This window comes from Streptomyces sp. NPDC058052, assembly GCF_042885515.1.
GTDB lineage: Bacteria > Actinomycetota > Actinomycetes > Streptomycetales > Streptomycetaceae > Streptomyces.
In genome coordinates this window covers 1-112146 of record NZ_JBHVRX010000010.1, presented here as the reverse complement: position 1 = coordinate 112146, position 112146 = coordinate 1, and the positions used below count along the sequence as shown (strand labels likewise).

The 112146-nt window shown below is 73.6% G+C and carries 100 protein-coding genes, 1 tRNA gene, 2 pseudogenes and 1 riboswitch (1 of these 104 only partly in view); of the genes and pseudogenes, 49 read left to right on the top strand and 54 right to left on the bottom strand.

Features of this window, described 5'->3' with window-relative positions; all coding sequences use genetic code 11:
* Positions 1 to 1720, top strand: partial view of a S8 family serine peptidase gene (locus tag ACFVU3_RS16530; RefSeq protein WP_390066686.1) — the final stretch only. Its footprint begins 1967 nt before the window's first position; the window shows 1720 of its 3687 coding nt (coding positions 1968-3687); the start codon falls outside the window, past its left edge; its stop codon occupies positions 1718 to 1720.
* 63 nt (positions 1721 to 1783) lie between these two features.
* Here ACFVU3_RS16530 and ACFVU3_RS16525 read toward each other — a convergent pair whose 3' ends face one another.
* From ACFVU3_RS16525 to ACFVU3_RS16510, 4 genes are all read right to left on the bottom strand, one after another.
* A complete protein-coding gene (locus ACFVU3_RS16525) occupies positions 1784 to 3262 on the bottom strand; it encodes an acyl-CoA synthetase (RefSeq protein ID WP_390066684.1) in 1479 nt (492 codons plus the stop codon).
* Between the two features lie 60 nt (positions 3263 to 3322).
* Positions 3323 to 4507, bottom strand: a complete 1185-nt coding sequence (locus ACFVU3_RS16520) for an MFS transporter (protein ID WP_390066925.1) — start codon at positions 4505 to 4507, stop codon at positions 3323 to 3325.
* Positions 4508 to 4723: 216 nt separating this feature from the next.
* Positions 4724 to 6145: a GAF domain-containing protein gene (locus ACFVU3_RS16515; RefSeq protein ID WP_390066682.1), complete on the bottom strand. Its 1422-nt coding sequence runs from the start codon at positions 6143 to 6145 to the stop codon at positions 4724 to 4726.
* Between the two features lie 39 nt (positions 6146 to 6184).
* Positions 6185 to 7276, bottom strand: a complete 1092-nt coding sequence (locus ACFVU3_RS16510; protein ID WP_390066681.1) for a rod shape-determining protein — start codon at positions 7274 to 7276, stop codon at positions 6185 to 6187.
* A gap of 296 nt (positions 7277 to 7572) precedes the next feature.
* Here ACFVU3_RS16510 and ACFVU3_RS16505 point away from each other — a divergent pair, with 296 nt between their 5' ends.
* The gene (locus ACFVU3_RS16505) at positions 7573 to 8754 is read left to right on the top strand and encodes a hypothetical protein (protein ID WP_390066679.1); all 1182 of its coding nucleotides are present in this window, start codon (positions 7573 to 7575) and stop codon (positions 8752 to 8754) included.
* Positions 8755 to 8844: 90 nt separating this feature from the next.
* Here ACFVU3_RS16505 and ACFVU3_RS16500 read toward each other — a convergent pair whose 3' ends face one another.
* Positions 8845 to 9279, bottom strand: coding sequence for a MarR family winged helix-turn-helix transcriptional regulator (locus ACFVU3_RS16500; RefSeq protein ID WP_390066677.1), 435 nt, complete (start codon positions 9277 to 9279; stop codon positions 8845 to 8847).
* A gap of 90 nt (positions 9280 to 9369) precedes the next feature.
* On the opposite strand from ACFVU3_RS16500, the gene ACFVU3_RS16495 reads away from it, so the two are divergent.
* The 4 genes from ACFVU3_RS16495 (at position 9370) to ACFVU3_RS16480 (ending at position 12634) form a co-directional block, all read left to right on the top strand.
* Positions 9370 to 10389, top strand: coding sequence for an NADP-dependent oxidoreductase (locus ACFVU3_RS16495; RefSeq protein WP_390066675.1), 1020 nt, complete (start codon positions 9370 to 9372; stop codon positions 10387 to 10389).
* 64 nt (positions 10390 to 10453) lie between these two features.
* Entirely contained in the window at positions 10454 to 10876 is a 423-nt protein-coding gene (locus tag ACFVU3_RS16490; RefSeq protein ID WP_189946868.1) for an organic hydroperoxide resistance protein, read from the top strand.
* A 109-nt stretch (positions 10877 to 10985) separates the two neighbouring features.
* The gene (locus ACFVU3_RS16485; RefSeq protein WP_390066673.1) at positions 10986 to 11801 is read left to right on the top strand and encodes an EI24 domain-containing protein; all 816 of its coding nucleotides are present in this window, start codon (positions 10986 to 10988) and stop codon (positions 11799 to 11801) included.
* 11 nt (positions 11802 to 11812) lie between these two features.
* A complete protein-coding gene (locus ACFVU3_RS16480; RefSeq protein ID WP_390066671.1) occupies positions 11813 to 12634 on the top strand; it encodes a pectate lyase in 822 nt (273 codons plus the stop codon).
* On the opposite strand, the gene ACFVU3_RS16475 is transcribed toward ACFVU3_RS16480, so the two are convergent.
* On the bottom strand, positions 12635 to 13600 hold the full coding sequence (locus tag ACFVU3_RS16475) for a LysR family transcriptional regulator (RefSeq protein ID WP_390066669.1): 966 nt from the start codon (positions 13598 to 13600) through the stop codon (positions 12635 to 12637).
* Between the two features lie 136 nt (positions 13601 to 13736).
* Between ACFVU3_RS16475 and ACFVU3_RS16470 the strand changes: the two genes are divergently transcribed.
* Entirely contained in the window at positions 13737 to 15929 is a 2193-nt protein-coding gene (locus ACFVU3_RS16470) for a M4 family metallopeptidase (protein WP_390066667.1), read from the top strand.
* Between the two features lie 200 nt (positions 15930 to 16129).
* Here the strand turns inward: ACFVU3_RS16470 and ACFVU3_RS16465 are convergent, their stop codons facing one another.
* A complete protein-coding gene (locus tag ACFVU3_RS16465) occupies positions 16130 to 16855 on the bottom strand; it encodes a carbon-nitrogen hydrolase family protein (RefSeq protein ID WP_390066665.1) in 726 nt (241 codons plus the stop codon).
* A complete protein-coding gene (locus ACFVU3_RS16460; protein ID WP_390066663.1) occupies positions 16843 to 17757 on the bottom strand; it encodes a LysR family transcriptional regulator in 915 nt (304 codons plus the stop codon). The genes ACFVU3_RS16465 and ACFVU3_RS16460 overlap by 13 nt, the downstream gene beginning before the upstream one ends.
* Before the next feature lie 49 nt (positions 17758 to 17806).
* On the opposite strand from ACFVU3_RS16460, the gene ACFVU3_RS16455 reads away from it, so the two are divergent.
* On the top strand, positions 17807 to 18604 hold the full coding sequence (locus tag ACFVU3_RS16455; protein ID WP_390066661.1) for an NAD(P)-dependent oxidoreductase: 798 nt from the start codon (positions 17807 to 17809) through the stop codon (positions 18602 to 18604).
* 232 nt (positions 18605 to 18836) lie between these two features.
* Here the strand turns inward: ACFVU3_RS16455 and ACFVU3_RS16450 are convergent, their stop codons facing one another.
* The gene (locus tag ACFVU3_RS16450) at positions 18837 to 19409 is read right to left on the bottom strand and encodes a TetR/AcrR family transcriptional regulator (protein WP_390066659.1); all 573 of its coding nucleotides are present in this window, start codon (positions 19407 to 19409) and stop codon (positions 18837 to 18839) included.
* A 105-nt stretch (positions 19410 to 19514) separates the two neighbouring features.
* Between ACFVU3_RS16450 and ACFVU3_RS16445 the strand changes: the two genes are divergently transcribed.
* Positions 19515 to 21980, top strand: coding sequence for a beta-glucosidase (locus tag ACFVU3_RS16445; RefSeq protein ID WP_390066657.1), 2466 nt, complete (start codon positions 19515 to 19517; stop codon positions 21978 to 21980).
* Positions 21981 to 22028: 48 nt separating this feature from the next.
* Here the strand turns inward: ACFVU3_RS16445 and ACFVU3_RS16440 are convergent, their stop codons facing one another.
* The gene (locus ACFVU3_RS16440) at positions 22029 to 22919 is read right to left on the bottom strand and encodes an SGNH/GDSL hydrolase family protein (protein ID WP_390066655.1); all 891 of its coding nucleotides are present in this window, start codon (positions 22917 to 22919) and stop codon (positions 22029 to 22031) included.
* A 265-nt stretch (positions 22920 to 23184) separates the two neighbouring features.
* On the opposite strand from ACFVU3_RS16440, the gene ACFVU3_RS16435 reads away from it, so the two are divergent.
* Entirely contained in the window at positions 23185 to 23679 is a 495-nt protein-coding gene (locus ACFVU3_RS16435; protein WP_390066654.1) for a DUF3145 domain-containing protein, read from the top strand.
* A gap of 70 nt (positions 23680 to 23749) precedes the next feature.
* Positions 23750 to 25486 carry a PQQ-binding-like beta-propeller repeat protein gene (locus ACFVU3_RS16430; protein WP_390066652.1) on the top strand — a complete coding sequence of 579 codons (1737 nt, stop codon included), beginning with the start codon at positions 23750 to 23752 and terminating at the stop codon, positions 25484 to 25486.
* A 55-nt stretch (positions 25487 to 25541) separates the two neighbouring features.
* Here ACFVU3_RS16430 and fabF read toward each other — a convergent pair whose 3' ends face one another.
* The 5 genes from fabF to ACFVU3_RS16405 all read right to left on the bottom strand — a co-directional run bounded on the left by fabF (position 25542) and on the right by ACFVU3_RS16405 (position 30446).
* The gene (gene fabF / locus ACFVU3_RS16425; RefSeq protein WP_390066650.1) at positions 25542 to 26804 is read right to left on the bottom strand and encodes a beta-ketoacyl-ACP synthase II; all 1263 of its coding nucleotides are present in this window, start codon (positions 26802 to 26804) and stop codon (positions 25542 to 25544) included.
* 79 nt (positions 26805 to 26883) lie between these two features.
* Positions 26884 to 27150: an acyl carrier protein gene (locus tag ACFVU3_RS16420; RefSeq protein ID WP_390066648.1), complete on the bottom strand. Its 267-nt coding sequence runs from the start codon at positions 27148 to 27150 to the stop codon at positions 26884 to 26886.
* 57 nt (positions 27151 to 27207) lie between these two features.
* A complete protein-coding gene (locus ACFVU3_RS16415; protein WP_390066646.1) occupies positions 27208 to 28239 on the bottom strand; it encodes a ketoacyl-ACP synthase III in 1032 nt (343 codons plus the stop codon).
* A gap of 18 nt (positions 28240 to 28257) precedes the next feature.
* Positions 28258 to 29175 (bottom strand): ACP S-malonyltransferase, encoded by a 918-nt coding sequence (locus ACFVU3_RS16410; protein ID WP_390066644.1) that lies wholly within the window; start codon positions 29173 to 29175, stop codon positions 28258 to 28260.
* Between the two features lie 89 nt (positions 29176 to 29264).
* Positions 29265 to 30446 carry a PucR family transcriptional regulator gene (locus tag ACFVU3_RS16405; RefSeq protein WP_390066642.1) on the bottom strand — a complete coding sequence of 394 codons (1182 nt, stop codon included), beginning with the start codon at positions 30444 to 30446 and terminating at the stop codon, positions 29265 to 29267.
* Between the two features lie 82 nt (positions 30447 to 30528).
* Here ACFVU3_RS16405 and ACFVU3_RS16400 point away from each other — a divergent pair, with 82 nt between their 5' ends.
* Positions 30529 to 31179, top strand: coding sequence for a pirin family protein (locus ACFVU3_RS16400; RefSeq protein ID WP_390066640.1), 651 nt, complete (start codon positions 30529 to 30531; stop codon positions 31177 to 31179).
* Positions 31180 to 31185: 6 nt separating this feature from the next.
* Here ACFVU3_RS16400 and ACFVU3_RS16395 read toward each other — a convergent pair whose 3' ends face one another.
* Positions 31186 to 32367 carry an Ig-like domain-containing protein gene (locus ACFVU3_RS16395; RefSeq protein WP_390066638.1) on the bottom strand — a complete coding sequence of 394 codons (1182 nt, stop codon included), beginning with the start codon at positions 32365 to 32367 and terminating at the stop codon, positions 31186 to 31188.
* Positions 32368 to 32579: 212 nt separating this feature from the next.
* Here ACFVU3_RS16395 and ACFVU3_RS16390 point away from each other — a divergent pair, with 212 nt between their 5' ends.
* The 5 genes from ACFVU3_RS16390 to ACFVU3_RS16370 all read left to right on the top strand — a co-directional run bounded on the left by ACFVU3_RS16390 (position 32580) and on the right by ACFVU3_RS16370 (position 38389).
* Positions 32580 to 33782 carry a lipid II:glycine glycyltransferase FemX gene (locus tag ACFVU3_RS16390; protein WP_390066636.1) on the top strand — a complete coding sequence of 401 codons (1203 nt, stop codon included), beginning with the start codon at positions 32580 to 32582 and terminating at the stop codon, positions 33780 to 33782.
* Positions 33779 to 35410, top strand: coding sequence for a murein biosynthesis integral membrane protein MurJ (murJ, locus tag ACFVU3_RS16385; RefSeq protein ID WP_390066635.1), 1632 nt, complete (start codon positions 33779 to 33781; stop codon positions 35408 to 35410). The genes ACFVU3_RS16390 and murJ overlap by 4 nt, the downstream gene beginning before the upstream one ends.
* Positions 35411 to 35469: 59 nt before the next feature.
* A complete protein-coding gene (locus ACFVU3_RS16380; protein WP_390066633.1) occupies positions 35470 to 36153 on the top strand; it encodes a response regulator in 684 nt (227 codons plus the stop codon).
* A gap of 164 nt (positions 36154 to 36317) precedes the next feature.
* The gene (locus tag ACFVU3_RS16375) at positions 36318 to 37766 is read left to right on the top strand and encodes an ATP-binding protein (RefSeq protein ID WP_390066923.1); all 1449 of its coding nucleotides are present in this window, start codon (positions 36318 to 36320) and stop codon (positions 37764 to 37766) included.
* Positions 37763 to 38389 carry a hypothetical protein gene (locus ACFVU3_RS16370; RefSeq protein ID WP_390066631.1) on the top strand — a complete coding sequence of 209 codons (627 nt, stop codon included), beginning with the start codon at positions 37763 to 37765 and terminating at the stop codon, positions 38387 to 38389. Before ACFVU3_RS16375 ends, ACFVU3_RS16370 begins: the two co-directional genes overlap by 4 nt.
* 2 nt (positions 38390 to 38391) lie before the next feature.
* On the opposite strand, the gene ACFVU3_RS16365 is transcribed toward ACFVU3_RS16370, so the two are convergent.
* Positions 38392 to 39222, bottom strand: coding sequence for a serine hydrolase domain-containing protein (locus tag ACFVU3_RS16365; protein WP_390066630.1), 831 nt, complete (start codon positions 39220 to 39222; stop codon positions 38392 to 38394).
* A gap of 51 nt (positions 39223 to 39273) precedes the next feature.
* Here ACFVU3_RS16365 and ACFVU3_RS16360 point away from each other — a divergent pair, with 51 nt between their 5' ends.
* Positions 39274 to 39693 (top strand): MerR family transcriptional regulator, encoded by a 420-nt coding sequence (locus tag ACFVU3_RS16360; RefSeq protein ID WP_390066628.1) that lies wholly within the window; start codon positions 39274 to 39276, stop codon positions 39691 to 39693.
* Positions 39690 to 40712 (top strand): aldo/keto reductase, encoded by a 1023-nt coding sequence (locus ACFVU3_RS16355; RefSeq protein WP_390066627.1) that lies wholly within the window; start codon positions 39690 to 39692, stop codon positions 40710 to 40712. The genes ACFVU3_RS16360 and ACFVU3_RS16355 overlap by 4 nt, the downstream gene beginning before the upstream one ends.
* A gap of 72 nt (positions 40713 to 40784) precedes the next feature.
* Here the strand turns inward: ACFVU3_RS16355 and ACFVU3_RS16350 are convergent, their stop codons facing one another.
* The 7 genes from ACFVU3_RS16350 to ACFVU3_RS16320 form a co-directional block, all read right to left on the bottom strand.
* Complete coding sequence (locus ACFVU3_RS16350; RefSeq protein WP_390066625.1) at positions 40785 to 41981, bottom strand: acyltransferase; 1197 nt, start codon at positions 41979 to 41981, stop codon at positions 40785 to 40787.
* Entirely contained in the window at positions 41978 to 42961 is a 984-nt protein-coding gene (locus ACFVU3_RS16345; protein ID WP_390066623.1) for an alpha/beta hydrolase, read from the bottom strand. The genes ACFVU3_RS16350 and ACFVU3_RS16345 overlap by 4 nt, the downstream gene beginning before the upstream one ends.
* A gap of 139 nt (positions 42962 to 43100) precedes the next feature.
* The gene (locus ACFVU3_RS16340; RefSeq protein WP_390066621.1) at positions 43101 to 43778 is read right to left on the bottom strand and encodes a response regulator; all 678 of its coding nucleotides are present in this window, start codon (positions 43776 to 43778) and stop codon (positions 43101 to 43103) included.
* A gap of 212 nt (positions 43779 to 43990) precedes the next feature.
* A complete protein-coding gene (locus ACFVU3_RS16335; protein WP_390066619.1) occupies positions 43991 to 45349 on the bottom strand; it encodes a sensor histidine kinase in 1359 nt (452 codons plus the stop codon).
* A gap of 131 nt (positions 45350 to 45480) precedes the next feature.
* On the bottom strand, positions 45481 to 46347 hold the full coding sequence (locus tag ACFVU3_RS16330) for a DUF4429 domain-containing protein (protein WP_390066617.1): 867 nt from the start codon (positions 46345 to 46347) through the stop codon (positions 45481 to 45483).
* Between the two features lie 74 nt (positions 46348 to 46421).
* The gene (locus tag ACFVU3_RS16325) at positions 46422 to 47636 is read right to left on the bottom strand and encodes an alpha/beta hydrolase (protein WP_390066616.1); all 1215 of its coding nucleotides are present in this window, start codon (positions 47634 to 47636) and stop codon (positions 46422 to 46424) included.
* A gap of 121 nt (positions 47637 to 47757) precedes the next feature.
* Positions 47758 to 48402, bottom strand: coding sequence for a TetR/AcrR family transcriptional regulator (locus tag ACFVU3_RS16320; protein WP_390066921.1), 645 nt, complete (start codon positions 48400 to 48402; stop codon positions 47758 to 47760).
* A 259-nt stretch (positions 48403 to 48661) separates the two neighbouring features.
* Here ACFVU3_RS16320 and ACFVU3_RS16315 point away from each other — a divergent pair, with 259 nt between their 5' ends.
* Positions 48662 to 50155 carry an MFS transporter gene (locus tag ACFVU3_RS16315; protein WP_390066919.1) on the top strand — a complete coding sequence of 498 codons (1494 nt, stop codon included), beginning with the start codon at positions 48662 to 48664 and terminating at the stop codon, positions 50153 to 50155.
* 173 nt (positions 50156 to 50328) lie between these two features.
* On the top strand, positions 50329 to 50769 hold the full coding sequence (locus ACFVU3_RS16310; RefSeq protein WP_390066614.1) for a peptidase inhibitor family I36 protein: 441 nt from the start codon (positions 50329 to 50331) through the stop codon (positions 50767 to 50769).
* Here ACFVU3_RS16310 and ACFVU3_RS16305 read toward each other — a convergent pair.
* Together ACFVU3_RS16305 and aceE are read right to left on the bottom strand one after the other, a co-directional pair.
* A complete protein-coding gene (locus tag ACFVU3_RS16305) occupies positions 50750 to 51712 on the bottom strand; it encodes an ion channel (RefSeq protein WP_390066613.1) in 963 nt (320 codons plus the stop codon). The two genes, ACFVU3_RS16310 and ACFVU3_RS16305, sit on opposite strands and share 20 nt — an antisense overlap.
* Before the next feature lie 85 nt (positions 51713 to 51797).
* Positions 51798 to 54530, bottom strand: a complete 2733-nt coding sequence (aceE, locus tag ACFVU3_RS16300; RefSeq protein WP_390066611.1) for a pyruvate dehydrogenase (acetyl-transferring), homodimeric type — start codon at positions 54528 to 54530, stop codon at positions 51798 to 51800.
* 445 nt (positions 54531 to 54975) lie between these two features.
* Here aceE and ACFVU3_RS16295 point away from each other — a divergent pair, with 445 nt between their 5' ends.
* The 6 genes from ACFVU3_RS16295 (at position 54976) to ACFVU3_RS16270 (ending at position 59563) form a co-directional block, all read left to right on the top strand.
* Complete coding sequence (locus ACFVU3_RS16295) at positions 54976 to 55398, top strand: DUF3052 domain-containing protein (protein WP_390066609.1); 423 nt, start codon at positions 54976 to 54978, stop codon at positions 55396 to 55398.
* A gap of 189 nt (positions 55399 to 55587) precedes the next feature.
* The gene (locus ACFVU3_RS16290; protein WP_390066608.1) at positions 55588 to 56046 is read left to right on the top strand and encodes a peroxiredoxin; all 459 of its coding nucleotides are present in this window, start codon (positions 55588 to 55590) and stop codon (positions 56044 to 56046) included.
* Between the two features lie 162 nt (positions 56047 to 56208).
* The gene (locus tag ACFVU3_RS16285) at positions 56209 to 56784 is read left to right on the top strand and encodes a TerD family protein (RefSeq protein ID WP_360311373.1); all 576 of its coding nucleotides are present in this window, start codon (positions 56209 to 56211) and stop codon (positions 56782 to 56784) included.
* A gap of 140 nt (positions 56785 to 56924) precedes the next feature.
* Positions 56925 to 57500: a TerD family protein gene (locus ACFVU3_RS16280; protein ID WP_030495316.1), complete on the top strand. Its 576-nt coding sequence runs from the start codon at positions 56925 to 56927 to the stop codon at positions 57498 to 57500.
* Positions 57501 to 57529: 29 nt separating this feature from the next.
* On the top strand, positions 57530 to 58678 hold the full coding sequence (locus ACFVU3_RS16275) for a DUF475 domain-containing protein (protein ID WP_390066606.1): 1149 nt from the start codon (positions 57530 to 57532) through the stop codon (positions 58676 to 58678).
* A gap of 147 nt (positions 58679 to 58825) precedes the next feature.
* On the top strand, positions 58826 to 59563 hold the full coding sequence (locus ACFVU3_RS16270; RefSeq protein ID WP_390066604.1) for a Tellurium resistance: 738 nt from the start codon (positions 58826 to 58828) through the stop codon (positions 59561 to 59563).
* A 47-nt stretch (positions 59564 to 59610) separates the two neighbouring features.
* On the opposite strand, the gene ACFVU3_RS16265 is transcribed toward ACFVU3_RS16270, so the two are convergent.
* On the bottom strand, positions 59611 to 60492 hold the full coding sequence (locus tag ACFVU3_RS16265) for a TerD family protein (protein WP_390066603.1): 882 nt from the start codon (positions 60490 to 60492) through the stop codon (positions 59611 to 59613).
* Positions 60493 to 60747: 255 nt separating this feature from the next.
* On the opposite strand from ACFVU3_RS16265, the gene ACFVU3_RS16260 reads away from it, so the two are divergent.
* From ACFVU3_RS16260 to ACFVU3_RS16250, 3 genes are read left to right on the top strand one after another with little or no spacing between them, the layout of a single operon-like run.
* Entirely contained in the window at positions 60748 to 61923 is a 1176-nt protein-coding gene (locus ACFVU3_RS16260; RefSeq protein ID WP_390066602.1) for an HpcH/HpaI aldolase/citrate lyase family protein, read from the top strand.
* A gap of 18 nt (positions 61924 to 61941) precedes the next feature.
* Positions 61942 to 64545: a phosphoribosyltransferase gene (locus ACFVU3_RS16255; RefSeq protein ID WP_390066600.1), complete on the top strand. Its 2604-nt coding sequence runs from the start codon at positions 61942 to 61944 to the stop codon at positions 64543 to 64545.
* On the top strand, positions 64542 to 65366 hold the full coding sequence (locus ACFVU3_RS16250) for an HAD family hydrolase (RefSeq protein WP_390066598.1): 825 nt from the start codon (positions 64542 to 64544) through the stop codon (positions 65364 to 65366). The genes ACFVU3_RS16255 and ACFVU3_RS16250 overlap by 4 nt, the downstream gene beginning before the upstream one ends.
* A gap of 34 nt (positions 65367 to 65400) precedes the next feature.
* Here the strand turns inward: ACFVU3_RS16250 and ACFVU3_RS16245 are convergent, their stop codons facing one another.
* The 3 genes from ACFVU3_RS16245 to ACFVU3_RS16235 form a co-directional block, all read right to left on the bottom strand.
* A complete protein-coding gene (locus tag ACFVU3_RS16245) occupies positions 65401 to 65610 on the bottom strand; it encodes a zinc ribbon domain-containing protein (protein ID WP_390066596.1) in 210 nt (69 codons plus the stop codon).
* A 122-nt stretch (positions 65611 to 65732) separates the two neighbouring features.
* Positions 65733 to 67043, bottom strand: a complete 1311-nt coding sequence (locus ACFVU3_RS16240; RefSeq protein ID WP_390066918.1) for a hypothetical protein — start codon at positions 67041 to 67043, stop codon at positions 65733 to 65735.
* A 135-nt stretch (positions 67044 to 67178) separates the two neighbouring features.
* Entirely contained in the window at positions 67179 to 67841 is a 663-nt protein-coding gene (locus ACFVU3_RS16235; protein ID WP_390066594.1) for a DUF4097 family beta strand repeat-containing protein, read from the bottom strand.
* 286 nt (positions 67842 to 68127) lie between these two features.
* On the opposite strand from ACFVU3_RS16235, the gene ACFVU3_RS16230 reads away from it, so the two are divergent.
* Positions 68128 to 68202: transfer RNA gene (locus tag ACFVU3_RS16230), tRNA-Val, on the top strand.
* A 72-nt stretch (positions 68203 to 68274) separates the two neighbouring features.
* Here ACFVU3_RS16230 and ACFVU3_RS16225 read toward each other — a convergent pair.
* Positions 68275 to 69035: pseudogene (locus ACFVU3_RS16225) on the bottom strand (tyrosine-type recombinase/integrase); the annotation flags it as partial.
* Between the two features lie 149 nt (positions 69036 to 69184).
* On the opposite strand from ACFVU3_RS16225, the gene ACFVU3_RS16220 reads away from it, so the two are divergent.
* Both ACFVU3_RS16220 and ACFVU3_RS16215 read left to right on the top strand, forming a co-directional pair.
* Positions 69185 to 70918 (top strand): pentapeptide repeat-containing protein, encoded by a 1734-nt coding sequence (locus ACFVU3_RS16220; RefSeq protein ID WP_390066592.1) that lies wholly within the window; start codon positions 69185 to 69187, stop codon positions 70916 to 70918.
* A gap of 995 nt (positions 70919 to 71913) precedes the next feature.
* On the top strand, positions 71914 to 72978 hold the full coding sequence (locus tag ACFVU3_RS16215) for an HNH endonuclease (protein WP_390066590.1): 1065 nt from the start codon (positions 71914 to 71916) through the stop codon (positions 72976 to 72978).
* Positions 72979 to 73068: 90 nt separating this feature from the next.
* On the opposite strand, the gene ACFVU3_RS16210 is transcribed toward ACFVU3_RS16215, so the two are convergent.
* Positions 73069 to 73257, bottom strand: a complete 189-nt coding sequence (locus tag ACFVU3_RS16210) for a hypothetical protein (protein WP_390066588.1) — start codon at positions 73255 to 73257, stop codon at positions 73069 to 73071.
* A gap of 118 nt (positions 73258 to 73375) precedes the next feature.
* Between ACFVU3_RS16210 and ACFVU3_RS16205 the strand changes: the two genes are divergently transcribed.
* Positions 73376 to 73936: a DUF4231 domain-containing protein gene (locus ACFVU3_RS16205; RefSeq protein ID WP_390066586.1), complete on the top strand. Its 561-nt coding sequence runs from the start codon at positions 73376 to 73378 to the stop codon at positions 73934 to 73936.
* Positions 73937 to 73963: 27 nt separating this feature from the next.
* On the opposite strand, the gene ACFVU3_RS16200 is transcribed toward ACFVU3_RS16205, so the two are convergent.
* Complete coding sequence (locus ACFVU3_RS16200) at positions 73964 to 74722, bottom strand: GntR family transcriptional regulator (RefSeq protein WP_390066584.1); 759 nt, start codon at positions 74720 to 74722, stop codon at positions 73964 to 73966.
* Positions 74723 to 74912: 190 nt separating this feature from the next.
* On the opposite strand from ACFVU3_RS16200, the gene ACFVU3_RS16195 reads away from it, so the two are divergent.
* Positions 74913 to 75134 carry a hypothetical protein gene (locus ACFVU3_RS16195; protein WP_390066582.1) on the top strand — a complete coding sequence of 74 codons (222 nt, stop codon included), beginning with the start codon at positions 74913 to 74915 and terminating at the stop codon, positions 75132 to 75134.
* Positions 75135 to 75202: 68 nt separating this feature from the next.
* Positions 75203 to 75466: a DUF2277 domain-containing protein gene (locus tag ACFVU3_RS16190; RefSeq protein WP_390066580.1), complete on the top strand. Its 264-nt coding sequence runs from the start codon at positions 75203 to 75205 to the stop codon at positions 75464 to 75466.
* Here the strand turns inward: ACFVU3_RS16190 and ACFVU3_RS16185 are convergent.
* From ACFVU3_RS16185 to ACFVU3_RS16165, 5 genes are all read right to left on the bottom strand, one after another.
* Positions 75426 to 76058, bottom strand: a complete 633-nt coding sequence (locus ACFVU3_RS16185; protein ID WP_390066916.1) for a DedA family protein — start codon at positions 76056 to 76058, stop codon at positions 75426 to 75428. The two genes, ACFVU3_RS16190 and ACFVU3_RS16185, sit on opposite strands and share 41 nt — an antisense overlap.
* Positions 76059 to 76371: 313 nt before the next feature.
* Positions 76372 to 76842 (bottom strand): DoxX family protein, encoded by a 471-nt coding sequence (locus ACFVU3_RS16180; protein WP_390066914.1) that lies wholly within the window; start codon positions 76840 to 76842, stop codon positions 76372 to 76374.
* A 253-nt stretch (positions 76843 to 77095) separates the two neighbouring features.
* The gene (locus ACFVU3_RS16175; protein WP_390066578.1) at positions 77096 to 77746 is read right to left on the bottom strand and encodes an HNH endonuclease family protein; all 651 of its coding nucleotides are present in this window, start codon (positions 77744 to 77746) and stop codon (positions 77096 to 77098) included.
* A gap of 998 nt (positions 77747 to 78744) precedes the next feature.
* Complete coding sequence (locus tag ACFVU3_RS16170; RefSeq protein ID WP_390066577.1) at positions 78745 to 79413, bottom strand: HAD-IA family hydrolase; 669 nt, start codon at positions 79411 to 79413, stop codon at positions 78745 to 78747.
* Between the two features lie 148 nt (positions 79414 to 79561).
* Positions 79562 to 80758 (bottom strand): peptidoglycan-binding protein, encoded by a 1197-nt coding sequence (locus ACFVU3_RS16165; RefSeq protein WP_390066576.1) that lies wholly within the window; start codon positions 80756 to 80758, stop codon positions 79562 to 79564.
* Positions 80759 to 80906: 148 nt separating this feature from the next.
* Between ACFVU3_RS16165 and ACFVU3_RS16160 the strand changes: the two genes are divergently transcribed.
* Both ACFVU3_RS16160 and ACFVU3_RS16155 read left to right on the top strand, forming a co-directional pair.
* Positions 80907 to 82982: an MDR family MFS transporter gene (locus ACFVU3_RS16160; protein ID WP_390066574.1), complete on the top strand. Its 2076-nt coding sequence runs from the start codon at positions 80907 to 80909 to the stop codon at positions 82980 to 82982.
* 119 nt (positions 82983 to 83101) lie between these two features.
* Positions 83102 to 83896: a hypothetical protein gene (locus ACFVU3_RS16155; RefSeq protein WP_390066573.1), complete on the top strand. Its 795-nt coding sequence runs from the start codon at positions 83102 to 83104 to the stop codon at positions 83894 to 83896.
* Between the two features lie 133 nt (positions 83897 to 84029).
* On the opposite strand, the gene ACFVU3_RS16150 is transcribed toward ACFVU3_RS16155, so the two are convergent.
* Both ACFVU3_RS16150 and ACFVU3_RS16145 read right to left on the bottom strand, forming a co-directional pair.
* Complete coding sequence (locus tag ACFVU3_RS16150; RefSeq protein WP_390066572.1) at positions 84030 to 84515, bottom strand: GNAT family N-acetyltransferase; 486 nt, start codon at positions 84513 to 84515, stop codon at positions 84030 to 84032.
* Positions 84516 to 84608: 93 nt separating this feature from the next.
* Positions 84609 to 84938 (bottom strand): antibiotic biosynthesis monooxygenase family protein, encoded by a 330-nt coding sequence (locus tag ACFVU3_RS16145; RefSeq protein ID WP_390066571.1) that lies wholly within the window; start codon positions 84936 to 84938, stop codon positions 84609 to 84611.
* Here ACFVU3_RS16145 and ACFVU3_RS16140 point away from each other — a divergent pair, their 5' ends adjacent.
* Complete coding sequence (locus tag ACFVU3_RS16140; RefSeq protein ID WP_390066569.1) at positions 84939 to 86696, top strand: recombinase family protein; 1758 nt, start codon at positions 84939 to 84941, stop codon at positions 86694 to 86696. It begins immediately after the preceding gene.
* Positions 86697 to 86987: 291 nt separating this feature from the next.
* Positions 86988 to 88058 (top strand): serpin family protein, encoded by a 1071-nt coding sequence (locus ACFVU3_RS16135; protein ID WP_390066568.1) that lies wholly within the window; start codon positions 86988 to 86990, stop codon positions 88056 to 88058.
* Between the two features lie 81 nt (positions 88059 to 88139).
* Here the strand turns inward: ACFVU3_RS16135 and ACFVU3_RS16130 are convergent, their stop codons facing one another.
* From ACFVU3_RS16130 to ACFVU3_RS16120, 3 genes are all read right to left on the bottom strand, one after another.
* The gene (locus ACFVU3_RS16130; protein WP_390066567.1) at positions 88140 to 88808 is read right to left on the bottom strand and encodes an O-methyltransferase; all 669 of its coding nucleotides are present in this window, start codon (positions 88806 to 88808) and stop codon (positions 88140 to 88142) included.
* On the bottom strand, positions 88805 to 89887 hold the full coding sequence (locus tag ACFVU3_RS16125) for a DUF2330 domain-containing protein (RefSeq protein ID WP_390066565.1): 1083 nt from the start codon (positions 89885 to 89887) through the stop codon (positions 88805 to 88807). The genes ACFVU3_RS16130 and ACFVU3_RS16125 overlap by 4 nt, the downstream gene beginning before the upstream one ends.
* Before the next feature lie 119 nt (positions 89888 to 90006).
* Positions 90007 to 91266, bottom strand: coding sequence for a cytochrome P450 (locus ACFVU3_RS16120; RefSeq protein ID WP_390066563.1), 1260 nt, complete (start codon positions 91264 to 91266; stop codon positions 90007 to 90009).
* Positions 91267 to 91567: 301 nt separating this feature from the next.
* Here ACFVU3_RS16120 and ACFVU3_RS16115 point away from each other — a divergent pair, with 301 nt between their 5' ends.
* A complete protein-coding gene (locus tag ACFVU3_RS16115; RefSeq protein ID WP_390066561.1) occupies positions 91568 to 92746 on the top strand; it encodes a steroid 3-ketoacyl-CoA thiolase in 1179 nt (392 codons plus the stop codon).
* Between the two features lie 298 nt (positions 92747 to 93044).
* On the opposite strand, the gene ACFVU3_RS16110 is transcribed toward ACFVU3_RS16115, so the two are convergent.
* The 7 genes from ACFVU3_RS16110 to ACFVU3_RS16080 all read right to left on the bottom strand — a co-directional run bounded on the left by ACFVU3_RS16110 (position 93045) and on the right by ACFVU3_RS16080 (position 101018).
* On the bottom strand, positions 93045 to 93446 hold the full coding sequence (locus ACFVU3_RS16110) for a transglycosylase SLT domain-containing protein (RefSeq protein ID WP_390066559.1): 402 nt from the start codon (positions 93444 to 93446) through the stop codon (positions 93045 to 93047).
* 305 nt (positions 93447 to 93751) lie between these two features.
* Positions 93752 to 94609, bottom strand: a complete 858-nt coding sequence (locus ACFVU3_RS16105; RefSeq protein ID WP_390066557.1) for an ECF transporter S component — start codon at positions 94607 to 94609, stop codon at positions 93752 to 93754.
* Positions 94606 to 96366, bottom strand: coding sequence for an ABC transporter ATP-binding protein (locus ACFVU3_RS16100; RefSeq protein ID WP_390066555.1), 1761 nt, complete (start codon positions 96364 to 96366; stop codon positions 94606 to 94608). Before ACFVU3_RS16100 ends, ACFVU3_RS16105 begins: the two co-directional genes overlap by 4 nt.
* Positions 96363 to 97628 (bottom strand): energy-coupling factor transporter transmembrane component T, encoded by a 1266-nt coding sequence (locus tag ACFVU3_RS16095; protein ID WP_390066553.1) that lies wholly within the window; start codon positions 97626 to 97628, stop codon positions 96363 to 96365. Before ACFVU3_RS16095 ends, ACFVU3_RS16100 begins: the two co-directional genes overlap by 4 nt.
* Positions 97625 to 98290: an SCO2322 family protein gene (locus ACFVU3_RS16090; RefSeq protein ID WP_390066551.1), complete on the bottom strand. Its 666-nt coding sequence runs from the start codon at positions 98288 to 98290 to the stop codon at positions 97625 to 97627. The genes ACFVU3_RS16095 and ACFVU3_RS16090 overlap by 4 nt, the downstream gene beginning before the upstream one ends.
* An 8-nt stretch (positions 98291 to 98298) precedes the next feature.
* Positions 98299 to 99558, bottom strand: a complete 1260-nt coding sequence (locus ACFVU3_RS16085) for a prenyltransferase/squalene oxidase repeat-containing protein (RefSeq protein ID WP_390066549.1) — start codon at positions 99556 to 99558, stop codon at positions 98299 to 98301.
* A gap of 98 nt (positions 99559 to 99656) precedes the next feature.
* A riboswitch (cobalamin riboswitch) is annotated at positions 99657 to 99729 on the bottom strand.
* A 251-nt stretch (positions 99730 to 99980) separates the two neighbouring features.
* Positions 99981 to 101018 (bottom strand): MBL fold metallo-hydrolase, encoded by a 1038-nt coding sequence (locus ACFVU3_RS16080; protein ID WP_390066547.1) that lies wholly within the window; start codon positions 101016 to 101018, stop codon positions 99981 to 99983.
* A 101-nt stretch (positions 101019 to 101119) separates the two neighbouring features.
* Here ACFVU3_RS16080 and ACFVU3_RS16075 point away from each other — a divergent pair, with 101 nt between their 5' ends.
* The 3 genes from ACFVU3_RS16075 (at position 101120) to ACFVU3_RS16065 (ending at position 103601) form a co-directional block, all read left to right on the top strand.
* Complete coding sequence (locus ACFVU3_RS16075; RefSeq protein ID WP_390066545.1) at positions 101120 to 102580, top strand: aldehyde dehydrogenase; 1461 nt, start codon at positions 101120 to 101122, stop codon at positions 102578 to 102580.
* Entirely contained in the window at positions 102580 to 102813 is a 234-nt protein-coding gene (locus ACFVU3_RS16070) for a ferredoxin (protein WP_390066544.1), read from the top strand. Before ACFVU3_RS16075 ends, ACFVU3_RS16070 begins: the two co-directional genes overlap by 1 nt.
* 224 nt (positions 102814 to 103037) lie before the next feature.
* Complete coding sequence (locus ACFVU3_RS16065; RefSeq protein ID WP_390066542.1) at positions 103038 to 103601, top strand: hypothetical protein; 564 nt, start codon at positions 103038 to 103040, stop codon at positions 103599 to 103601.
* Positions 103602 to 103615: 14 nt separating this feature from the next.
* Here ACFVU3_RS16065 and ACFVU3_RS16060 read toward each other — a convergent pair whose 3' ends face one another.
* Complete coding sequence (locus ACFVU3_RS16060; protein ID WP_390066541.1) at positions 103616 to 104248, bottom strand: TetR family transcriptional regulator; 633 nt, start codon at positions 104246 to 104248, stop codon at positions 103616 to 103618.
* Positions 104249 to 104487: 239 nt separating this feature from the next.
* On the opposite strand from ACFVU3_RS16060, the gene ACFVU3_RS16055 reads away from it, so the two are divergent.
* From ACFVU3_RS16055 to ACFVU3_RS16040, 4 genes are all read left to right on the top strand, one after another.
* Positions 104488 to 105807, top strand: coding sequence for a glycosyltransferase family 4 protein (locus ACFVU3_RS16055; protein ID WP_390066539.1), 1320 nt, complete (start codon positions 104488 to 104490; stop codon positions 105805 to 105807).
* Between the two features lie 56 nt (positions 105808 to 105863).
* Positions 105864 to 106610 (top strand): class I SAM-dependent methyltransferase, encoded by a 747-nt coding sequence (locus ACFVU3_RS16050; RefSeq protein ID WP_390066537.1) that lies wholly within the window; start codon positions 105864 to 105866, stop codon positions 106608 to 106610.
* Positions 106607 to 107698, top strand: coding sequence for a prenyltransferase (locus tag ACFVU3_RS16045; RefSeq protein WP_390066535.1), 1092 nt, complete (start codon positions 106607 to 106609; stop codon positions 107696 to 107698). The genes ACFVU3_RS16050 and ACFVU3_RS16045 overlap by 4 nt, the downstream gene beginning before the upstream one ends.
* A 180-nt stretch (positions 107699 to 107878) precedes the next feature.
* Positions 107879 to 108427, top strand: coding sequence for a hypothetical protein (locus tag ACFVU3_RS16040; protein ID WP_390066533.1), 549 nt, complete (start codon positions 107879 to 107881; stop codon positions 108425 to 108427).
* Positions 108428 to 108518: 91 nt separating this feature from the next.
* On the opposite strand, the gene ACFVU3_RS16035 is transcribed toward ACFVU3_RS16040, so the two are convergent.
* The 3 genes from ACFVU3_RS16035 to ACFVU3_RS16025 all read right to left on the bottom strand — a co-directional run bounded on the left by ACFVU3_RS16035 (position 108519) and on the right by ACFVU3_RS16025 (position 111489).
* A complete protein-coding gene (locus ACFVU3_RS16035) occupies positions 108519 to 109529 on the bottom strand; it encodes an LLM class F420-dependent oxidoreductase (RefSeq protein ID WP_390066532.1) in 1011 nt (336 codons plus the stop codon).
* Between the two features lie 144 nt (positions 109530 to 109673).
* On the bottom strand, positions 109674 to 110495 hold the full coding sequence (locus ACFVU3_RS16030; RefSeq protein WP_390066530.1) for a DUF5336 domain-containing protein: 822 nt from the start codon (positions 110493 to 110495) through the stop codon (positions 109674 to 109676).
* A 100-nt stretch (positions 110496 to 110595) separates the two neighbouring features.
* Positions 110596 to 111489, bottom strand: coding sequence for an N-acetylmuramoyl-L-alanine amidase (locus tag ACFVU3_RS16025; RefSeq protein ID WP_390066528.1), 894 nt, complete (start codon positions 111487 to 111489; stop codon positions 110596 to 110598).
* Positions 111490 to 111649: 160 nt separating this feature from the next.
* Here ACFVU3_RS16025 and ACFVU3_RS16020 point away from each other — a divergent pair.
* Positions 111650 to 112146: pseudogene (locus tag ACFVU3_RS16020) on the top strand (hypothetical protein); the annotation flags it as partial.

The window sequence follows — 112146 nt, the reverse complement described above, 5'->3', positions numbered from 1 at the left end:
CTCCCGGGGCGCCGACTCCCTCGGCCTCGGCTTCCTCGTCGCCCCCGAGGTCGTCCTCGACCGCGACCGCGAGATCACCCTCGACGGCCGCACCCTGCGCGAGATACGCGCCGACGTCGAGAAGCGCACCGAGACCCGCCAGCTGGTGATGGAGTACGACCGCCAGGCGAACGGCACCGGCTACACCGACATCGTGCAGGTGCCGGTCACCTACGACTCGCTGTTCGCCGCGCCCACCGCGCCCGTCACGAACGGCTCCTTCGAGTACCGCACGGTCTGGCGGCTCGGCAAGCCGATGGTGGAGGCGAGCGTCGCCGGCGTCCGCCTCTCCGACCTGCGCCAGCAGGCCGGCTCCACCCTCCTCGAAGGCCGCCACCGCCTCGGCCTCGCCGACGCGGGCACCGGCACCCCCGCCGAGTACGCGGGCAAGGACGTCACCGGCAAGGCCGTCCTCGTCCGCCTCGCCGAGGGCGCGGACCCGGCCCGGGTCGCCCAGACCGCCCAGGACGCCGGCGCCACGGCGCTCCTCGTCACCGACGACGCCGCCGGCCGGCTGATGAAGTGGTTCGGCACCGCCGACTACCAGGACCGGCCCCTCTCCGTCGCCACCGTGAACCGCGCCGACGCCGCCCGGCTCGCCGCCGGCGCCGCCCGCGGCCAGCGCCTCGACCTCACCGGCACCCGCTTCACCCCGTACGTCTACGACCTCTCCGAGGGCCACCCCGGCCGCATCGGCACCGACCTCGTCCACCGCCCCGGCGACCGGGACCTCGCCACCGTCCGCTCCACCTTCCACGCGCCCACCCAGCGCGAGGAACTGGGCGGCGAGTTCCGCTACTCGATCACCGACACCTTCAGGATCGGCGTCGGCTTCAAGGAGTGGATCGGCTTCCCGGCGGAGCGCACCGAGTACGTCTCCACCGGCGCGGGCCAGCAGTGGCACGAGTCCGTCGACCTCGGCGAGTCCCTGGAGCAGCGCGGCGGCCGCTCGGTCTACCGCGGCGGCTCCGTCAGCCGCAGCGAGTGGTTCGGCCCCGTCTGGCACCCCTGGCTCGGCACCGGCCTCGGCTGGGGCCAGCAGCGCACCGGCAACGACCTGAGGTTCAACACCCCCGGCTGGGGCGACTCCGGCCGCGACCACACCGGCTTCGGCAACGTGTGGGGCGACGACACCATGACCCAGTACACCGAGGTGTACGTGAACGGGGTCCGCGTCGACCGCAAGATGAGCTCCGGCGCCTACGCCTGGGACGCCCCGGCGGAGGAGGCCACCTTCAAGGTCGTCACCGACACCGCTCTCGACCCGGCCCGCTGGCGGCTCGGCGCCAAGGGCCACACCGAGTGGACCGTCCGCTCCGCCGAGACCCCGTCCGACCGGATCACCTACCTGCCGATGCTCAACCTCGGCTTCGACCTCGACACCGACCTGTACGGCGACGTCCGGGCCGGCTCCAAGGTCCCGGTCGGCATCTTCGCGGAGTACGTCGAGGACGCGTCCGGCACCGGCACCATCGCCACCGGCGGCCTGGAGGTCTCCTACGACGACGGCGCCACCTGGCGCGAGGTCGGCCTGGAGAAGTCCCGCCGGGGCGCCTCCTGGACCGGAGAGCTGCGGATCCCGGCCGGCGCGGCCTCCGTCTCGCTGCGCGCCGAGGCCGCCGACGACCAGGGCGGCACGGTCACCCAGGAGCTGATCCGCGCGGTCGGCGTGAAGAAATAGCCGCCGCGCACCGCGGGGCATGAGGAAGGGCCGGACACCCCCGTGGGGTCCGGCCCTTCACCGTCACCCCCGCGGCAGCCGCTTCTTCAGCACCTTGCCCAGGTCGTTGCGGGGGAGGGCGTCGAGCAGCCGGACCGTCCGGGGCCGCTTGTGCGGGGCGAGCAGCCGGGCCACGTGGTCCGCCAGCTCCGCGTCCGCCGGCGGGCTCGCCGGATCGGCCGGCACGATCCAGGCCACGATCCGCTCGCCCAGATCCGGGTCGGGCTCCCCGGTGACGGCGGCCTCCCGCACCCCGGGATGGTCGAGCAGCGCGTTCTCGATCTCGCCCGCCCCGATCTTGTACCCGGCGCTCTTGATCAGGTCGGTGGCCTTGCGGCCCACCAGCCGGATCGTCCCGTCGGGCTCGCGGACCGCCATGTCACCGGTGCGGAACCAGTCGCCGTCGAACGCCTCCGCCGTCGCCTCCGGCCGGTTCAGATAGCCGGAGAAGAGGTTCGGGCCGCGCACCTGCACCTCGGCGACGGTCTCCCCGTCGGACGCGCCGAGCACCGTGCCGTCCTCCTCGACCAGCCGCACGCCCACGCCGGGCAGCGGCGTCCCCACCGTGCCGGGGCGCGGCGGCCCGCCGGGCCGGACGCTGGTGTTCATCAGCGTCTCGCTCATCCCGTACCGCTCCACCACCGTCCGGCCCGTCGCCGCCGCGATCCGCTCGTGATCGTGCACCGGCAGCGCCGCCGACCCCGACACCAGCAGCCGCGCCCCGGACAGCGCCTCCACCAGCGCCGGGTCCCGGGGGAGGGCGTCCGCGAGCCGGTGGTACATCGTGGGGACGCCGAACAGCATCGTGCCGCCGGTCCCCAGCTCGCGCGCCACCCCCTCCACCGAGAAGGCGCCCAGGTGACGGACCTCGCCGCCGCGCCGCAGCGGGCCCAGGACCCCGAGGATCAGCCCGTGGACGTGGAAGAGCGGCAGCGCGTGCACGAGGACGTCGTCCTCCGTCCAGGACCAGACCTCCGCGAGCGCGTCCAGCGAGGCGGCGACCGCCCGGTGGGGGAGCAGCACGCCCTTCGGGGGGCCGGTGGTGCCGGAGGTGTAGACGACGAAGGCGGGCGACTCGGGGTCCTCCGGCCCGTCGCCGTACGCGACCACCGCCGAGACCGGGGTGAAGGACGCGACGCGGGTCGGCACGTCGATCCGGGGCAGCTCCGCCAGTGCCGCCGGCGGCTCGTCCTCCGGGCCCGCCAGGAGGAGCGCGGGCGCGCTGTCCGCCAGGATGTGGGCCAGCTCCCGCTCCCCGACCCGCGGGTTGAGCGGGACGACGGGCACGCCCGTGAGCAGCGCCGCCACCACCGCCACGGCCGTCCGGGCGGTCGGCGTGGCCCAGACCGCGACCCTGGACGCCCCGGCGAGCCGGACGGCCAGCTCCCCGGCGGCCCGGGCCAGTTCCTCGTAGGTCAGGGTCTCCGCCGTCGCCGGGTCCGCGCCGAAGCGCAGCGCGGTCCGGTCGGGACGGCTTCTCAGGGCCGGGAAGAGCGCACTCACCGGTCGTACTCCTCGGATCGCATCGGAAACGCCGCTGCCGAGGGGCATTCTGCCGGGAGGTCAGGGCGTCCCGGCCGTGACCTTCGTCGCCCCGGACGCCGGCTCGTCGCCGCCCGGCCGGAGCCCGCGCATCCGCCCGTACGCGTACACGCAGCCCGCGAGCGCCAGGTCGGAGAGGAGCATGAAGCCGATCGAGTACGAGTCCTTGGCGCTGTAGATCGCGCCCATGACCAGCGGCGGGACGAAGCCGCCGAGGCCGCCCATGGCGCCGACGATGCCGGTCACGGAGCCCACCTTGGCCTGCGGGGTGACCTGCGAGACCAGGGCGAAGACCGAGCCGCTCGCGGTGCCGAGACCGGCCGCCATGACCAGCAGGGCGATCGTGCCGCCCGGGTTCAGCTTCGGGTCGAACGCCTGGACGATCGCGAAGAGGGCGACGACGCCGAGCGCCCAGGAGGTGACGACCGCCGGGTGGACGCGGTCCGAGAGCCAGCCGCCGAGCGGCCGGAAGACGACGGTGACCGCCGCGAACCCGGCCGCCTTGGTGCCCGCGTCGGTCGGGTCCAGCTCGTACCAGGTCTTCAGGTACGTCGGCAGGTAGACGCCGAAGGCCACGATGCCGCCGAAGCCGATCGCGTACAGCGCCGACAGCTCCCAGGTCACCCGCAGCCGGCCCGCCGACCCCAGCCGGCTCGCCAGCGAGGCGGTCGGCACCGGACGGTCGGGGCGGTCGGTGATGAGCGCGGCGGCGAGGAGCGCGTACACGGCGAGCGCGATCGCCACGACGACGAACGGCAGGTTCTCACCGTGCTTGGCGATCCGGGGCGTGAAGTAGCCGGAGAGCGCCACGCCGCCCATGCCCATGCCGAAGACGCCGAGCGCCAGGCCCCGCCTCTCCGGCGGGAACCAGGAGTTGACCAGCGGGATGCCGATCGCGAAGGTCGTGCCGCCGAGGCCGAGGAGGAAGCCGACCACGAGCATCAGGCCGTAGGAGTCCTTCACCACGGTCAGCAGCAGCACCGGGACGATCGTCAGAGCGGATACGAGCGGGAACATCAGCTTCGCGCCGTACCTGTCGGTCAGCGCGCCGGCCGGGATCCGGCCCAGCGAGCCGACCAGCACCGGCACCGCGACGAGGAACGACTGCTGGAACGAGCTGAGGTCCAGGCGCTCGCCGTACCAGCTGCCGAGGGGCGCGATCAGGTTCCACGCCCAGAAGGTGAGCGTGAAGCCGATGGTGGCCATCACCAGGTTGCGGTAGGCCGCCGCGGTCGGGGGCTTGGCGTCGGAGTTCACCCCCTCAGTCAAGATCCGGCGCCGGGCCCCGGCGCGCGGGACTGCTCCGTCCGGGGGAGCCGGGGCCGTCCCGGGTCACGCCGCGGATCCGGTGGGTCCGGTGGGTCCGGTGGATCCGGTGGATCCGGTGGGTCTGGTGGGTCTCGTGGGTCCGGGAGGCGCGGCCTACGGCCAGGTGACCGTCGTCGGCGGGGTGCCGTCGTCCTCGACGCGCAGCCAGGCGCCCTCGCCGCCGACGCCGACGTCCACCTGGATCCGGCCGATCCCGGACCGCCGGTGCGCCGCGGCGAGCGCCCCGCGCAGCGCGGCGAGCAGCTTCCGCGCCTCCGGTTCGTCCACGAGCGTGTCCACCGCGCCGGTGAACCGCACCGACGGCTGGAGACCGAGCAGCACCCCCGCCCCGCCGGTCTCCCGCAGCACCCGCCCGCGGAAGGTCGCCGGCGCCTCGGCCGGCGGCTGCTGGAGGGCGAAGATCGTCGTCCGCACCTCCTGGATCGTGGAGTCCAGCTCGTCCACGGCCTTCCCGAGCAGCTCGTCCTCCTCGGCCGAGCCCCCGCCGCGGCGGCGGGTCGACTCCAGCATCATCTCGGTGGCGAACAGCCGCTGGACGACGAGGTCGTGCAGGTCCCGGGCGATCCGGTCGCGGTCCTCGAACACCGCGAGCCGCTCCCGGTCGTGCCGCGCGTCCGCGAGGACCAGCGCGAGCGCCGCCTGCGAGGCGAACTGCGAGGCGAGCAGCCGGTCCACCGCCGAGTACGGGTCGGCGCCCCGGCGGCGGGGGAGGGCCAGCGTGCCGATCAGCTTCCCGCCGCTGCGCAGCGGCAGCATCATCGACGGCCCGAAGCGGGACCGGACCGGGGTGGTCATCCGCGGGTCGGTGGACGAGTCCTCGACGAAGACCGGCTCCCCGCCGAGGAGCTGGACGAGGACGGCGGATCCCGGCCGGATCGTGGTGCCGACCAGTTCGCCGGGGTCCTCGGTGGTGGAGGCCGTGACGATCTCCATCCCGCCCTCGGGGGTGGGCTGGAGGATGACGCCGGCGGCCGCGTCGGCGAGGATCCGGGCCTGTTCGGCGACGGTCGTCAGGGCGTCCTCGGCCGACTCGCCGGTGAGCAGGGCCGTGGTGACGGCCGCCGCGCCCTCGATCCACCGCTCGCGCTGCCGGGCCGTCTCGTAGAGCCGGGCGTTGCCGATGGCGATGCCGGCCTGCGCGGCGAGGACCCGCAGCAGCGCCAGGTCCTCCTCGGTGAAACCACCCGGCTTCCCGCCGAGGTAGAGGGTGCCGAAGACCTGCGTGTGCACGCGGATCGGGACGCCGAGCTCGCCGTGGGGGCCGCCGGGGAGCCGGCCGGCGCGGTCCCGCTCCTCGTCGGTCATCCCGGTGGTGAAGAGGCCGGTGAGCCGGGGGCGCTCGGGGTCCACCACCCCCAGCACCCCGCGGCCCGCCCCGACCAGCTCGGTCGCCGAGTCCACGATGTGCTGGAGCGTGGCGCGGAGTTCGAGCTCCGTGCCGACGCCGAGGACGGCTTCGAGCAGCATGGGCAGGCGGGCCTGCTCCTGCTCCACGTCCTCGTCCATGATCACCATGGTCTCATCGGCGTACGAATCGGGTGATGTCGGGATAGGTCACTCCGTCAGGTCGTCGGCGAGCTCGCGGTCGCGGTCGTCCGCCAGGCCGCGGTGGTCGCCCAGCGGGTCGAGGACCATCGGCTGGACCTTGCCCTCCAGCATCGCGCCGAGGCCCAGCACGGCGCAGACGTCGGGCCGTTCGGCGATGTGCACCGGCATGCCGGTGGCGTCCCGCAGCATCTGGTCCAGGCCCGGGAGCAGCGCGCTGCCGCCGACCATCATGATCCCTCGGTCGGCGAGGTCCGCCACCAGGTCCGGCGGGCAGTCCCGCAGCACCTTGCCGAGGCCGTCGAGCACCGCCGTCAGCGGGGTGTGGATCGCCTCGCGCACGGCGGCCGTGTCGACGGTGACGGAGCGGGCCAGGCCGGTGGCCACGTCCCGGCCGTGGATCTCGGTGGACGCGGGGCCGTGCGGGGTCAGGCCGTTGCCGCTCAGCGCGAGCTGGAGCGGGCGCACCGACTGGCTCGGCAGCATCAGCTCGTGGTGGTGGCGCAGGTGCTGGATGATCGCGTGGTCGATCGCGTCGCCGCCGACCGGGATCCGCTCGGCCGTGACGATGGCGCCGAGCGAGAGCACCGCGACCTGGGTCGTCGCCGCCCCGCACACCATGATCATGGTCGCGGTGGGCTGTTCCACCGGGAGGCCGCAGCCCACGGCCGCCGCGATCAGCGTGTCGACCAGCTCGACCCGCCGCGCCCCGAGCCCCACCAGCGTCTCCACGGCCGCGCGCTGGGCGAGCGGGTCGCTGTCGTGCGGGGTGCAGGCGGCGGCGCGCAGCCGGGGCTTGCGGCGGAGCTGGCGGCGGAGCTTCTCGCCGAGGAGGTGGCGGAGCATCCGCTGGGCCATCTCGATGTCGACGACCGTGCCGCCGGAGACGGGGCGCACGACCCGGATGTAGTCGGGGGTGCGGCCGGTCATCTTCTCGGCGAGCGCGCCGACCGCGATCAGCGCTCCGGTGCGGGTGTTGATGGCGGCGACGCTCGGCTCGTCGACGACGAGTCCGGCGCCCTTGACGAAGACCCGGGTGCGGGCGGCACCCAGGTCGACGGCGACATGGCAACGACGCAGCTGATCGAGGCTGACGGTCACGGCGGATCCTCCGGAGTGCGGTGCTGACACGGGCGAGGTGTCGCGGTTCGGGTTCCTGTTCGCATCGTGCGACCGCCGGGCCCGCCGCGCGCGCTGGGCTGCGCCGCCCGGGGCCGCTCCCGGACGGCCCGCGCGGCGGCCGGACCGGGCGGAGGCGGCCGGTCCGGCGACCGCGCGGGCGAGGGTGGCGAACCGGGAGATTCGCGGCGCCACGGCGTTCACCTGCGGTTTCCTCACAAGATCCTCACGTCCTCGACGCCCCGGGATCGCGCCGCTCGTCCTAGCGTGCGAGCCCCATGGACTACTGCCACGCGTGCCGGCGGTATCTCAACGGAGCCCTCGCCTGTGCCGGGTGCGGGACCCCCGTCGAGCGGCTGCGGTACGACACCCCCCACGCCCTGCCTCACTCCGCGCCTCACGAGGGCGCCGAGGCGCCGGAGCCGTACCCGGCCGGACGGCCGTACGAGCCGGAGCCGTATCCGGTGGAGGCGTATCCGTCGGACCCGTACGCCGCCGGGCCGTTCGCGACCGGGGCGTACGGCTCCGCGTCGTACGCGCACCCGTCCTCGCCCCAGCCGTCCTCGCCCCAGCCGTCCTCGCCCCAGCCGTCCGAGCCGTACTCGTCCGAGCCGTACTCGTCCGGGGCCGGGGCCGGGCTCGGGGCGGGCGACGGGGCGGGGGTGGCGGAGGAGGAGGCGCCGGAGTCCGGTGCGCCCCTCGCTCCCGAGCACGTCTACGAGCTGGACCTGGTGGTCCCGCCGAGGTCCGGCGGGCGGGCGGCGGGCCGGTCCGCCCCGCGCCGCCGGAAGCGGGGGCGGGCCGGCCGCGGCCGGACGGTCGCGGTGAGCGCGCTGGGTCTGGTCCTCGCGGCCGGGTCGCTGGGCCTCGCGAAGGCCGTGTTCGAGGAGCCGGAGGAGAAGGGGCCCGCGACGGCCGTGGAGGAGCTGGAGGTCACCGGGACCCCGCTGCCGCCCGCGCTGCCGACCCGGAGCCCCGGCGAGGCGGCGGAGGAGGACGGCGGGGAGGGCGACGAGGCGGTCGAGGGCTCCGGCGGTCCGGCCACGCCGACCGTGCGTCCGCGCCGGATCAGCACGGGATCGGGCGGCGGCTCCGGCGCGGGCACCGCTCCGGCGTCCCGCACGGGCACGGTCTCCTCCGGCGGACCCGGTACGGCGGCGGGCCAGGGCTCCGGCACGGGGACGGGTACGGGCTCCGGCTCCGGCGGGGGCGGCGCGTCCGCCCGTCCGTCCTCGGCCGCCCCGTCGTCCACGGCGCCGTCCGTGCCCGACGTCACCGCGGGCCCGCAGGGCGAGGAACCCGGCGCCACGCCGAGCGCCTCGGGCTCGCCCACGGCCCCGGCCCCGGGCGGCGCGACGCCGTCCGCCTCCGCGAGCGCCACCCGTCCGGCGCCCCCGACGGCGACCCCCGCGCCGCGGCCCTCGGAGACCTGTACGCGATTCCTGTGGTGGTGCGTCTAGGCGGTTTCTTCCGGATCGGGCCGGGCTCGCGGTGGGACCGGGGGAAGCGGTCCGGACGAGGCCCGCGGGGGGACTGCCGCCGGAGGTCCGTCAGGCCGGGGGCTCGCCGAGCATCCGGCGCAGCAGGTCCCGCAGCAGGGTGCGCTCCACGCCGGTCAGCTCGCCGAGCGGCTCCCGCGCGAAGTGCAGGGACTCGCGGAGCCGGCGGGCGGTGTCCCGGCCCTCGTCGGTCGGCGCGGCCAGCTTGACCCGGCGGTCGGCCGGGTCGGGGCGCCGCTCGACCATGCCCCGGGACTCCAGGCGGTCGATGATCCCCGTGACGTTGGACGGCTCGCACTTGAGCTTCTCGGCGATCTTCCGCATCGGCGTGGGCTCCAGGGCGAGCAGCCCGAGGACGCGGGCCTGCGCGCCGGTGAGGGAGTGGGCGGCGGCCGCCTCCTCGTACTCCAGGTGGTAGCGCGCCACGACCGTACCGATCAGCTCGACGACTTCGAGGGTCACGGGGTCGGTGTGTGAGGTGGGCATGGGCACCATCGTACTCCGATGCTTGACAACATGAAATATTCAGGCGCATGGTTGTTTCATCAAGTGAAGCTTTCCCCGGAGGTCCCCACCATGACCGCTCTGCCCGCCACCAGCCGTGAATGGCACCTCGTCGCCCGCCCGCACGGGTGGCCCGTCCCCACCGACTTCGCCCTGCGCGAGGTCCCGGTCGAGGCGCCCGCCGAAGGCCGGATCCTGGTGCGGAACCTCCACTTCTCGGTCGACCCCTACATGCGCGGCCGGATGAACGACGTGAAGTCCTACGTCCAGCCCTTCCGGCTGGACCACCCGATGGACGGCGGCGCGGTCGGCGTCGTCGTGGCGTCGAACGCGGAGGGCTTCGCCGAGGGCGACCACGTCCTGCACGGCCTCGGCTGGCGCGAGTACGCCGACGTCCCGGCCCAGCACGCCACCAAGGTGGACCCGGAGCTGGCCCCGCTCTCCACGTACCTCGGCGTGCTCGGCATGACCGGCCTGACCGCCTACGCGGGCCTCTTCGAGACCGCCTCCTTCAAGGAGGGCGACGCCGTCTTCGTCTCCGGCGCGGCCGGCGCGGTCGGCAGCCAGGTCGGCCAGCTCGCCAAGCTGGCCGGCGCCTCCCGGGTCATCGGCTCGGCCGGCTCCGACGAGAAGGTGAAGTGGCTGGTGGAGGAGCTCGGCTTCGACGCGGCCTTCAACTACCGGAACGGCCCGGTGCGCGACCAGCTCCGCGAGGCCGCCCCGGACGGCATCGACGTCTACTTCGACAACGTGGGCGGCGAGCACCTGGAGGCCGCGATCTCCTCGCTCAACGTGCACGGCCGCGCCGCCATCTGCGGCATGATCGCGCAGTACAACGACACCGAGCCGGCCCCCGGCCCGCGGAACATGGCGATGATCATCGGCAAGCGGCTCCGCCTCCAGGGCGTCCTGGTCGGCGACCACTACGGCATCCGGCAGAAGTTCGTCGAGGAGGTCGGCGGCAAGCTGCGCTCCGGCGAGCTGAAGTACCGCGAGACCTTCGCCACCGGGATCGAGAGCGGCGTGGACGCCTTCCTCGGTCTGCTCCGCGGCGACAACACCGGAAAGATGATCGTCTCGCTGGACCGGTAGTCTTCCCTCAGCCGTCGCGATCGTGGGCGCGAGTCGAGGCGGGGAGAAGAAGGTAGAAACCAGCATGTCCATCCAGCACTCCGACGTTCTCTACACCGCCGTCGCCACCGCGGAGAACGGCCGCGACGGCCGTGTCGCCACCGACGACGGCCGGCTCGACGTCGTCGTCAACCCGCCCAAGGCCATGGGCGGCTCCGGCGAGGGCACCAACCCCGAGCAGCTCTTCGCGGCCGGCTACAGCGCCTGCTTCCAGGGCGCCCTCGGCGTCGTCGCGCGGAACGAGAACGCGGACATCTCCGGCTCGACGGTCACCGCCGAGGTCGGCATCGGCAAGAACGACGACGGCTTCGGCATCATCGTGAAGATCTCGGCCTCCATCCCGAACGTGGACGCCGAGACCGCCAAGAGCCTCATCGAGAAGGCCCACCAGGTCTGCCCGTACTCCAAGGCGACCCGCGGCAACATCACGGTCGAGCTCGCCGTCTGAGTCATCGGCCGCACCGCGTGCGGACCCGTGCGGGCCGCACCCCGACCGACCGGGGTGCGGCCCGCACGCATGTGCGGAACCGGTGATCGCGTGCCGCTAGGCTGCCCGCATGCGCGATTTCGGGGTGGGTTTCGGTCATCTGGTCCAGGGCCAGAAGTGGGTGGCACAGCACGGACGCCGGTTCGGCTTCGGCCTGTTGCCCGGTCTGGTGGCACTCGTCCTCTACCTGGCCGCGCTGGGCGCCCTCGCCTTCAACGCGACCGATCTGACGGCCTGGGCGACCCCCTTCGCCGACGACTGGTCCACCCTGTGGCGCGCGATCTTCCGCAACGCCATGACGGCCCTCCTCGTCGCCTTCAGCGTCTTCCTCGCCGTCGTCACCTTCACCGCCGTCACCCTTCTCATCGGCCAGCCCTTCTACGAGACCCTCTCCGAGGACGTCGACCGCAGCCGGGGCGGCGACGTCCCCGAGTCCGGCCTGCCGCTCTGGCGCGAGCTGCTCATCTCGGCCCGTGACAGCCTGCGCGTGGTGCTGCGGGTCGCCTTCTACGCCGTGCTCCTCTTCGCCTGCGGCTTCATCCCCGTCGTCGGCCAGACCGTCGTCCCCGCCCTCGGCTTCTGCGTCTCCGGGTTCTTCCTCGCCGAGGAACTGACCGCCGTCGCCCTCCAGCGCCGGGGCGTCGAGCTCAAGGAGCGCCTGACGCTGCTGCGCGGCCGGCGCTGGGCCACCCTCGGCTTCGGCGTCCCGCTCGCCCTCGTCTTCGTCGTCCCCTTCGTGGCGGTCTTCCTGATGCCCGGCGCCGTCGCCGGCGCCACCCTCATGGTCCGCGACCTGCGCGGCGAGGACTCCGAGGAGAACGATCACGAGGACGGCAACCTTTCCTCCCCGGGCGGCGACCAGGGGGTGCACCCCATCCCCCACTGAGGAAGTCATCCATGACGTCACACAAGCGCAGGACCGGCCGCCGCAGGGCGCTCCTCGGCGGCCTGGCCGCGTTCGGAGTCACCGGCGCGGCCATCGTCACGAGCACCCTGCTCGCCCCGGCGGGCGCGGCCCCGGCCGCCGTCCCCGCCTGGCCGGCCGCCAGGGGCGACAAGCCCGTCGCCGCCACCATCGAGGTCTCGGGCACCTACGACGGCAAGCTCAAGCGCTTCCGCGGCACCGGCGACCTCGGCTCCGACGGGCAGGACGAGAGCCAGCAGCCGCTCTTCGTCCTGAAGGACGGCGCCACCCTCAAGAACGTGGTCCTCGGCACCCCCGCCGCCGACGGCGTGCACTGCCTCGGCAGCTGCACCCTCCAGAACGTCTGGTGGGAGAACGTCGGCGAGGACGCCGCCACCTTCAAGGGCACCTCCGCGAAGGCCGTCTACGCGGTGTACGGCGGCGGCGCCCGGGGCGCCTCCGACAAGGTCTTCCAGTTCAACGGCGCCGGCAAGCTCGTCGTGACCAAGTTCCAGGTCACCGACTTCGGCAAGCTCGTCCGCTCCTGCGGCAACTGCAAGAAGCAGTACCGGCGCACCGTCGTCGTCGACGACGTCGACATCACCGCCCCCGGCAAGTCGATCGTCGGCGTCAACGCCAACTACGGCGACACCGCCTCGCTGCGGAACGTCCGGATCCACGGCGACACCAAGAAGAAGATCAAGCCGTGCACCCGCTTCACCGGCAACAGCACCGGCAAGGAGCCCACCGAGCTCGGCACCGGCCCCGACGGCACCACCTGCCGCTACACGGCCTCCGACGTCTCGTACGACTAGCTAGTCGATCGCCAGGATCGGATGGAGCTCCGGCCTGGCGGTCCACCACTCCTGGTGGAAGGCGTTGTTGGGGACGTTCGCCAGATACGCCTCCGCCGCCGCGCGGTACAGCAGGTCCGCGTGGCGGGCGGAGACGGCGGAGCGGTTCCAGGCCAGGCGGATGCGGCCGGTGACCGGGTCGCCCTCCAGGGGGCGCAGCACCGTCCCCTCGGTGGGCGGGGCGGTGGGCTGGCTCAGCGAGATCGCGCGGCCCGAGGCGATCAGGTCGTAGTGGATCTTCCGGTCGGCCACCCGGTGCCGCAGCGACGGGGTGAAGCCGGCCCGCTCGCACGCCGCGACCAGCGCCTCGGGGCCGCCGTCGTCGTCCTCCACCAGCGTCATCCAGGACTCGCCCGCCAGCTCCGCCAGCGCGATCCGCTCCTTCCCGGCCAGCGGATGGTCCGCAGAGATCCGCACGCAGAAGGGTTCCTTCGCGATCAGCGTCCGGGCCGTCGTGCCCTGCGGCAGCGGCACCTCGTGGTCGTTGACCTCCCCGTACAGCACCGCGTCGTAGCGGCCCGCGCCCAGTTGCCGGGTCAGCGTCGTCGCCGACTGCTCGACCGTCACCGCGATCTCCCGGCCCGCCACGACCTGTTCGAGGCCGACGAGCAGCCGGTCCACCAGGACGAGCAGGATGCAGCCGAGCCGCAGCGGGGTGTCCGGGTCGGCGGCCCGCGCCCCGGCGGCGATCGCGTCCATCTCGCCGAGCACGAGCCGGGCCTTGGAGAGGACGAACTCGCCCAGCGGGGTGGGCTCCACACCGCGCCGGCCGCGCAGGAACAGCTCCCCGCCCGCGACCCGCTCGATCCGCCGCAACTGTGCCGAGAGCGCCGGCTGGGAGATACCGAGCCGGAGTGCGGCGCGGCCCAGACTGCCCGCCTCCGCTATCCGGCAGACGGCTTCCAGATGCCTCAACTCCAGCTGCATTTCAGCAGCGTACGCAGCGCCGCGCGGCCGCACCATAACCCGCGTCTTATGCCGGATGAGATGTCCCGAACTGGCCATGTCCACGCCCATACTCGGCGCGACGATCCGTCTCCCCCACCCTGAACGGAGCACGACGTTGCACCCCACCAGACTCACGGCGGCCGTGACCGCCCTGGCCCTCTCGGCGAGCCTCGCGACCGTCCTCGCCGGGACCGCCTCCGCCGCCCCCGCGGCGGAGCCGGCCCCGCCGGGCCACGGGAAGTCCCTGGCCCTGGCGGCCGCGGACACCGCCGCCGCCAGCGGCCTCGACGAACTGCGCCACGGCGCCGACGAGGACCTCGTCCGGACGTCCGTCACCCCGTGGTCGAACGGCCTCTACTACGCCGCCTACCAGCGGACGTACAAGGGCCTCCCGGTCCACGGCGGCGGCGACGCCGTCGTCCTCTCCGACTCCTCGGGCAAGGTCCGCGACGTCACCGGCGCCGCGGCCCCCGCCCTCAGGCTGCCGACGACGAGCGCCCGGGTGACCGCCGCGGCCGCGCTCGCCACGGCCCGCGGCCGGCTGGCCTCCGTGGAGAGCGCGAGCACCCCCGAACTGACCGTGCTCCTCAAGGCCGGCAAGCCCGTCCTCGCCTGGCACACCCTGGTCGTCGGCACCACCGCCGGCAACGTGCCCAGCTCGCTCGACACCTACGTCGACGCCCGTACCGGCAAGGTCGCCCAGGTCACCGACAAGGTCCGGCACGCCGAGGGCCGCGGCTACCACAACGGCAACGTCACCATCGACACCGCCGCGGGCTCCATGACCGACACCAGCCGCGGCGGCTTCAAGTGCGGCGGCCAGAACGGCAGCGCGTACACGGGCTCCTCCCCGTGGGGCAACGGCGGCGCCAACGACCTCGTCACCGCCTGCGTCGACATCATGTACGCCGCCCAGCGCGAGTCGGACATGCTCAAGGAGTGGTTCGGCTACAACGGCATCAACGGCCAGGGCGGCATGGTCCCGGCCCGCGCCGGACTCACGCAGGTCAACGCGTACTACGACGGTACGAAGACCACCTACGGGCGCAACCAGAACGGCACCAACCAGCTCACCGGCATCGACGTCGTGGCCCACGAGTACGGCCACGAGATCTTCGACCGGACCCCGGGCTCGGCCGGCTCGTCCAACGAGAACGGCGGCATGAACGAGTCCACCGGCGACATCTTCGGCGCGCTCACCGAGCACTACGCCAACAACCCGAACGACACCCCGGACTACACGGTCGGCGAGGAGCTCAACTTCACCGGCAACAACCAGCCGATCCGCAACATGTACAACCCCTCGCTCATCAACAACGACCCCAACTGCTACACCCAGCTGACCTCGGGCACCGAGGTGCACGCCGCGGCCGGCCCGCAGAACCACTGGTTCTACCTGCTCGCCGAGGGCTCCAACCCGGGCGGCGGCAAGCCCAGCAGCCCGATATGTTCCGGCGGCCCGTCCTCCGTCACCGGCATCGGCATCCAGAAGGCCGGCAAGATCTTCATGGGCGCCCTGCTGCTGAAGACCTCGTCCTGGAACCACCCCGCGGCCCGCCGCGCCACCCTCACCACCGCCAAGAACACCTACGGCGCCGCCGAGTGCAACGCGGTGAAGGCGGCCTGGAACGCGGTCGGCGTCCCCGCCCAGTCCGGCGAGACCGACTGCGGCGGAACCAGCACCCCTGACTTCTCGCTCTCCCTGAACCCGTCCTCGGGCTCGGCGCAGCCGGACACCTCGGTCACGGCCACCGTCAACACCAGCACCACCGGCGGCTCCGCGCAGACCGTCCAGCTCACGGCGAGCGGCGCCCCCAGCGGCGTCAACGTCTCCTTCAACCCCGCCTCGGTGACCTCCGGCAACTCCTCCACGATGACCGTCAAGGTCGCCGCGGGCACCCCGAACGGCACCTACCCGATCACCGTCACCGGTACGGGATCCGCCACCCACACCGTCACCTACCAGCTGACGGTCGGCAGCACCACGCCCCCCACCGGCTGCGACAACACCGAGCACACCTACCGGGGCACGCTGGCCTCCGGTCAGGCCGCCGCCCAGCCGGACGGTTCCTACTACTACGCGGCGAGCGCCGGTACCCACGTCGGCTGCCTGCGCGGCCCGGCCGGCACCGACTTCGACCTCTACCTGCAGAAGTGGAACGGAGCGGCCTGGGCGGACGTGGCCGTCGGCGGCACCGCCGGCGCCGACGAGGACACCAGCTACTACGGCACCGCGGGCTACTACCGCTACGTCGTGCACGCCTACAGCGGCTCCGGCGCCTACACGCTGGGCCTGAGCGCCCCGTAGCGGGCCACGAACGCCCCGGGGCGGGGGCCTGACACCCCGCCCCCGGGCAGGGAGACCGTGCGACGGGCGGGGGGTCCGTCGTGCGGTCGCCCGGGCCGGGCCGCCGGAGTCCCACGGCGGCCCGGCCCTTCCGCGTCCCGGTCCTTCCGCGTCCCGGTCCTTCCGCGTCCCGGTCCTTCCGCGTCCCGGCCGGAGAGGGCTCAGCCCACCTCGGCCAGGACGAACCCCGGCTTCTCCGGACCCGCGTCGGCGAGCCGCCCGCCGTCCGGCCCCCAGACCCCGGCCCTGCCGCCGCCCTCGCCGACCTCGCTCGGCCCCAGCGAGTTGCCCAGCGCCACGAAGAGGCCGAAGTCCCGCGCGCGGACCGGGTAGACGGTCTCGAAGGAGTCGTTCGCCGCGTCGAGCATCGAACTCGCCAGGTACACCGAGCAGCCGTCCGCGGCGGCCCGCCCGGCCGGCTCCGGGAAGCGGTTGTCGTAACAGGTGGCGAGCGCGAACCGGAGCCCGTCCAGGACGAACCGCCCGTCGGCCGTGCCCGCCGTGAAGGTGTCCCGCTCGGGCCCGTGGTACAGGTGCCGCTTGTCGTAGCGGGCGAGCGTCGAGCCGTCCGGACCGATCACCAGCGTCGTCAGGCCCGGCAGCGCGCCCCCGCCCCGCACCGGTCCGTTGACGACCGCGGCCGCCCCGGCGGCCCGGCACGCCGCGCGGACCGGCTCCAGCCGGGGATCGTCCTCGGTGAGCACCAGGGACGGGTTCTCCCGGATCAGGGCCGTGTCGTACCCGGTGAGCGAAAGCTCCGCGAAGACGACCACCCGGGCACCGGCGGCCCCTGCCTCCCGGACCAGGCCGGCGATCGTACGGACATTGGCGTCGACGTCCCCGGCGAGCGGGGCGAACTGGGCGGCGGCGAGCATCATGGCCCCCATGCTCGCAGCTCCTCGGCGGTCGCCCGCAACCGCTCCAGGAAGGCCGTCGCCGCCGCCGTCGGCGCCCCCGGCGCGGCCGCCCCGATCCTGCGGTACGGCACGTCCTCCGGGTGGATCGTGACGAGCGCGACGTCCGGGCGCACCGACGACGCCGCCAGCGCCGGCACCAGCGTGACGCCGAGCCCCGCCGCGACCGCGCCCAGCTTGGCGATCCAGTCGTGCGCGAGCAGCCCCGTCCGGGGCCGGAGCCCGGCCGCGAGGGCGGGCCGGAAGAGGGTGTCCTCCAGCCGTTCGTTCCCGACGATCCACTCCTCCCCGGCCAGCTCCGCGAGCCGCACCTCCCGCCGCCCCGCGTACGGGTGCCCCCGCTCCATCGCCACCAGCATCGGCTCGTCCAGGAGGTGATGGAGCGTCACCCCCGGCGGGAGCGGGGCGTCCACGGCCGGGCTGACCACCGCCAGGTCCTCCTCCCCGGCCGCGACCAGCGCCAGATGCTTCACCGACGGCCCCTCGACCCGGGTCACGACCACCCCCGGATGCCGCTCCCGGAAGGCCGCCTGCGCCCGCGGCACGAGGGCGGCGGTGGCGCTGGAGAAGGCGCCGAGCCGCAGCAGCCCGCCGTCCAGGGTGCGCAGCGCGGTCAGTTCGGCGCGCGCCGCCGCCAGCCGGTCCCGGACCGCCTCGGCATGCGGCAGCAGCGCCCGCCCCGCCTCGGTGAGCCGCACCCCGCGCGGCAGCCGCTCGAACAGCTCGGCCCCCCACTCCTCCTCCAGGGACCGGACCTGGCGGGAGACGGCGGACTGGGTGTAGCCGAGGGCGCGGGCGGCGGCGGTGAAGGACCCGGACCGGGCGACGGCGAGGAAGGCGTCGTACGAACCATGCGTGAGCTGCATGGCTGCCATGCTAGACATTCGCTTGTCGCATGGCAGTGGCGGTCCTAGCGTCGAGGCCATGGACACCACCCCGCAGACGATCGCCTTCCTCGGCCTGGGCTCCATGGGCCGCCCCATGGCCCGCCGCCTCCTCGACGCCGGCCATCCGCTCACCGTCTGGAACCGCACCGCCGCCAAGGCCGCGCCGCTCGTCGAGGCCGGCGCCGTCCTCGCCGCGAGCCCCGCCGAGGCCGTCCGGGACGCCGAGGTCGTGATCACGATGCTGGCCGACCCGGCGGCCGCCCGCGCCGTCGCCGACGAACTGGTCCCGGCCCTGCGCCCGGGCACCCACTGGATCGACACCTCCACCATCGGCCCCGACGCCACCCGCGCGCTCGCGGCCCGGCTCCCCGCGGGGGCGACCCTGATCGACGCGCCCGTCATGGGCAGCGTCGACCGGGCCGCCGCCGGGGAGCTGCTGATCCTCGCGGGCGGCGACACCGCCCCGGTCGCGGACGTCCTCGGCCGGCTCGGCACGGTCACCGCCTGCGGCGGGCCCGGCGACGGCGCCGCCCTCAAGCTGGTCCTCATCAACGCGGCCATCGGGGGAGTGGCGCTGGTCGCCGAGAGCCTGGCGCTCGCCGAGGCGCTCGGCCTGCCCCGCGAACTCGCCCTGCGCACCCTGGGCGCGGGCCCGATCGGCGGCGCCGTCGGCCGGGTCACCGGCACCGGCTCGCACTTCCCGGTGGCGCTCGCCGCGAAGGACGTGGCGCTCGCCGCCGAGGTGACGGAGCTGCCCCTCCTGGAGGCCGTCCACCGGCTCCTGGTCGCGGACCCGGAGCTGCTCGCCCAGGACCTGGCGGCGGTGGCCCGGTAGGGACGGCCGGGCGGGATCCCCCCGGCCTGATCCGGAAGAAACGGCCTAGACTCCGCGGCACCGGTGCCGCGCGCGGCACCGCAGGGTGCGGGGCCGTGGCAGAGCGGGCGATTGCGGAGCCGGGCCGAGGAGGTCCCCGAGGCCCGGGGAGAGGGAGCGGCCGCCGGACCTGGCGGTGCGCTCGCGCGGGTTCGAATCCCGTCGGCCCCGCACCCGTCCCGTACGGCCCGGATCAGCGCGCGGCGGAGCCCGCGAGGAGCCGCAGGAAGTCCCGGAAGGCGCCCGGCATGTCCACCGCGGCCGGGTCCAGGAGCCACTGGTACTGGAGTCCGTCCATCACCGCGGTGAGCAGCGGGGCCGCCCGCTCCGGGGTGAGGCCGCCCGGCAGCCGCTCGCCGAACTCCAGCCGCAGCACGTCCGTCATGTTGGCGCGCACCTGCGCGTACCGCTCGGTGAAGAACTCCCGGGCCGGGTGCCCGTCCGTGACGCTCTCGCCGAGCAGCGCGGAGAAGGTCTGCACGATCCCGGGCCGCATCGCGTTGTACTCCACCAGCGAGTCCAGCAGGTCGAGCCGCCAGCCCTCGCGGTCCCGGCCGCCGCTGGTGTCCCAGCGGTCGCGCTCCTCAAGGACGGCGACGAGCAGGGCCTCCTTGGTGGGGAAGTAGTGCAGCAGACCCTGCTGGGTCAGGCCGACGCGCTCGGCGACGGAGCCGAGCGTGGCGCCCCGGTAGCCGCGCTCCGCGATCACCTCCAGGGCCGCGCGCAGGATCTCCGCGCGGCGCTCCTCGCTCCTGGTCCGTGCCATCGGCCGGCCCCCTTTCCGCAGGTCCCTGTCGACAGGACCGTACGCCATGGTCAAGATAACGAACAGATCACATCACCTACCGATCTACAGGTAGGCGGGTTCATGATGGCCGCACCAGCACTTCAACGCGGAGGTACGGACGTGAACGAGGACGCCGTGCGCGAGGCAGCCGTCGAGGCCGCGCTCGCCCAGCTCGACCTGGACACCAAGACCCGGCTGCTCGGCGGCCAGGACATGTGGTCCCTGCCCGCCCTGCCGGAGATCGGCCTCGCCTCGCTCGTGATGTCCGACGGCCCCGTCGGCGTCCGCGGCGTCCGCTGGACCGCCGACGACCCGTCCGTCGCGCTGCCGTCCCCGACCGCGCTCGCCGCCGCCTGGGACCCCGCCCTCGCCCGCCGGGCCGGCCGGCTCCTCGCCCAGGAGGCCCGCCGCAAGGGCGTCCACGTCCTCCTCGCCCCCACGGTCAACCTCCACCGCACCCCGCTCGGCGGCCGCCACTTCGAGGCGTACAGCGAGGACCCGTACCTCACCGGCGCCATCGGCACCGGCTACGTCCAGGGCGTCCAGGACGGCGGCGTCGGCACCACCGTCAAACACTTCGTCGCCAACGACGCCGAGACCGACCGCTTCACCGTCGACAACACGATCGCCCCGCGCCCGCTCCGCGAGCTCTACCTCGCCCCCTTCGAGGCGATCGTCACCGACGCCCGCCCCTGGGGCGTCATGACCGCCTACAACCAGGTCAACGGCGTGACGATGACCGAGCACCGCCACCTCGTCGAGGACGTCCTGCGCGGCGAGTGGGGCTTCGACGGCGTCAACGTCTCCGACTGGATGGCCGCCCGCTCCACCACCGGCGACATCACCGGCGGCCTCGACGTCGCCATGCCCGGCCCCGTCACCGTCTACGGCGAGCACCTCGCCACCGCCGTCCGGGCCGGCGAGGTCGAGGAGTCCGCCGTCGACGCCGCCGTCCGGAACGTGCTGCGGCTCGCCGCCCGCGTCGGCGCCCTCGAAGGAGCCCCCGCCGCCGTCACCGCACACCCCGACGTCATCGACGGCGACGCCCTCGCCCGCGAGATCGCCCGCCGCGGCTTCGTCCTCGTCCGCAACGAGCGCCGGGCCCTCCCCCTCGCGGCCGGGACGACCGTCGCCCTCTCCGGCGCCGCCGCCCGCGACGCCCGCGTCCTCGGCGGCGGCTCCGCCCAGGTCTTCCCCGAGCACGTCGTCTCCCCGCTCGACGGCCTCGCCGCCGCCCTGCCCGACGGTGCCCTCAGCTACGTGGTCGGCGCCGACCCCAGCGACGAACTCGCCCCCGCCGACCAGGGCTTCACCCTCCGCGCGGTCTGCCGCGACGCCGACGGGAACGTCCTCGGCGAAGGCACCCTCCCCAACGGCCAGGTCCAGTGGATCGGCGACGACCTCCCGGCCGGCGTCACCCACGACGCCCTCGCCTCCATCGAGGTCACCGGCGCCTTCACCCCCCGCGAGTCCGGCGCCCACGCCTTCGGCACCCGCGGCCTCGGCGCCTTCGCCCTCACCGTCGCCGGACGCGAACTCTTCGACGGCGTCCAGGAGATGGGCCCCGAGACCGACCCCTTCGAAGCCTTCTTCGGCTCCCCGGTCGAACGCGGCACCGTCGAGCTCACCGCCGGCGAGACCGTCGAGGTCTCCCTCCGGCACACCCTCGCCAAGGAGTTCGCCGCCCCGCTCCCCGCGGTCATGTTCTCCTTCGTCCACCTCGGTCCCCGCCGTGACCCCGACGAACTGATCGCCGAAGCCGTCGAGGCGGCCCGCGCCGCCGACACCGCCGTCGTGGTCGTCGCCACCACCGAACGCGTCGAGTCCGAGGGCTTCGACCGCAAGGACCTCGCCCTCCCCGGCCGCCAGGACGACCTCGTCCGCGCCGTCGCCGCCGTCAACCCGAACACGGTCGTCGTCGTCAACGCCGGCTCACCGGTCGAACTGCCGTGGCGCGACGAGGTCGCCGCGATCCTGCTCGGCTGGTTCCCCGGCCAGGAGGGCGGCGCCGCCCTCGCCGACGTCCTCACCGGCGCCGAGGAGCCCGGCGGCCGCCTCCCCACCACCTGGCCCGCCGCCCTCGCCGACGCCCCCGTCACCGAGGTCACCCCCACCGGCGGCGTACTCGACTACACCGAGGGCCTGTTCATCGGCTACCGCGCCTGGGACAGGACCGGCGCCGTCCCCGCGTACGCCTTCGGCCACGGCCTCGGCTACACCACCTGGTCGTACGACGCCCTGGAGGCCACGGCCGAATCGGTCACCGTCCGCCTCACCAACACCGGCGACCGGCCCGGCCGCGAGACCGTCCAGATCTACCTCGCGCCCCTCGACGACACCGTCGAGCGCCCCGCCCGCCGGCTCGCCGCCTTCGCCGGCGTCGAGGCCGCGCCCGGCGAGACCGCCGAGGCCGTGATCGCGCTCCCGCGCCGCGCCTTCGAGATCTGGGACGAGGAGAAGAACGCCTGGACCCTCGTCCCCGGCCGCTACGAACTCCACGCCGCCCACGCACTGGACGACACCCGCCTCGTCACCACCGTGGAGCCGTAGAGCACCCCGCGACCGGCCCCGGGGCGGACCTGACGCCCGCCCCGGGGCCTACTTCTCCGTGATCCGCCGGTACGCCAGCTCCGCCAGCCGCGCCTGCCCGTCGCGGCTCGGATGGAACCAGTCCCAGGTGCTCAGCAGCGACTCGTCGAAGCGGAAACCGAACACCGCCCCGCCGTCGTACCGGCAGAGCTCGTCCGCGGCGCAGACCTCCGCGAGGACCTCGTTGTACGCCACCACCCGGTCGCGCACCTTCGTCCGCCGCTCCTCCGCCGCCGCCCCCAGGTCCTCCGGGTCCGCCAGCATCGCACCGCAGACACCCAGCTCCCAGACCCGCCGCACCAGCGGGCTCGTCCGGCCGGTGTCCCACAGCCGCCGCAGGTCGGGCACGCTCGCCACGTACACCTGCGCCTCGGGGGCGTCCTTCCGCAGCCGGGCCATCGCCGTCTCGAACGACCGGCGGAAATCCGCCACCGGCGTCATCCCCGCCGGGGTGGGCCGGCAGGCGTCGTTGGCGCCGATCATCACCGTGACCAGGCCGGGCCGTTCGGCCGCGGCCCGCGCCATCTGCTCCGGCAGCGCCGCCGCCCTGGCCCCGCTGCGGGCCAGGTTCCAGCTGTTCCCGGCCACCCGCCCGGTGCCGAGCAGCCGCAGCGCCAGACTGTTCACCGCCGGGTCCGTGCCGGTCGCCCAGGACGCCTCCGGGCAGTCCGCGAGGAGCGAGCAGGCGTCGAAGGCCCGGGTGATGGAGTCGCCGACGGCGGCGACGGACGCGGGGGAGACATCCCACCGCGAGGCCGGCGACGGCGACGGCGACGGGGCGGACGCCGTCGCGGAGGCGGCCGGCGCGGCCGCCGGGTCGCCCGTGCACCCCGCGAGCGCGGCCACCGCGAGCACGGCGCCCACGACGGCGGTACGGAATCGGCGTCGGCCGTACGGCACGGCCCCCTCCTTCGCGCTGCTGGCCTCCTGGCGGGTGAAAGCTTCGTGTCCACCCGCCCCCGGACCGACCGTACGTCACCCCGATGACGGTGCGGCACGGTAGCTTTTCCCCCGTCGAACCAGCGGCGCGCCCGCGCCGACCGGCTCCGGTAAATTACATCACGTCACATGCTGTCCCTTTTCAGAAGGTTTGCGGAGTTCTTCGCCTGATGCTGATTACCGAGGCCGCTGGGAAGGCGAACCTCGTCCCACACTGGAGGTCCCGGTGACGACACGTGGAGTCCTGTACGTACACTCCGCACCGCGCGCGCTCTGCCCGCACGTCGAATGGGCGGTGGGGGGTGTCCTCGGTGCGCGGGTCCAGCTCGACTGGATCCGCCAGCCCGCGGCTCCCGGCACCTGGAGAGCCGAGTTCTCCTGGCAGGGCGAGACCGGCACCGCCTCGAAACTCGCCTCCGCCCTGCGCGGCTGGCAGATGCTCCGCTTCGAGGTGACCGCCGAGCCCTGTCCGACGGCCGAGGGCGAGCGCTACAGCGCCACCCCCGACCTGGGCATCTTCCACGCCGTCACCGGCATGCACGGCGACATCCTCGTCCCCGAGGACCGGCTCCGCGCCGCCCTCGCCCGCGCCGCGCAGGGCGAGACCGTCCTGGAGGCCGAGATCGCCAGGCTCCTCGGCAAGCCCTGGGACGACGAGCTGGAGCCCTTCCGCTACGCGGGAGAGGGCGCCCCGGTCCGCTGGCTTCACCAGGTCGTCTGAGGCCGTTCACCCGGGCGCGCTAGTTTCCCGCCACTGGGCGCGCAGGGGGCGCGCGGGGCGGGGGAACGGCATGACGGGTCTGCGCAGAACGGCCGGGGCGGTCGCCGTCACGCTGGGGTCGGCGGCCCTCGGCTCGGCACTGGTGCTGCTGGCGGGCCTCGTCTACCAGCTGGTGGACGGGGACGTGACCGGTGGCCTGGTGGCGTGGACCCTCGGTCTGGTGGTCGTCGCGGCCCTGTTCTTCGGCGTCTTCGGCGGCACTCTCCCGGACGACGCGACGCCGCGGCCGGCCACGGAGGCGGAGACGGCCGCGGAGAGGACGGGCGACCCGGCGGCCGGTGACGGCGCCGGTGACGTGGCCGACGGGCCGGACGGTGGTCCCGGCAAGGGGCCGGACGGCGGATCGGACAGCGGATCGGACGGCGGATCGGACGGGGACTGGTACGACGCGCTCGTCTTCGGGCTCGTGGTGCTCGGGCTCGTCGCCGGAGGCCCCTTCGGCATCGCCGGCTACGAGGCGCTGCGGCCGGCGGCCGGGACGGTCTCCGCGCCGGCCGCCCCCGGAGCCCCGTCGCCCTCGGCCCCTCCCTCCGCCTCCGCCCCGGTTCCCGCCCCGGCCTCCGCTGCGCCCTCGGCCTCGGCCTCGGCTTCCGCCTCCACCCCCGCCGTGCCCCGGGAGCCCGGCGAGGCGGCGGTCGCCTGGACGGTGCGGCCGGCCGGAGGCCCGTACGACACGGCGCCCGGCGCCTGGGGGGCCGGGGACGCCGTCGTCCACGTCCGGACCGACGGCCTGACGGCCTACGCCGCCCGCGACGGGGCCGTCCGCTGGAACGTTCCGGCCCCCCGCCGCGAGGCGGTGTGCGCCATGAGCGAGGACACCGGCGGGAAGATCGGGCTCGTCGCCTTCGGGCGGCACGAGAAGCCCTGCGCCACCCTCCTGGCGGTCCACACCTCGACCGGCAAGGTGCTGTGGCGGCAGCGGACGGGCGGCACGGGGGTCGCCCCGTACGGCCTCGCGGTCGCCGGGAGCACGGCCGTCGCCGCGGAGGACCGGGCGGTGCGCGGCCGGTCCGCCGAGTCCGGTGAGGAGCGCTGGCGGCGGCCGCTGGGCCGGGGCTGCGCGATCCGGGCGCTCGGCGCCGACGAGGACCGCGCGCTCCTCGTGGAACAGTGCGGCACCGGCGCGCGGCTCGTCGCGCTGGAGACCCGTACCGGTGAGGAGCGGTGGACCCGGCCCCTGCCCGTCGAGTCGCGGGCCGCCGCCGCGGTGGTCTCGGCGACTCCGCCGGTCGTGGCCGTGAACGAGGAGGACCCGCGCGGCACCAACGCGGTGCTCGCCTTCGACGAGCGCGGCACGCCCACGGCGACCGTGCCGGTCTTCGGTCCGGCCGGGACGCTCGTCGTGCCCGAACAGGTGGCGGAGACCGGCCAGAGCGGTCGCGCCGTCGTGGCCGGCGGCCGGCTGGTCGTCCTCGCCGCCGAGGGATCCTCCCGGGCCCGCAAGGTGGTCGCCCTCTCCCTGGAGGACGGCCGCCCGGCGTGGGAGCACGCGCCCGAGGGCTCGGGCGTCGAGGCGCTCGCCCCGGAGGCGGACGGCCGTGTCGCCGTCCTCTTCGCCCACCGGGGCACGGACATCGCCCTGCTCGACGCCGTCACGGGAGCCCCCCGCGGCGGAACGGTCACCGAGGACCCCGCGGCGATCGTCTCCGGCGACCCGGTCCTGCTCCCCGTCGACGGCGCCCACGTCGTCGTCGGCCGAAGGGCCTCCGCCCCCCACCCGGCGCTCTTCGCGCTGCCCCTCCGCTGACAGACGCGGGAGGCCCGCCCCGAACCCGGGGCGGGCCTCCCGCGTGTGACGCGGATCAGACGGTGCGGAACGCCAGGACGACGTTGTGGCCGCCGAAACCGAAGGAGTTGTTCACCGCGGCGATCGTGCCCTGGGGCAGGACGCGGGGCTCGCCGCGGACGATGTCGGCCTCGACCTCGGGGTCCAGGTCGTCGACGTTGATGGTCGGCGGGGCCAGACGGTGGTGGAGCGCCAGGACCGTCGCGACGGTCTCGATGCCGCCCGCGCCGCCCAGGAGGTGACCGGTCATCGACTTCGTCGCGGAGACCGCCACGTGGTCGAGGTCGTCGCCGAAGACCTTCCGCAGCGCCTTGATCTCGGCGACGTCGCCCTGCGGCGTCGACGTGGCGTGCGCGTTGAGGTGCACGACCTCGGACGGCTTCAGGTCGGTGGAGTCCAGCAGGTGCTGGAGCGCGGCGGCGATGCCCCGGCCGGTCGGCTCGGGCTGCGCGATGTGGTGGCTGTCGGCCGACAGGCCCTGGCCGAGCGCCTCGCAGTAGATCTTCGCGCCGCGGGCCCTGGCGTGCTCCTCGGACTCGAGGATCACGACGCCGGCGCCCTCGCCGAGCACGAAGCCGTCGCGCGCGGTGTCGTAGGGGCGCGATGCCTTCGTCGGCTCGTCGTTGCTCTTGGACATCGCCATCATGTTGGCGAAGGCGGCGATCGGCAGCGGGTGGATCGCGGCCTCGGTGCCACCGGCGACGACCACGTCGGCACGGCCGCTGCGGATCATCTCGATGGCGTAGCCGATCGCCTCGGCGCCCGACGCGCAGGCGGAGACCGGGGTGTGGACGCCGGCGCGGGCGTTCACCTCCAGGCCCACGTTGGCGGAGGGGCTGTTCGGCATCAGCATGGGCACGGTGTGCGGGGAGACGCGGCGGACGCCCTTCTCCTTCAGCACGTCGTACTGGTCGAGCAGGGTGGTGACACCGCCGATGCCGGAGGCGATGACGGAACCGAGCCGCTCGGGGGCGATGCTCGCGTCCTCACCGGCCGGGGCGGTGTAGCCCGCGTCGGCCCACGCCTCGCGGGCCGCGATCAGCGCGAACTGCGCCGAGCGGTCCAGCTTGCGGGCGAGCGGGCGGGGCAGGACGTCGCCCGGGTCCACCGCCGCGGACGCGGCGATCTGGACGGGCAGTTCGGCGAAACGCTCGCCCTCCAGGGGCCGGACGCCGGAGCGTCCCGCAAGCAGACCTTCCCAGGTCGATGCGGAGTCGCCACCCAGCGGTGTGGTTGCGCCGATACCGGTGACGACCACGGTGCGATTGGTCGAGCTCACAGGAATTCGTTCTCCATGTGTGTGATGGTCGAAAGACGGCGCCACCGCCGGGTGGCTGGCCGGGTCAGCGGGGGCCGGTTCAGCCCTTCGAGATGCCGCCGTCCTGGTGGGACAGGATGTAGGAGACGGCGTCGCCCACGGTCTTGAGGTTCTTGACGTCCTCGTCGGGGATCTTGACGTCGAAGCGCTCCTCGGCGGCGACGACGACCTCGACCATGGACAGGGAGTCGACGTCCAGGTCGTCGGTGAAGGACTTGTCCAGCTGGACGTCCTCGACCGGGATGCCGGCGATCTCGTTCACGATCTCCGCGAGACCTTCGACGAGCTGCTCCTGGGTGAAGGCCATGGTGGCGCTCCTTCTGTGGTTGCTTCGGTGGGTTGGCGTCCGGGAGATCCCGGTCGCCTAGGGGAGAGTAACGACCGTCGCGGCGAACACGAGACCCGCCCCGAAGCCGATGACGAGCGCGGTGTCGCCGCTCTTCGCCTGTCCGGTCGCCAGGAGCCGCTCCATCGCGAGCGGGATCGAGGCGGCCGAGGTGTTGCCGGTGGTCTCGACGTCACGGGCGACCGTGACGTGCTCCGGCAGCTTCAGGGTCTTCACCATCGAGTCGATGATCCGCATGTTGGCCTGGTGCGGGATGAAGACGTCCAGGTCGTCCGCCGTGATGCCGGCGGCGTCGAGCGCCTGCTGGGCGACCTTGGCCATCTCGAAGACGGCCCAGCGGAAGACCGCCTGGCCCTCCTGCGTGATGGCCGGGAACTTGATCTCGCCCGCCTCGTTGAGGGGGAGGTTCGACACGTCGCCGACGTGGAACTCGTTCCACGGCACGGTCTGCTTGATCGTCTCCGACTTGTCGCCCTCGGAACCCCAGACGGTGGGGCCGATGTGCGGCACGTCGGAGGGGCCGACCACGACCGCGCCGGCGCCGTCGCCGAACAGGAAGGCCGTCGCGCGGTCCTCCAGGTCCGTCAGGTCGCTCAGCCGCTCCACGCCGATCACGAGGACGTACTCGGCCGAACCCTCGACGATCATGCCCTTGGCGAGGGTCAGGCCGTAGCCGAACCCCGCGCAGCCGGCGGAGATGTCGAACGCGGCCGGCTTCCCGGCCCCGATCTTGTCGGCGATCTCGGTGGCCACGGCCGGGGTCTGCTTGAAGTGCGAGACGGTGGAGACGACGACGGCGCCGATCTGCTCCGGGACGATGCCGGCCTCGGCGATCGCCTTGCCGGACGCCTCCACCGACATGGCGGTGACGGTCTCCTCGGGGGAGGCCCAGTGGCGCGTGGCGATACCCGAGCGCGAACGGATCCACTCGTCGGACGAGTCGATCTTCTCGAGGATCACCTCGTTCGGCACGACCCGGGACGGGCGGTAGCCGCCGACACCCATGATCCGCGCGTACGGGGCGCCCTTGCTGGGCTTGATCTTCGACATGCTTCTCGACACTCCTCGTCAGACGGCCGTGTGCTCGGCGACGAGCGTACGGGCCGCGTCCAGGTCGTCGGGAGTCTTCAGGGCCACCGTGGCCACGCCCGGCAGCGCGCGCTTGGCGATGCCGGTGAGGGTGCCGCCGGGGCACACCTCGATCAGCGCGGTCGCGCCGAGCGCCTGGAAGGTCTCCATGCACAGGTCCCAGCGGACCGGGTTGGCGACCTGGCCGACCAGGCGCGCGAGGACCTCGGCACCGGTGGCGACGGTCCGCCCGTCCTTGTTGGAGACGTACGGCAGGGCCGGGTCGGCCGGGGACAGCGCCTGGGCGGCCTGCTCCAGGGTGGCGACCGCGGGGGCCATGTGGTGCGTGTGGAAGGCGCCGGCGACCTTGAGCGGGACGACCCGGCGGACGCCCTCGGGCTTGTCCGCCTCCAGGGCGGCCAGCTGCTCCAGCGTGCCGGCGGCCACGATCTGGCCCGCGCCGTTCACGTTGGCCGCGGTCAGGCCGAGCTTCTCCAGGTGCGGGACGGTCACCTCGGGGTCGCCGCCGAGCAGCGCCGACATGCCGGTCGGGGCGATCGCGGCGGCGTCGGCCATCGCGAGACCGCGGGTGCGGACCAGCTTCAGGGCCGCGGTGTCGTCGAGGACGCCCGCGAAGGCGGCGGCGGTGAACTCGCCGACGCTGTGGCCGGCGACGGCGCCGGGGGCCACGTCGCCGAGGGCGGCGGCCGAGAGCAGACCGGCCGCGACGAGCAGCGGCTGGGCCACGGCGGTGTCACGGATCTCGTCCGCGTCCGCCTTCGTGCCGTAGTGGACGAGGTCGAGTCCGATGGCGTCCGACCAGGCAGCGAGGCGGTCGGCGGCGCCGGGGAGTTCGAGCCAGGGAGTCAGGAAGCCGGGCGTCTGGGCGCCTTGGCCGGGAGCGACGAGTACGAGCACCCTCACACTCTCTCTTGGGGACGGCGTCCGGCGCCCGTGGGGACTAGGACGAAGAACCGTCGGGGTAATTGTTGGTGTTCGACAAAAGTCTAGGACTGCCCGTCCGCGTCGGCCAAGCGCCCGAGGATCAGGGCGATCCGCAGGGTGAACGCGGATCGGACGTCGGAGGGTGACCAGCCGGTGACGTCGGTCACACGTCGGAGCCGGTAGCGCACGGTGTTCGGGTGGACGAAGAGCATCCTCGCCGCGCCTTCGAGACTGCTGGCCTGTTCCAGATAGACACTCAGAGTTTCCAGCAGCGCCGAGCCCGCTTCTTCGAGCGGTCTGTAGATCTCCTCCACCAGCTGCTCGCGGGCCGACGGGTCGGAGGCGATGGCGCGCTCCGGAAGCAGATCGTCCGCGAGCACCGGCCGGGGCGCGTCCTGCCAGGCCGTGCACGCCTTGAGGCCGGCCGCGGCCGCCTGCGCGGACCGGGTCGCCGCCAGCAGGTCGGGCACCACGGGACCGGCCACGACCGGGCCCGGCGCGTACGGCCCGATCAGCGCCTTCGCCACACCGAGCGGATTGTCGGAGCCGCCCGCGATCACCACCAGCCGGTCGCCGAGCACCCCCGTGAGGACCTGCAGCTTGGCGTGGCGGGCCGCCCGCCGGATCGCCTCCACGGTGAGCTCGCTGTCGCCGTCCGGGGCGGTGCCGAGCAGCACGCACACGTGGTCCGGCGAGTTCCAGCCCAGCGCGGCGGCCCGGGACACGGCGCCCTCGTCGGCCTCGCCGGACAGCACCGCGTTCACGACCAGCGACTCCAGGCGGGCGTCCCAGGCGCCGCGCGCCTCCGCCGCCTGCGCGTACACCTGGGCCGTCGCGAAGGCGATCTCCCGGGCGTAGACGAGCAGCGCCTCGCGCAGCACCGACTCGTCGCCGGGCGCCGCGACGTCCTCGATCGCGACCTCCATGACCTCGATCGTCGTCCGGACCATCTCCACGGTCTGCCGGAGCGTGATCGCGCGGGTCAGCTCGCGCGGCGCCGTGCCGAAGACGTCGGTCGAGATCGCCTGAGGGGTCTCGGGATGCCGGAACCACTCCGTGAAGGCGGCGATGCCCGCCTGCGCGACCAGTCCGATCCACGAGCGGTTCTCGGGCGGCATCGCCCGGTACCACGGCAGCGTCTCGTCCATGCGGGCGATGGCGTTCGCGGCGAGCCGCCCGGAGGACTGTTCGAGGCGCTTCAGGGTCGCGGCGTGGCGATGGGCGGCGTTCGTGGGTTCAGACACGGGGACAAGACTGCCTCATCCGGGCGCCGACGTGCGGGGTCGGGGCGGTTTCGTCCCCGCCGGTCCCGCTACCGTACGCAGGGTGATCCGCATCCAGCGCGCCGGCGACCGGTACCCGGGCGGCGACCCCGAGGCCGGTGTCGAGACCCGGCACGCCCTGTCCTTCGGGCCGTACTACGACCCCGACAACCTCCGCTTCGGCCCGCTCCTCGCCGTCAACGAGGAGCGCCTGGCCCCCGGCGCGGGCTTCGACGAGCACCCGCACTCCCACACGGAGATCGTCACGTGGGTGGTCGAGGGCGAGCTCACCCACCGCGACACCACCGGCCACGAGACGGTCGTCCGCCCCGGCGACCTCCAGCACCTCAGCGCCGCGGCCGGCGTCCGCCACGTCGAGCGCAACGCCGGCGACGCCCCCCTGGCCTTCGTCCAGATGTGGCTGGCCCCGCGCGAGACCGGCGGGGAGCCCTCGTACACCCTCGTCCGCGGTCTGGCGGGCCGGTACGAGCTGCCGGCGGCGGACGCCGTCCTCCACGTCCACCGCCTCGCGCCCGGCGAGGAGGCCGGGCTCCCGCGGGCCCGGACGCTCTACGTCCACGTGACCCGGGGCACGGTCGCCCTGGCGGGCGAGGAGCTGGCGAGCGGCGACGCGGCACGCGTCACGGACGCGGCGGGGCTGACGCTCGGGGCGACGGCCGCCGCGGAGGCACTGGTCTGGGAGTCGGGCGCTTGACGCCCTTCAGTCCAGGGCGCTCTTCGCCTTCCAGGCCGTCCAGGACAGGTTCCACGCCCCGTACCCGTTGCCCTCGGCCACGACGCCCTTGGTGTCGCCGCCCTTGATCTCGAACGGGTCCCCGACGTTCACGCTCGCGTAGAACGAGGCCGCGTCGGCGGTGCTCATCCCGATGCACCCCGAACTGGCGTTGGCGCGGCCGAAGTTCCCCGCGTTCCACGGAGCCGCGTGCGCGTACATGCCCGACCAGGTCAGCCGCATCGAGTAGTCGACCATCTTGTCGTAGGCGTCGCCGAGCCCGACCGTCTCCGAGTTCATGTTGATCGTGCCCTCCTTCGCCATCAGGACGGCCGTCCCCCGCCAGGACCGCTTGTCGCCGCCGGGCGTCCCGCCCGAGACGGGGATCGTCCGGACCGCCCGGCCGTCCTTCACCAGGGTCAGCCGCTTCGTGTCCAGGTCCACCTTCACCACCTGCGACGCGCCGATCGTGAACCCGGTCCGGTAGTCGCGGACGAACCAGCCGTCGCCCGAGTCCGTCCCGTTCAGGTCCGCCTCCAGCGTGACCTTCGTCCCCGGCTTCCAGTACTCCCGGGGCCGCCAGTCCACCCGGTCCCGGCCGGAGTGGTCGGTCACCCAGCCCCACGAGCCCTCGGTGCGGTTCGAGGTGGTGACCTTCAGCTGCCGCTCCACGTCGGCCTTCCTCGTCACCGGCCGGTCGAAGACGATCGACAGCGGCTGCCCGACGCCGACCGTGGTGTTCTTCCCCGGCGCCAGCGTCAGCTTGTTGACCCGCTCGGCCTCCGGCGTGGTGAAGGTCGACCGGCTCGTCGTCTCCTTCCCGCCGGCGGTACGGGTGACGGCCTCGACCGTGTACGAGGTGCCCGGCGCCGCCTTCCGGTCCGAGGTCCAGCGGGCCCCGCCCGCGGCGGACTTCCCGGCCAGCCGTCCGCCCTCCGCGTCCGTGACCGTCACCGACGAGAACGTCCCGCCGGCCGCCGTCACCGTGACCGGCTTGCCGGCCGCCCGGTCCACGACGGTCACCTTCGCGGGCGGCCCGTCCTGCGCGGCCCCCCGCGAGGGGGCGGTCGAGGAGCCCGGGCCGCTCGCGGCCTGGGCCGTGCACGCGGTGAGGGAGACGGCGAGGGCGACGGCGGCAAGAGCGGGCCTGGACGTGCGTATCGGCGGCACGGAACACCTCCGGAAGAGGAGAGAAAAGGGTGGGATGCCCGGACTCTAGGCCGCTCCCACCGGCCTCCGCCCGGCTCGGGGCCCATGTGACGAGGGCTGATGAAGAACGGTCATCGTCCCGTCACACACGCCGCGCGGACCCGTCTCATCCGGCTGTGAGCCTGCTGTGCGCCGCGCCACCGAGGGGCGGACGAACCAAGGAGGCTCCCGTTGTGTCAGCGCTGCTCGTGACGCCCGCGCCCGTGAAGCGCCGTGCCGCCGCCGTGCCGCCCGCCGGCCCGCTCCGGCTCGGCCCCGTGACCCCCGAGGTGTACCGCGCCTTCCTCGCGTCCCGCTCCACGGGCGCGGACGGCCCCAGCTTCCTCCAACTCCCCGCCTGGGCGCAGGTGAAGGACGGCTGGAGCCACCAGCTCATCGGCTGGGGACCGGAGTCGGGGCAGCTCACCGGCGTCGCCCTCGTCCTGCTGCGGACCTTCCCCGGCACCCGCAAGCACTTCGCCTACCTTCCCGAGGGGCCCGTCGCCGACTGGGCCGACCCGGACCTCGACCACTGGCTCGACCCGCTCCTCGCCCATCTGCGGGCCTCCGGCGCCTTCGCCGTCCGCATCGGGCCCGGGCCCGCCCACCGCCGCTGGACCGCCCCCACCGTCAAGGCCGCCGCCGGACCCGGCCGCCGGCTCGGCGACGTCCTCGCCGACGAGGTCGACCCGCTCGGCACCGCCGTCGCCGAACGGCTCCGCGCCCGCGGCTGGAAGCGCTGCGGCGGCGACTCCGAGGACGGCGCCGACGCCCAGCCCCGCCACGTCTTCCAGGTCCCGCTCACCGGCCGCACCCCCGACGACCTCTGGTCCGGCCTCAACCAGGAGTGGCGGCGCAACGTCCGCAAGGCCCGCAAGTCCGGCGTCGAGATCACCGTCGGCTCCGCCGCCGACCTCCCCGAGTTCCACCGGCTGCTGCGCGTCACCGAGGAACGCGACGGCTTCCGCCTCGGCCGCTCCCTCGCCTACTACGAGCGCCAGTACGCCGTCCTCAACGCCGAGCACCCCGGCCGGATGAAGCTCTACCTCGCCCGCCACGAGGGCGAGATCCTCGCCGCCCACACCATGGTCACGGTCGGCCGCCGGGTCTGGTACCAGACCGGCGCCTCCGCCGACCACCGCCGCGAGGTCCGCCCCTCCAACGCCCTGCAGTGGCGGATGCTCCTGGACGCCCAGGCCCTCGGGGCCGACGTCTACGACCTGCGCGGGGTACCCTCCACCCTCGATCCGGACGACCGCGCCCACGGGCTGCTGCGCTGGAAGCTCGGCACGGGCGGACAGGTCGTCGAGACGCTGGGGGAGTGGGAGACACCGATGCACGGCACGACCAACCAGGCGCTGTACCGCGCCTTCCAGGCATACCTGAACCGCCGATGAGCAACGGCACCACCCTCGCACCGCCCGCGCCGACCCGCCGGAAACCCGCCTCCGCGCTCCGCAGCGGCGCCCTCATGGCCGCCGGATCGCTGGTCTCCCGCGCCACCGGCTTCGTCCGCGCCTCCGTCGTCGCCGCCGCCCTCGGCGCGGGCCTGGTCGCCGACGGCTACGCGGTCGGCAACTCCGTCCCCACCATCGTCTACATGCTCCTCCTCGGCGGCGCCCTCAACGCCGTCTTCGTGCCCGAACTGGTCAAGGCGGCCAAGGAGCACGAGGACGGCGGCGCCGCCTACACCGACCGCCTGCTCACCCTCTGCGCGCTCGCCCTCGCCGTGCTCACCGCCGGCGCCGTGCTCGCCGCGCCCCTCGTCGTCGACACGTACACCGACTACACCGGCGGCCAGCGGGACCTCACGATCGCCTTCACGCGCGCGTGCCTCCCGCAGATCCTCTTCCTCGGCCTCTTCACCCTCCTCGGACAGGTCCTCAACGCCCGCGGCCGCTTCGGCGCCATGATGTGGACCCCCGTCCTCAACAACGTCGTGGTCGTCGCCGTCTTCGGCCTCTTCCTCGCCGTCAGCGACGGCGGAGAACTCACCGCGGCGGAGACCACCCTCCTCGGCTGGGGCACCACCGCCGGCATCGCCGCCCAGGCCCTCGCCCTGCTGCCCTCGCTGCGCGCCGCCCGCTTCCGCTTCCGGCCCCGCTTCGACTGGCGCGGCAGCGGCCTCGCCGCCCCGCTGCGCGCCGCCGGCTGGCTGGTGCTGCTGGTCGCCACCAACCAGGCCGCCTACTGGGTCACCACCTGGGCCGCGACCTCGGCCGGCACGGCCGCGTCCGGCGGCGGCGCCGGCCTCGCCGCGTACAACAACGCCTACCTCCTGTGGGCCGTCCCGCACGGCATCGTCACCGTCTCCCTCGTCACCGCCCTCATGCCCCGGATGAGCGGCGCCGCCGCCGACGGGGACCTCGCGGGCGTGCGCCGGGACGTCTCGTACGCGCAGCGCACCACCGCGGCCGGCGTCGTCCCCGCCGCCTGCCTCCTCCTTGCCCTCGCCACCCCGCTGATGAGCGCCGTCTTCGGCCACGGCGCCACCGACGAGGCCGACGTCCGCGCCATGGCCTGGACGCTGACCGCCTTCGCCCCCGGCCTGATCGCCTTCTCCGGCCAGTACGTGTGCACCCGCGCCTTCTACGCGCTCCGCGACACCCGCACCCCCTTCCTGCTCAACCTGGTGATCGCCGGCCTCAACGCGGGCCTCTCGCTGGCCGCGTACCACTGGCTGCCCACCCACTGGACCGTCACCGGCATGGCCGCCGGCTACTCGCTCGCCCTCTGGGCCGGCTGGGGGCTCACCGCGTACGTCCTCCGGCGGCGCCTCCCCGCGGCCGCGGACGGCGGCGACGGTCTCGGCCGGCTGCTGATCGCCGCGATCCCCGCCACCGGATACGGGCTCTTCGTCGCCGACACCACCGCCCCGGCCGGCGCCGTCGTCTCCGGTCTCGCCGGCCTCGCCACGGTCCTCGGCGTCTTCGCCCTCCTCGCCCGGCCGCTGCGCCTCACCGAGGTCTCCGCCCTCCTCGCCACCGTCACCGGCCGCATCGGCCGCCTCACCCGCCGCGCCTGACCGCCCCTCCAGGGGCTCCCCCCGGCGGGGACCTCCACCGACCTTGGGATACTCCACGAATGCCTCGCGTGCTCCTCATCGAAGACGACCCCTCGGTCCGCGAAGGCGTCGAGCTCGGGCTCCGGCGCCGCGGGCACGAGGTGCGCACCGCCGCCACCGGCGAGGCCGGCCTCGCCGCCCTCGCCGAGTTCCGCCCCGACCTGCTGCTGCTCGATCTCATGCTGCCCGGCATGAACGGCGTCCAGGTCTGCCGCCGGGTCCGCGAGACCAGCCAGCTCCCGATCATCATGCTCACCGCCCGCGGCGACGACTTCGACGTGGTCATCGGCCTGGAGGCGGGCGCCGACGACTACATCGTCAAGCCGGCCCGCACCGAGGTCATCGAGGCCCGCATCCGGGCCGTCCTGCGCCGCATCGAGGAGCCCGGCGGCGGCCGGCCCGCGGTCGAGCACCACGGCGCCCTCTCCGTCGACCGGGCCGGCCTCACCGTCGCCAAGAACGGCGAACGGCTCGCCCTCGCCCCCTCCGAGCTCAAGCTGCTGCTCCACCTGACCGCCGCCCCCGAGCAGGTCTTCAGCCGCCAGCAGCTCCTGGAACACGTGTGGGAGCACAACTACCACGGGGACGCCCGCCTGGTGGACGCCTGCGTCCGGCGGCTCCGCTCCAAGATCGAGGACACCCCCGGCGAGCCCCGCTACATCCAGACCCTGCGCGGCTTCGGCTACCGCTTCGGACCGCTGTGAGGGCCTGTGTGCACCCCCGGGAGGAGCCGGGGACCGACCGGGCCGCCCCCGAGGAGGGCGGGTACCCCGCGGACGACGAGCACGGCACCGGGGACGGCGCCCCGCGCCGGGCCCGCGCCTGGATCCGCGGCCGCCGGCCGCGCCCCTTCGGCCTGCGCACCCGCATGGTCTTCGCCTTCCTCCTGGTCGCGGCCGTCGGCTGCGGCACCACCGCCGCCCTCACCTACCGGGCCGCCCGCAGCGCCGTCCTGGAACAGACCCAGAACACCGCCGTCTCCGCCTTCCGCGAGCAGGTCGACGACCTCAACATCTCCCTGCCCCTCGACGAGACCGCGCTGCGCGAGCGCCTCCTGTACATCGCCCGCCTGGGCAAGCCCCGCCCCTGGCGGGTCTACGCCGAGTACGGCACCCTCCGCGTCTCCTCCACCGACCGCCCCACCTCCTCCGTCCTCACCCCGGAGCTCAGGGCCCGCGCCCACGCCCGGGAAGGCACCCCGCACACCGCCTTCCAGCGCGTCGTGAAGGGCGACACCCCCTATCTGACGATGGCCGTCCCCGCCGTCTTCCTCACCGAGAAGGACGGAACCGCCCAGCCCACCGGCCTCGTCGTCTACGCCGTGATGGAACTGGACGAGGAGGAGGCCAACATCGAGGCGATGGTCACCGCGGCCCGCGACGGCGCCCTGCCCGCCCTCGCCATCGCCCTGATACCCGCGCTGATCGCCGCCCGCGGGGTCCTCCGCCCGGTCCGCGAACTCCGCCACGCCGCCCGGAGCATGGGCCGCGGCCGGCTCGACACCCGCATCCACGCCAAGGGCAGCGACGAACTCTCCGACCTGGCACGCACCTTCAACCAGTCCGCCGCCGAACTGGAGCGCTCCGTCACCGAACTGCGCCGCGCCGAGGCCCGCGCCCGCCGCTTCGCCTCCGACGTCTCGCACGAACTGCGCACCCCGCTCGCCGGGATGCTCGCCGTCACCGAGGTGCTCGACGAGGACGCCGGCACCCTGGACAGCGACACCGCCCGTGCCGTCCGGCTGATCAGCGCCGAGACCGTCAAGCTCGCCGTGCTCGTCGAGGACCTGATGGAGATCTCCCGCTTCGACGCCCGCGCCGCCGAGCTCCACACCGACGAGGTCGACGTCGCCGACTGCGTCCGCAAGACCCTCAGCAGCCGGCACTGGACCGACCCGGAGCAGGTCCACGCGGCCCTCGGCGAGGGCATCCGGGCCCGCCTCGACCCCCGCCGCTTCGACGTCGTCGTCGCCAACCTGGTCGGCAACGCCCTGCGGCACGGGCGGGCGCTGGTCACGGTCCGGGTGTACGTGGACGACGACGGCGCCCCCGGAACCCCCGAAGGCCCCGAGGCCCCCGGCGCCTCCGGCGGCACGCTCGTCGTCCAGGTCTCCGACCGCGGCCCCGGCATCCACCCGGACGTCCTGCCGCACGTCTTCGAGCGCTTCTACAAGGCGGACCCGGCCCGTGCCCGCTCGGCCGGCAGCGGCCTCGGCCTGGCGATCACCCAGGAGAACGTGCGGCTGCACGGCGGCACCGTGGAGGCCGGCAACCACCCGGCGGGCGGCGCCGTGTTCACGGTCAGGATCCCGCGGTGAGGCGCCGCCCGCCGCTGCTCGCGCCGGCCGCGCTGCTCGCCGCCGCCCTGCCGCTGCTCGCCGGCTGCGGCATCCAGAACAGCGACGTGGTGGAGGCGGGCGAGGCGCCCGTCGTCGTCGTGCAGCCCGTCCCCGAGAGCCGGATGCTGCTCTACTACCTCGGCCCCGACGGCGAGCTGATGCCGGTCGCCCGGGAGGTCGGCACCCCCTTCGTCCCCCTCCCCGAGCGGACCGTGCCCGGAGGCGAGCGCGAGGAGGTCCCGGACCACGCCGACGGCTCCGGCACCGGCTTCGATCCCGCCGCCGGTCATCCGGACGTCCCCGACGTCGCCACCGTGAAGGTGCTCGCCGCCCTGATCGCCGGCCCCGGCGGCGCCGACCGCGAGGCGGGCCTCACCACCGAGCTTCCCGAGACCCGGGAACTGATCCGGGTCGTGTCGGAGGGGACGGGCGAGATCCGGCTCCGGACGCCCTTCCTCACCCATGAGCTGTCGGAGCGCGCGCTCGCCCAGCTGGTGTGCACGGCCGCCCACGCCGTGGACCGGTCCGGCACGGCCGCGATCACCGTCGAGGGCCCGGACGGCACCCTCCCGGCCGCCACCTGCGAAGTCGCCGGCTCCTGACGTCAGCGGCGCAGGTCGGCGAGGACCGCGTCCGTGAACGGCGTCCACGCCTCGATCGCCCACGGCCCGAAGGCCCGGTCCGTGAGCGCCACGCAGGCCGCCCGCGCGTCCGGGTCGATCCACAGGAAGGTGCCGGACTGGCCGAAGTGGCCGAAGGCGCGCGGCGAGGACGTGGTGCCGGTCCAGTGCGGAGCCTTCCCGTCCCGGATCTCGAAGCCGAGCCCCCAGTCGTTCGGCCGCTGGTGCCCGTATCCGGGCAGGATGCCGGTGAGCCCCGGGTACGTGACCGTCATCGCGTCCAGCACCGTGCGGGCGTCGAGCAGCCGGGGAGCCTGCACCTCGGCCGCGAACCGCACCAGGTCGTCCACGGTCGACACCGCGTCCTTGGCGGGGGAGCCGTCGAGCGACGTGCTCGTCATGCCCAGCGGCTCCAGGACCGCCTGGTGCAGATAGTCGGCGAAGGGGATGTCGGTGGCCTTGGCGACCAGATCGCCCAGGACCTCGAAACCGGTGTTGGAGTAGATCCGGCGGGTGCCCGGGGCGGCCATCACCCGGTTCTCGTCGAAGGCGAGCCCGGACGTGTGGGCCAGCAGATGCCGCACGGTCGCGCCCTCCGGCCCGGCCGGCTCGTCGAGGTCGATCGCGCCCTCCTCGTACGCGACGAGCACCGCGTACGCCGCCAGCGGCTTGGTCACCGACGCGAGCGGGAACCGGTGCCCGGTCGGCCCGTGGCTCCCGGCCACCGTGCCGTCGGCGCGGACCACGGCCGCCGCCGCGGTGGGGACGGGCCAGTTCTCGATCGCCGCCAGGCTCGGCACGCTGCTGCTCTCCATGGGGCCGAGCCTACTTGCTTGGAGTGCACTCCAACGTTTTAGCGTGGAGGCATGAGCGTGATCGAGAGCGTCGAGAGCACGACCGGGCCCGCGCGGAAGGACCGCTACACGATCAGCGAGGTCGCCGCCCTGACCGGGCTCACCGCGCACACGCTGCGCTGGTACGAGCGGATCGGCCTGATGCCGCACGTCGACCGGTCGCACACCGGACAGCGCCGGTTCTCCGAACGGGACCTGGGCTGGCTGGAGTTCGTCGGCAAGCTCCGGCTCACCGGAATGCCGGTCGCGGACATGGTCCGCTACGCGGAGCTGGTCCGCGAGGGCGCCCACACCCACGCGGAGCGCCGGGCCCTCCTGGAGGCCACCCGCCGGGACGTCCTGTCCCGGATCGCCGAGCTCCAGGACACCCTCGCCGTGCTCGACCTCAAGATCGACCACTACGGCACCATCTGCGGAGGCACCCCCTCATGACCGACAGGATCGACACCGTACGCCTCGGCCCCGGCCAGGACGGCCCCGAGACCGGCGTCCAGGGCTTCGGCGCCATGGGCATCAGCGAGTTCTACGGCGACACCGACGAGGCCGCCGCCCGGGACACCCTCGACGCGGCCCTGGAGGCCGGCGTCACCCTGATCGACACCGCCGACATCTACGGCAGCGGGACCAACGAGGAGTTCCTCGCCCCCTTCGTCGCCGCCCACCGCGACGAGATCGTCCTCGCCACCAAGTTCGCCATCGAGCGCGACCCCGAGCGGCCCTCCCACCGCGGCGTCCGCAACGACCGCGCCTACATCCGCCAGGCCGTCGAGGGCAGCCTGCGCCGCCTCGGCGTCGACACCATCGACCTCTACTACATGCACCGGCGCGACCCGTCCGTGCCCCTCGCCGAGTCCGTCGGCGCCATGGCCGAACTCGTCGCCGAGGGCAAGGTGCGCCACCTCGGGCTGAGCGAGGTCACCGGGCCGGAGCTGCGGGAGGCGTTCGCCGTCCACCCGATCACCGCCCTCCAGTCGGAGTGGTCGCTCTTCTCCCGGGACGTCGAGCGCTCCGCCGTGGCCGCCGCCGCCGAGCTCGGCGTCACCTTCGTGCCGTACTCGCCGCTCGGCCGGGGCTTCCTCACCGGCGCCTTCGCCGACGCCGGCAAGGACCTCTCGGACAGCGACTTCCGCCGGTACCAGCCCCGCTTCACCGGCGAGAACGCCGAGCGGAACGCGGCCCTCCTCGACCCGGTCCGCGCCGTCGCCGCCGCCCACGGGGCGACGCCCGCGCAGGTCGCCCTCGCCTGGGTGCAGCGGCGCGCCGACGTCCACGGGCTGACGGTCGTCCCCATCCCCGGCACCCGCAAGCGGTCCCGCCTGGAGGAGAACGCCGCCGCCACCCGCCTCACCCTCACCGACGCCGACCTCGCCGCCCTCGAACCCCTCGCGGGCCTGGTGGCGGGCGACCGCTACCCGGACATGAGCCACACCTCGGCCGCCCGCGAGGTCTGACCCGCGGACCCCGGGCCTCCTCACGCGAGGCCCGGGGCCCGCGAGGTCCGGCCCCGGGCCCCCCGGGCCTCCTCACGCGAGGCCCAGGGCGAAGACCGCGAAGCCCGCCGCGAGCAGGCCCGCGAGGGTGCGGCGGGCCGGCCCGGTGCGCGCCCACGGCGACTCGAAGCCGCGCGCGTACCGCCCGATCAGCACCAGCAGGCCGGCGAAGACCGGCATCCAGGCCAGCCGGGCCAGGATCCAGCCGAGCGAGTCCGGCGCCCCGACGAGGCCGGGCACCTCGCCCAGGTACGAGGCGGGGACCGCCGCCGCGAGCATCGCCGTCTGGTGCCAGCACAGGATCGTCATCGCCGACAGGTTGACCACGACCACCGGGGCCCACAGCGCGGGCCGCCTCAGCAGCCGGCCGAGCCGGTCCCGCAGCAGGATCGCGGCCCCGCTCTGCGCGGCGGCGAGCGCCAGCACCAGCAGTGACGGCGGGTGCGAGTTGGTCCGGGCCTCGCCGGGGACGCCGACCATCGACGCCGGGTAGCCGAAGACGAGCAGCAGCGCGGCGAAGAGCGCCGCCCCGCCGAGCAGCAGCGCCCAGGCGTGCCGGCGGCCCACCCGGCCCTCGCCCCAGGAGACACCGAGCTGGTAGGCGAAGAGCCAGCCCGGCAGGATGTTCAGCAGGCTCAGCCAGGACGGCACGGCGTCCGCGTACGGGCCGTACCGCAGGAAGTCCACCACGGCGACCGAGCCGAGCAGCGGGGCCGCCGCCCACACCCCGAGCCGGCGCGCGGCCCGCACGCACAGCGGGGTCAGCGCCGTCACCACCGTGTACACCCCGACGAACCAGAGCGGCTGGATCACCAGCGTCGACGCCGTCCGCAGGGTGTCCACCGGCACTCCGAGGCCGTGGTGGAGCAGCGGCAGCAGCGCCGCCCACACGGCCGTCACCCCGAGCACCGGGCGGCCGAGCCGGGCGAGCCGCCCGCCGAGCCAGGCCCGGGTGGTGCCGGTCCGCCGCCGGTAGGAGAGGACGGAGGCGTAGCCGCCGACCAGGAAGAAGATCCCCAGCATCTGGAGGATCCAGCTGGCCGGTGCGAGGGCGCCGAAGGTCGCGAGCGGCGAGGCGTTGTGGATCGCGCCGTCGGCGGAGAGCGTGAATCCGCCGAGCAGCCAGTGGCCGGTGGGCACGGCGAGCAGCGCGAGGGCCCGCAGGCCGTCCACGGCGCGGTCGCGGTGGGCGGGGGTGCCGGCCTCGATCTTCCGGACGAGCGTCTTCATCGGACGTCCCCCTCGGCGATCGCGGCGAAGGCGCGCAGCGAGGAGGTGCCGGGCGCGAAGTAGCCGTCGTGGCCGTCCGCGTCCCGCGCGGGCACGGTCCGGGCGCCGAACTCCGGAGCGGTGGGGTCGGTGCCGTGGCCGTAGTCGCCGACGGCCACGTTCGGCACCCGGTCGATCCAGTCCGTCGGGTCCTTCGCGGCCCACACCCGGGCCGTCGTCCGCAGCGCGGCCACGTTCTCCGCCCGCATGCCGGGGGAGCCGAACACCACCAGGTCCTTGGCCTTCAGCCCGTGCGCGGCGAGACCGCAGACCACGGAGCCGTAGCTGTGGCAGAAGAAGGACGGTTCGGCGCGCACCCCGGAGGCCCGCAGCCCCTCCGCGAAGCGGACCAGCCGCTCCGCGCCCGCCTCCGCCAACTCGCCCGAGGCGGCGTCGAGTCCGACGCCGAGCGGGGTGGTGTAGCCGGCCCAGGCGACGACCGCCGTACGCCCGCCGGTCGCCTCCCGCAGGGCGGTGGCCTTCCGGGTGAGGGAGCCCAGGCGCCCGGTGTCGACGTCGGAGCCCGGCACCAGCACCGCGACCCGCTCGGCCGTCGCCAGGTCCCCGTAGACCAGGACCGTCTGGCCCCGGCCCCGGGCGTCGTGCGCCAGGACCCGGGCTCCCGGGTACCGGCCTTCCGCCGTACGGGAGTTGGCCGCGTACCGCAGCTCCAGCGGCGCCCCGTCCAGGTTCCCGACCACCGTCGGGTGCGCCGTCACGAGCCGCCGCCGCTCCGCGGGGCCGAGCCCCGCGAAGATGCGCGCGACCCCGGCCGGGTCCAGCGCCGCCGGGTCCGGCAGGCCCGCCGCCCGCCACTCGGCGGTCCCGGCCGGCGGACCGGTGACCGGAACCTGCGCGGTCCCGGACGCCCAGCCCGCCGTCCCCGCGACGACCGTCGCCACCATGGCGGCGGTCACCAGGGTCCTCGTGATGCGGCGCATGTCCGCCCTCCCTCTCTCGTTGTCGGCGAGAGGAAGGTAGGAAGGCGACGGGTGACGGCACGTCACACCGGGGAGCCAACTCCCGTGCCATACCCGGGTAGGGGGTGGGTGAGGAGCCGGCCCCCGGCCGCCGGTGGGGTTAACCCCCGGGGGTCACCAGGCCCGACTCGTAGGCGAAGACCACCGCCTGGGCGCGATCCCGCAGGTCGAGCTTGGCGAGCACCCGCCCGATGTGGGTCTTGACGGTCTGCTCCGCGAGCACGAGCCGCTCGGCGATCTCCTGGTTGGACAGGCCCCGGGCGATCAGCTCCAGCACCTCGGTCTCACGCGGGGTCAGTCCGTTGAGCCGGAGCGCCGTCACGTCCTTGCGGGCGGCCGGGCGGTGGGCGGCGAAGTCGGCGATGAGCCGGCGGGTCACGGACGGCGCGAGGAGCGCGTCGCCCGCCGCCACGATCCGTACGGCGGCGATCAGGTCGGCCGGCGGCGCGTCCTTGAGCAGGAACCCGGACGCCCCCGCCCGCAGCGCCTCGTACACGTAGTCGTCGACGTCGAAGGTGGTCAGCATCAGCACCTTCGGCCGGTGGGTCACCCCGGCCGGCGGGTGCAGGATCTCCCGGGCCGCCGCCAGCCCGTCCAGCTCCGGCATCCGCACGTCCATCAGCACCACGTCGGGGTGGACGGCCTGCGCCACCTCGATCCCCTGCCGTCCGTCCGGCGCCTCACCGACCACGTCGATGTCGGTCTGCGCGGCCAGCAACGCGGCGAACCCCGCCCGCACCATGGCCTGGTCGTCCACGATGATCACCCGAATGGTCACACGACATCCTCGCTCGTCGATCGTCCCCCTGCACCCGCCACCCTAGATCCCGCCACCGGTCCCGGCCCGGCCGCTCCGGCCGCTCCGGCGGCCCTCGACCGAGGCGGCCCGGTGAGCCCTGCCCGGGCCACCGCCTCCCGGTCCCCGGGCGCCCCCCTCCCAGCTCCCGGGCCACCGCCCCCAGCTCCCGGGCGACCGCCCCCGGGCGCTCGTCATCCGGCCGTTGCCGTCTCCGTCTCCGGCGTCGTCTCCTCCGTGCCGAGGGGCAGCCGGGCCGCGACGCGGAAGCCGCCGTCCGGGAGGGGGCCGGTGTCGAGGGTGCCGCCGGTCAGCCGGACGCGCTCGCGCATCCCGACCAGCCCGTGCCCGGTGCCGGTGCTCTCCAGCGGCGAGACCCGCTCCGCGGCCGGACCGTTGACCACGAGGACCGTCAGCCGGCCGGACCCGTCCTCGCGCACCGAGACCCGGGTCGGGGCGCCCGGCGCGTGCCGCACCACGTTGGCGAGCGCCTCCTGCACGATCCGGTACGCGGAGAGGCCCACCGCCTGCGGCACCTCGGTCCGCCCGTCCGCGAGCTCCGCGGCGAGCGACAGCTCGGCCGGCACGCCCGCCCGCACGGTCGCCTCCACCAGCTGCTGGAGCCGGTCGAGGCCGGGCTGCGGGGCCCGCTCGCCCTCGCTGCCGTCGCTGCGGAGCACCGAGAGCAGCCGCCGCATCTCGGCCAGCGACTCCCGCGCGCTGCCCGCGATCGACGCGAACTCCTCCCGGGCCGCGTCCGGCAGCTCCGGGATCCGGTACGGGGCGGAGTCCGCCTGCACGGTGATCACCGACATGTGGTGGGCGACCACGTCGTGCAGCTCGCGGGCGATCCGGGCCCGCTCCTCCAGGAGCGTGCGGCGGGCCCGCTCGGCCTCGCTGATCGTCTCCTGCTCGGCGAGTCTTCGCTGGGCCTCGCTCCGCGCCCGTATCGCCGAGGTGAGCAGCAGCAGCACGCCGCTGAGCACGAAGAGGAGCGTGGTGATGCCCGTGTCGCCGTACGGCCGCACGATCTCCAGGAGGTAGCCGGCCGCGCCGGTCGCCAGCCACACGCCGACGAGGGTGCGGCGCGGCTCGCGCAGTCCGAGCGCGAGCATCAGCGCGCAGTATCCGACGACGACCGGCGGGGTCCACGGCCACAGCTGGGCGCGGGGCCCGTCGGAGGCCATCATGACGAGCGCCCCGGCGATGTCGGCGGGCAGCACGATCCACCACGCCTGGAGCGGCCGGGTGGCGGCGAGCAGCAGCGGCGCGGTCTGCGCGGTCGCGAGCGCGCCGGCCAGCGCGCCGGGCACGTCGTAGTCGTGCATGAGGAGGTGGACGGTGACCGGGAGCAGGGAGCCGACGAGCGCGACCCCGAACGCGTAGGGCAGCAGCCGCATCCACCGTGACGAGGAGGCGCCCGTGAAGGGCGAGGAGCCCGGCTCGGCGGGCGCGGCGAAGGTGGCCTCCAGGGCCTGGACGGCCACCCGCGACCAGCTCTGGACCCGCGCCGCCACCCGCCGCGGGTCCGGCCGCTTCTCGAACGCTTTCATGTCGAGTCAGCCTAGGTTCGCGGCCCGGCCCCGTCGTCGTACCAGGGGTGACAATCGCGGATCAGACCCTGGTATGACGGCGCGCGACTTTCGTCGCGCGCCCCCGCGGCCCGGCCCGCCGGCCGGCGTCGCTACAGCTCAGCGAGGAGTTCCGTCTTCTTCGCCGCGAATTCCTCGTCCGTCACCAGGCCCGCCTGATGCAGTTCGCCCAGGTGCCGAATCCTTTCGGCAACGGCGCCGGGATCCCCGTGCGCCGCGCCGCGCGCCCCCGCGGGGACGGGGGTGCGGTCCTTGGCGCGGATCGCCGAGAGGACGGCCGCCGCGAAGGGGAGGGAATCGTGGACCGGGCCGTAGCCGAGGCCGAAGACGACCGACGCCGGATCGTGGTCGGGCCGGTCCGCCCGGGGCGCTCCGCCCCGGGGGAGCAGCCGCAGGAAGCCGCCGGAGGAGTCCGGCGTGCGCCACTCGACCCCGCTCAGCTCCCGGATCCGGAAGGACTGGTCGCCCGTCTTCCACTTCTCCGACGTGGCCATCGTCGAGGACCAGCGGAACGAGACCTCGGACGAGCCGTCGAACGTCGCCTTCCCGTCGTACGCCTTGAAGGAGAGCGGCCCCTGCGGCGCCGCGACCAGGAAGCCGGTGTCGAGCCGGTCCGCCGGGTCCGCGGGCACCAGCGAGGCCAGCTCGTCGCGCCAGTGCGCGGCGAGCTCCTCCCGGTCGGCGGGCAGCGCCAGCCGGTACGGGTCGCAGGCCTCCTTGAGCTGCCCGGCCGCCGCCTCCATCAGCGGATCGGCGCCCGGCCGCGGCACGGCGTGCAGGACGACGGTGCCGCGCCGGCCCGGCGCGAGCGTCGCCGACGCCAGCGCCTCGTACGGCACGCGTCGCTCACGCAGCGCCTGGAACAGCCTCGGCGTACGGATCCCCCGTTCGAAGCGGATGACGAGGGCGTCGCTCTCCAACTCCCAGGTGGCATGAATTCCGGCCAGCACATCACCCATACGCCTCATCGTAAGCGGCGTGTGGCCGTGCGTCGCCCCTCGGAACTGTCAGGAAATTCCGTGATCTACGCGCGTCAGAGGCCGGTTCCGCCGGAGATTCCCCCGTGGCACACGCTGTCGGCACGTGCGCAGACGACCCGTCCGAAGGCTCCGGCGCCTATCGCCGCGAAATTGCCGAGGCTCTCCGTGCCCGGCTCGAAATAACCGCTGTGTCCGGCGGCCCCGGCCGCCGAGACCAGCCGCGCGCCGAACTCCGGCGCCACCGGGTCCGCGCCGTGACCGACCCCGCCGAGCTCCAGGTGGGGGACGTCCGCGATCCAGTCGCCGCCGTCCCGCATCGCCCATATCCGGGCCCGTGTGCGCAGCTCCGCCGCGGTCTCCACCCGCATCCCGGGGCTGCCCGCCACCGCCAGGTCGGTCACCCGGTCCGGCAGCCGGGGCGCGGCGACCCCGCAGAGGACGGAGCCGTAGCTGTGGCAGAAGAGCGCCACCCGGGCCTTCCCCGGCAGGCCCTCGGTGAGCCGGACGAGCCGGTCGGCGCCGGACGCGGCGAGCCGGCCGGTCACCGCGTCGACGCCCACCCGCGCGGGCGCGGTGTAGCCGGCCCAGGCGATCACCGCGACCCGGGCGTCGGGCGCGGTGCGCCGCTCGGCCTCGTACAGCGCCTGCGCCATGCCGACGGGGGCGGTGTACCGCCCGTGCGTCTTCTGGAAGGTGAGGAGGTGGGTGTCGACGCCGGGCACGATCACCGACACCCGCCGGGCCCGCTCCAGGTCGCCCAGGACCTCGGCCGCCTTCCCCGTACCGGTGGGGTCGAAGACGAGGATCCGGCGCCCGGGTTCGAGGAGGGAGCGGAAGCGGTCCACCCGGCGCCGCGCCTCGTGCCGGCCCTCGGCGGAGAGCCGGGGGTCGTCGAGGCGGGGCCGCTCGGCCGCCAGCGCGCGGGTGAGGCCGATCCGGTTGGCGCGGTAGCGCAGGGCCGGCGGGGCGCCGTCGAGATTGCCGACGACGAGCGGATGCCGCTCGGCGAGGCCCTCGGCGCGGGCCGGGCCGAGGGCGGCGAACCAGGCCGCGACGGTACGGGGCGGGGCGGTGGCCGGGTCGGGCGGCGGGACGTCGCCGATCCGCTCGCGCGCCCAGGCGGCCAGCGCGGCCTGCATGGGCGATCCGGAGGCCGGCCGGTGCCGGAGGGTGGTCCATCCGGTGGTGGCCAGCAGCACGAGGACGACACCCAGCACGAGCAGGGTGCGCAGGACGGCGAGGGACGGCGGGACGTCGGCGGAGGTCACGGGCGCACACCCTAGACGGCGAAGATGACGGAACCGTCCGTTCGGTCGCCGCCGCCCACCGTCACGGGGGGCGGGGGGAACGTCCTGGCCACGGCCGGTGGACCCCGGCCGGGCGGACCGTTCAGCCGTCCGCGCGCGGCTCCCGCCAGTGCAGCGACAGGGCCGGGCCCAGGTGGTCCAGGTACCACTCGGTGAGGGCCCGGATCCCCTCCAGGCTGCGGTCCGGCCCCTTGCCCCACATCTGTCCGGTGACGCGCATCACCCCGCTGAAGGCGGCCACGGCGATCCGGGGCCGCGGGTCGGCGTCCACGTCGAGCCCCTCGCGGCGGGCGACGAGCCGGGCGATGGTCTCCTCCATCTCGCTGGACCGCCGCAGGTGCGCGGCGAGCAGCGCCGGCGTCGACTCGATCATGAAGAAGGTCCGCAGGTACAGCTCGACCGGGACGACCTGGTCGATCGCGTCGCCCACGCCGTCCCACGCGGCGAGCACGGCGTTGCGCATCGCGTCGAAGGGACCCTCCCCGGGCGGCCGCCGGTCCAGCGCCCGGACGAACTCCTCCTCCACCATCCGCTGGACGGCGAAGGCGACCTCCTCCTTGGAGGAGAAGTAGCGGAAGAAGGTGCGCTGGGAGACCTCGACCGCGTCGACGATCTCGTCGACGGTGGTCCGCTCGTACCCCTGGGTGGTGAAGAGCTCCAGGGCGACCCGGATGAGCGCGTCGCGGGTGCGCTGCTTCTTCCGCTCGCGCGGGCCGGGCGCGGGCACGGTCAACGGGGCCTCTTTTCGGTCGATTGCGGGAGCTTCTCCCTGCTCAGGGTACCTGTGAGCTACATGACAGTTACCGACGCGTGAATCACTTTGTCAATTGTCAGTGACTGTCACTAGCCTCTTTCCTATGACTAGTCAGACCACCGTGGAAAAGGCCCCGCAGGGCCAGGGGGGCGTCCGGGAACCTGGTCCGGTCCCGGCGAAGGGCCTGCGCGGCCACCCCTGGCTGACCCTGTTCGCCGTCGCGGCCGGCGTCATGATGGTGGCGCTCGACGGCACGATCGTGGCCATCGCCAACCCCGCCATCCAGGCCGACCTCGGCGCCACCCTGGACCAGCTCCAGTGGATCACCAACGGCTACCTGCTCGCGCTCGCCGTCGCCCTGATCACCGCCGGCAAGCTCGGTGACCGCTTCGGCCACCGCCAGACCTTCCTCATCGGCATCGCGGGCTTCGCCGCCGCCTCCGGCGCGATCGGCCTCTCCGACTCGATCGCCTTCGTGATCGCCTTCCGCGTGCTCCAGGGCCTCTTCGGCGCCCTGCTGATGCCGGCCGCGCTCGGCCTGCTGCGCGCCACCTTCCCCGCCGAGAAGCTGAACATGGCCATCGGTATCTGGGGCATGGTCATCGGCGCCTCCACGGCGGGCGGCCCGATCCTCGGCGGCTTCCTCGTCGAGCACGTCAGCTGGCAGTCCGTGTTCTTCATCAACGTGCCGGTCGGCGTGCTCGCGCTCGCGCTCGGCATGATCATCCTCAAGGACCACCGCGCCGAGAACGCGCCGCGCTCCTTCGACGTCCTCGGCATCGCGCTGCTCTCCGGCGCGATGGGCCTGCTCGTCTGGAGCCTCATCAAGGCCGGCGCCGACTGGGGCTGGACCAGCGCCAACACGTGGGGCTGTCTGCTCGGCGCGATCGTGCTCTTCGCCGTCTTCGCCGTCTGGGAGACGAAGGTCAAGGAGCCGCTCATCCCGCTGGCCATGTTCCGCTCCGTGCCGCTCTCGGCCGGTGTGGTGCTGATGGTCCTGATGGCCTTCGCCTTCATGGGCGGCCTCTTCTTCGTCACCTTCTACCTCCAGGGCGTGAAGGGGCTCGGCCCGATCGACGCCGGTCTGCGGCTCCTCCCGCTGACCGCGATGATGATCGTCTCCTCGCCGCTGGCCGGCGCGCTCATCACCAAGTTCGGGCCGCGGGTGCCGCTCGTCGGCGGCATGGTCTGCACGGCCGCCGCGATGTTCGGCATGATCACGCTCTCGGCCGGTACGAGCACCCTGGCGATGTCGCTCTGGTTCGCCCTCCTCGGCCTGGGCCTCGCCCCGGTCATGGTCGGCGCCACCGAGGTCATCGTCGGCAACGCGCCGCTGGAGCTCTCCGGTGTCGCCGGCGGCCTCCAGCAGGCCGCCATGCAGGTCGGCGGCGCGCTCGGCACCGCGGTGCTCGGCGCGGTCATGTCCTCCAAGGTCTCCAGCGCCTTCGCGGAGAACTGGAAGGAGGCCGGCATCCCGGTCCCGGCCGACCCGCGCCTGGAGGAGGCCGCCGAGTTCGGCATGGCCCCGGAGGCGATGGCCAAGGCTCCCGGCATGACCCCGGACCTCTTCGCCAAGATCTCCGACGTCATCCACGACACCTTCCTCCAGGGCATGGGCCTGGCCTTCACCGTCGCCGGTGTCGTCGCCGTGGTCGCGGCCCTGGTCGCCACCCTGACCAAGCGCGGCGAGAACGCGCAGGCCGGCATGGGCGGCGGCCACATCTGACGCCCCTCCCGCGCTCCGGCGCGGCCTGAGGTCCCCAGGGGGCCGTCACCCGTTCGAGGGAACGGGGGCGGCCCCTCTTCCTTTCGGAGGGTCACCTCACCCATGATCGTGGTTACAGAGAGTGACGACATGGGGGGTTGATCCGTATGACATCGATCGGTGTGGGGACGAGGGTGACGAGGGCGTCGGCCGTGCTCGCGGGGGCGGCCGTCCTGCTCCTGGCCGCGCTCCCGGCCACAGCCGCTCCGGCCGCCCGGGCCCCGGCTCCGGCCGCCCGCATCACCGCCGCGGCCGCGGGGAGCACACCGGCCGCTCCGGCCGCCGGGACCGCCCTCGGGGCCTGCGGGCCCGGCCGGCTCTGCCTCTGGCCGAAGCCCGACTTCAAGGGCAGGCCGTGGACGTACGAACTGGCGACGACGGACCTCGACAGCTGCGTCGCCCTCCCGGCCGGGGCCTCGGCCCAGTCCCTGGCCGTCCGCACGGGCCGGCCGGTCACCGCGTACCAGTCGGCGGAGTGCGCGGAGGCGGGCGAGTTCGAGACCTACCCGGGCCGGGGGACGTGGGTCCCGCACACGCCCTACGAGGTCAGAGCCTTCAAGCTCTGGGAGCGCTAGGCGCACCAGGACCGCCGGGCGCCGGCACGCCGTCCGGCACCGGCCCCCGTACGGCCTCGGGCGCCGGCCCCGGCACGACCTCGGGCACGACCTCCGCCGCGCCCCCCGGTGCGGCCTGTGGTGCGGCCTGTGGCGCGACCTCGGGCCCGGTGTCCGGCCCGGTGTGTACGGCTCCGGGCGCGGCCGCCTCCGGTACGGCCTGCGGCGGCACCGGGGCCGAGAGCCGGGCGACCTCGGCGCGGAGCTCGCGGACCTCCCGGGTCAGGGCCTCCAGGAGCTCCGTCTGACGGCGCTCCACCGCGTCGTCCCGCTCGAAGCGGGCGATGAACCAGGCCGCGATGTTGGCGGTCACCACACCCAGCAGGGCGATGCCCGAGAGCATCAGCCCCACCGCGAGCACCCGCCCGAGACCGGTCGTCGGCGCGTGGTCGCCGTAGCCGACCGTCGTCATGGTGGTGAACGACCACCAGACGGCGTCGCCCAGGGTCTTGATGTTGCCCTCCGGCGCGTCCCGCTCCACGTGGAGCACCGCCAGCGAGCCGAACATCATCAGCCCGACCACCGCGCCCGCCACATAGGTGGTGAGCGTTATCTGCGGGGCCATCCGGGCCCGCCGGCCCACGAGGAGGAGGGTGGAGACCACGCGCAGCAGCCGCAGTGGCTGCACCAGCGGCAGCAGGACCGCGAGGAGGTCGAGGGGGTGCGAGCGGACGAAGGCCCAGCGGGCCGGAGCCAGGCAGAGCCGGACCAGGTAGTCCAGGGCGAACGCCCCCCACACCGCCCACTCGACGTGGCGGCACAGCCGGAGGACCCACGGCTCGGCGCCGGGCGCGACGATCGGCACGGCGTATGCGACACCGAAGGCCACAGCCAGCACCAGCAGCGGGGTCTGGGTGCGCTCTTCCCAGCGGACCTTCGGGGGGCGCTCCTTCTTCACGGACATGCGGGGCATCGTAAGGAATGCCGAAGGGCGGCGGGACCGCCGGTCCCACCGCCCCTCACCAGGCGCTGCTCCCGCCCGGGAGCCGTCAGGCGTCGCCGCCCGCGGGACCCGGGTCGGCGGCCGCCACGTCCAGCAGCTGGTAGCGGTCCACCGCCTGCTTCAGGACCGCGCGGTCCACCTTGCCGTCCCGGGCCAGCTCGGTCAGCACCGCGAGCACGACCGACTGGGCGTCGATGTGGAAGTACCGGCGGGCGGCGCCGCGGGTGTCCGCGAAGCCGAAGCCGTCGGCGCCGAGGGAGGTGTACGGGCCGGGGATCCAGCGGGAGATCTGGTCCGGCACCGAGCGCATCCAGTCCGAGACCGCCACGAACGGGCCCTCGGCGGACTGGAGCTTGCGGGTGACGTACGGGACGCGCTGCTCCTCGTCCGGGTGGAGCAGGTTGTGCTCCTCGACCGCCACCGCCTCGCGGCGCAGTTCGTTCCAGGAGGTCGCGGACCACACGTCGGCCCGGACGTTCCACTCCTCGGCGAGGATCCGCTGCGCCTCGATCGCCCACGGGACGGCGACGCCGGAGGCCATGATCTGCGCCGGGATCGTGCCCGCCTCGGCGCGCCGGAAGAGGTGGATGCCCTGGAGGATGCCCTCCACGTCCACGTCCTCCGGCTCGGCCGGGTGCTGGATCGGCTCGTTGTAGACCGTCAGGTAGTAGAAGACGTCCTCGGCCTCGGGGCCGTACATCCGGCGCAGACCGTCCTTGACGATGTGCGCGATCTCGAACCCGAACGCCGGGTCGTAGGCGAGGCAGGCCGGGTTCGTCGAAGCGAGGAGGTGCGAGTGACCGTCGGCGTGCTGGAGGCCCTCGCCGGTCAGCGTGGTGCGGCCGGCCGTGGCGCCCAGGACGAAGCCGCGGGCGAGCTGGTCGGCCATCTGCCAGAACTGGTCGCCGGTCCGCTGGAAGCCGAACATCGAGTAGAAGACGTAGACCGGGATCAGCGGCTCGCCGTGGGTGGCGTAGGCCGAGCCGGCGGCGATCAGCGAGGCCGTGCAGCCGGCCTCGGAGATGCCGTCGTGCAGCATCTGGCCGGTGGGGGACTCCTTGTAGGCGAGGAGGAGTTCGCGGTCGACCGCCTCGTACTGCTGCCCCAGCGGGTTGTAGATCTTGGCGCTCGGGAAGAAGGAGTCCATGCCGAAGGTGCGGTACTCGTCCGGCGCGATCAGCACGAAGCGCTTGCCGATCTCCTTGTCCCGCATCAGGTCCTTCAGCAGCCGGACGAAGGCCATCGTGGTGGCGATCGACTGCTGGCCCGAGCCCTTGCGGACCGCCGCGTAGGTGGCGTCGTCCGGCAGCGCCAGCGGCTGGGACCGCACGACCCGGGTCGGCACGTAGCCGCCGAGCGCGTTGCGGCGGTCGTGCATGTACTGGATCTCCTCGGAGTCCCGCCCCGGGTGGTAGTACGGCGGGAGGCCGGACTCCAGCTCCTTGTCGGACACCGGGATGTGCAGCCGGTCGCGGAAGCGCTTCAGGTCGTCGACCGTCAGCTTCTTCATCTGGTGGGTGGCGTTGCGGCCCTCGAAGTTGGGGCCGAGGGTCCAGCCCTTGACGGTCTGCGCCAGGATCACCGTCGGCTGGCCCTTGTGGGCCTTGGCCGCCGCGTAGGCCGCGTAGATCTTCTTGTGGTCGTGACCGCCGCGGCCCAGGTGCAGGATCTGGTGGTCCGACATGGACTCGACCATCGCCCGCAGCCGGTGGTCGTCGCCGAAGAAGTGGTCGCGGATGTACGAGCCGGTCTCCGTCGCGTACGTCTGGAACTGGCCGTCCGGCGTGGTGTTCAGCCGGTTCACCAGGATGCCGTCCCGGTCCTGCGCGAGCAGCGGGTCCCACGAGCGGTCCCAGATCAGCTTGATGACGTTCCAGCCGTTGCCCCGGAAGATCGACTCCAGCTCCTGGATGATCTTGCCGTTGCCGCGGACCGGGCCGTCGAGCCGCTGAAGGTTGCAGTTGACGACGAAGGTGAGGTTGTCGAGCCCCTCGCGGGCCGCGATGGAGAGCTGGCCGAGCGACTCGACCTCGTCCATCTCGCCGTCGCCGAGGAAGGCCCACACGTGCGACGCGGAGGTGTCGGCGATCCCGCGCGCCTCCATGTACCGGTTCATCCGCGCCTGGTAGATCGCGCCGAGCGGACCGAGGCCCATCGACACCGTCGGGAACTCCCAGAAGTCCGGCATCAGCCGCGGATGCGGGTACGACGACAGCCCGTTCGGGTACTTCGACTTCTCCTGGCGGAAGCCGTCGAGCTGGGTCGCCGTCAGCCGGTCGAGGAGGAAGGCGCGGGCGTAGATGCCGGGGGAGGCGTGGCCCTGGAAGAAGATCTGGTCGCCGCCGTCGCCCTCGTCCTTGCCCCGGAAGAAGTGGTTGAAGCCCACGTCGTAGAGGGAGGCCGAGGAGGCGAAGGTGGCGATGTGGCCGCCGACGCCGATGCCCGGACGCTGGGCGCGCGAGACCATCACGGCCGCGTTCCACCGGGTGGCGTTGAGGACCCTGCGCTCGATCTCCTCGTTGCCGGGGAAGAAGGGCTCGTCCTTGGTGGCGATGGTGTTGACGTAGTCCGTGCTGCGCATCTCGGGCACGGCCACCCGCTTCTCGCGGGCGCGTTCGATCAGCCGGAGCATCAGGTAGCGGGCCCGCTCCCGGCCCCGCTCGTCGACGGCCGCGTCGAGGGAGTCGAGCCACTCCTGGGTCTCTTCGGGGTCGAAATCCGGGACCTGGCTGGGAAGGCCGCCAATGATGATCGGGTTGCGATCGGATCCGGGAGCCACGCTGTTCCTTCGCTGGTCGGGGGGAGCCCCACGAGGGAGGGGAGCCCCGTGGAGGCCGGGATGTCCGAGGCCGGGGACGTCCATCGTGTACCCGGCTCGCGGCACACGTCATCTTTACCGAGAGGTAATCCTCCCCGCGCCCCTCCCTGTGCGCGGAGTGCGGTCAAATCGCAACCTTACGCCCAATCCGCGCATGCGTTCCGGCAGAGCGTTCGGCAGACTGAAACCGCAGAAGCCCGCGAAGCGGGACGAATCGTGTACGCCTGATCACGGAGCGCTGTCGAAAGCCGTCGGCAGTTGCGGTGAGACGGCCCCAAACGTCACCGTTTCGGCGGTCTCCACGGCCGGGTACTTGCGCGATCCGCCCCGTCACGTGTGGACTACGGCCAGCGCCGCGCACATGCGCGGCCCGAGCATTTTCCGATACATGATCAGGAGGCAAGCCGTGAGCGCGACCGCGGACCACGCGGAGGAGCGGACCAACCCGGCGACGAGGCTGGGGTTCGAGCCCGGACAGGTGGTCCAGGAGATCGGCTACGACGACGACGTCGACCAGGATCTCCGTGAAGGCATCGAGTCCATCATCGGCCAGGAGCTCGTGGACGAGGAATACGACGACGTCGCCGACGCCGTCGTCCTCTGGTTCCGTGACGAGGACGGTGATCTCACCGACGCACTGGTGGACAGCATCGGTCTGCTGGAGGACGGCGGCAACATCTGGCTGCTGACCCCCAAGACCGGCCGCGACGGCTACATCGAGCCGAGCGACATCAACGATGCCGCGCAGACCGCAGGTCTCTCCCAGACCAAGAGCATCAGCGTCGCCAAGGACTGGACGGGCACCCGCCTGGCCGCTCCCAAGCGCTGATCCCCTGCTGCGCGAAGCCCCCGCCGTCGTCACGGCGGGGGCTTTCGCGCTCTCCCGGCCCGCGGAGAAGGCCGCCGGGGGCCCGTCGGGGGCCGGCCCGGGCCGCGCGGACGGCCGCCGGCCAGGCCGTAGGGTGGGGTTCACCGGTTCGGCCCAGAGGCCGGGCCCCGTCGAAGGGATGCGTACGCGATGGCGATCGAGGTCGGCACCAAGGCCCCCGATTTCGAGCTCAAGGACAACCACGGGCGCACCGTGAGGCTCTCCGACTTCCGCGGCGAGAAGAACGTGGTGCTGCTCTTCTACCCCTTCGCCTTCACCGGCGTGTGCACCGGCGAGCTGTGCGAGCTCCGCGACAACCTGCCGAAGTTCGTCAACGACGACACCCAGCTGCTCGCCGTCTCCAACGACTCCATCCACACCCTGCGCGTCTTCGCCGAGCAGGAGGGCCTGGAGTACCCGCTGCTCTCCGACTTCTGGAAGCACGGCGACGCCTCCCGCGCCTACGGCGTCTTCGACGAGGACAAGGGCTGCGCCGTCCGGGGCACCTTCATCATCGACAAGGAGGGCGTCGTCCGCTGGACGGTCGTCAACGCCCTGCCGGACGCCCGTGACCTCGACGCCTACGTGAAGGCCCTCGAGACCCTCTGAGTCCGCCGCGCCGGACCCGGAATCGACGGCTTCGGCCGACATCCCCCGATTCCCCGGGCGAATCGCCTGTTTCGACTGGGAACCCGTCACTAGGATCCAGTCGTTGATCCGATGCCAACGCACGACTGGGGGCGCTGCCCCTGGAAACCAATGGAGGGACTCGTGGGAGTCAGCCTCAGCAAGGGCGGCAACGTCTCGCTGACCAAGGAGGCCCCTGGCCTCACCGCCGTGACCGTCGGTCTGGGCTGGGACGTCCGCACCACCACCGGTACGGACTTCGACCTCGACGCCAGCGCCATCCTGGTGAGCGAGGCCGGCAAGGTCCGCAACGACCAGGACTTCGTGTTCTTCAACAACCTCAAGAGCGCCGACGGTTCCGTCGAGCACACCGGTGACAACCTCACCGGTGAGGGCGAGGGCGACGACGAGCAGGTCAAGGTCAACCTGGCCGGCGTGCCGGCCGACGTGTCCAAGATCGTCTTCCCGGTGTCCATCTACGACGCCGAGAACCGCCAGCAGTCCTTCGGCCAGGTGCGCAACGCGTTCATCCGCGTCGTGAACCAGGCCGGCGGCGCCGAGATCGCCCGGTACGACCTCTCCGAGGACGCCTCGACCGAGACCGCCATGGTCTTCGGCGAGCTGTACCGCCACGGCGCGGAGTGGAAGTTCCGCGCGGTCGGCCAGGGTTACGCCTCGGGTCTGCGCGGCATCGCGCAGGACTTCGGCGTCAACGTCTGAGCCGCGCACCGAAGGCCGTCCGGGGCCGGGCCGCAGCGCCCGGGACCGGACCCCGCTCGACGACGTCCGGCGCCGCACCTCACGTGCGGCGCCGGACGTGCCTCATGGCAGCAGCATCCACCGGGGAGGAACCGAACACCATGGGCGTCACGCTCGCCAAGGGAGGCAACGTCTCCCTCTCCAAGGCCGCACCCAACCTCACCAAGGTCCTCGTGGGCCTCGGCTGGGACGCGCGGTCCACCACCGGAGCCCCCTTCGACCTCGACGCCAGTGCCCTCATGTGCCAGGCCGGCCGGGTACTGGGCGACGAGTACTTCGTCTTCTACAACCAGCTGCGCAGCCCCGAGGGTTCGGTCGAGCACACCGGTGACAACCTCACCGGCGAGGGCGACGGCGACGACGAGTCGCTCATCGTCGACCTCACCCGCGTCCCGCCCCAGTGCGACAAGATCGTCTTCCCGGTCTCCATCCACGACGCCGACAACCGCGGCCAGACCTTCGGTCAGGTCAGCAATGCCTTCATCCGGGTGGTGAACCAGGCCGACGGGCAGGAGCTGGCCCGGTACGACCTCTCGGAGGACGCCTCCACCGAGACCGCGATGATCTTCGGCGAGCTCTATCGCTACAACGGCGAATGGAAGTTCCGCGCGGTCGGCCAGGGGTACGCGTCCGGACTGCGGGGCATCGCCCTAGACTTCGGGGTCAACGTTTCGTAAAGCCGCGTTATCACACAATGGGGTAGGCAGTGGTTCTGAAAACCTTCGGCTGGTCGTTCGCGATCACCGTGCTCGGCCTGGTCGCCGCAGTTCTCTACGGGGGGTGGGAGGCGTTCGGGATCGTCGCGATCCTCTGCGTCCTCGAGATCTCGCTCTCCTTCGACAACGCGGTGGTCAACGCCGGCATCCTGAAGAAGATGAATGCCTTCTGGCAGAAGATCTTCCTCACCATCGGCATTCTGATCGCCGTCTTCGGAATGCGACTGGTCTTCCCCGTCCTGATCGTCGCGGTCAGCGCCAAGATCGGTCCGATCGAGGCCGTCGACCTGGCGCTCAACGACGCCGACCGTTACCAGGAACTGGTCACCGACGCGCACCCGTCGATCGCCGCGTTCGGTGGCATGTTCCTTCTGATGATCTTCCTCGACTTCATCTTCGAGGACCGTGACATCCAGTGGCTGCGCTGGATCGAGCGCCCGCTGGCCAAGCTCGGCAAGGTCGACATGCTGTCGGTCTGCATCGCGCTGGTCGTCCTGCTCGTCACCGCGATGACCTTCGCGACCCAGGCCCACCAGCACGGCGGCACGCACGTCGACAAGGCGCAGACGGTCCTCATCTCCGGCATCGCCGGCCTCATCACGTACCTCGTCGTCGGCGGTCTCTCCGGCTTCTTCGAGAGCAAGCTGGAAGAGGAGGAGGAGCGCGAGCACGAGGCCGAGGAAGAGGCCCGCCGCAGCGGCAAGAAGGTCTCCGCGGTCCAGCTGGCCGGCAAGGCCGCCTTCTTCATGTTCCTCTACCTGGAGGTCCTCGACGCCTCCTTCTCCTTCGACGGGGTCATCGGCGCCTTCGCCGTCACCAACGACATCGTCCTGATGGCGCTCGGCCTCGGTGTCGGCGCCATGTACGTCCGGTCGCTCACGGTCTACCTGGTCAAGCAGGGCACCCTGGACGAGTACGTGTACCTGGAGCACGGCGCCCACTACGCCATCGGCGCCCTCGCCGTCCTCCTCCTGGTCACCATCCAGTACGAGATCCCCGAGGTCATCACCGGCTCCATCGGCGTCATCCTGATCGCCTGGTCCTTCTGGTCCTCCGTCCGCCGCAACAAGGCGCTCGCGGCGGCCGAGGGCGGCTCCGGCTCGTCCGGGGACAAGGCCGAGGTGAGCTCCGGGGTGTGACACCCTGCACCCTGATGTGCGCCCCGCCACGGGGTGTGACACCGGGGACAATGAGGAACGCTTCCCTGCGGGGCGACCGGCCCGTCCGGTCGCCCCGCAGGCGTGTGACGGCCGGGCAAGGCGACCGATGTGGGGGGTGGGGGCCCGATGGCCTTCTGGGACAACCTGATTCCGGGGCGGACGACGTCCTTCGACACGGGTGTGGGCGCGTCCCACACCATCGACCTGACCAGGCGCCGCCCCTCGGTCTCGCTCGCCCAGCAGGGCGGCGCCACCGGCAACCTCCGGGTCAACCTCTCCTGGCGGATGCGGACCTCCGACATCGAGGGCCGCTCCCGGCAGAGCGGCCGGCTGCTGCGCAACCCGGCCCAGTTCTTCCGCCCCGAGGTCGTCCAGGCCCACACCCAGGGCATGGTCAACGTCGACCTCGACCTCGGCTGCCTCTACGAGCTCAAGGACGGGAGCAAGGGCGTGGTGCAGCCGCTCGGCGGCTTCTTCGGCGACCTCAACGCCGCCCCGTACGTGAAGCTCAGCGGCGACGACCGGTTCGGCGCCCCCTCAGGGGAGACGATCTTCGTCAATCTGGACCACAAGGACCAGATCAAGCGGCTGCTCTTCTTCGCGTACATCTACGACCAGACGCCGGCCTTCGACCGGACGCACGCCAAGATCACGCTCTACCCGAGCAACGGGCCGCGGATCGAGATCGATCTCGACGAGCGCGCCCCGCAGGCCCGCTCCTGCGCCGTCTTCTCCGTGGACAACAGCAAGGGCGAGCTGATGGTCCGGCGCGAGGTGCGGTTCGTCTACGGCTTCCAGGCCGAGCTGGACCGCCTCTACGGCTGGGGACTCCAGTGGGGCCGCGGCTACAAGTCGAAGACGTGACCGCGGCCCCCGGCGGCTTACCGGACCGGCCGGCGCCGCCGCCGGGCTCACGGACGCTGGAACTGCGGCCCCATCGGCGGCATCCGGAACTCCCGGACGGGCTCCGGGCCGTGCGCGGCGTGCACCGGCTGCGGATAGCCGTACGAGGGCCCGGGGCCCGCCGCCGGCTGCTGCGGGTAGCCGTAGGCGGGCGCCCGGTCCGGCATCGGCGGCACGGGCGGCACCGGCGGCGCGGGGGCGTGGACGACGGTCGCGTCGAGGTCGCCGTGCGCGGCGGAGCCCGTACCGGCCTCACCGGCCTCGACGAGCGCGGTCTCGGCGAAGGGGTCGGCGGGGGTCTCGGCGGCCGTCCCGGGCGCCGCGGCGGGTCCGTCGGGCTCCTCGTCGACCGAGATGCCGAAGTCCGTCGCCAGGCCCACCAGGCCGGTCGGATAGCCCTGGCCGACCGCGCGGAACTTCCACCCGTCGCCGCGGCGGTACAGCTCGCCGCAGATGACCGCGGTCTCCTCGCCGGTCTCCGCCGTCACGTCGAAGAAAGCCAGCTCCCGCTCGGGCGCGACCGCGGCGTCGTACAGGACGATCCGCAGGTCGGTCACCGAGCGGAAGGTCCCGCCGTCCGAGGAGGCGGCGAGCACCACCCGGTCGATGGACGGGTCGAGCGCGCCGAGATCGGCCTCGACGGTGTCCGTCAGCCCGTCGGCGACCCGCTTCTTCGGCAGCCGCCGCACCAGGCCCGAGGGGTGGCGCGGCTGGTTGTAGAAGACGAAGTCCTCGTCGGAGCGGACCCGCCCTTCGAGGCCCAGCACCAGGGCGGAGGCGTCCACGTCGGGGACCCCGGGGCCCGGGGTCCAGCGGAGCACGGCCCGTACGGCCGCGGTGTCGAGAGGGACGTTGGAGCCCTTCAGCATCGCGTGCGTCATGACGGCCATCCTGCCCTCCTGCCCGACCGGGGGACAACGCGGGGGCACCACGCGTAGCGGAGCCCGCGCCACCGGTCGTGCCCCGGACGCCCCGCGACGGCCGGAACCTGACGCGTACACCTGACGGAATCATGGGGGTGGGAGGTGCCCGATGGGGACGAGTTACCTGGATTTCATGCGGAGTGGGAACTACGGACACCCGCACCTACGTACTATTACCGGCCACATGTCGTCAGGGCCCAAGCAAGCAGACGGGGGACTTACATGCGTCATTTCGGGCACATCCCGTCCGCGGTGCGGAACGGACTGTTCCACCGCGAGCCGGCCGAGTTCACCGCCGACTCGCCCGCCCGCACGCTCGCGGTCGCCCTCGGCGCCACGCTCTACAGCCCGGCCACCCGGCCCCGGCTCGCCGACGACATCCGCAAGCAGGCCGCCCGCGGCGTCGTCTCCATGGTCCTCTGCCTGGAGGATTCGATCAGCGACGCCGACGTCGAGGCCGGTGAGGACAACCTCGTCCGCCAGTTCCGCGACCTCGCCGACGGGCGGGCCGCGGGCGGTCCCGACGTCCCGCTGCTCTTCATCCGCGTCCGCGAACCGCGCCAGATCACCGACCTCGTCACCCGCCTGGGCGACACCGTGGACCTGCTGTCCGGATTCGTACTGCCGAAATTCACCGAGGCCCGCGGCACCGCCTTCCTCGAAGCCCTCACCCGCGCCGAGCGCGCCGCCGGACGCAGCCTCTACGCCATGCCCGTCCTGGAGTCCCCCGAGCTCCTCCACCTGGAGACCCGGGCCGAGACCCTCGCCGGCATCGCCTCGATCACCGACAAGTACCGCGACCGCGTCCTCGCCCTCCGCCTCGGCGTCACCGACTTCTGCTCCGCCTACGGGCTCCGCCGCTCGCCCGACATGACCGCCTACGACGTCAAGGTCGTCGCCCACGTCATCGCCGACGTCGTCAACGTCCTCGGCCGCGCCGACGGCACCGGCTTCACCATCACCGGACCCGTCTGGGAGTACTTCCGCCCCGGCGAGCGCATCTTCAAGCCCCAGCTGCGCCGCAGCCCCTTCCTGGAGGGCCGCGCCGAGGACCTGCGCACCGCCCTCATCGAGCACGACATGGACGGACTGCTCCGCGAGATCGAGCTCGACCGCGCCAACGGCCTCCTCGGCAAGACCTGCATCCACCCCACCCACGTGCTGCCCGTCCACGCTCTGTCCGTGGTCAGCCACGAGGAGTGGAGCGACGCCCAGGACATCCTCCGGCCCGAACAGGACGGCGGCGGCGTGCTCCGCTCCGTCTACACGAACAAGATGAACGAAGTGAAACCGCACCGCGCCTGGGCCGAGCGCACCCTCGTCCGCGCCGAGGTCTTCGGCGTCGCCCGCGAGGACGTCGGTTTCGTGGAACTGCTCACCGCCGGCCTCGCCGGCTGACGAAAGGACTGCGGCGACGTGGTGTGGACCGGAACATGGGTCGCGGAGCGGCTCGGCGTCGAGCTGGTCGGCGACGAGGAGCTGACGGCCCTCTTGGGCCTCGCCCTGCGCCGCAACCCCAAGCGGGCCCACCTGCTCGTCTCCAGCGTGCTCGGCAAGCACGTGCCGCAGCACCCCTCCGTCGTCTACGGCTCCGGCCTCGGCCTCGGCCTGCGCGTCCGTGAGCTCCTCGGCGCGGAGGAGGCCGGGAACGCGGTCGTCCTCGGCTACGCCGAGACCGCCACCGCCCTCGGCCACGCCGTCGCCGACGGCCTCGGCACCGCCCCCTACCTCCACTCCACCCGCCGCCCCGTGGCCGGCGTCACCACCGCGGGCGGCTTCGAGGAGTCCCACTCGCACGCCACCTCGCACCTGCTGCTGCCGGAGGACCCGGAGCTGCTGGCCGGGAAGGGACCGCTCGTCCTCGTCGACGACGAGTTCTCCACCGGCAACACCGTCCTCAACACCATCCGCGGCCTCCACGAGCGCTACCCCCGCGACCGGTACGTCGTCGTCGCCCTCGTCGACATGCGCGCCCCCGCCGACCGCGACCGGCTCACCGCCTTCGCGGCCGAGATCGGCGCCCGCGTCGACCTGATCAGCCTCGCCGCCGGCACCGTCGGCCTCCCGGACGGCGTCCTCGCCAAGGGACAGGAGCTGGTGGCCCGGCACGAACCCGGGAACGGCGCCGCCCAGGCCCGCTCCCGCGGCGGCTTCGCCGCCGTCGCCACCCCCGTGCGCGCCGACCTCGACTGGCCCGCCGCACTCCCCGACGGCGGCCGCCACGGCTTCACGCCCGCCCACCGCGCCCTCCTGGAGACGGCCCTCCCGGCGATGACGGAGGCCCTCACCGAGGCCCTCGCCGCCGCCGCCCCGGACCCCGCCGACGGCGACGCCACCGGCGGCCCCCGCGGCCCCCGCGTTCTCGTGCTCGGCTTCGAGGAGCTCATGTACGCGCCGCTCCGGCTCGCCGGAGCCCTGGAGGACGCCGGGCTCGACGTCCGGTACTCCACCACCACCCGCTCGCCCGTCCTCGCCGTCGACGACCCCGGCTACGCCATCCGCACCCGGCTCGTCTTCCCCGCCCACGACGACCCCGCCGACGGCCCCGGCGAGCGGTACGCCTACAACGTGGCGGGCGGCGGCTACGACGCCGTCGTCGCCGTCGTCGACTCGGCCGCCGACACCCCCGAGCTGCACGCCCCCGAGGGCCTCCTGGCCCAGCTCTCCGCGCACATCCCGCACGTCGTCCTGGCCGTCGTCCCGTCCTACGCGCCGCGGGGCGCCGCGCGGACCCCCGAGGACGACGCCCCGCGAGCCGTACCTCCGCACGTACCGCAGGCGGCCACGGAACCGGTGGCCGCGACCGCATCCGAAGCCACCGCAGTCTTCGGAACCACCGAAGCTCCCGAAAGGAGCTCCATGCTGCCCGAGCCCCTCCGCGGCCCCGCCTTCTCCTCGTACGCACCCGAGGAGGTCGGCTGGCTGCTCCAGGACCTCTCGGACGTCGAGCTGGAGGCGCCCACCGAGGAACGCGAGGAAGCCATCCAGAGCGGCGGCGCGCACTACGCCGAGTCGCTGCCCGTCGAGTACCAGCCGAGCGCCCGCTACCAGAAGCTCTTCCACAGCGCCCTGGACGCCTCCGCCTCCCGCATCGCCCACGCCGTCGGCACCGTCACCGAGACCGTCCTGGCCGAGCGGTCCGACCGCCCCGGCCCGCCGGTCCTCGTGTCGCTCGCCCGCGCCGGCACCCCCGTCGGCGTCCTCATGCGCCGCTGGGCGCACCGGCGCCACGGCCTCGACCTGCCCCACTACGCCGTCTCCATCGTCCGCGGCCGGGGCATCGACGCCAACGCCCTGCGCTGGCTCGCCGCCCACCACGACCCCGCCGACGTCGTCTTCGTCGACGGCTGGACCGGCAAGGGCGCCATCACCCGCGAACTCGCCGCGGCCCTGCGGGAGTCCGAGGAGTTCGCCGGCTTCGACCCGGAGATCGCCGTCCTCGCCGACCCCGGCTCCTGCGTCCGCACCTACGGCACCCGCGAGGACTTCCTCATCCCCTCCGCGTGCCTCAACTCCACCGTCTCCGGCCTGATATCGCGCACGGTGCTCCGCTCCGACCTGGTCGGCCCGGACGACTTCCACGGCGCCAAGTTCTACCGCGACCTGGCCGGCGCCGACGTCTCGAACGCCTTCCTCGACGCCGTCGAGGCCCGCTTCGACGAGGTCGCCGGCACCGTCGACACCGACGTCAAGGACCTCCTCGCCACCGACCGCACCCCCACCTGGGAGGGCTGGGCGGCCGTCGAGCGGATCAGCGAGGAGTACGGCATCCACGACGTCAACCTCGTCAAGCCCGGCGTCGGCGAGACCACCCGCGTCCTGCTCCGGCGCGTCCCCTGGAAGATCCTCGCCCAGCGCGGCGCCGGCGCCGACCTCGCCCACGTACGCCTCCTCGCGGAGCAGCGCGGAGTCCCCGTGGAGGAGGTCGACGGCCTCCCGTACACGTGCGTGGGCCTGATCCACCCCCAGTACACCAGGGGTGCGACAGGCGCCGACGGCAAGGCGGTGGTGTCCCGATGAGCACCCCCGCCCCCGCGACGACCCTGGTCGCCAGCGACCTCGACCGCACCCTGATCTACTCGACCGCCGCCCTCGCCCTCGGCATGCCGGACGCGCAGGCGCCCCGCCTGCTCTGCGTCGAGGTCCACGAGTCCAAGCCGCTCTCGTACATGACGGAGGAGGCCGCCGAGCTCCTCGCGCGGCTCACCGCCGAGACCGTCTTCGTCCCCACCACCACCCGGACGCGCAAGCAGTACCAGCGCCTCCAGCTCCCGGGCAGCACACCGAAGTACGCCATCTGCGCCAACGGCGGACACATCCTCGTCGACGGCGTCACCGACGACGAGTGGCACGCCTCCGTCCTCCGCAGGCTCGCCGAGGAGTGCGCCCCGCTCTCCGAGATCCGCGCCTACCTCACCGCGACGACGGACCTGTCCTGGGTGCGCAAGCACCGGGTCGCCGAGGACCTCTTCGCCTACCTCGTCGTCGAGCGGGAACGGCTCCCGGAGGACTGGCTGGACCGCTTCGGCGCCTGGGCGGGCGACCGCGGCTGGACCGTCTCGCTCCAGGGCCGCAAGGTGTACGCGGTGCCGAAGCCGCTCACGAAGGGCGCCGCCGTCCGCGAGGTCGCCCGGCGCACCGGCGCCGCGCTCACCCTCGCCGCCGGCGACTCGCTCCTCGACGCCGACCTGCTGCTCGCCGCGGACCGCGCCTGGCGCCCGGGCCACGGCGAACTCGCCGACACCGCCTGGACCGCCCCCCACCTCGACGTCCTCGCGGAGCGGGGCGTCGCGGCGGGCGAGGAGATCCTCCGCCGCTTCCGCGCGGCGGCCCTCCGCTGAGGAGGGCGCTGCCGCCGCGGTCCCGGCCCCGCCGTCAGCGGCAGCAGCCTCCGCCGCAGCAACCCCCGCCCCCGCCCGGGGCGGGGCCGGCGGACGCCGCGCCACCGACGGCCACGGCCGAGAGCAGCTTCACGGTGTCGTCATGCCCGGCGGGGCAGGCGGCGGGCGCCGAGGACTCGGCCATCGGCCGGCTCAGCTCGAAGGTGTCACCGCAGGTGCGGCAGCGGTATTCGTAACGAGGCATGGGGCCAGGTTAGCGGCGGAGGGACGCGGGGGAGAGGGGCCGGGGCGGCCTTCGAAGGGCGGCCTGGTCCGGGGGCCGCCCGCCCGTCAGGGACCGCACACCCGTCAGCGGGCTCCCACCCGTCAGTGGGCTCCCGCCCCCCGCTCCTCGCGGATGGCGGCGACGACGCCGGCGGCCGCGGTCCGTACCGCCTCCAGCTCCATCAGGAAGTGCCAGTAGTCGGGGTGCCGCCCTTCGAGCCCGTCCACGGCCCGGTCGATCCGGGCCACGGCCTCGTCGAGGGGGCGGGCGTGGCGCGGATCGGGCCGCTGCCGGCCCTCCATGGCGAGCCGCTGCGCGTCCCGTACCGCGAACCTGGCCCGGTCCGTCTCCGACTTCGGGTCCTTCGCGACCGCGTCGAGCCGCCGCAGCCGGTCCCCGGCCGCGGACACGGCCTCCCCGGTCGTGTCGAGCAGCGCCCGTACGGTCGAGAGCAGGGCGGTCGCGTCCGGCCACCGCTGCTCGGCCCGGGCCGTGACGGCCTCCGCGAGCCGCTCCTCCGCCTGCCGTACGGCCCCGGCGGCCTGCTCCGGCACGTGCTGGAGGTCCTGCCAGCAGGCGACGGAGTACCGCCGGCGCAGCTCCGAGAGCACCGGCTCCACGGCCTCCGCGCGGGTCGTCACCGCCTGTGCCCGGGTCCGCAGCGACACCAGCCGCTTGTCGATCTCCGCGGCGCGCTCCGGCAGCCGCTCGGCCTCGGCCCGTACCGCCTCGGCGTCCCGCAGGACCTGGTCGGCCCGCTGGAGCGTCTCGGCGACGCCGTGCCGGCCGGCGCCCTCGTTGAGCCGGGTCAGCTCGGGCCCGAGCGCGGCGAGCCGGGCCGCCAGGTCGTCGGCGCGCAGCCCGTGCCCGCGGACGGCGTCGAGCGCGTCGCTTGCCCCGCGCAGCGCCTGACGGGCCCGCTCCACGGCGGGCGCGAGCCGCGCGAGCTGCGTCTCGGCCCGCCCGAGCAGCGGCGCGAGCCCGCTCTCGAACCGGTCGAGCTCCCCCTTGACCCGCTCCAGTTCCTCACGGGCCCGTACGAGCTCCCCCCGGGCGCGGTGCGCGGTCCCGGCGTCGAGCTCGTCACGGTCGAGATCATGGGCGTCGATGGTGGTGATGTAGGCGTGCGACACCTCGTCGATCCGCCGCCCCAGCGCCTCGAACTGCTCCACGGCCCGCCGGGCCTCCGGGGACCCGTCGACGGCGGTGATCGTCTCCAGGGTGATCCGCAGCCCCCGCTGGGCGGTGTCCAGCTCGTAGAACGCCGCGGCCGCCGCGTCCTTCGCGGCCTGCGCCTCCGCCCGCTGGCCCTCGCCGCGCCCGCCGAACCACCTGCGGGTGCCCCCGCCGGCGACCGCCTGCGGCAGCAGCGCCCCGGCGAGCAACGGCAGTGCGAGGGCAAGCCGAAAGATGGAACCGGCCCTGGGCGCCGTACCGTCGCCCCAGGGTGTCTCGCCGCTCGCCGCCAACGTCCCTCTCCCGTGCTGTGTCCGCCGTGCCCGGTCCGGTTCATTCTCCCACCCGGTAAGGACGAACACACGGGCCGATCAGTTCGCCGTCCGCACGACGACGTCACCGTTGTCGCTGCGCACGCTCACCGTCCGGCCGCTGCCGCGGCGCTCGGGGACCTCGACGCTGCGATCGCCGTTGTCGGTGGTGCCGGTGACGTCGTACTCGGCGGAGGGCAGCGAGACGGTCAGATCGCCGTTCTCGCCGGCGACGTCGACCCGGCGCGGCACCGAGCCGAGCGTGATCCGCACGTCCCCGTTGTCGGACCGGCTCACGACCTCGGGCGAGGTGGCGGACGCCTCGACGGTCACGTCCCCGTTCTCACTGCCGAGGTCGAGCGTCCCGGACACCTCCCGGACCCGCACGTCCCCGTTGTCCGAGCGCACCTTCAGCGGCGTGTCGAACCCCTCGGCGGTCACGTCCCCGTTGTCGCCCTCGACGGACACCGCCACCCCGCGCGGCACCCGCACCCGGTGCACGGCCCCGCAGTCCGAGGCGAGGCCGTCGCACTCCACCCGCAGCGAGAGCCGCCCGTCCGCCAGCCCCCAGCTCGCCTCCGGCCCGCTCCCGAGGAACACCCACCCCTCGACCTGGCGCTCGACCCGCACCTCCTCGACGTCGTCGGGCACGACCACCAGCCCGGAACCCTCCACGTCCACGGTCAACGCGTCCCCGGCGAACGCGAACGCCTTCCGCTCCACCGGCGCCCCCTCCGCCCCGGAACTCCCGCACCCCACCACCCCGCCCATCACGACCAGCCCACCCACGACCCCGAACACCGCACGACGCCGAACACCCACGACAACCCCCTCGCCACCCGCGCCGACGGCAACCCCGCCGCCACCCACACCCGCCATCCCTCCGAACCTACGCACCCCCACCCCCACCCACGATCCGGCGACCCACCCTCCCGAGGGTGGGGCTGTCCCCCGCACACCGGTGTACGGCACCCACCCGCCCGCCATGTAGGCTGTTGCCTCCTTCCACGGGTGCGTAGCTCAGGGGTAGAGCGCTGCTCTTACAAAGCAGATGTCGGCGGTTCGAAACCGTCCGCGCCCACCAGCACAAAGGCCCCGGACCGATCATGGTCCGGGGCCTTTGACATCTATTTCTGACATCAACAGGAGCGGTCGATCACGACCGGGGACGGCCCCTGAGCAGCCGATCCACATGACCCACGGCTTCCCGCTGCGTGTCCTGGACGACGTGCGTGTACACGTTCATCGTCACGGCGATCTGGCTGTGCCCGAGGATCTCCATCACGACGCGGGGCGGGACGCCGGCGGCGGTGAGGAGCGTCGCCGTACCGTGCCGGGCGTCGTGCAGCCGGACGACGCGGAGACCGGCGTTCTTCGCGACGCGGGTGAACGAGTGGTACAGGTTGCGCGGCTCGATGGGCTGGCCGGTGCGGGTGGTGAAGACGTACCCGGTCTCCGTCCACTTCTCCCCGGCACTCTCACGGGCGGCGGTCTGCTTGAGACGCTGCCACCGCAGGGGAGCGACGCAGATCGCGGGGAGGGGAAGCGTCTGCTTGCGCCGGCGCCCTTGGGGTCGTCCTCGTACACCTCACCGGCCACCCGCTGCCGCTGCGTCCTGACCCGGATCTCCCGCTTGTCGAGGTCGACGTTCTCCCAGCGGAGGCCGACGACCTCCCCGCGGCGGAAGCCGAGGGCGATGGCGAGCACGAAGGCGGCGTACAGCGGGTCCCTCCGGGCGGCGGCGAGGAAGTCAAGCGTCTCGTCCAGAGACCAGGGGGAGAGCTCCCGGGCGGTGACAGTCGGCGGCTCGACGAGCGTCGCGACGTTCCGGCTCACCAGCTCCTCGCGGCAGGCGGCGGTGAGGGCGGTGCGGAGCACGCGGTGCGACTCCTTGGCCGTGGCAGCGCTGGTCTTCTTCACTCGGTCTGGGTCACTCGATCAGTGGCCACTCTGAAAGAGCTCACTGGCTCTCAGGCCGTGAAAGCGCCGCGGTCGCCCGCACGGTATGTCCTCGGTACGAGGGCGGTACGGCAACCTGGATCACTCCGTCTTGCGTCCCTCCCCGTATGACAGCCACGACATCCGACGCAGCTGGCACCCTGAGTGACCCCAACTGGCCACAATGCACGCAGGTTGCGGAGCCGGTCGGCTGTCGCGGCCGGCGGGTCGAGCCGTTTGCCGAATGCCTCGCACACCTAAGCGCCGCTGACCGCTCCGTGTACCTCGCCAGCCTCTACCCAGGTGCCGACCTCGACCATCGCGGAACCTGGTTCACCGAGGACTTGCTGCGCGAACTGCTTGCGGCATTCCATGATCCCAACGTAGGTCTAACCCGGTTGGGGTCAGTCTGGTTCAACGAGGCACGGTTCAGTGGCGAAGTCGATTTCAGCGAAGCAGAGTTCAACGGCGAGGTCTGGTTTAGGCATGCGTCATTCAGTGCCGAGGCCATGTTTGGCGGGGCGAAGTTCGGTGGCGGTGCTGATTTCGATGGGGCGAAGTTCAGTGGCAGCGCCTGGTTTAACGGGGCCCAGTTCCATGGTGGAGCAAAGTTCCGTAAGGCGGGTTTCATTGAAGATGCCTGGTTCGTCGTGGCAGAGTTCAGTGGCGAAGCCTGGTTCAATGGGGCGAAATTCAGTGGCGAAGCCCGTTTCGAGGGGGTGGAGTTCAATCGCTATGCAGGCTTTGTAGGGACGGATTTTGGGCGTTCCTCTGCAATGGGTCCGTTGGTGTGCATTGGGGAACTTGATTTCTCCGAGGCGGTCTTCGAGGCAGCCGTGACGGTTGAGGCGGCTACTGCAACCTTGCGGTGCCGACGGACGCGCTGGATGTCCACTGCGGCGCTGCGCCTGAGGTACGCCGCAGTCGACCTCAGCGATGCAGTAGTGGAGTACCCGGTGAGCATCTCTGCCCGCTCCCGGCCCTTCATCCTGTACGGCGGAGACGAACTGCCCGAAGCAGGCATGAGAGACCGCCGCGTGCGAATCATGTCGCTGCGGGGCGTGGATGCCGCGCACCTGGTGCTCACCGATGTCGATCTCACCGAGACTCTGTTTGCCGGGGCCATCCACCTTGACCAGCTACGGCTGGAGGGGCTCTATGTGCTGGCTGCCACCCCATCCGGTCTACGCCGACGTGGGATGCGGCCGGTGCGCTGGACGCCGCGCCGGACGCTAGCCGAAGAGCATCACTGGCGTGCTGCTCGTTTCGCAGGTACTGGGGGCTGGGCGCCTGTGCCAGAAGGCGAAGAAGTGCTAGAGCCAGCCGCGCTGGCTCCCGTGTACCGGAAATTACGTAAGAGCTTCGAAGACGGCAAACATGAACCTGGAGCTGCTGACTTCTACTACGGTGAAATGGAGATGCGTCGCCACGCCGACGACATTCCTCGGTCTGAGCGGATCCTGCTCATTGCATATTGGGCGCTCTCGGGTTACGGGTTACGGGCTTCACGTGCAATGGGGTGGCTGCTGCTGTCCATGACTATTACCGTGCTTGTGTTGATGCTGTGGGGTCTGCCTAAGAGCGACCCGAAGCCGTTGAGTACGGGTACGGTCGAAGGTCAGCGCATCGCGATGACAACCGACAGACCAGATCCGGTAAATCCTGATGGGTCGTTGCGGGAACGCCTGTCTACCGAGCGATTCGAGAAGTCGCTGCGCGTCGTCATCAACTCGGTCGTTTTCCGTACCTCCGGACAAGAACTGACGACTGTCGGCACATACTCAGAAATGGCATCCCGCGTTGGCGAGCCGATCTTGCTCGGCCTTGCGGCCCTCGCAATCCGTGGCCGGGTGAAGCGGTAGCCCTACGAGCCTGAGGTAGCCAGCGGCTGATCCCGACTACCTGGTCCACCTGCGGATAACCAGGAATCGATGGGTCCACACACCGGCAGCCGTAGCGGGAGTAGAGGAGGCTGACATCTGCAGTTGGCATCTACGAGCCCGGACGTGGGCGATGTCGAGCATTCGGCAACACCATGGCAGGACGCTGGTCACAGCCCTGGGCGGCGTGTCCGATCGGGCTTCCAAAGCGGGTGTCGGTCGTACGCCGCAGGCTCGGATACCCCGGCAGAGACCGACTGTCGGTGTTTGGTGGGAGGGTGGTGGTCATCTTCGCCTACGGGCCTGACGCAGACGCTCTATACCGGGTGATGGAGCCGGGCTTGCGTGCGCTTCCGTTTCGGCCGGCGTACGTCGTGCTCCGCTACGGGGAGCCTGCTGACGATGTGGTGAGCGAGCGGGTTGAGCTCTGAGCATGCGTGCCAGATCGAGCGGTCAACCACGGTCACTGGAGGATCGCTACGGCGTCCGCAGCTTCTGGCAGCCGTCGCAGCGCGCAGAGGGGCTGAGCTGCCAGTACGGATCAGCTGCGGGTGCCAGGCTTACAAAGCGGATGTCGGCGGTTCGAAACCGTCCGCGCCCACCAGCACAAAGGCCCCCAGCCGATCTTGGCTGGCGGTCTTTGGTATCCCCACCCTCCTCGGCCAGGCGTCCGCAGCTCTCTTGGGTGGCTTTGCCGTCCGGGGTGGCGATCAGTTCTCAGAAGTCGGCGCGTGTCATTCTCACCGGCACGGACTGTCAGGGGGTCTGACATCGGCGAGGGCGGATCGTGGCGGTCATCCGGGGCTGTCAGCGGCCCGAGTGGGTCGGCGCGGCGGAGATCTATCCCGAGTCGTTGCTGAGGGCGATCACCGATGCCTGGCGTGACTGGTGACCAGCGCCACGGAACTTGCCTGATCTGATGTGGCCGGGGCTGGTGGTCCGGCGGTGGTGTCCGGCGGCGGCCGTACCCTGCGTTCATGCGCAGAGGAGCGATCACACGGGGGGCCGTACTCAAGGCCATCGCGGAGTATGACGAACTGGGGCGGGATGGCTTCCTGGCTCACTACGGTTTCAAGGAGGCCCGCTCGTACGTCCTGGTGCACGAGGGGCGGGAGTACGACTCGAAAGCCGTTGCCGGCGTGGCGCATCAGTGGGACCAGGGCAGGCCCCTCAAAGCCCATGAGTTCAGTGGAGGCAAGGAGCACGCTGTGGCGTGGCTGAGGCGGGTGGGTTTCCAGGTCAAGGCGGTCAAGAACCCGGACTGGGCCCGTGACGAGATCATCCTCGCCTGCCAGCTGGTGAAGGAGAACGGCTGGAAGGGGCTGGACTCCGAAGACGACCGGGTGGCGGAGCTGTCTGCGTTGCTTCAGCTGCTTCCCCTTCACCCCGAAGCGGAGCGTAACGAGAAGTTCCGCAATCCCAATGGAGTGGCCCGCAAGACGTCCGATATCGCCACCCGGCACCCGGCGTATCAGGGGAAGCCCACCAACGGGGGTGCACTCGACGTGGCGGTGCTGCGCGAGTTCCTTGCCCGGCCGGAGGAAATGACCGAGACCGCACGGCTCATCCGGCAGGGCATTGCGACGGGTGAACTGCAGTACCTCGCGCCCGCTGAGGACGAGGAGTTCGATGATGATGACAGCGCGCCCGAAGGGCGCTTGCTCATGCGCCGGCACAGGGCGCGTGAGCGGAACAAGGGGCTGCGGAAGAAGAAGATCGCGTCTGTTCTTCAGCGCGGGGGACGACTTGCCTGCGAGGCGTGCGGGTTCGACTTCGAGGCGGTCTACGGTGACCGCGGCGCCGGGTACATCGAGTGCCACCACATCCTCCCGCTGCACGTAGCGGGGGAGGGGCTGACCAAACTCAGCGATCTCGCCCTCATCTGCGCCAACTGCCATCGCATGATCCATCGGCACGCGCCGTGGCCGACTCCTGAAGAGCTGCGGGCTGCGATCGAGCAGAAGCATGCGGCGGACAGGCGTGCCGCGGAAACCCTGTTGCGGCCGCGCAGGGCCGCTGATGAGCACGTACCGAACCTGTGAGGTGTGAGGGCGTGCGGCGGCTTTGATGGGCCTTCCGCCCGCTACACCGGGGTGTTCGGGGTGGGAGCGGGGCCCGGGGCCCCGCTCGGGTTACTTGATGACCTCTACCTTCTTGTCGCCGGCCGACTTGGCCAGGGTGAGGGGCTTGACCGTGCCCGTCTCGCGGTCACTGGCGTCGGTGGTGGTGGCGGCGGGGGTCGTCAGGAGGGCGGTCAGGGCGGCGGCCGTCGTGGCGAGGAGGGCCGCCGCGAGGCGGGTGCGGGTGGTGGTGGTCGTCATGCCGGCTCCCGGGGCGTGGTGGGGTGGTGGTGGCGGGGTGAACGTATCGTGCGGGGGCGCTCCGGGGGAACGGGGCGGCGAGTTGACGTGGGCACATCGGGGCCGGTGTACTCCGGGCATGGTCGAGGTGGGGGACGCGCCCGAAGTCGGTGCGGTCGGCGGGGACATGACGCCGCAGAAGTACGTCGAGAGCCGGCTGGCGCAGTACCAGGAGTGGTACGACGTCAAGGCGACGCGGATGAAGGCGATGCATCTGCGGATGCGGACCGTGTCCGTCGTCGGCGGGGCGCTCGTGCCGGTGTTCGTGAATCTGGACGCGGGGTTCGCCCGGGTCACCGCGACCGTGCTGAGCGTGGTCGTGGTCGCGGCGGTGTCGCTGGAGAGCGTCTACCGGTATCGCGAGCAGTGGAAGAACTACCGCTCCACCGAGCAGCTCCTCGGGCACGAGCGGGTCTACTTCGAGACCCGCGTCGGGCCGTACCGGGAGCTGTCCAAGCGCGAGGCGTTCACCCTGCTCGTCGCCCGGGTGGAGAAGGCCATCGCCAACGAGAACGCCGCCACCCTGAACGTGATGACGCTGGGCGGGCAGGTCAGTGCCGATCTTCAGGGGTCCGGGGCGGGGTCGGGGGCCGGGGCCGGGGCGGCGAAGGGTGAGGTGCCCGTCGCCCGGGAGGGGTGAGCCTCGGGGCGGGGTCCGAGGGCCGTCTCACGCGTCGAAGTCGTACTCCAGGATGTAGGAGGACGCGTCCAGGGTCATCTCGTTGAGTTCGACCGGGCGGCCCGGTTCCGTGAAGGCCGTGCGGCCGATGAGGACCACCGGGGTGCCCGGGGGGAGGGTCAGGCGGCCGGTCTCGTCCGCCGTCGGCATCCGGCAGCGGATCTCCTCACGGAAGCGGACCGGGCGGTGGCCCAGTTCGGCGAGGCGGGCGTACGTGCCGCCGGGGCCCGTGTCGGGGCGGGCGATGGGCGTACCGCGGACCAGGTCGGCGGAGAGGTACGAGACCGAGAGCAGGACCGGTCTGCCGTCGAGGACGAAACGGCGGCTGCGGACGCAGACGGGGTCGTGCGGCGCCAGGTCCAGGGCGTCCGCGACGCGCGCCCCGGCCTCCCCCTCCGACACCACGACCTGGTCCACGACCAGGGCCCGGTTCTCGGTCTCCGCCGCCCACACCGAACGCCCGCCGCCCCAGCCCTCGCCGGCGAGGCGCGGGATGCCGCGGCGGCGCAGCGGGCGGAAGGCGCGGACGAAGACGCCGGCGCCCTTGCGGGCCTCGGTGAGGCCCTCGCCGCGGAGGACCGCGAGGGCCTGCCGGGCGGTCATCCGGGCCACCTCGTAGGTGGACATGAGGTCGTTCTCGCCGGGGAGCCGGTCGCCCGGCGCGAAGTCGCCGGACTCGATCGCCGTCCTCAACTCGTCTGCGATGCGCTGGTACTTGGGCCGACGAGTGCCGTCCTGGTCAGTCACCGGTGGACCACTCCCTTCGTCTGCGGGACACCCTAAGGGGCTCCCCGCGGCCAGGGTGCACACGTGTGCGCCGTCCTGCCCTCGCGATCCATCCATCGGGGGACATCTCTAGAGATACGTTGACAGGGCGGGGTCTCCGCGTTTCCCTGGGTGTCCCCATGCAGCGTGCGGGACGGGACGGAGGGGTTGCGTGCAGCCAGTGCCCGAGGTCGGCGACCTCGTCCGCGACACCGCCACGGGGCGGGTCGGCTTCTTCGTGCGGAGCGTCTCCGGGCGGTTCCTGATCCGCGCCGTCCACGGCGGGTCCGAGTGGGAGGCCGATCCCGGCGAGATCCAGCTCGCCACGCCCCTGCGCGAGCTCCGCGCCCGCGCCGCCGAGATCAACGCGCGCAGCCGGCGTGGCCTGAACTAGTCCCTCCCGGTCCCGTCGCGGCCCGCCGGCGCCCCGCCGTTGTCAGTGGCGCGGGTCACACTGGAGGCATGTGCCGCAGCATCAAGACGCTCCGTCCGCCCGTCCTGCCGCATGAGGCGACCCAGGACGACATCCGCGCCGCCGCGCTCCAGTACGTCCGCAAGGTCTCCGGCTTCCGCGCCCCCGCCGCGCACAACCGGGAGGTCTTCGACCGGGCCGTCGAGGAGATCGCCGACGCGACCGCCCGGCTCCTCGCCACCCTGGAGGTGAGAGGAGCGCACCATCATCCGGTCAGGACGCCGGAGCCGGAGCCGCGCCCGGACGCCGTATGAGATAGCCGGCGAGGCCGCCCGCCAGCAGCAGCGCCAGGGTCGAGACCCCCGCGCTGAACCAGGTCGCGCCCAGCCACGCGCCGCCCAGCCAGCCGAGCCCCACGCTGTACGAGGCCCAGATCACCGCCGCCAGCGCGGACCAGGGCAGGAACTCCTCGGGGCGCCGCCCCGCCGCGCCCGCGCCCAGGGAGACCACGGAGCGGCCCGCCGGGGCGAACCGCGCGAGGACCACGATGAGGCCGCCGCCCCGGGCCAGGGCGGTGCCGAGACGTTCCCGCGCCACGGTGAGGCGGCGGGAGCGGCCTATCGCCCGGTCCAGCCGCCGGCCGCCGCGCAGCGCCAGCCGGTACGCGAGGAAGTCGCCGAGCATCGAGGCCGCCGCCGCGGTGAGCAGCAGCGGGAGCAGGGAGGGGACGTCCGCGGGCGCGGTGGCCGCGCCGAGGGAGGCGGAGGCGGCCGTGGCGGCGGAGATCACGAGGAAGCCGCTCGGCAGCACGGGCAGAAAGACGTCGAGCAGGATCGACGTCGCCACCACCGGATAGATCCACGGGCCCGCGGTCAGCGACCTCAGCGAGCCCATGCTGTCGAGCAGATTCACAGGGGCAGAGCCTACGCGTCGGCACCGGGGCCTCCGGGGGGTGGGTGCCGGGGGAGGGGCGAGGGCGGGATGGGTGCCCGGAGGGGGGATGCCTGGAGGGGGGCCGGAGGGAGGGGCGAGGGCTGGAGGGGGATGCCTGGAGGGGACGGGGGCTGAAGAGGGGTGAGGACTGGAGGGGGATGAAGGGTGGGGGTGGGCCGCGCCGGGCGGTGGCGGCGGCCGTCGGCCTGCCGCGGCCGGCCGGGGAGGGGTGTCACGGACGGACCGCGCGGTGCGGGGGCCGTGCGGTCCGTCCGTGGTCGTGGGGTCAGGCGGCGACCGGGGTGCCCTGCTTCTCCGGGTCCTGCGCGTCGCGGCCGTCCCGGGCGCCCTTCGTGCCCTTCTGGCCGAAGAGGGCGTCGAGCGCGAGGCCGCCCGGGCCCGTGAAGATCAGCAGGGCGAAGGCCCAGCAGAAGAGGGCGGCGGTCTCGCCGCCGTTCTGGAGCGGGAAGAGGGCCTCCGACTGGTGGGCCCAGAAGTACGCGTACGCCATCGAGCCCGAGGCTATGAAGGCCGCGCCGCGGGTGCCGAGGCCGATGAGGACGAGGCCGCCGCAGACGAGCTGGATCACCGCCGCGTACCAGCCGGGCCAGGTGCCGGTGGGGACGGTGCCGCCGCCCATCGCGCCGCCGAGGACGCCGAAGAGCGAGGCGGCGCCGTGGCAGGCGAAGAGCAGGCCGACGACGATCCGGAACAGGCCGAGCGCGTACGGCTGCGCCTGGTGCAGGCGCTGGGACAGGGTGCTCATGGTGGGGGGAACTCCTTCGGCCGGCCCGTCCGCGGGAGGGACGGGCGTGGGGGACGGGTACCGAACGGCCGCCAGGTTAGGCACCCCTGAGTATTACTTGCAAGTTCAAGCATCACCTTCGGAGAGGCGCGCCTGCGAGGAGGGCCGCTCTGGTCTGGACCAGGGTGGCTCAGGTCTGGACCACAGGCGCGCCGATTTCACGCCGTTCTCACGTCGTTCTCACGCTGCGTCAGGAGCCGTGTTGTCAGCAGCCGTTGAGCACGGACTGGAGGGCGCTCTTCTCCGCCGAGTCGACGCTGAGCCCGTAGTGGTGCTTCACGTGGACCCAGGCGCGGGCGTACGTGCAGCGGTACGCGGTGCGGGAGGGCAGCCACTCGGCCGGGTCGAGGTCGCTCTTGGCCTGGTTCACGTTGTCGGTCACGGCTATGAGCTGCGGCCGGGTGAGGTCGTTGGCGAACGCCTGGCGCTGGCTGGTCGTCCAGGAGCCGGCGCCCGAGCGCCACGCCTCGGCGAGCGCGACGACGTGGTCGATGTCGAGGTCGGAGGCGGCGGTCCAGGTGGCGCCGTCGTACTGCGAGTACCAGCTGCCGCTGACGGAGGCGCAGCTGGAGTCGGTGACGACGTTCGAGCCGTCGCGCTTGAGGACGGTCTCGCGGGTGTTGCAGGCGCCGGACTGGGTGATCCAGTGCGGGAACAGGTCGCGGCTGTAGCCGGTGAGGGAACCTTCCGCCTTGACCGTGAGGGAGGCGAGGTAGGTGCGGGCGGTGGCGGCGCTGACCGGGGTCGGCATCGCGGCCTGCGCGGAGGGCGCGGCGGTGACGAGGCCGGTGAGGGCGAGGGCGGCGGTGGAGGCGAGCACGGCGGCTCGACGCGCGTAGACCTTGCCGACGGGCATGGGGGACTCCCTTGATTCGGTGGGACCGTGGCGGTTCGGCCGGCCCCGTGCGGTACCGGGCGGCGCCCGGTCATCGTGGCGGCGCGAGGTTTCGCTGGGGGGTGCGCCAGGTAACAGAGTGGCGACATGGACACGTCACATCAAGGGGTGTGACGTGTCCTGACGGAGCGTCGGATTCCGCCGGGTGGGAGTGAGTTCCCGGTGGGGACGGAGTCGGGCCGGGCGTCGGCCGCGGCGCGTGGGCCGGCCGCCCGTGGCGCGTGAGCCGGCCGTCTGTGGGGCGCCGAGGGGCGCGTGTCGCCCGGGCCGGCGGGGCGTGGGGCGCCGAGGGGTGCGTGTCGCCCGGGCCGGCGGGGTGTGGGGCGCCGAAGGGTGCGTGTCGCCCGGGCCGGCGGGGTGTGGGGCGCCGAGGGGTGCGTGTCACCCCGGCCGCCGGGCGTGGTCACGGTCGTGGGGGCGGGTGGAGCCGGCGGTACGGCTCCGAGGGTGGACGTGTCGACCTGCGCGGCGCCGTACGGCAGGCGGGCCGGACGGCGGTGCGGCCTGGTGGGGCGGACGTGTCGTCCGGTGAGGCGCCGTGCGGCAGGCGGGTGCCGGGCCACCGTCTCGCCGGCGGGGTGGGGGCGGACCGGGCGCGCCTCGGGCGGTCGGCGCTGTCGGCGGGCGCGGGCCCGCGGCCCGGCGGGGTGGCGGTGGGAGGTCGTCCGGCGTCGGGGGTGACGTGCGGCTGCGCGCGGGCCCCCGGCGTGGCTGTGCGGGAGTGGCCGCCGGGTCGGCTCCGGCGGCCGAGGGGGCGAGTGGCGTGGCCCGGGGCCCCGCGGCGGGGGTGTGGGCGGCCGTCCCGGCGTCGACGGTCGCGGGGCCTCGTATCCGGACCGCCCCCGTCGCCGGAGGGGCGGACGTGACCGTCCGGGCGGCGCCCGCGGTCACGTCTCCGCGTGCGCGGCCGTCCGTCGGTCCGTCTGGCGGCGGGGGCGGACGGCGGCGGAGAGGAGGTGTCAGGCGTCGGTGCGCGTGAGGGTGATCGTGCCGTCCGGGGCGGTGGCGATCCGGAGCGCGGTCAGGTCCGGGACGTGGATGTCCGGGGCGAGGGCTGCCGCGCGGGGGCCCACGCCCACGACGCGCATGCCGGCGGCCTTCGCCGCCTGGATGCCCGCCTCGGAGTCCTCGAAGGCCACGCACAGGTCCGGCTCCACCCCGAGTTCGGCGGCGCCCTTGAGGAAGCCCTCCGGGTCCGGCTTGCTCGCGCCGACCTGCTCGGCGGTCACCCGGGTGACCGGCATCCGCAGGCCCGCCGCGCCCATCCGGGCCTGGGCGAGCGCCTCGTCCGCCGAGGTCACCAGGGCGTGCGGGACCCCGGCGATCGCGTCCATGAAGGCGGGGGCGCCGGGCACCGGCACGACGCCGTCGACGTCGGCGGTCTCCTCGGCGAGCATCACCGCGTTGTCGGCGTGGTTCTCGGCCATCGGGCGGTCGGGGAGGATGACCGCCATCGTGGCGTAGCCCTGCCGGCCGTGCACGACCTTCAGCACCTCGGCGGCGTCCAGTCCCTGCCGGTCCGCCCAGCGGCGCCAGCAGCGCTCCACGACGGCGTCCGAGTTGACCAGGGTGCCGTCCATGTCGAGGAGGAGGGCGCGGGCGGTGAGCGGTGCCGGGGTGGCGGCCATGAGGTCTCCAGGGGGGTGGTGCGGAGAACGAAGCGGTCCCGCCCGCCGGTCAGGGAGTACGGGCGGGGCCACTTTGTTTTTTCACGATACAAAACCAGGGGCGGTCTTGGCCACTCGCCCCCCTGTGATCCCCGTCGGCTGATCCCTGTCAGCCGCGGTCGTACTCGTCCTGGGTCTCCCGCTCCAGCGCGCGCCGGGTGTAAGCGCCGTACACGCCTTCCTCGTCCTTCCTGGGGTACAGCCAGCCCTGGAAGGTGGCCACGGCCGCCCTGACGTCGTCGTCGAACACCCCGTCGATCTCCCCCAGGTAGATCCACTTGTGCCGCAGCCGCAGCTGGAGCTCCTCGACCTCCGGCCCCGTGTCGCCCAGGCTCAGGACCGCCCCGTCCGGCGCGTCCGTCCGGGTGGGGGTCGGGGAGGCGGTCGTCGGGGCGGCGGAGGCCGGCGGGGGCGGGGTCGTGTTCGTCGGCGAGGGGGCGACGCCGCCGGTCGCGGCGGGCGACCCGGTCGCCGTCGGCGCCACCGTCGGATCCGGCGACGCGGACGCGGACGCCGTCGTGGACGTCGGGGTCGGGGAGGAGGTGCGCGGGGAGGGTGTCCGGGAGGGGGTACGGCTCGGCGTCGGGCTGCCGGAGGACGGGGAGGGCTCCTCCGAGACGGCGATGTTCAGGGAGGCGCTGGTGGTCACCTCGGGGACCATCGCCCGGTCGTCGGTCTCCTCGCCGCCGAGCACCGCCGCGGCCAGCGCCGCCGTGCCGACCACGGCCGCCGCCGCGACGCCCGCGACCAGGCCGCCGCGCCGCCTGCGCGACCGTTCGCGCCGCGCGCCGCCCGCCCCGGAGCCGCCGGCCCCGCCGAGCAGCAGCGGCATCGTCTCGTGGGCCCCGCCCCCGGAGCCGTACGCCGGGGCGTCGGGGCGGGAGGGGTCGTGGGCGTAGGGGTCGTGGGCGTGGGCGTGAGGGGTGGTGTGACCGTAGGTGTCGGTGTGACCGTAAGGGTCGTGGCCCTGCGGGGCGTAGCCCTGGGGGTCGTGCGGGGAGGAGGGGGCGTGGCCGTCGCCGGGCGCGGCGCCGTAGGAGGGCACGTCGTAGTGGCCCGGTACCGGGCCGGGCCGTACCGCCATGAGCTGCGCCGTCGGCGGGTCGCCCGGGTCGTCCGTCGCGTCGCCCGGGACGCCGTCCCGTACGCCGTCCCGCGCCACGGTCGGCGTCTCGTCGTGCGCGTCCAGCGTCACGTACGGCCTGATGCGGAGCGGGTCGAAGTCCTCGGCCGCCGCCATCTCCGCGCGGGCGCAGGCGCAGCCCGGTCTCCGACCACCGCATTCAGGACATGCCTGTCCGGTCATGATCTGTCCCCTCCCCGATACAACTGGCAGTGATTATGCAGGCCACCCCCTGCCGCCGGGTGAACGCACGTGCCCCTCCGCAGGCCATATCCGGACATTCGACTCAGGATGGAGAACACGCCCGGGAGAGACGCGCAGGGAGACGCCCATGGCCCAGGAGACCAGCCCGCCGCAGCTCGGCGGTGAGCCCGCGCCCGTGCCGGGCGAGGGGCAGAGCCATCGCACCGTCCTCGTGGCGATCGGGGCGCTGCTGCTCGGCATGCTGCTTGCCGCGCTCGACCAGACGATCGTCTCCACCGCCCTGCCGACGATCGTCAGCGAGCTCGGCGGCATGGAGCACCTCTCCTGGGTGGTCACCGCCTACATGCTGGCCTCCACGGCCGGGACGCCCCTGTGGGGCAAGCTGGGCGACCAGTACGGGCGGAAGAAGCTGTTCCAGGCCGCGATCGTGCTCTTCCTCATCGGCTCCGCGCTCTGCGGCATCGCGCAGGACATGCCGCAGCTCATCGCCTTCCGCGCGGTCCAGGGCCTCGGCGGCGGCGGGCTCATGGTGCTGTCGATGGCGATCGTCGGGGACCTGGTCTCGCCCCGGGAGCGCGGCAAGTACCAGGGGCTCTTCGGCGCCGTCTTCGGCGCCACCAGCGTCCTCGGGCCGCTGCTCGGCGGGCTCTTCACCCAGCACCTCTCCTGGCGCTGGGTCTTCTACATCAACCTCCCGATCGGCGTGGTCGCGCTCTTCGTCATCGCCGCCGTCCTGCACATCCCGGTCCGCTCCACCCGCCACACCATCGACTACCTGGGCACCTTCCTCATCGCCTCGGTCGCCACCTGTCTGGTCCTGGTCGCCTCCCTCGGCGGCACCACCTGGGACTGGGGCTCGCCGCAGATCATCGGGCTCGCCCTGCTCGGCGCCGTCCTCCTGGTCTGCTTCGTGTTCGTCGAGCGCCGGGCGGCCGAGCCCGTCCTTCCGCTCAAGCTCTTCCGGATCCGTACCTTCACCCTGGTCTCGGTCATCAGCTTCGTCGTCGGCTTCGCGATGTTCGGCGCGATGACGTACCTGCCGACCTTCCTCCAGGTCGTCCAGGGCGTCACGCCCACGATGTCCGGCGTCCACATGCTGCCGATGGTCGTCGGCATGCTGCTCACCTCGACCGTCTCCGGCCAGATCGTGTCGAGGACCGGCCGCTGGAAGGTCTTCCCGATCACCGGCACCGCCGTCACCGCCCTCGGCCTGCTGCTCCTCAACGAGCTGACCGAGACGACGCCGACCTGGGAGATGAGCGTCTACTTCTTCGTCTTCGGCGCCGGACTCGGCCTGGTCATGCAGGTGCTCGTCCTCGTCGTGCAGAACGCCGTCGGGTACGAGGACCTGGGCGTCGCCACCTCCGGAGCGACCTTCTTCCGCTCGATCGGCGCCTCCTTCGGCGTCGCCGTCTTCGGCACCGTCTTCACCAACCGGCTCACCCACAAGCTGGAGGACGTCTTCGCCCAGGCGGCGCAGGCCGGCACGGCGCTCCCGCCGGGCACCGGACCCGGCCAGGTGGCCGCCGACCCGCGCGCCGTCGCGCAGCTCCCGGCCGAGCTGAGGCCGCAGGTCCTCCACGCGTACGCCACCTCCATCACGGACGTGTTCCTGTACGCGGCGCCGGTCGTCCTCGTCGCCTTCGTCGTCGCCTGGTTCCTCAAGGAGGACCGGTTGCGGGGCTCGGTGACCGCGCCCGACACCAGCCAGACGCTCGCCTCCAACCCGGTCGAGCGCTCCTCGTACGAGGAGGCCGCCCGCGCCCTGTCGGTGCTCGGCTCCCGCGAGGGCCGCAAGGAGATCTACGAGAAGATCACCGCCCGCGCCGGGCTCGACCTGCGCCCCGCCTCCAGCTGGCTGCTGCTGCGGATCCGCCGCCACGGCGCCGTCGAGCCGGCCCGGCTCGCCGAGACCGTCCCCGTGCCGCTCCGGGTCGTCGCCGACGCGGCCCGGGAGGTCGAGGAGCGGCGGCTCGCCCGGCGGGAGGGGCTCGGGCTGGTCCTCACCGAGGAGGGCCTCGTGACCGCCGTCCGCCTCGCCGAGGCCCGCGAGGAGTCCCTCGCCGAACTCCTCGGCGACTGGTGGGGGCCGGACCGCCCCACCGACCTCGTGCAGCTGGTCGCGGAGCTCAACGCCGAGCTGTGCGGTTCCGACGCGGAGCACCCCGGAGGCCCGGAGCCGCCCCGCGACCACCGCGCCTGACGGGCGCCGGAACGCGGGCCGCGGGAAGCCGGGATGACGAGAAGTCAGGGCCGGTCGGTACCCTGTGCTGCCGAAGATCGACTCGCAGGCGCACGGACGAATACAGGGGGACGGGCAGGATGAGCAGCCACGAGCCGGGCCAGGGCCGGCCGGCGCAACAGGGGTACCCGCAGCCCGGACCGGCGTACGGGGCCCACAACGCCCCGCCGCCGCCTTCCGCCCCGCCGCTGCCGCCGTCCGCCCCGCCGGGCCGGGCGCCGTCGCACAGGGGCGCCTGGATCGGCGCGGCGGCGACGCTGGTGGCCGCCGTCATCGGCGTCGTCGGCACGTATCTGGTGAACAGCGGCGGCAAGGGGCCCGCGGCCGCGCCGGCCCCGGCGACGACCACGGCGACCCCGACGGCCGACGACAGGCCGGCGACCGAGGGCACCCCGGGCGCGGACGGCGCCCCGACGGCGGCGACGCCCGCCCAGGAGACGCCCGGGACGCAGGCGACGCCGTCGACCGCGCCGACCACCGCACCGCCCGCCACGCCCCCGAACACGGTGTTCTGGCAGGGGACCCTCGTCATCACGTACGTGGAGGACAAGGACCTCGACGCTTCGCCGCCCGAGGAGTCCGAGATCAACCGGGACAACGACTTCGCCGTCTACCCGTTCGGCGACCACATGCTGCGGCCCGACAACGGCGCCGAGGCCCTCGTGTGGAAGGGCTCCGCGAAGACGCCGTCGTACGAGGACTGCGCGGGCGTCGTCGACACCCAGGCCACCTCGAACGACATCCGGATCAAGACCGGCCTGACCGTCTGCGGACGCACCGGTGAGGGCAAGCTCCTCCGGATGACCGTGAAGGAGCTGGCCGGACAGGCCGGCGACACGAACGCCACCTTCGACGTCGTCGTCTGGAACGGCTGACGGCTGACGGCCGACGGCTGACGGCCGACGGGGTGATGCCCGGCGGCTGACGGCCGGCGGGCAGGGGGGAGGCGGCCGGCGGGCAGGGTGGAGGCGGCCGGCGGGCGGTGGCCGAGGCCGGCGCCCGCCGGGGTCAGAGCTCCTTGCCGTACCAGATCTCCATGTACGGCCCCGAGCAGTACGCCGGGATCTCCCCGTAGCCGTGCCGCACGTACAGGGCCCGTGCCTCGACCAGGTCGAGGCGGGTGTTGAGGACGGTCCGGCGGGCGCCGAGCGCGCGGGCGGCCCGCTCCAGGCCGTCCATCAGCAGATCGGCGCCGCCGCGGCCGCGGAACGCGGGGCGGATGAACACCCGGGTCAGCTCGGCCCGTTCGCCGTCCAGGAGGATGATGCCGCCGCACGCGGCGGGCTCGCCGCCGTACCGCCCGACGAGGAACTCACCGGCGGGCGGGGCGAGCAGGCCGAGACCCTCGTTCAGCATCTCCTCGTCGTACTCGTCCTCGGTCAGGACGCGCCGGAAGTAGCGGCCCGCGACGTCGCCGTAGTAGTCGCGGCGCAGCGAGACGGCGTCCGGGGTGTCGACGCGCTCGGGAGAGAAGGTCCAGGTCATGCGGGCCATTCTGCGGCCCGCACGACCGGACGCGCCTCCGGATTACGTCGGCCTGCCCGGACCGGCTTCGACCGGCTTCGACCGGCCTCGGCCCGCGTCGTCCTACTTCGGCGACGCCTGCTGCACGACCTCGAACGACCACAGCGTGGAGCCGGAGGCGGCGGGCTTCGGCCGCTCGCCGCCCTCACCGCCGGACGTGCCCTGGTGGGCGGCCTTCATGGAACCGTTCATCCAGTTCTGGAAGTCCTCCTCGCTGCGCCAGCGGGTGTAGACCAGGTACTGGTCGGTGCCCTCCAGCGGGCGCAGCAGTTCGAACCACTCGAAGCCGTCGGAGCCCTCCACGGCACCGGCGCGCGAGGCGAACCGCTGCTCCAGGACCTCCCGCTGCTCGGCTGGCACGGTCAGGACGTTGATCTTTACCACACTAGGCACATGACACCTCTCAGGAAGCACAGGCCGGGCGCTGCGCCGAGCCTTGATCACGTACGTGCAGTCTCGTACATCCGCCAGTCAAAGCGGCGTGAGGACGACTCGCAGGCGTCGCCCGTGGCGCAGCGCGAACGGTGCGCCTCGCTGATCGCGTCGAAGGGGTGGAGCGACGCGGGCCACTTCGAGGACGTGGGCAAGTCGGGGTGGGACCCGAGCATCCACCGCCCGGGGTTCGAAGAGATGATGACGGCCGTGCGCGGCGGGCACGTGGACGCCGTGGTCGTCTTCTCGTTGTCCCGCCTCACCCGCCGTGGCGCGCTGGAAGCCATGCGGATCATCGAGGAGCTGGAGGCGCACGGCGTCCGACTGGTCAGCGTCGAAGAGCCGTACCTCGATACGTCCACCCCGGTCGGAGTCGGAATCCTCGCCATCATCGCGGGTCTGGCGCAGCAGGAGTCCGACATGAAGTCGGCGTACGTCTCCGCCACCAAGGACACGCTTCGGCGGGCCGGCAGTCACGTGTCCGGCGTAGCCCCGTACGGCTTCACGGCGGAGAGGACGACGAGCGGCAAGCTGTCGGTCGTCCGACTCGTTGCTGACCCGGTGGAAGCTCCGCACGTTCGCGAGATGGCCAAGTGGGCGACGGAGGGCATGTCCGCCTCGCGGATCGCCAAACGACTCAATGAGGACGGGGTACCCACGAAGGCGGAGTCCCTCGGAGAGTCGGGGGCCAAGCGCCTCGCCTCGCGCCGTGCGCGCGGAGTCTCGGAAGCCGTGGAGCGGCCCGCGTGGGTGTCGTCCACCGTCCTGCGCATCCTGCGGGACCCGCGCCTTGCCGGGTACGCGATCGAGTGGCAGGGACGGGTACAGGCAACCAAGGACGCCGATGGCAACCCCGTCCCCGGCAAGACGGGGAAGCGCGTCATCCTGCGTGACGACGAAGGGCAGCCCGTCCAGTCGCACGAAGGGCTGATCCCAGCGGAGGAGTGGTGGAGGCTCCAGGACGTGCTGGACGGCCGGACGCACATGGTCGTACGAGCGGGCCGACGCGTCCCGACCCTGCTGGCCGGCCACGGACTTCTGTTCTGTGATGTCTGCGGTTCGGTGATGGTGACCGACCGGCGGGCCGGGAAGCTCTACTACAAGTGCAACCGGGCTGGCGGAGTGGTCCCGGGCCACGGTGGTCTCGTCATCGGCCAGGACGCGGCGGACAGCGAGACGGCAGGGCGGGTGTGGGCCCGTCTCATGGCCATGGACCCTGACGACCCGGAAGACCTCGAATGGCTGGCCGAGGCGTCACGACGCTTCGCCCGCCAACAGGACACGTCCCAGCGAGACGCGGAACGCGCGGCGGTGCGAGCCGAGTTGGAGCACGTACGGGAGTCCCGCCGCATCCTCCACGTGGACCGGCTGGCCGGCGTCTACGCCGATGAGACCGGTGCGCAGATGTTCAGGGAGTCCATGGCGCGATTGGCTGCCCATGAGGAGCGGACGACCGAATGGCTGGCGGAACTTGAGGCGACCGGCAACCTGAGCATCCAGATCCCCAACGAGTGGACGAGCGTGGACGGAGATCCCGTCGGGGAGGGGTCGACATGGGCGGCCTGGGACCTGGAGAAGAAACGGGAGTTCCTGGCGCTCTTCATCGACTCCGTGAGGATCGCCAAGTCCGTCGGCAGGGGTCGGAACGCGAACACGCGGGACCGTGTGATCGTGCGATGGGCTGAGGCTCCTGATTCTGCGGGAGCCCGAGTCGCCTGAGAGCTGCTGGACCATCGCCGCCAGGAGTTCGGCGGCGGGCCGTGTGGCGTTCCTGAGCATCGCCGGTTCACGGGTCGCCCTGGCCAAGCCCCGGTAGTCGCTCGTCCGGTGGTCCCCACACCACAGTGAGGGACCGAGCGGCACGGTTCGGGGCCGGGCAGTGGGGACATGGGCCGACGGCGGGGGCTGACGGCTTCTAGGCTGCTAGCCGTGGCGACACTCGCCGATCAAGCTCTACGTGAGTGGCTTGGCCCATTCACTGATCTTCACGATGCTCATGGGAGGAAGGACATGACCGGTACCTCCGCCGCCGTGCGGGCGGGCGTGGTGCGGGAGCTGGCGGCGCTGTGGCTGGCGGCGCTCGGGGAGGGCGACCACGTGTGTTCGCCCGTGGGACTGTGGACGGCGCTGGGCGCCGTGGCCTCGGGGGCCCGGGGGCGGACGGCCCGGGAGCTGGGCGAGGTGCTCGGGGTGCCGGCCGGGGAGGCCGCGGAGGCGGTGAACGCGCTGGGCGGGGCCGTCGCGGGGACCGGCGGGGTCGGCGCGGCGGTCGGGGTGTGGAGCCGGGTGCCCGTGCGCGAGGGGTTCCGGGCGGGGCTGCCGGGGGTGCGGTTCGGGGAGCTGGGGGCCGCCGCCCAGGGGGAGCTCGACGCGTGGGCGCGCGAGGCGACCGGAGGGCTGGTCCCGGGGCTGCCCGAACAGCTCGACGGCGGGGCGGATCTGGTGCTGGTCGGGGCGCTGGCGCTGCGCGCGGCGTGGCGCACGGCCTTCGACCCGGCGCTGACGCGGCCCGCGGACTTCACGGACGGGGCCGGGAAGACCCGGCCGGTGCCGACGATGCACGGGCGGGTCCCGGCCTCCTGGGCGTGGCGGACCGGCGGCGGGGTGGTCCTGGAGCTGCCGTGCGCGGGGGAGCGGGGCGCCCGGGTGCGGTTCGTGCTCGGGGAGCCGGGGGCCCGGCCGTGGGAGGTGGTGCCGTTGGCCTGGGCCGGGGACCGCGAGCCGGTACGGGCCGCGCACGTCGAGGCGGCGCTGCCGCGGTTCTCGCTGCGGAGCCGGATCGACGTACGGCCCTGGCTGGCGTCGGCGGGTGCCGGGGGCGCGCTGCGGCCCGGCGCCGACTTCTCCGGTCTGTCGCCGGAGGCGATGTTCGTGTCGCGGGTGGCCCAGGAGGCGGTCGTCGAGGTCGCCGAGGAGGGGGTGGAGGCGGCGGCCGTCACCCAGGTGGTGATGACGAGGAGCGCGGTCCGGCCGCTCCCCGCCGAACGGATCGCCTTCGACCGCCCCTTCGGGGTGGCCGTGATGGACGCCGGCGGGGAGCTGCCGCTCTTCGTGGGGTGGCGGGCGGGAGGGGCGGGCTAGGCCGTCTCTTTCGGATCTTGCCGGGCTCGCGGCCTGATCCGAAAGAGACGGGCTGGGCCGGCGGGTCGTGCGGTCGGTCCGTCAGTCGGTGACCCGGGCGATGAGGAGGCCGTCGTGGCCCTTGGAGCCGACGGTCTGGATCGCGGTGGCGTCGAGGCGGGGTTCGTTCGCGACGAGGTCGAACATCGCTCGGGTGCCGGTGACGGCCGGGTCCGCCGGGTCCTCGGTGGCGACCCGGCCGCCCCGGACGACGTTGTCGACGACGATCAGGGTGCCGGGGCGGGAGAGTTCCAGGGCCCAGCTCACGTAGTGCGGGTTGTTCACCTTGTCGGCGTCGACGAAGACCAGGTCGAAGGGGCCCGCGCCCTCCTCCGCCAGCAGGGGGAGGGTGTCCAGGGCCGGGCCGGTGCGGACCTCGACCCGGTCGGCGAGGCCGGCCCGGTCGAGGTTGGCGCGGGCGACCTCGGCGTGCCGGGGGTCGTACTCCAGGGTGATGAGGCGGCCGTCCCCGGGCAGGGCGCGGGCCAGCCAGATCGTGCTGTACCCGCCGAGGGTGCCGATCTCCAGGATGCGCCGGGCCCCCTGGATCCGGGCGAGCAGGTTCAGGAGCTTGCCCTGGTTGGGGGCGACGGCGATCTCGGGGAGTCCGGCGGCAGCGGAGTCGGCGAGGGCCGCGGTGAGCGCCTCGTCGGCGGGGACGAGGAGACCCGTGAGGTAGGCGTCGATGTCGTTCCACTGAGGGTTCGTCATACCGGTGACGGTACGCGGCGGCGCTTGGCCCGTACGGTCAGGAACACGGTCGTCGCCGTGATCGCCGCCGTGCCCAGGGCCACCGTCAGCAGCCAGACGGGGACGCCGGCGACGGTCAGGAGGCGGTCGTGGTAGGTGACGCGGCGGTACGGCGTGTCGGCGACGGTGCGCAGGACGTGGTCGTCGTCGATCCGGGAGGGGTCGGGGAAGCGCTGTTCCAGGACGGTGAGATGGGCGGGGGCGCCGCCGGTGAGGTCGGCGACGGGCCCGTCGGGGCGGTCGATCCGGCCGGAGAAGGTGACCTCGGGGCGCTCGCCGCCGATCGCCGCGCGGGGCTCCATGCGGTGGTCGGCGAGGATCGACAGGCCCAGGGTCTGCGAGGTGGTGGCGAGCCGGGAGAGCCGCATGGGGTAGACGAGTTCGGTGGAGGCGAAGGTGATGCGGAGCGGGGTGAGCTCGCCGTAGAGCCGCTCGCCCCGCTTCTCGGGGGCGAGGCGGATGGCGACGTACTCCCACTTCCGCTCGACGTAGGGCCGGAGTTCGGGGGTGAGACGGTCGGGCAGTTCGAAGCCGTTGGCGCGCAGCCAGGTGCCGAGGGCCTCGGGGTCGGTGGCGGTGAGCCGGGCGACGTCGAAGGGGCCGAGCCGTTCGCGGCCGACGACGCCGACCGCGCCGCCGGGGGCCGCGCCGGCGGAGGCCCCGTCGCCGTAGCCGGCGTCGAAGGGCCAGTCGTCGTCGCGGGGCCAGAAGTAGGCGCGCTCGCGCTCCTCGGGGGCGGAGAGTTCCTCGATCCGGTCGAAGAGCTCCGGGTCGCCGAGGGTGACGTCCGCCCGGTGCGGCACCGGCATGACCCAAGCGGCCTGGCGTGCGTCGCCGTGGACGCGGAAGCGCATGACGACGGTCTCGGTCCGTCCGTCCCAGCGGACGGCGGACTCCTCCCGGTCGACGCCGATGCGCTCCGACGGGCGCGTGATCATGGCGCCGCAGCCGCAGGCCCAGGCGGGCGCGACGAGCGAGCCGAGCTGGAGCGCGAGCAGCGCGACGAGTGTGGTCAGGATTCTGTGTGTGGTCCCCCGCATGCCCGATCGGACGTGCGGGGGAGGCGGACGGTTCCGGCGGCGGTTCCGGCGGCCGTCCGGTACCGGCGGGTGGTGGTGTGAGGAACGGCGGGAGGGGCGGCCGGTCTCCGCCGGGCCCGTCAGGCCGGTGTCGTCGTGCGGACCCGGAGTTCCTTGACGCCGTTGAGCCAGGCGGCCCGCAGCCGGCGGGGCTCGCCGGCGAGGGTGAGGTCGGGCAGGACGTCCGCGAGGGCGTCGAAGATCAGCTCGATCTCCTTCACGGCGAGGGACTTGCCGAGGCAGAAGTGGGGTCCGCCGCCGCCGAAGCCGAGGTGGGGGTTGGGGTCGCGGGTGATGTCGAAGGTCCCCGGGTTCTCGAAGACCTCGGGGTCGTGGTTGGCGGAGGAGTAGAAGAGGCCGACGCGGTCGCCGCGCTTGATCTTCTGGCCGCCGAGCTCGGTGTCCTGGGTGGCGGTGCGCTGGAAGGAGACGACCGGGGTGGCCCAGCGGACGATCTCCTCGGCGGTGGTCGCGGGGCGCTCCCGCTTGTAGAGCTCCCACTGGTCGGGGTGGGTGAGGAAGGCGTGCATGCCGTGGCTGATCGCGTTGCGGGTGGTTTCGTTGCCGGCGACGGCGAGCAGCAGTACGAAGAAGCCGAACTCGTCGGAGGAGAGGTTGCCTTGGCCCTCGGCGGCGACGAGCTGCGACACGATGTCCTGGGCGGGGCACTCCTTGCGCGCGGCGGCCATGTTCATCGCGTAGCCGATGAGTTCCATGGCGGCCTCGACGCCGACCTCCTCGGTGATGGCGTACTCGGGATCGTCGTACGCCACCATCTTGTTGGACCAGTCGAAGATCCGGGAGCGGTCCTCCTGGGGGACGCCGATGAGTTCGGCGATGGCCTGGAGGGGGAGTTCGACGGCGACCCGGGTGACGAAGTCGAAGGTGCCGTCGGGGTCTTCGGCGGCGGCTGCCCTGGCCTCGTCGGCGATCGCGCGGGCGCGGGCGTGCAGGACGGTCTCCAGGCCGCGGATCGCGCGCGGGGTGAAGCCGCGCTGGACGATCTGGCGGACGCGGGTGTGCTCGGGCGGGTCCATGTTGAGCATGATCAGCTTCTGGACGTCGATCTGTTCGCGTCCGATGTGCTCGTTGAAGCGGATCACGGCGGTGTTCTCGTTCGACGAGAACAGCTCGGGGTGGGTGGAGACGTACTTGACGTCCGCGTGCCGGGTGACGGCCCAGTACCCCTCGTCGTCGAAGCCGGTGACGCCGCGCGGCTGGGGGCACCACCAGACCGGCGCGGTCTGCCGCAGCTCCGCGAACTCGGGGAGCGGGACGCGGCTCTGCAGCAGGTCGGGGTCGGTGGCGTCGAATCCTCCGGGGAGGTGGGGGCAGGTCATCGGCAGCACGCTCCATATCTGATGGACCATCAGAAGTTGCCGGGAAAGGTAGTAACGAGTTCTACAAGTGGCAAGAGGCGCGGCCGTAATACGCCCCCCGCGCGCCGCCCGAACCCTCCCGATGAGCCCTCCGGAGCCGCCGGAACCCCTCCCCGGTGCCGAACTCCTGCCTTCCGGACCCTTGCGTACCGGCGGTAGCAGTCATAAGACTTCACTCAGAACTAGAACGCGTACTAGTTCTCCCATGACGCCGACCGGCGGGTGCCGGGACACCCCGCCCGGTCGAGGAGAGGACCAGCTCATGGCCGCGGAACCCGTCATCGTCGAAGCCGTACGCACCCCCATCGGCAAGCGCGGAGGCGCGCTCGCCAACCTCCACCCCGCCTACCTCCTGGGCGAGACCTACCGCGAACTCCTCGGCCGCACCGGCATCCCCGCCGACTGCGTCGAACAGATCGTCGGCGGCACGGTCACCCACGCCGGCGAGCAGTCCATGAACCCGGCGCGCACCGCCTGGCTCGCCATGGGGCTGCCGTACGAGACCGCCGCCACCACCGTCGACGCCCAGTGCGGCTCCTCCCAGCAGGCGAGCCACATGGTCGCCAACATGATCGCGGCCGGGGTCATCGACGTCGGCATCTCCTGCGGGGTCGAGGCCATGTCCCGCGTCCCGCTCGGCTCCGGCTCCAAGCACGGGCCCGGCAAGCCCTTCCCCGACGAGTGGAACGTGGACCTCCCCAACCAGTTCGAGGCCGCCGAGCGGATCGCCCGCCGCCGCGGCCTGACCCGCGAGCGGGTCGACTCCCTCGGCGTCATCTCCCAGGAGCGGGCCGCCGTCGCCTGGTCCGAGGAGCGGTTCAAGCGCGAGACCTTCGCCGTCCAGGTCCCGACCACCGAGGAGGAGCAGCACGCCGGGCAGGGCATGTGGCGGCTGGTCGACCGCGACGAGGGGCTCCGCGACACCAGCATGGAGGGCCTCGCCCGGCTCAAGCCGGTCATGCCCACCGCCGTCCACACCGCGGGCAACTCCTCCCAGATCTCCGACGGCGCCTCCGCCGTGATGTGGGCCTCCAAGCGCATGGCCCGGGCGCTGAAGCTGCGCCCCCGCGCCCGGATCGTCGCCCAGGCGCTGGTCGGCTCCGACCCGCACTACCACCTGGACGGGCCCATCGACGCGACCCGCGCGGTCCTCGGCAAGGCCGGCATGTCCCTCCGGGACATCGACGTGATCGAGATCAACGAGGCGTTCGCCTCGGTCGTGCTGAGCTGGGCGCAGGAGTTCGACAAGGAGCTCGACGGTCTGGAGCGGGTCAACGTCAACGGCGGCGCCATCGCCCTCGGCCATCCGGTCGGCGCGACCGGCGCCCGGCTGATCGCCACGGCGCTGCACGAGCTGGAGCGGACCGACAAGGAGTTCGCGCTGGTCACGATGTGTGCCGGCGGCGCGCTCGCCACCGGGACGATCATCCAGCGGCTGTAGACCCGCCGGCGGCGGTTCCGTGAGACCTGGCAGGGGTGCCCGGGAAAGAGAGCGGGGCCCCGTCCCTTCCCTCGGGGGAGGGCGGGGCCCCGCGCCCGTGCCGTGCGGCGGGCCGGAAGCGCGGGAACGCCGCACGGCCGACCGGGAACGCCGCACGGCCGACCGGGAACGCGGAAACGCCGCACCATGGGCGGGCCGGGGGTGCCATGGGCGGGCCGGAGGTGCGGAAACGCCGCAGGCCCCGCCCCTCCGTGCGGAGGGCGGGGCCTTGCGGGTGTGCGCGGTGCGGCGGGGCGGCTCAGTACCAGCCGTTGGCCTGCCAGAACGCCCAGGCGCCGTTCGGGGAGCCGTAGCGCTCGTTCATGTAGTCGAGGCCCCACTTGATCTGGGTGGCCGGGTTGGTCTTCCAGTCGGAGCCGGCCGAGGCCATCTTCGAGCCGGGCAGGGCCTGGACCAGGCCGTAGGCGCCGGAGGAGGAGTTGGTCGCCTTGAAGTTCCAGCCGGACTCGTGCGAGACGATCTTGCTGAAGGAGGCGTACTGAGAGGCGGGCACGATGTCGCGAGCGAGCTCCTGCGGGCTGGCGGCCGAGGCCGTGCCCGTCGTGCCGAGCACCGCACCCGAGGCGCCGAGCAGCACGGCTGCCGTGGCGGCGAAGGACTTCTTGCGGGCGGCGGCACGAGTGGTGATCGAGCGGAACAAAACGTCTACCTAACGTCGGGGACTGGGGTCGCGCCGGGCGTCACGGCCGTTTCCGACCGATTCCGGCATGCCGGAACCAGAGCCCGGAGGACCCGGGAGCTGGGGGGAACCGGCCTGCCGCGGTGCTTCGCTGAGCACCTGCTGCCTGGCGACGTCCACTACACAAACAAATCCCGGAAGGCGGCGCAACGACCCCGTGTACGAGGAAGGTTCGGACTCGGCCCGGTGGGGCGGGGTCCGGGCGTCCGGGCGTTTCCGCAGGTCATGCCCGCTGATGGGCGTTTTGAGAGGCTCGTCCGGTTCTACTAGGTACGGTCGTACGTGACGTGGGTCCTATGAGGCGCCTCACCCGCGGACCCCTCCGCGGGCCCCTCGAATGTGACCTGGGCCTCGAAGTTCGCCCGCCGCGTGGCCCGCCGCAGCGCCCGCAGGAGCGGTCCGCCGACCGTGAGGGTCAGGACCACGGTGAGCGCGGCCCGGCCCAGGTCCCAGCCGAGGGAGGTGGCGATCAGGAAGGCCAGGAACCGGACCAGGTTCTCGTCCGCCGGAGCCCCCGGCTGGAAGGAGAGGCCGTGGCTCAGGCCGCCGACCGTCACCCACCCGTAGAGATTGGTGACCGTGCCGTACGCGAACGCCGCCACGAAGCCGTACGCGGCCAGCATCAGCCGCTCCGGCCGCCCCCGGACCCCCGCCGGCAGCAGCCCCGCGCCCATCGCGAACCAGCCCATCGCCAGCATCTGCGTCGGCATCCACGGCCCCACCCCGCCGGTGAGCAGCGCCGACGCGAACATCGTCACCGCGCCCAGGACGAAGCCGAAGCCCGGCCCGAGGACCCGGCCGCTCAGCACCATCAGGAAGAACATCGGCTCCAGGCCGGCCGTGCCCGCGCCCAGCGGGCGCAGCGCCGCCCCCACCGCGGCCAGCACCCCCAGCATCGCCACCGCCTTCGCGTCCATCCCGCAGTCCGCGATGGTCGCCACCACGACGGCGATGAGGAGGGGAAGGATCAGCGCGAAGAGCCAGGGCGCGTCGGCGGCGTGGTCGGTGACGGCGGCCTCGGCGTCGGCGAAGAGCGGCCAGCCGACGCCGATCAGGCCGACGAGGGAGACGAGGACGAGGGCCGCGACGGAACGCGGCCCCAGCCGGATCGGGTGGGTCCTCACGCGCGCAGCGCCCCTTCCACCTGCTCGACCGTGAGCCACGGCAGGGGCGCCAGGACCTTGGCGACCTGCGGGGCGAAGGCCGGGGAGGAGACGACGACCTCGGCCGTCGGACCGTCCGCGACCAGCTCGCCGCCCGCGACGATCACCACCCGGTCGGCCAGCTCCGCCGCGAGCTCCACGTCGTGCGTGGCCAGCACGATCGCGTGCCCGTCGGCGGCCAGGGCGCGCAGCCGGGCGACCAGCCGCGCCTTCGCCGCGTAGTCGAGGCCCCGGGTCGGCTCGTCGAGGAGGACCAGCGGCGGCCGGGCGGTCAGCACCACGGCGAGCGCCAGCGCCAGCCGCTGCCCCTCGGAGAGGTCCCGGGGGTGGGTGGCGTCGGTCACGCCGGGCACGAGCTCCGTCACCAGCGCCCGGCAGGTCCCGGGCTCCGCGCCCGCGTCCGCGTCGGCGGCCTCGCACTCCCCGCCGACGGTCTCCGCGTACAGCAGGTCCCTCGGCTCCTGCGGCACCAGGCCGACCTGGCGGATGAGGGCGCGGGGGTCGGTGGTGTGCGGGACGAGACCGGAGACGCGGACCGTGCCGGAGGTGGGGGCGATCATGCCGACGAGGGCGGAGAGGAGGGTCGACTTGCCGGCGCCGTTGCGGCCCATCAGGGCGAGGGTCTCGCCGGGCCGCACCTGGAGGTCGATCCGGCGCAGCGCCTCGACGCGGCCCCGGCGCACGGCGAGCCGGTCGACGTCGACGAGGGGGGCGGTGGGGTCGGGGGCGGGCGCGGACGGCCGGGTGGGGCGCCGGAAGAGGGACAGGCCCCCGCCCCGCCTCTTCCCGTCACCGGGGCTCCGCCCCTGACCACGGTCCTCCGGACGGGCCGGCTCGCGATCCGCCGGACGGGCCGGCTCGCGGTCCGCCGTGCGGGCTGCCTCCGGACCCGCCGGTTCCCCGGCGGCGGGGGGCGGATCCAGCCGCTCCCTCAGCCCGGCCGCCCGCCGCCGCGCGTCCCGTACGGTCAGCGGCAGCGGGTCCCAGCCGGCCAGGCGGCCCAGGGCGACCACCGGCGGGTGCACGGGGGAGACGGCCATGATCTCCTCGGGCGTGCCGAGGACGGCGTCCGGGAGGAGCAGGACGCGGTCGGCGTACTGCACGACCCGCTCCAGGCGGTGCTCGGCCATGAGGACCGTGGTGCCCAGGTCGTGGACGAGCCGCTGGAGCACCGCCAGGACGTCCTCGGCGGCCGAAGGGTCGAGGGCGGAGGTCGGCTCGTCGAGGACGAGGACCTTGGGGTGGGTGGTCAGCACGGAGCCGATCGCCACCCGCTGCTGCTGGCCGCCGGAGAGGGTGGCGATCGGCCGGTCCCGCAGCTCGGCGAGGCCCAGCAGGTCCAGGGTCTCCTCGACGCGCCGGCGCATCACCGCCGGGGCGAGGCCCAGGGACTCCATGCCGTAGGCGAGCTCGTCCTCGACGGTGTCGGTGACGAAGTGGGCGAGCGGGTCCTGCCCGACCGTGCCGACCAGGTCGGCCAGCTCGCGCGGGTGGTGGGTGCGGGTGTCGCGGCCGCCGACCGTGACCCGGCCCCGCAGCGTGCCCCCGGTGAAGTGCGGCACGAGCCCGGAGACCGCCCCGAGCAGCGTCGACTTGCCGACGCCCGAGGGGCCGACCAGCAGCACCAGCTCCCCCTCGGGCACCGTGAGGTCCACGTCCCGCAGGGTGGGCCCGGCGGCGTCCTCGTACGTCACCGAGACGTTCTCGAAGCGGATCACGCGGGCGGCTCCTCGCGGGCGGGGGGTACGGGGGCGACGACGGCGGGCAGCAGGCCGGGGAGGACCGACAGGGCCGGCCAGAGCGGCAGCTCCGGGGCGGTGAGGGGGACGAACCCCGGGTGCAGGGCCTCCGGGGCGTAGGCGTTGGCCCGGATCATGAGGACGGCCACCGCGATGCCGGAGGCGGCGACCAGGCAGGAGCGGGGGCCGAAGCGGTCCGGGCGGTAGCGGGTGCGGACGCTCCGCCGGCCGCCGAGGCGGAGTCCGGCGACCGCCGCCAGGAGTCCGGCGGCGAGCAGCGGCAGGCCGTAGCCGGCGCCCTGGGCGGCGAGCAGCCCGTACGAGCCGGCGCAGACGCCGAGGAGACCGCCGAGGGTGAGGACGTTCGTCGTGCGGCGGACGGCCGGCGGGACCTGGGCGGTGCGCCCGTATCCGCGCGCGTCCATCGAGGCGGCCACGGCGACCGACCGCTCCAGCGCGCCCTCCAGGACGGGCAGGCCGATCTGGAGGACCGCCCGCACTCCGCCGGTGGGCCGGCCGCGCAGCCGCCGGGCGGTGCGGAGCCGGACGACGTCGGCGACGAGGTTCGGCGCGAAGGTCATCGCGACGACGACCGCGACCCCGGCCTCGTACAGCGCGCCCGGCAGCGACTTCAGCAGCCGCGCCGGGTTGGCGAGCGCGTTGGCGGCGCCCACGCAGATCAGCAGGGCGGCCAGCTTGAGCCCGTCGTACAGGGCGAAGAGCAGCTGCTCGGCGGTGACCCGGCCGCCGATCCGGATGCCCTGCGCCCATTCGGGCAGCGGCAGCTCGGGCAGCGTGAAGAGCTCGTGCGTGCCGGGGAGGGGGGAGCCGAGCACCACGGAGAAGACGATCCGCAGGGCGACGACGAACAGGCCGAGCTTGACGAAGGCCCCGTACGAACGGGCCCAGGGCGCGTCGGTGCGGCGCGCCGCCACCACGTATCCGGCGACGCCGACGATCAGCCCGAGCAGCAGCGGGTTGGTCGTCCGGGAGGCGGCGACGGCGAGCCCCAGGGCCCACAGCCACCAGGCGCCGGGGTGCAGGGCGTTGCCCCGGTCCGCCACGGGCGCCAGGAGGCGCGCCCCCCGCCCGGCCCGGCCGTCGGGAGCGCCGCCTCCCGCGGCCGCCCGGTCCGTCCGCGCGCGCCGGGGTGCGGCCGGGGTGGCCCGGTCCGTCCGCGCGCGCCGGGGTCCGGTCGGTCCGGCGGTGGCGTCCGCCGGGGTCTCGCTCGCCCGGGTCATGCGCGGCGGCGGGACTTCCAGACGGCCGCGGCGCCGAGCGCGAGGACGGCTCCGCCGCCGACGAGGAGGCCGAGCGACGGGCCGCCGCCGGTCTCCTCGGCGGCGGTCTCCGGGGCGGTCGCCGCGGGCGTGGCGGCCGGGTCGGCGACCGCCTCGCCGCAGCCGCGCCGCGGATAGCCGGCGATGCCGCAGAGCATGGCCGCGCTGTCGTAGCGGAGGGGCTTCGCGACGGCCGCGAGGGCGTCGGCGCCGGTGCCGTTCTCGGCGATCCGGGCGCAGCCCGTCGTCGGCGAGTCCTTCGGCGGGGTCTCGCCGGCGGGGGCGTCCCGCGGGGTGCCGAAGTCGACGACGACCGCGATCCGCTTCGTGCCGGGCGCCTGCTCGACGTCGGCGCAGACCGCGCCGAAGTCGGGCGCGGCGGTCGGCCTCGTCGCGTCGGCGGAGTCCTCGCTCAGCGCGAAGCGGAAGCCGATCGCGTCGCCGTCGGCGGGCCGGGCGGTCGCCGGGCCCTGGGTGGCGTAGCTCCACTTCCCGGCGTCGGACTCCCAGAACGACCAGTACCGGTAGCCCGCCGCCTGGGCGGGCGCGGCCGCGCCGAGGGCGAGCAGCAGCCCGGCCGTACCGGTGGCGAGCGCCCCGGCGGCCCGTCCCCGGCGCGCCACTCCTCGGGTCACTTCTTGCGGCCGCTCAGGAGGAAGCCGATGCCGACGCCGGCGACCATGCCGATGCCGATGATCCACCAGACGTCGAAACCGAGGAAGGAGTCGTCCTCCTCGTCCTCGGTGGAGGCGGCGGAGGTGTCGGGGGTCTTGGGCGTCGGGCCGGTCGCGTTCAGCGCCTCGACCAGGTCGACCTTGCCGAACTCGCGCGGGTCGGCCTCCATGGCGCGGGCGGCGAGGATCAGCTGCGCGTAGGCGGCGGGGCCGGACTCCTTCGCCCACGGGGCCGCGTTCTGCTCCAGCCACTGGAGGGCGGGCTCCGCGAGGCGGGCGGTGCCGGCGGCGGCGAGGGCGACGACGGCGTCGGCGGTGTTGCCGAAGTCCGGCTTCGGCTCGGTGTCGGTGGCGCCCGGCAGCGGCGGGGTGGTCAGGTGCCCGGTCTGCACGAGCGCCTTGGCCAGGTAGGAGGCGCCGTTGAGGGCGGCCCGCTCGACGGTGGGCTCGGAGAGGTCGGCGCAGGTCGGGGCCTGCGGCGGGGTGGCCTTGACGGCCGTGATGCCCTTGCCGAGCCCGGCGAGGGTGGCGGCGGCGGTCGCGTCCGCGTTGGCGAGCAGCTTGCCCGCCTTGTCCGGCTGGTACGCGAAGGCGCCCGCCCCCTCGTCGTCGGAGCAGGGCAGCGCGAGCGCGAGCAGCGCGTCGTAGGGGGTGCGGCCCTGGGCCGAGGTGTACGAGCCGGGCTTGACGCCGGACGCGGCGAGGGCGCTGACGACGATGGAGGTCGAGTTGGCGTCGCTGGGGCCGCCGGGGGTGTAGCTCCAGCCGCCGTCCTTGTTCTGCACGCCGCGCAGCCAGCCGTAGCCGGACTTGACCGCGGTGTCGATCTTCGTCGGGTCGGCGGCCTCGCGGCGGACGGCGCCGAGCGCCTGGAGGGCGACGGCGGTGGCGTTGGAGTCCCGCATCGTCGTGGCGTCGCAGGGCTTCGTGGCGTCCGCGCGGTACGAGGCGAAGGAGCCGTCGGCGCACTGCTGGCCGAGCAGCCAGTCGACGGCCTGGTCGGCCGGCTGGTAGCCGGTGGCACGCTGGGCGAGGAAGGCGAGCGACTGGCGCCAGACGCCGTCGTAGGTCGGGTCGCCCTTGCCGTACAGACCGGGCGGGAGCGCGGCGGCGGCCGCGCTCGGCGAGGGCGCGGCGGAGGCCACGCCGGTCGCGGCGGTGCTGAGCACGGCTGCCGCTGCGGTGAGCGCGGCGGCGGCGCGACGGACGCTGATCATGGTTGCCTCTCGTGCGGGCACCGGACACCGGCGCCCCCGGGGGGCCCGCGTCCGGCGCCGTATTCCTCGACGGTGCCGGCGCTCACGTCCCGGAGGCAGGGCGTTCCGGCTCCGTGCACGGGGGCACGTCACGGTTGCGGGTCAGCGCCGGATTCGCACCGGCTTTCCCCTGCTCGGGCATGAAGACGACCGGCCCACCATACCGGCCGCCGGGAGCACCTCCCCGGGCGTGCGAGCCGCATCACACCGCCACGCACGGGACCCGGCCCCGGTGCCCGCCGGCTCCGTTCGCGCCGCCGCGCGCGGGACCCGGTCCCGGTGCCCGCCGGCTCCGTTCGCGCCGCCGCGCGCGGGACCCGGTCCCGGTGCCCGCCGGCTCCGTTCGCGCCGCCGCGCGGGGACCCGGTCCGGCGGCTCTCCGTTCACACCGCCACGTACGTCACCGGCTCCGTCCCCGTCACGGCCTCCGCGCGGCCCAGCTTCACCAGGCGGCGGATGTGGGCCTCGGCCTCGCTGACGGCGATGTTGCGGGAGCCGTACGGGATGCGGTCCCAGGGACGGTTCCACTCCATCCGCTCCGCGAGCTGCCACGGGGTGAGCGGGGTGGTGAGCAGGGCGAGGAGGCCGGAGAGCCGGTCCTCGTGGTGGTCGAGGAGTTCGCGGACCCGGCCGGCGGCGTCCGGGAAGGCGTGCTGGTGGGCCGGGAGGACCTCGGCGACGCCGAGCCGGCCGATGCGCTCCAGGGCGTCGAGGTAGTCGCCGAGGGGGTCCGTCACCGTGGAGTCGTCGGGGTCCTCGTACAGCCCGATGTGCGGGGAGATCCCCGGCAGCAGGTGGTCGCCGGAGAAGAGCCGGCCGTGGCCGGGGAGCCCGGCCGGGTGCCGCTCCTCCAGGTGGAGGCAGACGTGGCCGGGGGTGTGGCCGGGGGTCCAGACGGCGCGGAGCCGGCGGCCGGCGAGGTCGAGGAGCTCGCCGGGGACGATCTCCCGGTCGGGGAGGGCGGCCCCGAGGCCGGGCAGGGTCCGCATCCGTCCGCCGGAGCGGGCGGCGCGCAGCGGCGCGAGGTGGTCCTCGGGCGCGCCGGCGGCGGCGAGCTTGCGGGCCAGGTAGTCGAGCCAGGTGGCGGGGTCGGACTCGCGGGTGCGGCGGACGACGGCGGTGTCGGCGGCGTGCATGGCGATCCAGGCCCCGGACTCCTCCCGGACCCGGCCGGAGAGGCCGTGGTGGTCGGGGTGGTGGTGGGTGATGACGACGCCGTGGACGTCGCCGGCGCCGATCCCCAGCGCGCCGAGGCCGGCGGTGAGTTCGGTCCAGGAGGCGGGGTCGTCCCAGCCGGTGTCGACGAGGACCGGTCCCCGGTCGGTGTCGAGGACGTGGACCAGGGTGTGGCCCAGCGGGTTGTCGGGGATGGGCACCCGCAGCGACCAGACACCGCCGCCGTGCTCGGTCACCTGCGTCATGAGCGTCCTCGTCTCTGCGTCCCGGTACGACCATTGCCCACTATAACTAGAACTGATATCAGTTCTGATACACCGTCAGATACCCCCGGGAGGCGACCGGCATGAGCGAGCTGGTGGAGCACGGAAAGCTGTTCATCGGCGGGGAGTTGACCGACCCGCTCGGCGACGCCGCCATCGAGGTGATCTCCCCGCACACCGAGGAGGTCATCGGACGCGTCCCGCACGCCTCCCGCGCCGACGTCGACCGGGCCGTCGCGGCCGCCCGGCGGGCCTTCGACGAGGGGCCCTGGCCGCGGACGAGCCTGGAGGAGCGGATCGAGGTCGTCTCCCGGATCAAGGACGCCATCGCCGTCCGGCACGAGGAGCTGGCCCGCTCGATCAGCTCCCAGAACGGCTCCCCGTACTCCTGGTCCGTCCTCGCCCAGGCGCTCGGCGCGATGATGGTGTGGGACTCGGCCATCACCGTCGCCCGCGGCTTCGTCTTCGAGGAGCGGCGCGGCGGGGTCCTCGGCCCGCTGCTCGTGCGGCGCGAGCCGGTCGGGGTGGTCGCCGCCGTCGTGCCGTGGAACGTGCCGCAGTTCACCGCCGCCGCCAAGCTGGGCCCGGCGCTGCTCGCCGGCTGCACCGTGATCCTCAAGCCCTCGCCGGAGTCGCCGCTCGACTCGTACCTGCTGGGTGAGATCGCCGCCGAGGCCGGGCTGCCGGAGGGCGTGCTCTCGATCCTGCCCGCCGACCGCGAGGTCAGCGAGTACCTGGTCGGGCACCCCGGCGTCGACAAGGTCTCCTTCACCGGCTCGGTCGCCGCCGGCAAGCGCGTGATGGAGGTCGCCTCCCGCAACCTCACCCGTGTCACCCTCGAACTCGGCGGCAAGTCCGCGGCGGTGATCCTCCCGGACGCCGACGTGGCCACCGCCGTCGCCGGGATCGTCCCGGCCGCCTGGATGAACAACGGGCAGGCGTGCGTGGCCCAGACCCGGATCCTCGCCCCGCGCTCGCGGTACGAGGAGGTCGCCGAGGCGCTGGCCGCCGCGGCCTCCGCCCTCGTCGTCGGCGACCCGCTCGACCCGGCCACCCAGGTCGGTCCGCTCGTCGCCCGCCGCCAGCAGCAGCGCTCGCTCGACTACATCGGCATCGGGCAGGCGGAGGGCGCGAAGGTCCTCACCGGCGGCGGCCGCCCCGACGGCCTCGACCGCGGCTGGTATGTCGAGCCGACCCTCTTCGGCGACGTCGACAACGCGATGCGGATCGCCCGCGAGGAGATCTTCGGCCCGGTCGTCTGCCTCCTGCCGTACGGGGACGAGGCCGAGGCGCTGCGGATCGCGAACGACTCCGAGTACGGCCTCAGCGGCAGCGTCTGGACCGGCGACGCCGAGCGGGGCGTCGACTTCGCCCGCGGGGTCCGCACCGGCACCTTCAACGTCAACACCTTCAGCCTCGACATGCTCGGCCCGTTCGGCGGCTACAAGAACTCCGGCCTGGGACGCGAGTTCGGCCCCGAGGGCTTCTCCGAGTACCTGGAGCACAAGATGATCCACCTGCCGGCCGGCTACGGGGAGAACTGATGGGCGACCGCTGGCACCTGGAGGTCGACCGGGGCGTCTGCATCGGCTCCGGCATGTGCGTCGTCCACTCCCCGGACGGCTTCCGCCTCGACACCGCCCGCCAGTCCCACCCGGTCGCCCCGGAGGCCGACGCGGGCGAGCGCCTCCTCGCGGCGGCGGAGGGCTGCCCGGTCGAAGCCATCCTCATCACGCTCGCGGACGGCGGCGAGCCGGTCTACCCACCGGAGGACTAGGCCGTCTCCACCGGAGGACCAGGCCGTCTCCACCGGATCGGGCGCGGCAGGATCCGGAGGACCAGGCCGTCTCCTGCGGATCGGGCGCGGCAGGATCCGGAGGACCAGGCCGTCTCCTGCGGATCGAGCGCGGCAGGGTCCGGAGGAGACGGCCGCGCCACCCCATGGCACACTCCTCCCCTGATCACGGGGCGAACGGCCCCGTGACCTGGGAGGGGACGCACGTGCAGGGGAAGAGACGGGCCGTTTCGGCGGCCCTGGCCGTGGTGGTGTCGCTGGGGGCGGCGGGCTGCGGAGCGGGGGAGGGGGCGAAGCCGGACGCCTTCGGCCGGGAGGCCGCGCAGTCCGAGATCCGGACGGTCGTCGCCGGCGCGGGGCTGCCGGAGTCGGCGCTGCCGGAGCCGGGGGAGGCGACCGGCACGGTGGCTCCGGCGACGGAGCGGGAGCGGGTCGCGCGGCGCGCCGCGGACTGCTCCGCGGCCTGGCAGTACGCGGGCCCGGTGATGGACGGAGGCCGGGGGAAGTACGACAAGGCCCTGGACGCGTTCGTCGCGGCGGGCTGGACGGAGTCCGGGAAACGGTGGGAGGAGGAGCTGGGCGAGGACATCGGCACCACGCGCGGCGCCCTGCTCAAGAAGGAGGGGTGGAGCCTGTCCGCCCGGTACTCCACCTCCCGGCAGGCCCTGTCGATGGACGTGATGGGCTTCACCGCCACGGAGGACACGTGCATGGAGCAGTTCACCGAGCAGGAGATGGACCTCCTGTCGGGCGGGGACGCCGCCCCCTGACCCGCCCGGTCCCGTCAGCGGGCGGGCGTCCGCTCCGGGGACGTCAGGTCGATCAGGCGGCAGACGGTCTCGATGTCGATCTTGACCTGGGCGATCGAGGCCCGGCCCGACAGCCAGGTGATGAGCGCGGAGTGCCAGGTGTGCTCGATGACGCGGACGGCGGACAGCTGCTCCGGCGTGGGCTGTTCCGCGCCCATCGCGTCGAGGATGATCGCGGTCGTCAGGCGGGAGACGGTGTCCACCTCGGGGCTGACGCTGCGGTCGGCGAAGGTCAGGGCGCGGACCATCGCGTCGGCGAGCTGCGGCTCGCGCTGGAGGGCGCGGAAGGCGCGCATCAGGGTCTCCGCGACCCGCTCCGCCGGGGCGGCGCCCGCCGGGGGCCGCTTGCGGAGGGTGGTGTGCATGTGCTGGAGCTGGTCCTGCATGGTCGCGACGAGCAGGTGGATCTTGGAGGGGAAGTAGCGGTAGAGGGTGCCGAGGGCGACCCCGGCGGCCTCCGCGACCTCCCGCATCTGCACCGCGTCGAAGCCGCCGCGGGCGGCGAGCCGGGCGCTGGCGTCGAGGATGCGGCGGCGGCGCGCCTCCTGTCGCTCCGTCAGGGGCGGTGTGGCGGAGGGGCGGTGGTCCGCTCTGCTCTCTGCGGTCATCGGGGTCCCGTTCCGTGCGGTGGGGAGCGTCAGTATGGCGGAGGACGGCCGTGGCGCGAACCTCCGCGGCCGGGTGGTGCGAATCACCTGTTCCGGCGCTCACACGGGAGCTACCTGCCGGTAGATTCGGTGCCTCTCGAAGGATCAAGAGACGTCGAGAACGATCAAGTCTGTAACTTGTTCTACATTAGCGCGAGCGGTTACGCTCGCGCGAAACGCACGCTCGAAGGGGGTCGCGCATGACCGCTGAGGCCATAGAGGCAAGCCCCCGGCAGGGCGCCGGCCCGTCCGGTGACGGTCCGTTGCGGATCGCTCTCCTCACGTACAAGGGGAACCCCTTCTGCGGGGGCCAGGGCGTCTACGTCCGCCACCTCTCCCGCGAACTGGCCCGGCTCGGCCACACCGTCGAGGTCTTCGGCTCGCAGCCGTACCCGACCCTCGACGAGGGCGTCACGCTCAGCGAGATCGCCAGCCTCGACCTCTACCGCCAGCCCGACCCCTTCCGGACGCCGAAGCGCGAGGAGTACCGGGACTGGATCGACGCCCTGGAGGTCGCCACCATGTGGACCGGCGGCTTCCCCGAGCCGCTGACCTTCTCGCTGCGGGCCCGGCGCACGCTCGCCGCCCGCCGCGGCGACTTCGACGTGGTCCACGACAACCAGACCCTCGGGTACGGCCTCCTCGGCGGCCCCCGCGCGCTCGGCGCCCCCCTGGTCACCACGATCCACCACCCCATCACCGTCGACCGCCGGCTGGAGCTCGACGCCGCCGACGACTGGAAGCGCCGCGCCTCCGTGCGCCGCTGGTACGGCTTCACCCGGATGCAGAAGCGGGTCGCCCGCCGGCTGCCGTCGGTCCTCACCGTCTCCGGCACCTCGCGCGACGAGATCGTCGAGCACCTCGGCGTCCGCGAGGACCGCATCCGGGTCGTGCACATCGGCGCCGACACCGCGCTGTGGTCGCCGGACCCGTCCGTCGCCGAGGTCCCCGGCAGGATCGTCACCACCTCCAGCGCCGACGTCCCCCTCAAGGGCCTGGTCTTCCTGATCGAGGCGCTGGCCAAGCTGCGCACCGAGCGGCCCGACGCGCACCTCGTCGTCGTCGGCAAGCGCGCCGAGGACGGCCCGGTCGCCCAGGCCATCGAGCGGTACGGGCTCGACGGCGCCGTCCGCTTCGTCAAGGGCATCAGCGACGCCGAGCTCGTCGACCTCTACCGCTCCGCCGAGGTCGCCTGCGTCCCCTCCCTCTACGAGGGCTTCTCGCTGCCCGCGGCCGAGGGCATGGCCACCGGCACCCCGCTCGTCGCCACCACCGGCGGTGCGATCCCCGAGGTCGCCGGCCCCGACGGCGAGACCTGCCTCGCCGTGCCCACCGGCGACGCCGGAGCGCTGGCCGCCGCGCTCGGCCGGACGCTCGGCGACCCCGCGCTGCGGGCCCGCCTCGGCGCCGCGGGCCGCGCCCGGGTCCTGGACCGCTTCACCTGGGCCCGCGCGGCCCAGGGCACCGCCGAGCTGTACCGGGAGGCCCTGGACCGCCAGACCGCCGCCCGCCGCCGCTGAACCACGCACCGCCTCCGCACCACCCGTACCCCCCGCCACCCGGAAGGGCAGACCCCGTGCTGACCGTCGACTTCACCCGCTTCCCGCTCGCCCCCGGCGACCGCGTGCTCGACCTGGGCTGCGGTGCGGGCCGGCACGCCTTCGAGTGCTACCGGCGCGGCGCCCAGGTCGTGGCCCTCGACCAGAACGGCGAGGAGATCCGCGAGGTCGCCAAGTGGTTCGCCGCGATGAAGGAGGCCGGCGAGGCTCCGGCCGGCGCCACCGCCACCGCGATGGAGGGCGACGCGCTCAACCTGCCCTTCCCCGACGAGTCCTTCGACGTCGTCATCATCTCCGAGGTCATGGAGCACATCCCGGACGACAAGGGCGTGCTCGCCGAGATGGTCCGCGTCCTCAAGCCGGGCGGCCGGATCGCGATCACCGTCCCCCGGTACGGCCCCGAGAAGATCTGCTGGACGCTCTCCGACGCGTACCACGAGGTCGAGGGCGGCCACATCCGCATCTACAAGGCGGACGAGCTGCTCGCCAAGATCCGCCAGGCCGGCCTCAGGCCGTACGGCACCCACCACGCGCACGCCCTGCACTCGCCGTACTGGTGGCTGAAGTGCGCCTTCGGCGTCGACAACGACAAGGCGCTGCCGGTCCGGGCGTACCACAAGCTCCTGGTCTGGGACATCATGAAGAAGCCCGCCCTGACCCGGGTCGCCGAGCAGCTGCTCAACCCGGTCGTCGGCAAGAGCTTCGTCGCCTACGCCACCAAGCCCCACCTGCCGAAGGCCGACACCGCGGACGCGGCCCGGTGACCTCTCCCGAGCGGATCGCGGAGCATCTCGTCCTGCCCGGGGTGCTCACCGCCGAGCAGGCCGCCGGCACCGTCGCCGGCATCCTCGCCGGCCAGCGCGAGGACGGCGCCATCCCGTGGTTCCGGGGCCACCACCTCGACCCGTGGGACCACATCGAGGCCGCCATGGCCCTGGACACGGCCGGCGAGCACGAGGCGGCGGCCCGCGCCTACGCCTGGCTCGCCCGGCACCAGAACGCCGACGGCTCCTGGTACGCGGCCTACCGGGACGGCGACCCGGACGACGTCACCGACCGCGGCAAGGAGTCCAACTTCACCGCGTACATAGCGGTCGGTGTCTGGCACCACTACCTGTCGACCGGCGACGACGCCTTCCTCGACCGGATGTGGCCGGTCGTCTACGCGGCGGTCGAGTTCGTCCTCCGGCTCCAGCAGCCGGGCGGCCAGATCGGCTGGAAGCGCGAGGCCGACGGCACCCCCGTCACGGACGCCCTCCTCACCGGCTCCTCCTCGATCCACCACGCGCTGCGCTGCGCCCTCGCCCTCGCCGAGGCCCGTGAGGAGCCGCAGCCCGACTGGGAGCTGGCGGCCGGTGCCCTGGCGCACGCGATCCGGCGCCACCCGGAGCGCTTCCTCGACAAGTCCCGCTACTCGATGGACTGGTACTACCCGGTCCTCGGCGGGGCCGTCACCGGCGCCGAGGCGAAGGCCCGCATCGACGAGCGCTGGGACGAGTTCGTCGTCCCCGGCCTCGGTGTCCGCTGCGTCGTCCCCAACCCGTGGGTCACCGGCGGCGAGAGCTGCGAACTGGCCCTCGCCCTCTGGGCGTCGGGGGAGTCCGACCGGGCCCTGACGGTCCTCCAGGACATCGGCCACCTGCGGGCGCCGAACGGCCTGTACTGGACGGGGTACGTGTACGAGGGCGCGGACGGCCACGAACCGGCCGTCTGGCCCGAGGAGCAGACCACCTGGACGGCGGGCTCGCTCCTCCTGGCGGTCGCGGCCCTCGGCGGCGAGCAGGCCACCGTCGCCGTCTTCGGCGGCGAGACCCTGCCGGCCGGCCTGGCCCCGGACTGCTGCGGGGCGTGACACGACGGCCCCTTCTTCGAGCCCGGCCTCGACCGGGCCCGGGTCCGCCGGCTGACCGCCCGCCACGCCCCTCGGAGGGGCGTGGCGGGCGCCGGGAGGGGCACCCGTCCGGCGCCGCCCGGATGGCGGTGCGGCGGGGGCGGGGCGAGGCTGGCGTCACCGTCCCAGGGAGGTTCCGCTGTGCCCAGAAGCCTGAACCGCGGCGTCGTCGCGCTGCTGCTGTCCTGCGCGCTGCTGCTCACCACGGCCGCGTGCGGGGCCGACACCACCCAGAGCGTGAGCACCGCCTCCAGCCCCTCGGCGTCGGGCACGTTCGAGCAGCAGAAGCTGGCGAAGACCCGCTTCGTCGCGAACGCCGGACTCGCCGCCGGGGCCGCGTACCAGTGGATCGTGAAGCCGTACAGGGCGGGCACGTTCAAGAAGGGGGCCGACGGGCGCACCTTCGCCCTCGTCAAGGCGGGACTCGCGGGCGCGTTCACCTACAACCGGCTCAAGGCCGCGGTGAACAACGCCAAGGGCGACCCGCTCCTGTCCAAGGCCGTCGCCCCGCTCTCCGCCGGCATCGAGTCCCTCAAGGACCTCGGCACGAAGCTCCGCAAGGGCGAGATCGACGCCGCGGGCGTCGGCGGCCTGGAGGGCGTCATCAACGACATCAAGGACGCCGGCAAGGCCGCCGGGGCCGAGGTGGTCGACAAGGTCCCCTCGGCCTCCCAGCTCAGCGGCGGATGAGCCGTCACGCCCCGGCGGGGACGGCCGGCCCGCCGGCGTCGGGTGGTCGGTGCAGCTCTCCGCGCCGCCCGTGTGCCAGGCCCGGCGGGACCTAGGAGCCCAGCTCCGCGAGCGTCCTCAGGGTCTCCTGGTCCGGGGCCGTGACCAGGAGGTCCGTCACCGGGCCGGTGCGCCACTCCTGGAGCCGTTCCGCGATCCGCTCCCTCGGGCCCACCAGGGAGATCTCGTCGGCGAAGGCGTCCGGGACGGCGAGCACGGCCTCCTCCCGGCGGCCCTCGGCGAAGAGGCCCTGGATGTGCCGGGCCTCGGCCTCGTACCCCATGCGCGCCATCAGGTCGGCGTGGAAGTTCCGGGTCGCGTGCCCCATGCCGCCGATGTAGAAGCCCAGCATCGCCTTGACCGGCAGCAGGCCCTTCGTCACGTCGTCGCAGACCTGGGCGCGGACCATGGGGGCGACCCGGAAGCCGTCGCGGAGCCGGCCGGGGAGGGCGTACACCTCGCGCCAGCGGGTGGGCGACCAGTAGAGCGGCAGCCAGCCGTCGGCGATCTCCAGCGTCTGCGCGATGTTCTTCGGTCCCTCCGCGCCCAGCAGGACCGGCAGGTCCGGGCGGAGCGGGTGGGTGATCGGCTTGAGGGGTCTGCCGAGGCCGGTGCCGTCGTCGCCGGCGTACGGGAAGGAGTAGTGCCGTCCGTCGAGGCGGACCGGCGCCTCCCGGCGGAGCACCTGGCGGATCACGTCCACGTACTCGCGGGTGGCGGTCAGCGGGGAGCGGGGGAAGGGGCGCCCGTACCAGCCCTCCACCACCTGCGGGCCGGAGAGCCCGAGGCCGAGCCGCATCCGGCCGCCCGAGAGGTGGTCGAGGGTCAGCGCCTGCATCGCGGTGGCGGTCGGGGTGCGGGCGGCCATCTGGGCCACGGCGGTGCCGAGCCCGATCCTGCTGGTGTGCGCGGCGATCCAGGTGAGCGAGGTGAAGGCGTCCGAGCCCCACGCCTCCGCCGTCCACACCGAGTCGTAGCCCAGCCGCTCCGCCTCGCGCGCGAGCTCCAGATGGGCGGGGGAGGGGCCGCGGCCCCAGTAGCCGAGCGCGAGTCCCAGGCGCATGCCGGACTCCCTTCTGACGCCGACGAAGCATTCTGACGATGTGTCAGATCTGGTTCCCGGGGACTGTACGGCAGCGGCCCCCCGACCGGAAGGACTTCCGGTCGGGGGGCCGCTGCGCGGTGCGGGGGAATCCCCGCGGGGGGCTCAGCCGCGCTGGATGCCCGTGGCGTCCTGGAGGACGCCGCGGCGCCCGTCCTGCGTCTGCGCGATCAGGGCCTGGCCGCGCTGCTCGACGGCCAGGTACCAGGTGCCGGGGGCCAGTTCGGCGATCTGCGAGCCGGAGCCGTCCTCCGCGTACAGCGGACGGGCGACGGGCACGGCGAACCAGAACGGCGTGAAGTCCGAGCCGCCCTGCGCCGGGGCCTGCGGCTCCGGCTGGTGCGGGGCCTGCGGCTGGCCGAAGGGCTGGCCGCCCTGCGAGGCGTCCTGCGGGGCCGGGTAGGGCTGCTGGGCCTGCTGGGCGCCCGGGTAGCCGTAGCCACCGCCGGCGACACCGGGCTGGCCGGGCTGCGCGCCGTACGGCTGCGGGGCCGGCGGGCGCGGGGCGCCGACGAGCGGGGCCTTGAGGGCCGGGACCATCGGGCCGGCGACCGCGGCGGCGGCCAGGACGAGCGAGGCGATCAGGCCGAGGATCAGGCCGGCGCCCGCGTCCTCCGCCTCGAAGATCCACATGAGCAGGGACCACGCCGAGGCGATGGTGAAGGCGGCGCCGACCTGGCCGAGGTCGAGACCGGCGACCTTGCGCGGCTGCGGCAGGCCGTGGGAGACGACGACGAGCGCCGCGCCGGCGATGCCGAGGAAGAAGGTGCCCCAGCCGAGGTAGGACCACTCCCACGTGTTGGGCATCTGGTCGCAGATCGAGTCCGGGCCGTCGCAGCCGGCGATGTCGAGGAACGAGGCGATGAAAAGCACCACCGCAGCGCCGATCACTACGCCATCGCCTCGGGTGAGGGAGCGGATATTCACGTAAGAAGTCCTTCGTCGGGTCGTCGTCGCGTCGGGCAGGCGCCGGTTCTGGGCACGGGGGCGGCCCCATCGTACGGAGCGAATCTATCGCTTGCGGGTTCTACCCCTGGAGGTAGGTCACGATGCCGTCGGCGATGCCCTGTGCCGCCTTCTGCCGCCACACCCCGGACGTCAGCAGTGCGGCGTCCTTCGGATCACGCATATTGCCGCATTCGACGAAGACCTTGGGCACCGTTGACAGATTGAGACCTCCGAGATCGGAACGGACGTCCAACCCGGTGCCGCCGCCGAGGTAGTTGGCGGGGGAGGTTCCGGTCGCCCCGCGGAAGCCGGCGACGATCCCCTCGCCGAGCCGGCGCGAAGGCGCCACGATCGGGCCGGTGTCGGCGGCGCCCTCCCGCACCTTCGCCGGGACGATCACGTGGAAGCCGCGGTGGCCCGCCGCCGAGCCGTCGGCGTGGACGGAGACGACGGCGTCGGCCGCCGCCTCGTTCCCGATCCGGGCCCGCTCGTCGATGCAGGGCCCGTACGGCCGGTCCGCGTCGTGCGTCAGGACGACGGTGGCGCCGCGCGCCTCCAGCAGCTTCCGCAGCCGGTGCGAGACGTCGAGGGTGAAGGCCGCCTCCGTGTACGCCTCCTCACCGCCGGACGCGTTCGTCGCGGTCCCGGTGGTGTCGCACTCCTTGCGGGCCGTGCCGATGTCCACCTTGCGGGCGATCTCCCGCCCGTGCCCGAAGTTCCCCGGGTTGTGGCCGGGGTCGACGACGACGGTGCGGCCGGCGAGCGGCCGGGAGGGGGCGGCGGAGGCCGGGGCCGTGGTGGCGGCCCCGGTGCGGGCCGGCGCGGGCGTCGGGGCCGTGGCCGCGGCCGGGCCCCGGGTGCCCTGGGCGGCCTCGGACGCGGCGCCGCAGCCGGCGAGGGCGGCGCAGCAGACGAGCGCCGCGAGGACGGCGGGCACGGGGCGGGTCACGGGGTTCCTGTGGTCGTTCGGCACCCCGCGACTCTAGGCCCTCCGCCGGCCGGAACCACGGACCGGATGTACCGGCTCGGTCACCGCGTCCGCAATCCGCTGGACGCGTGTGCGTGCGCGGTGAAGGGTAGGTGGAAGAAGCGGCGGTGGCGGTGCCACCGCGCCTGGACCACGAGGGGGAACCGTGGCGGGGGAAGAACCGAACGACGCGCGTCCGCGACCGGACGCGGCGGGACCGCAGGACGCCCGTCCGGTGCCGGAGGCCGCGGGCCCGCAGGACGCGCGGCCCGGGCCGGACCTGGCCAAGCGGCCGGCCGACGCGCCGCCGCCGGACGGCTCCGGCGAGACGATCATGATCAGACCGGGCCGGCGCGGTCCGGCCGGCGGCGAGGCCGGCGGCCCGGGCGCCACGGCCGGTGACGGCGCGGGCGCCTTCGGCCCGCCCGGCCCGAGCGGAGGTACGGGCTCCGCGCCCCGGGACGACTTCGGCCCGCCCGGCTCCGGCGGCGGCACGGACGCCTCGGCGACGGGCTCCTTCAGACTGCCGGCCCCGGCCCCGGCCCCGGCCCCGGCCCCCGCGCCCGCCCCGGCCCCCGCGCCCGCCCCGGCTCCCGCGCCCGCTCGGGCCGCGGGGCCCGCGCCCTGGGAGGCGCCGCAGAACGGCGGCTCCCAGGGTGCCGC

Excerpts from the sequence above, each read along its gene's own strand:
- ACFVU3_RS16520 (WP_390066925.1), bottom strand. The coding sequence starts at position 4,507 with ATGGCCACCATCGGCTTCACGCTCACCTTCTGGGCGTGGAACCTGATC.
- ACFVU3_RS16515 (WP_390066682.1), bottom strand. The coding sequence starts at position 6,145 with ATGGTGATCATGGACGAGGACGTGGAGCAGGAGCAGGCCCGCCTGCCC.
- ACFVU3_RS16505 (WP_390066679.1), top strand. The coding sequence starts at position 7,573 with ATGGACTACTGCCACGCGTGCCGGCGGTATCTCAACGGAGCCCTCGCC.
- ACFVU3_RS16500 (WP_390066677.1), bottom strand. The coding sequence starts at position 9,279 with ATGCCCACCTCACACACCGACCCCGTGACCCTCGAAGTCGTCGAGCTG.
- ACFVU3_RS16495 (WP_390066675.1), top strand. The coding sequence starts at position 9,370 with ATGACCGCTCTGCCCGCCACCAGCCGTGAATGGCACCTCGTCGCCCGC.
- ACFVU3_RS16490 (WP_189946868.1), top strand. The coding sequence starts at position 10,454 with ATGTCCATCCAGCACTCCGACGTTCTCTACACCGCCGTCGCCACCGCG.
- ACFVU3_RS16485 (WP_390066673.1), top strand. The coding sequence starts at position 10,986 with ATGCGCGATTTCGGGGTGGGTTTCGGTCATCTGGTCCAGGGCCAGAAG.
- ACFVU3_RS16480 (WP_390066671.1), top strand. The coding sequence starts at position 11,813 with ATGACGTCACACAAGCGCAGGACCGGCCGCCGCAGGGCGCTCCTCGGC.
- ACFVU3_RS16475 (WP_390066669.1), bottom strand. The coding sequence starts at position 13,600 with ATGCAGCTGGAGTTGAGGCATCTGGAAGCCGTCTGCCGGATAGCGGAG.
- ACFVU3_RS16465 (WP_390066665.1), bottom strand. The coding sequence starts at position 16,855 with ATGGGGGCCATGATGCTCGCCGCCGCCCAGTTCGCCCCGCTCGCCGGG.
- ACFVU3_RS16460 (WP_390066663.1), bottom strand. The coding sequence starts at position 17,757 with ATGGCAGCCATGCAGCTCACGCATGGTTCGTACGACGCCTTCCTCGCC.
- ACFVU3_RS16455 (WP_390066661.1), top strand. The coding sequence starts at position 17,807 with ATGGACACCACCCCGCAGACGATCGCCTTCCTCGGCCTGGGCTCCATG.
- ACFVU3_RS16450 (WP_390066659.1), bottom strand. The coding sequence starts at position 19,409 with ATGGCACGGACCAGGAGCGAGGAGCGCCGCGCGGAGATCCTGCGCGCG.
- ACFVU3_RS16445 (WP_390066657.1), top strand. The coding sequence starts at position 19,515 with ATGGCCGCACCAGCACTTCAACGCGGAGGTACGGACGTGAACGAGGAC.
- ACFVU3_RS16430 (WP_390066652.1), top strand. The coding sequence starts at position 23,750 with ATGACGGGTCTGCGCAGAACGGCCGGGGCGGTCGCCGTCACGCTGGGG.
- ACFVU3_RS16420 (WP_390066648.1), bottom strand. The coding sequence starts at position 27,150 with ATGGCCTTCACCCAGGAGCAGCTCGTCGAAGGTCTCGCGGAGATCGTG.
- ACFVU3_RS16415 (WP_390066646.1), bottom strand. The coding sequence starts at position 28,239 with ATGTCGAAGATCAAGCCCAGCAAGGGCGCCCCGTACGCGCGGATCATG.
- murJ (WP_390066635.1), top strand. The coding sequence starts at position 33,779 with ATGAGCAACGGCACCACCCTCGCACCGCCCGCGCCGACCCGCCGGAAA.
- ACFVU3_RS16380 (WP_390066633.1), top strand. The coding sequence starts at position 35,470 with ATGCCTCGCGTGCTCCTCATCGAAGACGACCCCTCGGTCCGCGAAGGC.
- ACFVU3_RS16375 (WP_390066923.1), top strand. The coding sequence starts at position 36,318 with ATGGTCTTCGCCTTCCTCCTGGTCGCGGCCGTCGGCTGCGGCACCACC.
- ACFVU3_RS16365 (WP_390066630.1), bottom strand. The coding sequence starts at position 39,222 with ATGGAGAGCAGCAGCGTGCCGAGCCTGGCGGCGATCGAGAACTGGCCC.
- ACFVU3_RS16360 (WP_390066628.1), top strand. The coding sequence starts at position 39,274 with ATGAGCGTGATCGAGAGCGTCGAGAGCACGACCGGGCCCGCGCGGAAG.
- ACFVU3_RS16355 (WP_390066627.1), top strand. The coding sequence starts at position 39,690 with ATGACCGACAGGATCGACACCGTACGCCTCGGCCCCGGCCAGGACGGC.
- ACFVU3_RS16350 (WP_390066625.1), bottom strand. The coding sequence starts at position 41,981 with ATGAAGACGCTCGTCCGGAAGATCGAGGCCGGCACCCCCGCCCACCGC.
- ACFVU3_RS16345 (WP_390066623.1), bottom strand. The coding sequence starts at position 42,961 with ATGCGCCGCATCACGAGGACCCTGGTGACCGCCGCCATGGTGGCGACG.
- ACFVU3_RS16335 (WP_390066619.1), bottom strand. The coding sequence starts at position 45,349 with ATGAAAGCGTTCGAGAAGCGGCCGGACCCGCGGCGGGTGGCGGCGCGG.
- ACFVU3_RS16330 (WP_390066617.1), bottom strand. The coding sequence starts at position 46,347 with ATGGGTGATGTGCTGGCCGGAATTCATGCCACCTGGGAGTTGGAGAGC.
- ACFVU3_RS16315 (WP_390066919.1), top strand. The coding sequence starts at position 48,662 with ATGATGGTGGCGCTCGACGGCACGATCGTGGCCATCGCCAACCCCGCC.
- ACFVU3_RS16305 (WP_390066613.1), bottom strand. The coding sequence starts at position 51,712 with ATGTCCGTGAAGAAGGAGCGCCCCCCGAAGGTCCGCTGGGAAGAGCGC.
- ACFVU3_RS16290 (WP_390066608.1), top strand. The coding sequence starts at position 55,588 with ATGGCGATCGAGGTCGGCACCAAGGCCCCCGATTTCGAGCTCAAGGAC.
- ACFVU3_RS16280 (WP_030495316.1), top strand. The coding sequence starts at position 56,925 with ATGGGCGTCACGCTCGCCAAGGGAGGCAACGTCTCCCTCTCCAAGGCC.
- ACFVU3_RS16270 (WP_390066604.1), top strand. The coding sequence starts at position 58,826 with ATGGCCTTCTGGGACAACCTGATTCCGGGGCGGACGACGTCCTTCGAC.
- ACFVU3_RS16265 (WP_390066603.1), bottom strand. The coding sequence starts at position 60,492 with ATGGCCGTCATGACGCACGCGATGCTGAAGGGCTCCAACGTCCCTCTC.
- ACFVU3_RS16260 (WP_390066602.1), top strand. The coding sequence starts at position 60,748 with ATGCGTCATTTCGGGCACATCCCGTCCGCGGTGCGGAACGGACTGTTC.
- ACFVU3_RS16250 (WP_390066598.1), top strand. The coding sequence starts at position 64,542 with ATGAGCACCCCCGCCCCCGCGACGACCCTGGTCGCCAGCGACCTCGAC.
- ACFVU3_RS16245 (WP_390066596.1), bottom strand. The coding sequence starts at position 65,610 with ATGCCTCGTTACGAATACCGCTGCCGCACCTGCGGTGACACCTTCGAG.
- ACFVU3_RS16220 (WP_390066592.1), top strand. The coding sequence starts at position 69,185 with ATGACAGCCACGACATCCGACGCAGCTGGCACCCTGAGTGACCCCAAC.
- ACFVU3_RS16215 (WP_390066590.1), top strand. The coding sequence starts at position 71,914 with ATGCGCAGAGGAGCGATCACACGGGGGGCCGTACTCAAGGCCATCGCG.
- ACFVU3_RS16210 (WP_390066588.1), bottom strand. The coding sequence starts at position 73,257 with ATGACGACCACCACCACCCGCACCCGCCTCGCGGCGGCCCTCCTCGCC.
- ACFVU3_RS16205 (WP_390066586.1), top strand. The coding sequence starts at position 73,376 with ATGGTCGAGGTGGGGGACGCGCCCGAAGTCGGTGCGGTCGGCGGGGAC.
- ACFVU3_RS16190 (WP_390066580.1), top strand. The coding sequence starts at position 75,203 with ATGTGCCGCAGCATCAAGACGCTCCGTCCGCCCGTCCTGCCGCATGAG.
- ACFVU3_RS16175 (WP_390066578.1), bottom strand. The coding sequence starts at position 77,746 with ATGCCCGTCGGCAAGGTCTACGCGCGTCGAGCCGCCGTGCTCGCCTCC.
- ACFVU3_RS16170 (WP_390066577.1), bottom strand. The coding sequence starts at position 79,413 with ATGGCCGCCACCCCGGCACCGCTCACCGCCCGCGCCCTCCTCCTCGAC.
- ACFVU3_RS16165 (WP_390066576.1), bottom strand. The coding sequence starts at position 80,758 with ATGACCGGACAGGCATGTCCTGAATGCGGTGGTCGGAGACCGGGCTGC.
- ACFVU3_RS16160 (WP_390066574.1), top strand. The coding sequence starts at position 80,907 with ATGGCCCAGGAGACCAGCCCGCCGCAGCTCGGCGGTGAGCCCGCGCCC.
- ACFVU3_RS16155 (WP_390066573.1), top strand. The coding sequence starts at position 83,102 with ATGAGCAGCCACGAGCCGGGCCAGGGCCGGCCGGCGCAACAGGGGTAC.
- ACFVU3_RS16150 (WP_390066572.1), bottom strand. The coding sequence starts at position 84,515 with ATGGCCCGCATGACCTGGACCTTCTCTCCCGAGCGCGTCGACACCCCG.
- ACFVU3_RS16140 (WP_390066569.1), top strand. The coding sequence starts at position 84,939 with ATGACACCTCTCAGGAAGCACAGGCCGGGCGCTGCGCCGAGCCTTGAT.
- ACFVU3_RS16135 (WP_390066568.1), top strand. The coding sequence starts at position 86,988 with ATGACCGGTACCTCCGCCGCCGTGCGGGCGGGCGTGGTGCGGGAGCTG.
- ACFVU3_RS16130 (WP_390066567.1), bottom strand. The coding sequence starts at position 88,808 with ATGACGAACCCTCAGTGGAACGACATCGACGCCTACCTCACGGGTCTC.
- ACFVU3_RS16125 (WP_390066565.1), bottom strand. The coding sequence starts at position 89,887 with ATGCGGGGGACCACACACAGAATCCTGACCACACTCGTCGCGCTGCTC.
- ACFVU3_RS16120 (WP_390066563.1), bottom strand. The coding sequence starts at position 91,266 with ATGACCTGCCCCCACCTCCCCGGAGGATTCGACGCCACCGACCCCGAC.
- ACFVU3_RS16115 (WP_390066561.1), top strand. The coding sequence starts at position 91,568 with ATGGCCGCGGAACCCGTCATCGTCGAAGCCGTACGCACCCCCATCGGC.
- ACFVU3_RS16095 (WP_390066553.1), bottom strand. The coding sequence starts at position 97,628 with ATGACCCGGGCGAGCGAGACCCCGGCGGACGCCACCGCCGGACCGACC.
- ACFVU3_RS16085 (WP_390066549.1), bottom strand. The coding sequence starts at position 99,558 with ATGATCAGCGTCCGTCGCGCCGCCGCCGCGCTCACCGCAGCGGCAGCC.
- ACFVU3_RS16080 (WP_390066547.1), bottom strand. The coding sequence starts at position 101,018 with ATGACGCAGGTGACCGAGCACGGCGGCGGTGTCTGGTCGCTGCGGGTG.
- ACFVU3_RS16075 (WP_390066545.1), top strand. The coding sequence starts at position 101,120 with ATGAGCGAGCTGGTGGAGCACGGAAAGCTGTTCATCGGCGGGGAGTTG.
- ACFVU3_RS16070 (WP_390066544.1), top strand. The coding sequence starts at position 102,580 with ATGGGCGACCGCTGGCACCTGGAGGTCGACCGGGGCGTCTGCATCGGC.
- ACFVU3_RS16060 (WP_390066541.1), bottom strand. The coding sequence starts at position 104,248 with ATGACCGCAGAGAGCAGAGCGGACCACCGCCCCTCCGCCACACCGCCC.
- ACFVU3_RS16055 (WP_390066539.1), top strand. The coding sequence starts at position 104,488 with ATGACCGCTGAGGCCATAGAGGCAAGCCCCCGGCAGGGCGCCGGCCCG.
- ACFVU3_RS16035 (WP_390066532.1), bottom strand. The coding sequence starts at position 109,529 with ATGCGCCTGGGACTCGCGCTCGGCTACTGGGGCCGCGGCCCCTCCCCC.